This window comes from Curtobacterium sp. NPDC092190 (genome assembly GCF_044755625.1).
Classification (GTDB): Bacteria; Actinomycetota; Actinomycetes; order Actinomycetales; family Microbacteriaceae; genus Curtobacterium.
Map to the genome: position 1 here is coordinate 1 of NZ_JBIVRJ010000006.1, position 113,664 is coordinate 113,664.

The 113,664-nt window shown below is 71.9% G+C and carries 107 protein-coding genes, 1 tRNA gene and 1 riboswitch (1 of these 109 only partly in view); of the genes, 61 read left to right on the top strand and 47 right to left on the bottom strand.

Annotated features, from left to right (window positions below; genetic code table 11):
* Nucleotides 1-337: 337 nt before the first annotated feature.
* Both coaA and ACIQFY_RS14090 read right to left on the bottom strand, forming a co-directional pair.
* On the bottom strand, nt 338-1,282 hold the full coding sequence (coaA, locus tag ACIQFY_RS14085) for a type I pantothenate kinase (RefSeq protein ID WP_066656980.1): 945 nt from the start codon (nt 1,280-1,282) through the stop codon (nt 338-340).
* Between the two features lie 123 nt (nt 1,283-1,405).
* Nucleotides 1,406-1,891, bottom strand: a complete 486-nt coding sequence (locus tag ACIQFY_RS14090; protein ID WP_209685286.1) for a glutathione peroxidase — start codon at nt 1,889-1,891, stop codon at nt 1,406-1,408.
* A gap of 70 nt (nt 1,892-1,961) precedes the next feature.
* Between ACIQFY_RS14090 and glmS the strand changes: the two genes are divergently transcribed.
* From glmS to tsaE, 5 genes are read left to right on the top strand one after another with little or no spacing between them, the layout of a single operon-like run.
* Nucleotides 1,962-3,809 (top strand): glutamine--fructose-6-phosphate transaminase (isomerizing), encoded by a 1,848-nt coding sequence (gene glmS / locus ACIQFY_RS14095; RefSeq protein WP_209685288.1) that lies wholly within the window; start codon nt 1,962-1,964, stop codon nt 3,807-3,809.
* Between the two features lie 9 nt (nt 3,810-3,818).
* Nucleotides 3,819-4,193 carry a holo-ACP synthase gene (locus ACIQFY_RS14100; protein ID WP_209685290.1) on the top strand — a complete coding sequence of 125 codons (375 nt, stop codon included), beginning with the start codon at nt 3,819-3,821 and terminating at the stop codon, nt 4,191-4,193.
* Nucleotides 4,190-5,293: an alanine racemase gene (alr, locus tag ACIQFY_RS14105; RefSeq protein ID WP_066656970.1), complete on the top strand. Its 1,104-nt coding sequence runs from the start codon at nt 4,190-4,192 to the stop codon at nt 5,291-5,293. Before ACIQFY_RS14100 ends, alr (ACIQFY_RS14105) begins: the two co-directional genes overlap by 4 nt.
* Nucleotides 5,290-6,450, top strand: a complete 1,161-nt coding sequence (alr, locus tag ACIQFY_RS14110) for an alanine racemase (RefSeq protein WP_400340626.1) — start codon at nt 5,290-5,292, stop codon at nt 6,448-6,450. The genes alr (ACIQFY_RS14105) and alr (ACIQFY_RS14110) overlap by 4 nt, the downstream gene beginning before the upstream one ends.
* On the top strand, nt 6,447-6,959 hold the full coding sequence (gene tsaE / locus ACIQFY_RS14115; protein ID WP_251160912.1) for a tRNA (adenosine(37)-N6)-threonylcarbamoyltransferase complex ATPase subunit type 1 TsaE: 513 nt from the start codon (nt 6,447-6,449) through the stop codon (nt 6,957-6,959). The genes alr (ACIQFY_RS14110) and tsaE overlap by 4 nt, the downstream gene beginning before the upstream one ends.
* Nucleotides 6,960-6,971: 12 nt before the next feature.
* Here tsaE and ACIQFY_RS14120 read toward each other — a convergent pair whose 3' ends face one another.
* Nucleotides 6,972-7,151, bottom strand: coding sequence for a hypothetical protein (locus ACIQFY_RS14120; RefSeq protein ID WP_400340628.1), 180 nt, complete (start codon nt 7,149-7,151; stop codon nt 6,972-6,974).
* A gap of 81 nt (nt 7,152-7,232) precedes the next feature.
* Here ACIQFY_RS14120 and tsaB point away from each other — a divergent pair, with 81 nt between their 5' ends.
* The 4 genes from tsaB (at nt 7,233) to ACIQFY_RS14140 (ending at nt 10,318) form a co-directional block, all read left to right on the top strand.
* Nucleotides 7,233-7,856: a tRNA (adenosine(37)-N6)-threonylcarbamoyltransferase complex dimerization subunit type 1 TsaB gene (tsaB, locus tag ACIQFY_RS14125; protein WP_251160913.1), complete on the top strand. Its 624-nt coding sequence runs from the start codon at nt 7,233-7,235 to the stop codon at nt 7,854-7,856.
* Nucleotides 7,853-8,395 carry a ribosomal protein S18-alanine N-acetyltransferase gene (gene rimI, locus ACIQFY_RS14130; protein WP_235426394.1) on the top strand — a complete coding sequence of 181 codons (543 nt, stop codon included), beginning with the start codon at nt 7,853-7,855 and terminating at the stop codon, nt 8,393-8,395. Before tsaB ends, rimI begins: the two co-directional genes overlap by 4 nt.
* Nucleotides 8,382-9,437, top strand: a complete 1,056-nt coding sequence (tsaD, locus tag ACIQFY_RS14135) for a tRNA (adenosine(37)-N6)-threonylcarbamoyltransferase complex transferase subunit TsaD (protein ID WP_200884118.1) — start codon at nt 8,382-8,384, stop codon at nt 9,435-9,437. Before rimI ends, tsaD begins: the two co-directional genes overlap by 14 nt.
* A gap of 104 nt (nt 9,438-9,541) precedes the next feature.
* Nucleotides 9,542-10,318, top strand: a complete 777-nt coding sequence (locus ACIQFY_RS14140; RefSeq protein ID WP_400340630.1) for a DUF4190 domain-containing protein — start codon at nt 9,542-9,544, stop codon at nt 10,316-10,318.
* A 169-nt stretch (nt 10,319-10,487) separates the two neighbouring features.
* On the opposite strand, the gene ACIQFY_RS14145 is transcribed toward ACIQFY_RS14140, so the two are convergent.
* Nucleotides 10,488-11,705, bottom strand: coding sequence for a THUMP-like domain-containing protein (locus ACIQFY_RS14145; RefSeq protein WP_326496980.1), 1,218 nt, complete (start codon nt 11,703-11,705; stop codon nt 10,488-10,490).
* Nucleotides 11,706-11,865: 160 nt separating this feature from the next.
* Between ACIQFY_RS14145 and groES the strand changes: the two genes are divergently transcribed.
* Nucleotides 11,866-12,162 (top strand): co-chaperone GroES, encoded by a 297-nt coding sequence (groES, locus tag ACIQFY_RS14150; protein ID WP_056121496.1) that lies wholly within the window; start codon nt 11,866-11,868, stop codon nt 12,160-12,162.
* 161 nt (nt 12,163-12,323) lie between these two features.
* Nucleotides 12,324-13,286 (top strand): EamA family transporter RarD, encoded by a 963-nt coding sequence (gene rarD / locus ACIQFY_RS14155; protein WP_066656944.1) that lies wholly within the window; start codon nt 12,324-12,326, stop codon nt 13,284-13,286.
* A gap of 190 nt (nt 13,287-13,476) precedes the next feature.
* Here rarD and ACIQFY_RS14160 read toward each other — a convergent pair whose 3' ends face one another.
* Nucleotides 13,477-14,811, bottom strand: coding sequence for an ABC transporter substrate-binding protein (locus ACIQFY_RS14160; RefSeq protein WP_066656937.1), 1,335 nt, complete (start codon nt 14,809-14,811; stop codon nt 13,477-13,479).
* 334 nt (nt 14,812-15,145) lie between these two features.
* On the opposite strand from ACIQFY_RS14160, the gene ACIQFY_RS14165 reads away from it, so the two are divergent.
* On the top strand, nt 15,146-15,964 hold the full coding sequence (locus ACIQFY_RS14165; protein WP_400340633.1) for an SDR family oxidoreductase: 819 nt from the start codon (nt 15,146-15,148) through the stop codon (nt 15,962-15,964).
* On the opposite strand, the gene ACIQFY_RS14170 is transcribed toward ACIQFY_RS14165, so the two are convergent.
* A complete protein-coding gene (locus ACIQFY_RS14170) occupies nt 15,936-16,940 on the bottom strand; it encodes a hypothetical protein (RefSeq protein ID WP_400340634.1) in 1,005 nt (334 codons plus the stop codon). The genes ACIQFY_RS14165 and ACIQFY_RS14170 overlap by 29 nt on opposite strands.
* A 156-nt stretch (nt 16,941-17,096) precedes the next feature.
* Nucleotides 17,097-18,599: an IMP dehydrogenase gene (gene guaB, locus ACIQFY_RS14175; protein WP_066656935.1), complete on the bottom strand. Its 1,503-nt coding sequence runs from the start codon at nt 18,597-18,599 to the stop codon at nt 17,097-17,099.
* A gap of 318 nt (nt 18,600-18,917) precedes the next feature.
* Between guaB and ACIQFY_RS14180 the strand changes: the two genes are divergently transcribed.
* The 7 genes from ACIQFY_RS14180 (at nt 18,918) to ACIQFY_RS14210 (ending at nt 26,993) form a co-directional block, all read left to right on the top strand.
* Nucleotides 18,918-20,357, top strand: coding sequence for a branched-chain amino acid ABC transporter permease (locus tag ACIQFY_RS14180; RefSeq protein WP_400340636.1), 1,440 nt, complete (start codon nt 18,918-18,920; stop codon nt 20,355-20,357).
* 12 nt (nt 20,358-20,369) lie between these two features.
* Nucleotides 20,370-21,356, top strand: a complete 987-nt coding sequence (locus ACIQFY_RS14185) for a branched-chain amino acid ABC transporter permease (RefSeq protein ID WP_066656933.1) — start codon at nt 20,370-20,372, stop codon at nt 21,354-21,356.
* A complete protein-coding gene (locus ACIQFY_RS14190; RefSeq protein WP_066656931.1) occupies nt 21,349-22,278 on the top strand; it encodes an ABC transporter ATP-binding protein in 930 nt (309 codons plus the stop codon). The genes ACIQFY_RS14185 and ACIQFY_RS14190 overlap by 8 nt, the downstream gene beginning before the upstream one ends.
* Nucleotides 22,275-23,117: an ABC transporter ATP-binding protein gene (locus tag ACIQFY_RS14195; RefSeq protein ID WP_066656928.1), complete on the top strand. Its 843-nt coding sequence runs from the start codon at nt 22,275-22,277 to the stop codon at nt 23,115-23,117. The genes ACIQFY_RS14190 and ACIQFY_RS14195 overlap by 4 nt, the downstream gene beginning before the upstream one ends.
* Before the next feature lie 399 nt (nt 23,118-23,516).
* The gene (locus tag ACIQFY_RS14200) at nt 23,517-23,702 is read left to right on the top strand and encodes a hypothetical protein (protein ID WP_144411388.1); all 186 of its coding nucleotides are present in this window, start codon (nt 23,517-23,519) and stop codon (nt 23,700-23,702) included.
* Nucleotides 23,703-23,852: 150 nt separating this feature from the next.
* Entirely contained in the window at nt 23,853-24,974 is a 1,122-nt protein-coding gene (locus ACIQFY_RS14205; protein WP_066656924.1) for a GuaB3 family IMP dehydrogenase-related protein, read from the top strand.
* Nucleotides 24,975-25,232: 258 nt separating this feature from the next.
* Entirely contained in the window at nt 25,233-26,993 is a 1,761-nt protein-coding gene (locus tag ACIQFY_RS14210) for a glycerol-3-phosphate dehydrogenase/oxidase (RefSeq protein ID WP_245172357.1), read from the top strand.
* Between the two features lie 102 nt (nt 26,994-27,095).
* Here the strand turns inward: ACIQFY_RS14210 and ACIQFY_RS14215 are convergent, their stop codons facing one another.
* On the bottom strand, nt 27,096-27,617 hold the full coding sequence (locus ACIQFY_RS14215) for a hypothetical protein (protein WP_209685309.1): 522 nt from the start codon (nt 27,615-27,617) through the stop codon (nt 27,096-27,098).
* 112 nt (nt 27,618-27,729) lie between these two features.
* On the opposite strand from ACIQFY_RS14215, the gene ACIQFY_RS14220 reads away from it, so the two are divergent.
* From ACIQFY_RS14220 to guaA, 5 genes are read left to right on the top strand one after another with little or no spacing between them, the layout of a single operon-like run.
* Nucleotides 27,730-28,260 (top strand): cation:proton antiporter regulatory subunit, encoded by a 531-nt coding sequence (locus ACIQFY_RS14220; RefSeq protein ID WP_058728934.1) that lies wholly within the window; start codon nt 27,730-27,732, stop codon nt 28,258-28,260.
* Nucleotides 28,261-28,263: 3 nt separating this feature from the next.
* The gene (locus ACIQFY_RS14225) at nt 28,264-29,787 is read left to right on the top strand and encodes a cation:proton antiporter (protein WP_400340639.1); all 1,524 of its coding nucleotides are present in this window, start codon (nt 28,264-28,266) and stop codon (nt 29,785-29,787) included.
* Between the two features lie 5 nt (nt 29,788-29,792).
* Nucleotides 29,793-30,602, top strand: coding sequence for an SURF1 family cytochrome oxidase biogenesis protein (locus tag ACIQFY_RS14230; protein WP_066656915.1), 810 nt, complete (start codon nt 29,793-29,795; stop codon nt 30,600-30,602).
* Between the two features lie 9 nt (nt 30,603-30,611).
* Complete coding sequence (locus ACIQFY_RS14235; RefSeq protein WP_066656914.1) at nt 30,612-31,058, top strand: DUF3817 domain-containing protein; 447 nt, start codon at nt 30,612-30,614, stop codon at nt 31,056-31,058.
* On the top strand, nt 31,055-32,635 hold the full coding sequence (gene guaA, locus ACIQFY_RS14240) for a glutamine-hydrolyzing GMP synthase (protein ID WP_251155216.1): 1,581 nt from the start codon (nt 31,055-31,057) through the stop codon (nt 32,633-32,635). Before ACIQFY_RS14235 ends, guaA begins: the two co-directional genes overlap by 4 nt.
* Nucleotides 32,636-32,908: 273 nt before the next feature.
* On the opposite strand, the gene ACIQFY_RS14245 is transcribed toward guaA, so the two are convergent.
* Entirely contained in the window at nt 32,909-33,784 is an 876-nt protein-coding gene (locus ACIQFY_RS14245; RefSeq protein ID WP_400340642.1) for a Bax inhibitor-1/YccA family protein, read from the bottom strand.
* A 113-nt stretch (nt 33,785-33,897) separates the two neighbouring features.
* Nucleotides 33,898-34,884, bottom strand: a complete 987-nt coding sequence (locus tag ACIQFY_RS14250; RefSeq protein ID WP_400340643.1) for a DUF817 domain-containing protein — start codon at nt 34,882-34,884, stop codon at nt 33,898-33,900.
* 113 nt (nt 34,885-34,997) lie between these two features.
* On the opposite strand from ACIQFY_RS14250, the gene ACIQFY_RS14255 reads away from it, so the two are divergent.
* Nucleotides 34,998-36,011: a glycerophosphodiester phosphodiesterase family protein gene (locus tag ACIQFY_RS14255; RefSeq protein WP_400340645.1), complete on the top strand. Its 1,014-nt coding sequence runs from the start codon at nt 34,998-35,000 to the stop codon at nt 36,009-36,011.
* On the opposite strand, the gene ACIQFY_RS14260 is transcribed toward ACIQFY_RS14255, so the two are convergent.
* Nucleotides 35,985-36,518 (bottom strand): hypothetical protein, encoded by a 534-nt coding sequence (locus ACIQFY_RS14260; RefSeq protein ID WP_400340646.1) that lies wholly within the window; start codon nt 36,516-36,518, stop codon nt 35,985-35,987. The two genes, ACIQFY_RS14255 and ACIQFY_RS14260, sit on opposite strands and share 27 nt — an antisense overlap.
* 119 nt (nt 36,519-36,637) lie before the next feature.
* Here ACIQFY_RS14260 and ACIQFY_RS14265 point away from each other — a divergent pair, with 119 nt between their 5' ends.
* Nucleotides 36,638-39,103, top strand: a complete 2,466-nt coding sequence (locus ACIQFY_RS14265) for an ATP-dependent helicase (RefSeq protein ID WP_400340648.1) — start codon at nt 36,638-36,640, stop codon at nt 39,101-39,103.
* 21 nt (nt 39,104-39,124) lie between these two features.
* Here the strand turns inward: ACIQFY_RS14265 and ACIQFY_RS14270 are convergent, their stop codons facing one another.
* The 9 genes from ACIQFY_RS14270 to ACIQFY_RS14310 form a co-directional block, all read right to left on the bottom strand.
* Entirely contained in the window at nt 39,125-39,616 is a 492-nt protein-coding gene (locus ACIQFY_RS14270; protein WP_400340649.1) for a GNAT family N-acetyltransferase, read from the bottom strand.
* Nucleotides 39,617-39,874: 258 nt separating this feature from the next.
* Nucleotides 39,875-40,510 (bottom strand): pyridoxal 5'-phosphate synthase, encoded by a 636-nt coding sequence (locus ACIQFY_RS14275; protein ID WP_400340651.1) that lies wholly within the window; start codon nt 40,508-40,510, stop codon nt 39,875-39,877.
* An 18-nt stretch (nt 40,511-40,528) separates the two neighbouring features.
* On the bottom strand, nt 40,529-41,182 hold the full coding sequence (locus ACIQFY_RS14280) for a hypothetical protein (RefSeq protein WP_400340653.1): 654 nt from the start codon (nt 41,180-41,182) through the stop codon (nt 40,529-40,531).
* Nucleotides 41,179-42,732 (bottom strand): nicotinate phosphoribosyltransferase, encoded by a 1,554-nt coding sequence (locus tag ACIQFY_RS14285; protein WP_400340655.1) that lies wholly within the window; start codon nt 42,730-42,732, stop codon nt 41,179-41,181. The genes ACIQFY_RS14280 and ACIQFY_RS14285 overlap by 4 nt, the downstream gene beginning before the upstream one ends.
* A complete protein-coding gene (locus ACIQFY_RS14290; protein ID WP_400340657.1) occupies nt 42,729-43,559 on the bottom strand; it encodes a ribose-phosphate pyrophosphokinase in 831 nt (276 codons plus the stop codon). Before ACIQFY_RS14290 ends, ACIQFY_RS14285 begins: the two co-directional genes overlap by 4 nt.
* 49 nt (nt 43,560-43,608) lie before the next feature.
* The gene (locus tag ACIQFY_RS14295; protein ID WP_400340659.1) at nt 43,609-44,490 is read right to left on the bottom strand and encodes an oxygenase MpaB family protein; all 882 of its coding nucleotides are present in this window, start codon (nt 44,488-44,490) and stop codon (nt 43,609-43,611) included.
* Entirely contained in the window at nt 44,487-44,849 is a 363-nt protein-coding gene (locus ACIQFY_RS14300) for a hypothetical protein (protein WP_400340660.1), read from the bottom strand. The genes ACIQFY_RS14295 and ACIQFY_RS14300 overlap by 4 nt, the downstream gene beginning before the upstream one ends.
* A 50-nt stretch (nt 44,850-44,899) precedes the next feature.
* Nucleotides 44,900-45,193, bottom strand: coding sequence for a hypothetical protein (locus ACIQFY_RS14305; RefSeq protein ID WP_400340662.1), 294 nt, complete (start codon nt 45,191-45,193; stop codon nt 44,900-44,902).
* A gap of 270 nt (nt 45,194-45,463) precedes the next feature.
* Nucleotides 45,464-47,095: a RecQ family ATP-dependent DNA helicase gene (locus tag ACIQFY_RS14310; RefSeq protein ID WP_400340663.1), complete on the bottom strand. Its 1,632-nt coding sequence runs from the start codon at nt 47,093-47,095 to the stop codon at nt 45,464-45,466.
* Nucleotides 47,096-47,389: 294 nt separating this feature from the next.
* On the opposite strand from ACIQFY_RS14310, the gene sucC reads away from it, so the two are divergent.
* The 3 genes from sucC to ACIQFY_RS14325 all read left to right on the top strand — a co-directional run bounded on the left by sucC (nt 47,390) and on the right by ACIQFY_RS14325 (nt 51,662).
* On the top strand, nt 47,390-48,559 hold the full coding sequence (sucC, locus tag ACIQFY_RS14315; RefSeq protein WP_311206401.1) for an ADP-forming succinate--CoA ligase subunit beta: 1,170 nt from the start codon (nt 47,390-47,392) through the stop codon (nt 48,557-48,559).
* Nucleotides 48,560-48,573: 14 nt separating this feature from the next.
* Nucleotides 48,574-49,467, top strand: coding sequence for a succinate--CoA ligase subunit alpha (gene sucD / locus ACIQFY_RS14320; RefSeq protein ID WP_271826383.1), 894 nt, complete (start codon nt 48,574-48,576; stop codon nt 49,465-49,467).
* Nucleotides 49,468-49,607: 140 nt separating this feature from the next.
* The gene (locus ACIQFY_RS14325; protein WP_400340665.1) at nt 49,608-51,662 is read left to right on the top strand and encodes a DUF6350 family protein; all 2,055 of its coding nucleotides are present in this window, start codon (nt 49,608-49,610) and stop codon (nt 51,660-51,662) included.
* A gap of 30 nt (nt 51,663-51,692) precedes the next feature.
* On the opposite strand, the gene ACIQFY_RS14330 is transcribed toward ACIQFY_RS14325, so the two are convergent.
* Nucleotides 51,693-52,661, bottom strand: coding sequence for an SDR family NAD(P)-dependent oxidoreductase (locus ACIQFY_RS14330; protein ID WP_400340667.1), 969 nt, complete (start codon nt 52,659-52,661; stop codon nt 51,693-51,695).
* A gap of 100 nt (nt 52,662-52,761) precedes the next feature.
* Between ACIQFY_RS14330 and ACIQFY_RS14335 the strand changes: the two genes are divergently transcribed.
* The 6 genes from ACIQFY_RS14335 to ACIQFY_RS14360 all read left to right on the top strand — a co-directional run bounded on the left by ACIQFY_RS14335 (nt 52,762) and on the right by ACIQFY_RS14360 (nt 60,632).
* The gene (locus ACIQFY_RS14335; protein WP_066656850.1) at nt 52,762-53,598 is read left to right on the top strand and encodes a helix-turn-helix transcriptional regulator; all 837 of its coding nucleotides are present in this window, start codon (nt 52,762-52,764) and stop codon (nt 53,596-53,598) included.
* Between the two features lie 10 nt (nt 53,599-53,608).
* Nucleotides 53,609-54,202, top strand: coding sequence for a phosphoribosylglycinamide formyltransferase (gene purN / locus ACIQFY_RS14340; protein ID WP_251155224.1), 594 nt, complete (start codon nt 53,609-53,611; stop codon nt 54,200-54,202).
* A complete protein-coding gene (gene purH / locus ACIQFY_RS14345; protein ID WP_400340669.1) occupies nt 54,199-55,857 on the top strand; it encodes a bifunctional phosphoribosylaminoimidazolecarboxamide formyltransferase/IMP cyclohydrolase in 1,659 nt (552 codons plus the stop codon). Before purN ends, purH begins: the two co-directional genes overlap by 4 nt.
* A gap of 578 nt (nt 55,858-56,435) precedes the next feature.
* Nucleotides 56,436-58,259, top strand: a complete 1,824-nt coding sequence (locus ACIQFY_RS14350) for an ABC transporter ATP-binding protein (protein ID WP_066656843.1) — start codon at nt 56,436-56,438, stop codon at nt 58,257-58,259.
* On the top strand, nt 58,256-60,178 hold the full coding sequence (locus tag ACIQFY_RS14355) for an ABC transporter ATP-binding protein (protein ID WP_245172345.1): 1,923 nt from the start codon (nt 58,256-58,258) through the stop codon (nt 60,176-60,178). The genes ACIQFY_RS14350 and ACIQFY_RS14355 overlap by 4 nt, the downstream gene beginning before the upstream one ends.
* A 31-nt stretch (nt 60,179-60,209) precedes the next feature.
* Nucleotides 60,210-60,632 (top strand): DUF805 domain-containing protein, encoded by a 423-nt coding sequence (locus tag ACIQFY_RS14360; protein WP_209685342.1) that lies wholly within the window; start codon nt 60,210-60,212, stop codon nt 60,630-60,632.
* 4 nt (nt 60,633-60,636) lie between these two features.
* Here ACIQFY_RS14360 and ACIQFY_RS14365 read toward each other — a convergent pair whose 3' ends face one another.
* On the bottom strand, nt 60,637-61,017 hold the full coding sequence (locus ACIQFY_RS14365; protein WP_066656839.1) for an MGMT family protein: 381 nt from the start codon (nt 61,015-61,017) through the stop codon (nt 60,637-60,639).
* A 6-nt stretch (nt 61,018-61,023) separates the two neighbouring features.
* Nucleotides 61,024-61,479, bottom strand: a complete 456-nt coding sequence (locus tag ACIQFY_RS14370; protein WP_066656837.1) for a GNAT family N-acetyltransferase — start codon at nt 61,477-61,479, stop codon at nt 61,024-61,026.
* 98 nt (nt 61,480-61,577) lie between these two features.
* On the opposite strand from ACIQFY_RS14370, the gene ACIQFY_RS14375 reads away from it, so the two are divergent.
* Nucleotides 61,578-62,828 (top strand): ROK family protein, encoded by a 1,251-nt coding sequence (locus tag ACIQFY_RS14375; protein ID WP_400340673.1) that lies wholly within the window; start codon nt 61,578-61,580, stop codon nt 62,826-62,828.
* Nucleotides 62,829-62,993: 165 nt separating this feature from the next.
* Here ACIQFY_RS14375 and ACIQFY_RS14380 read toward each other — a convergent pair whose 3' ends face one another.
* Nucleotides 62,994-63,422 (bottom strand): hypothetical protein, encoded by a 429-nt coding sequence (locus ACIQFY_RS14380; RefSeq protein WP_209685343.1) that lies wholly within the window; start codon nt 63,420-63,422, stop codon nt 62,994-62,996.
* 160 nt (nt 63,423-63,582) lie between these two features.
* Here ACIQFY_RS14380 and ACIQFY_RS14385 point away from each other — a divergent pair, with 160 nt between their 5' ends.
* From ACIQFY_RS14385 to ACIQFY_RS14425, 9 genes are all read left to right on the top strand, one after another.
* On the top strand, nt 63,583-66,126 hold the full coding sequence (locus ACIQFY_RS14385) for a lamin tail domain-containing protein (RefSeq protein WP_400340675.1): 2,544 nt from the start codon (nt 63,583-63,585) through the stop codon (nt 66,124-66,126).
* A 117-nt stretch (nt 66,127-66,243) separates the two neighbouring features.
* Nucleotides 66,244-67,086 (top strand): PhzF family phenazine biosynthesis protein, encoded by an 843-nt coding sequence (locus ACIQFY_RS14390; RefSeq protein WP_066656827.1) that lies wholly within the window; start codon nt 66,244-66,246, stop codon nt 67,084-67,086.
* Between the two features lie 360 nt (nt 67,087-67,446).
* Nucleotides 67,447-68,811 carry an extracellular solute-binding protein gene (locus ACIQFY_RS14395; protein WP_066656825.1) on the top strand — a complete coding sequence of 455 codons (1,365 nt, stop codon included), beginning with the start codon at nt 67,447-67,449 and terminating at the stop codon, nt 68,809-68,811.
* A gap of 103 nt (nt 68,812-68,914) precedes the next feature.
* Complete coding sequence (locus tag ACIQFY_RS14400; RefSeq protein WP_374109582.1) at nt 68,915-69,865, top strand: carbohydrate ABC transporter permease; 951 nt, start codon at nt 68,915-68,917, stop codon at nt 69,863-69,865.
* A gap of 2 nt (nt 69,866-69,867) precedes the next feature.
* Nucleotides 69,868-70,767, top strand: a complete 900-nt coding sequence (locus ACIQFY_RS14405; RefSeq protein ID WP_400340678.1) for a carbohydrate ABC transporter permease — start codon at nt 69,868-69,870, stop codon at nt 70,765-70,767.
* Nucleotides 70,768-70,828: 61 nt separating this feature from the next.
* Nucleotides 70,829-73,957, top strand: coding sequence for an alpha-mannosidase (locus ACIQFY_RS14410; RefSeq protein ID WP_400340679.1), 3,129 nt, complete (start codon nt 70,829-70,831; stop codon nt 73,955-73,957).
* Between the two features lie 390 nt (nt 73,958-74,347).
* Nucleotides 74,348-75,313, top strand: a complete 966-nt coding sequence (locus ACIQFY_RS14415; protein WP_400340681.1) for a hypothetical protein — start codon at nt 74,348-74,350, stop codon at nt 75,311-75,313.
* A gap of 70 nt (nt 75,314-75,383) precedes the next feature.
* Nucleotides 75,384-76,124, top strand: a complete 741-nt coding sequence (locus ACIQFY_RS14420) for a histidine phosphatase family protein (protein WP_400340682.1) — start codon at nt 75,384-75,386, stop codon at nt 76,122-76,124.
* Nucleotides 76,105-76,998, top strand: coding sequence for an NAD(P)H-hydrate dehydratase (locus tag ACIQFY_RS14425; RefSeq protein WP_400340684.1), 894 nt, complete (start codon nt 76,105-76,107; stop codon nt 76,996-76,998). The genes ACIQFY_RS14420 and ACIQFY_RS14425 overlap by 20 nt, the downstream gene beginning before the upstream one ends.
* A 141-nt stretch (nt 76,999-77,139) precedes the next feature.
* Here ACIQFY_RS14425 and ACIQFY_RS14430 read toward each other — a convergent pair whose 3' ends face one another.
* Nucleotides 77,140-77,577 (bottom strand): YdeI/OmpD-associated family protein, encoded by a 438-nt coding sequence (locus ACIQFY_RS14430; protein ID WP_400340685.1) that lies wholly within the window; start codon nt 77,575-77,577, stop codon nt 77,140-77,142.
* A 304-nt stretch (nt 77,578-77,881) separates the two neighbouring features.
* On the opposite strand from ACIQFY_RS14430, the gene ACIQFY_RS14435 reads away from it, so the two are divergent.
* Genes ACIQFY_RS14435 through ACIQFY_RS14450 form a run of 4 tightly spaced genes read left to right on the top strand, consistent with a single transcriptional unit; the run spans nt 77,882 to nt 82,045 of the window.
* Nucleotides 77,882-79,021 carry an extracellular solute-binding protein gene (locus tag ACIQFY_RS14435; RefSeq protein WP_326496951.1) on the top strand — a complete coding sequence of 380 codons (1,140 nt, stop codon included), beginning with the start codon at nt 77,882-77,884 and terminating at the stop codon, nt 79,019-79,021.
* 5 nt (nt 79,022-79,026) lie between these two features.
* Nucleotides 79,027-80,106 (top strand): ABC transporter permease subunit, encoded by a 1,080-nt coding sequence (locus tag ACIQFY_RS14440; RefSeq protein WP_326496950.1) that lies wholly within the window; start codon nt 79,027-79,029, stop codon nt 80,104-80,106.
* Between the two features lie 23 nt (nt 80,107-80,129).
* Entirely contained in the window at nt 80,130-80,978 is an 849-nt protein-coding gene (locus ACIQFY_RS14445; RefSeq protein ID WP_307810447.1) for an ABC transporter permease subunit, read from the top strand.
* The gene (locus tag ACIQFY_RS14450) at nt 80,975-82,045 is read left to right on the top strand and encodes an ABC transporter ATP-binding protein (RefSeq protein WP_251155236.1); all 1,071 of its coding nucleotides are present in this window, start codon (nt 80,975-80,977) and stop codon (nt 82,043-82,045) included. Before ACIQFY_RS14445 ends, ACIQFY_RS14450 begins: the two co-directional genes overlap by 4 nt.
* Before the next feature lie 169 nt (nt 82,046-82,214).
* Here the strand turns inward: ACIQFY_RS14450 and ACIQFY_RS14455 are convergent, their stop codons facing one another.
* Nucleotides 82,215-82,694 (bottom strand): NUDIX domain-containing protein, encoded by a 480-nt coding sequence (locus ACIQFY_RS14455; RefSeq protein ID WP_066656787.1) that lies wholly within the window; start codon nt 82,692-82,694, stop codon nt 82,215-82,217.
* Nucleotides 82,695-82,752: 58 nt separating this feature from the next.
* Here ACIQFY_RS14455 and nagB point away from each other — a divergent pair, with 58 nt between their 5' ends.
* Complete coding sequence (gene nagB / locus ACIQFY_RS14460) at nt 82,753-83,538, top strand: glucosamine-6-phosphate deaminase (protein WP_326496949.1); 786 nt, start codon at nt 82,753-82,755, stop codon at nt 83,536-83,538.
* 16 nt (nt 83,539-83,554) lie between these two features.
* On the opposite strand, the gene ACIQFY_RS14465 is transcribed toward nagB, so the two are convergent.
* Nucleotides 83,555-84,724 carry a MalY/PatB family protein gene (locus tag ACIQFY_RS14465; RefSeq protein WP_400340688.1) on the bottom strand — a complete coding sequence of 390 codons (1,170 nt, stop codon included), beginning with the start codon at nt 84,722-84,724 and terminating at the stop codon, nt 83,555-83,557.
* Nucleotides 84,725-84,755: 31 nt separating this feature from the next.
* Nucleotides 84,756-85,694 carry an SDR family oxidoreductase gene (locus ACIQFY_RS14470; protein ID WP_066656779.1) on the bottom strand — a complete coding sequence of 313 codons (939 nt, stop codon included), beginning with the start codon at nt 85,692-85,694 and terminating at the stop codon, nt 84,756-84,758.
* A gap of 122 nt (nt 85,695-85,816) precedes the next feature.
* On the opposite strand from ACIQFY_RS14470, the gene ACIQFY_RS14475 reads away from it, so the two are divergent.
* From ACIQFY_RS14475 to ACIQFY_RS14485, 3 genes are all read left to right on the top strand, one after another.
* The gene (locus ACIQFY_RS14475; RefSeq protein ID WP_209685366.1) at nt 85,817-86,644 is read left to right on the top strand and encodes a helix-turn-helix transcriptional regulator; all 828 of its coding nucleotides are present in this window, start codon (nt 85,817-85,819) and stop codon (nt 86,642-86,644) included.
* A gap of 54 nt (nt 86,645-86,698) precedes the next feature.
* On the top strand, nt 86,699-87,199 hold the full coding sequence (locus tag ACIQFY_RS14480; protein ID WP_326496946.1) for a hypothetical protein: 501 nt from the start codon (nt 86,699-86,701) through the stop codon (nt 87,197-87,199).
* A gap of 84 nt (nt 87,200-87,283) precedes the next feature.
* Nucleotides 87,284-88,828 carry an alpha-L-fucosidase gene (locus ACIQFY_RS14485; protein WP_326496945.1) on the top strand — a complete coding sequence of 515 codons (1,545 nt, stop codon included), beginning with the start codon at nt 87,284-87,286 and terminating at the stop codon, nt 88,826-88,828.
* Between the two features lie 27 nt (nt 88,829-88,855).
* Here the strand turns inward: ACIQFY_RS14485 and ACIQFY_RS14490 are convergent, their stop codons facing one another.
* From ACIQFY_RS14490 to clpS, 8 genes are all read right to left on the bottom strand, one after another.
* A complete protein-coding gene (locus ACIQFY_RS14490) occupies nt 88,856-89,257 on the bottom strand; it encodes a VOC family protein (protein ID WP_326496944.1) in 402 nt (133 codons plus the stop codon).
* A 31-nt stretch (nt 89,258-89,288) separates the two neighbouring features.
* Complete coding sequence (nagA, locus tag ACIQFY_RS14495; protein ID WP_400340775.1) at nt 89,289-90,440, bottom strand: N-acetylglucosamine-6-phosphate deacetylase; 1,152 nt, start codon at nt 90,438-90,440, stop codon at nt 89,289-89,291.
* Between the two features lie 62 nt (nt 90,441-90,502).
* On the bottom strand, nt 90,503-90,916 hold the full coding sequence (locus ACIQFY_RS14500) for a YrdB family protein (protein WP_066656768.1): 414 nt from the start codon (nt 90,914-90,916) through the stop codon (nt 90,503-90,505).
* Nucleotides 90,917-90,923: 7 nt separating this feature from the next.
* Nucleotides 90,924-91,784, bottom strand: a complete 861-nt coding sequence (purU, locus tag ACIQFY_RS14505; RefSeq protein WP_400340691.1) for a formyltetrahydrofolate deformylase — start codon at nt 91,782-91,784, stop codon at nt 90,924-90,926.
* Nucleotides 91,785-92,115: 331 nt separating this feature from the next.
* Nucleotides 92,116-93,441, bottom strand: a complete 1,326-nt coding sequence (locus tag ACIQFY_RS14510; protein WP_400340777.1) for an MFS transporter — start codon at nt 93,439-93,441, stop codon at nt 92,116-92,118.
* 109 nt (nt 93,442-93,550) lie between these two features.
* Nucleotides 93,551-93,970, bottom strand: coding sequence for a MarR family winged helix-turn-helix transcriptional regulator (locus ACIQFY_RS14515; RefSeq protein ID WP_251155247.1), 420 nt, complete (start codon nt 93,968-93,970; stop codon nt 93,551-93,553).
* A gap of 193 nt (nt 93,971-94,163) precedes the next feature.
* Nucleotides 94,164-94,637, bottom strand: a complete 474-nt coding sequence (locus ACIQFY_RS14520) for a DUF2017 family protein (RefSeq protein WP_400340692.1) — start codon at nt 94,635-94,637, stop codon at nt 94,164-94,166.
* The gene (clpS, locus tag ACIQFY_RS14525; protein WP_400340693.1) at nt 94,634-94,933 is read right to left on the bottom strand and encodes an ATP-dependent Clp protease adapter ClpS; all 300 of its coding nucleotides are present in this window, start codon (nt 94,931-94,933) and stop codon (nt 94,634-94,636) included. The genes ACIQFY_RS14520 and clpS overlap by 4 nt, the downstream gene beginning before the upstream one ends.
* Before the next feature lie 64 nt (nt 94,934-94,997).
* A riboswitch (ZMP/ZTP riboswitch) is annotated at nt 94,998-95,083 on the top strand.
* Between the two features lie 51 nt (nt 95,084-95,134).
* Here clpS and glyA point away from each other — a divergent pair.
* From glyA to ACIQFY_RS14540, 3 genes are all read left to right on the top strand, one after another.
* Nucleotides 95,135-96,424, top strand: coding sequence for a serine hydroxymethyltransferase (gene glyA, locus ACIQFY_RS14530; RefSeq protein WP_400340695.1), 1,290 nt, complete (start codon nt 95,135-95,137; stop codon nt 96,422-96,424).
* Nucleotides 96,421-97,344, top strand: coding sequence for a tetrahydrofolate dehydrogenase/cyclohydrolase catalytic domain-containing protein (locus ACIQFY_RS14535; protein WP_400340697.1), 924 nt, complete (start codon nt 96,421-96,423; stop codon nt 97,342-97,344). Before glyA ends, ACIQFY_RS14535 begins: the two co-directional genes overlap by 4 nt.
* Before the next feature lie 152 nt (nt 97,345-97,496).
* Nucleotides 97,497-97,946, top strand: a complete 450-nt coding sequence (locus ACIQFY_RS14540; protein WP_400340699.1) for a hypothetical protein — start codon at nt 97,497-97,499, stop codon at nt 97,944-97,946.
* Between the two features lie 283 nt (nt 97,947-98,229).
* Here ACIQFY_RS14540 and galK read toward each other — a convergent pair whose 3' ends face one another.
* Entirely contained in the window at nt 98,230-99,366 is a 1,137-nt protein-coding gene (gene galK / locus ACIQFY_RS14545) for a galactokinase (RefSeq protein ID WP_400340700.1), read from the bottom strand.
* Nucleotides 99,363-100,460 carry a galactose-1-phosphate uridylyltransferase gene (galT, locus tag ACIQFY_RS14550; protein ID WP_251155251.1) on the bottom strand — a complete coding sequence of 366 codons (1,098 nt, stop codon included), beginning with the start codon at nt 100,458-100,460 and terminating at the stop codon, nt 99,363-99,365. Before galT ends, galK begins: the two co-directional genes overlap by 4 nt.
* Nucleotides 100,461-100,524: 64 nt before the next feature.
* Between galT and ACIQFY_RS14555 the strand changes: the two genes are divergently transcribed.
* Both ACIQFY_RS14555 and ACIQFY_RS14560 read left to right on the top strand, forming a co-directional pair.
* Nucleotides 100,525-101,376 carry a DeoR/GlpR family DNA-binding transcription regulator gene (locus tag ACIQFY_RS14555; protein ID WP_066656748.1) on the top strand — a complete coding sequence of 284 codons (852 nt, stop codon included), beginning with the start codon at nt 100,525-100,527 and terminating at the stop codon, nt 101,374-101,376.
* Nucleotides 101,373-102,308 carry an aldose 1-epimerase family protein gene (locus ACIQFY_RS14560; RefSeq protein WP_326497027.1) on the top strand — a complete coding sequence of 312 codons (936 nt, stop codon included), beginning with the start codon at nt 101,373-101,375 and terminating at the stop codon, nt 102,306-102,308. The genes ACIQFY_RS14555 and ACIQFY_RS14560 overlap by 4 nt, the downstream gene beginning before the upstream one ends.
* 172 nt (nt 102,309-102,480) lie before the next feature.
* Here the strand turns inward: ACIQFY_RS14560 and ACIQFY_RS14565 are convergent, their stop codons facing one another.
* The 3 genes from ACIQFY_RS14565 to ACIQFY_RS14575 form a co-directional block, all read right to left on the bottom strand.
* Nucleotides 102,481-102,801, bottom strand: coding sequence for a hypothetical protein (locus tag ACIQFY_RS14565; protein ID WP_066656746.1), 321 nt, complete (start codon nt 102,799-102,801; stop codon nt 102,481-102,483).
* A 180-nt stretch (nt 102,802-102,981) separates the two neighbouring features.
* A tRNA-Lys gene (locus ACIQFY_RS14570) sits at nt 102,982-103,054 on the bottom strand.
* Nucleotides 103,055-103,107: 53 nt separating this feature from the next.
* Nucleotides 103,108-103,269, bottom strand: a complete 162-nt coding sequence (locus ACIQFY_RS14575) for a DUF2207 domain-containing protein (RefSeq protein ID WP_139197360.1) — start codon at nt 103,267-103,269, stop codon at nt 103,108-103,110.
* 126 nt (nt 103,270-103,395) lie between these two features.
* On the opposite strand from ACIQFY_RS14575, the gene ACIQFY_RS14580 reads away from it, so the two are divergent.
* The 3 genes from ACIQFY_RS14580 (at nt 103,396) to ACIQFY_RS14590 (ending at nt 106,339) form a co-directional block, all read left to right on the top strand.
* Nucleotides 103,396-104,025, top strand: coding sequence for a DNA-directed RNA polymerase subunit beta (locus ACIQFY_RS14580; RefSeq protein ID WP_066658739.1), 630 nt, complete (start codon nt 103,396-103,398; stop codon nt 104,023-104,025).
* Nucleotides 104,026-104,825: 800 nt separating this feature from the next.
* The gene (locus tag ACIQFY_RS14585) at nt 104,826-105,425 is read left to right on the top strand and encodes a sigma-70 family RNA polymerase sigma factor (protein WP_066656745.1); all 600 of its coding nucleotides are present in this window, start codon (nt 104,826-104,828) and stop codon (nt 105,423-105,425) included.
* The gene (locus ACIQFY_RS14590) at nt 105,422-106,339 is read left to right on the top strand and encodes an anti-sigma factor domain-containing protein (protein ID WP_400340703.1); all 918 of its coding nucleotides are present in this window, start codon (nt 105,422-105,424) and stop codon (nt 106,337-106,339) included. Before ACIQFY_RS14585 ends, ACIQFY_RS14590 begins: the two co-directional genes overlap by 4 nt.
* Before the next feature lie 153 nt (nt 106,340-106,492).
* On the opposite strand, the gene pstB is transcribed toward ACIQFY_RS14590, so the two are convergent.
* The 6 genes from pstB to ACIQFY_RS14620 all read right to left on the bottom strand — a co-directional run.
* Nucleotides 106,493-107,272, bottom strand: a complete 780-nt coding sequence (gene pstB, locus ACIQFY_RS14595) for a phosphate ABC transporter ATP-binding protein PstB (protein WP_066656740.1) — start codon at nt 107,270-107,272, stop codon at nt 106,493-106,495.
* A 101-nt stretch (nt 107,273-107,373) separates the two neighbouring features.
* Entirely contained in the window at nt 107,374-108,459 is a 1,086-nt protein-coding gene (gene pstA / locus ACIQFY_RS14600) for a phosphate ABC transporter permease PstA (protein WP_251155254.1), read from the bottom strand.
* A 13-nt stretch (nt 108,460-108,472) separates the two neighbouring features.
* A complete protein-coding gene (gene pstC, locus ACIQFY_RS14605; protein WP_066656736.1) occupies nt 108,473-109,423 on the bottom strand; it encodes a phosphate ABC transporter permease subunit PstC in 951 nt (316 codons plus the stop codon).
* A gap of 177 nt (nt 109,424-109,600) precedes the next feature.
* Complete coding sequence (locus tag ACIQFY_RS14610) at nt 109,601-110,707, bottom strand: phosphate ABC transporter substrate-binding protein PstS (protein WP_066656735.1); 1,107 nt, start codon at nt 110,705-110,707, stop codon at nt 109,601-109,603.
* A gap of 498 nt (nt 110,708-111,205) precedes the next feature.
* Entirely contained in the window at nt 111,206-112,153 is a 948-nt protein-coding gene (locus ACIQFY_RS14615) for an NUDIX domain-containing protein (RefSeq protein WP_400340706.1), read from the bottom strand.
* Nucleotides 112,150-113,664 carry the 3' portion of an RNA degradosome polyphosphate kinase gene (locus ACIQFY_RS14620; protein WP_066656733.1) on the bottom strand. Its footprint extends 651 nt past the window's final position, so 1,515 of the gene's 2,166 nt are visible here — the last part of the coding sequence; the start codon falls outside the window, past its right edge; it ends in the stop codon at nt 112,150-112,152. Before ACIQFY_RS14620 ends, ACIQFY_RS14615 begins: the two co-directional genes overlap by 4 nt.

Genomic DNA, 113,664 nt, shown 5'->3' on the forward strand with positions numbered 1-113,664 from the left:
TTCTTTTCCTCCGTGCCCGGGTGTGTGTTCTCCGTTGTTGGGGGGGTCTGTGGTTGGGGTTTTTTTTTTTTTGGGGGGGGGGGGGGGGGGGGGGGGGGGGTTGGGGGGGTGGGGGGGGGGGGGGGGGGGGTGGGGGGGGGGGGGGGGGGGGGGGGGGGGGGGGGCGCCCCCCGGCCCCCCCCCCCCCCCCCCGGGGCGGGCCCCCCCCCCCCCCGGCCCGCCCCCCCCCCCCCCCCCCGCGCCCCCCCCCCCCGCTTCCGGTTGTTCGCGAGCAGGTCGCGCCGCGGGACGACCGAGGCGGCACGGCGGCCTCGCCCACCGCCCCCACCCACTCGGTCTAGATCTTGCGGAGCAGCACCGAGTTGACCTTGTGGTTCGCGCCCTTCTTGAGCACGAGCGTCGCCCGGGAGCGCGTGGGCAGCACGTTCTCGAGCAGGTTCGGCTCGTTGATCGCCCGCCAGACCTCGGTCGCGGTCCGGACCGCGTCCTCGCGCGACAGCGAGGCGAAGCGGTGGAAGAACGAGTCCGGGCTCGAGAACGCCTCCTCCTGCAGGGCGAGGAACCGGTCGACGTACCAGGACTCGATGTCCTTGGTCTTCGCGTCGACGTAGATCGTGAAGTCGAACAGGTCGGACAGCGCGAGCCGCCCGTGCACCGGCGGCGCGAGCACGTTGAGGCCCTCGACGATGAGGACGTCCGGCTGCCGCACGACGATCTCGGCGTCGGGGACGATGTCGTAGACGAGGTGCGAGTAGAACGGCGCACGCACCTCGGCCGCCCCGCTCTTCACCTGGCTGACGAACCGCAGCAGCGCGCGACGGTCGTACGACTCCGGGAAGCCCTTGCGGTCCATGATCCCGCGACGTTCGAGCTCGGCGTTCGGGTACAGGAAGCCGTCCGTCGTCACGAGTTCGACCCGCGGGGTGTCCGGCCAGCGCTTCGTCAGCTCGCGGAGCAGGCGCGCGACGGTCGACTTGCCGACCGCCACCGACCCGGCGACACCGATCACGAAGGGCGTCCGGCCGGCCCGCTCACCGAGGAAGCGGCTCGTCTCGGCGTGCAGGTCCCTGGCGCCGGCCGCGTACAGCGTCAGCAGGCGGGAGAGCGGCAGGTAGACCTCCTGGACCTCCTGCATGTCGAGCCGGTCGCCGAGGCCGCGCAGCTGCACGATCTCGGTCTCGGTGAGCGACAGGTGCTCCTTCGGTGCGAGCTGGGACCACTCGTCGCGCGGGATCTCCACGAACGGGGTCGGGTGCGCGACGGTGGCTTCCGTGATCGGCATGGGCACGAGCGTACAGACGGGAGGCGCGGCGGACGTGCGTGGACCGGCTGCGGTGATCCGCGCCTCCCGTCCGGTGCCCGGTGCGTGTCCGCAGGACGCGACCCGTCGTGCGGACGGTGACCGTCAGGCCGGCAGGGCCGCCTCGATGGCGGCGACGACCTCGGGGGCGTCCGGCTTCGTGGTCGGACGGAAGCGTGTGACGGAGCCGTCGGGGGCGACGAGGAACTTCTCGAAGTTCCAGCTCACCCGGCCGGCCTTGCCGGAGGCGTCGGGCGTCTCCTTGAGCGCCTGGTAGAGCGGGTGGGCGCCCCTGCCGTTCACCTTCACCTTCTCGGACATCGGGAAGGTCACACCCCAGGTGGTGGAGCAGTACTCGTCGATCGCCTCCGACGAGCCGAGTTCCTGCAGGAACTGGTTGCTCGGGAAGCCGAGGACCGTGAAGCCGCGGTCGCCGTAGGTCTTCTGCAGGGCCTCGAGCTGCTCGTACTGCGGCGCGAGTCCGCAGCGCGAGGCGACGTTCACGACGAGGACGGCCCGGTCCGAGAACTGCGCGAAGGTGGTGTGCTCCCCGTGCAGCGTGGTGATCTCGATGTCGTCGAAGCGTCCCATGTCCCGAACGGTATCCCCACTCCTGCGGACTTGCAGGGTTGATCTCCAGCCAGACCGTAGGATCGTGCGCATGTGTGGAATCGTGGGCTACGTCGGCAGCAAGAGCAGCCAGGAGGTCCTCCTCGGTGGTCTCCGTCGTCTCGAGTACCGCGGCTACGACTCGGCGGGCATCGCCGTCGTCGACCGGCCGGGTGACCTCGTCTCGGCGAAGAAGGCCGGCAAGCTGCAGGCCCTGGTCGAGGAGCTCGAGTCGCACCCGATCGCCGACGGTGCCACCGGCATCGGACACACCCGCTGGGCGACCCACGGCGGCCCGACCGACGGCAACGCCCACCCGCACCTGGCGGACGGCGGCAAGCTCGCGCTCATCCACAACGGCATCATCGAGAACTTCTCCGAGCTGAAGCAGGAGCTCGTCGCCGAGGGCGTCGAGTTCACCAGCGAGACCGACTCCGAGGTCGCCGCGCACCTCGTCGGTCGTGCGTTCCGCGAGACCGGGGACCTGACCGCTGCCATGCAGCAGGTCGTGCAGCGGCTCGAGGGTGCCTTCACGCTCCTCGTCGTGCACGCCGACCAGCCGGGCGTCGTCGTCGGTGCGCGCCGCAACTCGCCGCTCGTCGTGGGCCTCGGTGACGGCGAGAACTTCATGGGCTCCGACGTCGCGGCCTTCGTCGCCTACACGCAGCGTGCCCTCGCGATCGGCCAGGACGAGATCGCGACGATCCGTCCCGACGGCGTCGAGGTCGTGCACTTCGACGGCTCGCCGGCGACCCCAGAGGAGTTCGAGGTCAGCTGGGACGCCTCCGCCGCGGACAAGGGCGGCTGGAGCTCCTTCATGGCCAAGGAGATCAGCGAGGAGCCCGAGGCCGTCGCCAAGACGATCCTCGGTCGCGTGCACGACGGTGCCGTGACGCTGACCGACCTCGACCCGATCGCCGACCGGCTGCAGCAGGTCGACCGTGTCATCGTGATCGCGTGCGGCACGGCGGCGTACGCCGGCATCCTCGGCAAGTACGCCATCGAGCAGTGGGCACGCGTCCCCGTCGAGGTCGAGCTCGCCCACGAGTTCCGCTACCGCGACCCGGTGCTGAGCGACCGCACCCTCGTCGTCTCGATCAGCCAGTCGGGCGAGACCATGGACACGCTCATGGCCGTCAAGTACGCCCGCGAGCAGGGTGCGCAGGTGCTCTCGATCTGCAACACGCAGGGCGCCACCATCCCGCGCGAGTCCGACGCGGTGATCTACACGCACGCCGGCCCCGAGGTCGCCGTTGCGTCGACCAAGGCCTTCATCGCCCAGGGCGTCGCGCTGTACCTGCTCGGGCTGCACCTCGCCACGCTCAAGGGCACGCTGACGGCCGAGCAGATCGCCGAGCAGGTCAGCGAGCTCGAGGGCCTCGCACCGAAGCTCCAGCAGACCATCGACGACGCGTCCGGTGTCGCCGAGCTGGCGAAGTGGATGGCGGACACCCGGAGCGTGCTGTTCCTCGGCCGCCACGTCGGGTACCCGATCGCGCTCGAGGGGGCCCTCAAGCTCAAGGAGCTCGCGTACATCCACGCCGAGGGCTTCGCCGCCGGTGAGCTCAAGCACGGCCCGATCGCGCTCATCGAGCCGGGGCAGATCGTCTTCGTGATCGTGCCGTCGCCGCGCGACCCGCGTTCGCTGCACCCGAAGGTGGTCTCGAACATCCAGGAGATCCGCGCCCGCGGTGCCCGGGTGATCGCGATCGCCGAGGAGGGCGACGCCGCCGTGCTGCCCTTCGCGGACGAGGTCCTGCGGATCCCGCTCGCCACGCCGCTGTTCGAGCCGCTGCTGGCCGTCGCGCCGCTGCACATGTTCGGCATGGAGCTCGCCGCCGCCAAGGGGCTCGACGTCGACCAGCCGCGCAACCTGGCGAAGTCGGTCACCGTCGAGTAGGCCCGCGTCGTGATCATCGGCATCGGGGTCGACGTCGTCGACACGGAGCGGTTCCGGGGTGTGCTCGAACGCACCCCGGCGCTCCGGACGCGGCTGTTCACCCCGGCCGAGCAGCTGCGCGACGGGGAGCCCCGACCGGTGTCGTCGCTCGCGGCCCGGTTCGCGGCGAAGGAAGCCCTCATCAAGGCGTTCGGGTCCAGTGCCGGGCTCAGCTGGCAGGACCTCGAGGTCGTGTCGGACGACCAGCGGAACCCGTCGCTCACGCTGCACGAGGGCGCTCGTCGGGTGGCAGCGGACCGGGGTGTGACGGACGTCCACCTGTCGCTGTCGCACGACGGCGGGATCGCGACGGCGTTCGTCGTCATCGAAGGAGGGGGCGCATGAGCGCGTTCACGGGGATCACGGTCGACCGCGAGGCCCTCATCGCGAACTACGCCACGGTGTCCGAGCAGGTGGCGCCGGCGGGTGTCATCGCGGTCGTCAAGGCGAACGCGTACGGGCACGGTGCGGTCGACGCCGCACGGGCGTTCGTCGACGCAGGTGCCGAGTGGCTCGGGGTCGCCGACGTCGAGGAGGGCATCGCGCTCCGCCGCGCCGGCATCGACGAGGGCGTCCGGATCCTGGCGTGGCTGCACGCCCCGGACGAGGACTTCCGCCGCGCCGCGCAGTACGACGTCACCCCGGCGGTGTCGAGCGTGTCCCAGCTCGCGGCCGCGGCCGACTCCGAGGTGCCCGCGGTGCACGTCTGCGTCGACACCGGGCTGAGCCGGAACGGCGCGGTCGAGTCCGAGTGGGCCGAGCTCTTCGACACCGCCGGGCGGATCGCCCGGTCCGGCGGGCGCACCCGCGTCGAGGGCCTCATGTCCCACCTGTCGAACGCGTCGCGTGCCGACGACCTCGACCAGGACGCCGCGCTCCAGCGGGCGCTCGACGGCCTGGCGGCGAACGGCATCGTGCCGGAGATCGTGCACCTCGCCGCGAGCGCCGCGGGCATCGCGGTGCCGGAGACGCGCCACGACGCCGCACGCGTCGGGCTCGCGCTCTACGGGCTCAGCCCCTTCGCCGACCGCACCTCGGCCGACCTCGGGCTCCGGCCGGCGATGCGCGTGACCGCCGCGGTGCTGCGGACCGTCCCGGTGGCCGCGGGCGACGGCGTCAGCTACGGCTACACCTGGCGTGCAGCGACGGACACCCGGCTCGCGGTGATCGGCCTCGGGTACGCCGACGGCTTCGACCGCGACCTCGGCAACCGGGTGTCGGTGCGCATCGGCGACCGGGAGTTCCCCGTCGTCGGCCGCGTCGCGATGAACGCCATGCACATCGACATCGGCGACGCCGACGTCCGGGTGGGCGACGAGGTCGTGCTCTGGGGCGACCCGGCGGACGGCGACCCCGCGGTCGAGGACTGGGCGGCGGCGATCGACACCATCAACTACGAGGTGGTCGCCAGGGTCGGCCGCAGCGTGGAACGGAGGACGACGTGAACGCCCCCCTTCGTCGGGCCCGGATCGACCTCGACGCCTACCGGTCGAACCTCGACCTCGTGCGCGAGTGGATGCACCCGGTCGAGGTCATGGCGATCATGAAGGCCGACGCCTACGGGCACGGTCTCGAGCCGATCGCGCTCGCGGCCGTCGACGCCGGCATCCACTGGATCGGCGTGCTGACCGTGCCGGCCGCGCTGCGCCTCCGGGCGATCGGCGTCGGCGAGGACGTGCACCTGTTCACCTGGCAGCACGACCCGGCGCTCGACTTCCGCGACGCCGTGGACTCGGCGATCGACCTCGGCGTCTCGAACGTCGCCGAGCTGCAGCGGGTCGTCGATGCCGTCGACCAGCGTCCGGCACGGGTCCACCTCGGCGTCGACTCCGGCCTGCACCGCGACGGCGCGACCGCGGACGCCTGGCCGGAGCTGGTGGCACTCGCGGTCGACGCGCAGCGCGCCGGCCGGATCGAGGTCGTCGCGGCGTACACGCACCTCGCGGAGTCGTCGGACGACGACGACAGCGCCGCGGTCGCCGTGTTCGACCGGGCCGTCGAGACCGCGGAGGACCTCGGGCTCGACCTGCCGATGGAGCACGTCGCGGCCTCGCTCGCCGGGCTCGAGCGGAAGGAGTTCCGCAAGGACATGGTGCGGATGGGCGCGAACCTGCTCGGCATCCCGGGTGCCGAGGGCGTGTCCGCCGCCGACCTCGGGCTCGAGCCGGTGATGACGCTCACGGCCTCGGTCGCGAAGACGAAACGGGTCCCGGTCGACACCGGTGTCTCCTACGACTACACGTACCGCACCACGTCGGAGACCACCCTGGCGCTCGTGCCCGTGGGCTACGCGGACGGGGTGCCGCGTCGCGCGCAGGGCCGCGTCGAGGTGACGATCGGCGGGAAGCGGTACCCGGTCGCCGGTCGCGTCGCGATGGACCAGTTCCTGGTCGACGTCGGCGACGACGAGGTCCGCGTCGGCGACGAGGTCGTGCTGTTCGGCACGGGGGAGCACGGCGAGATGACCGTCCTCGAGTGGGGCGAGGCGCTCGGCACCATCGGGGAAGAGGTGACCTGCCGGATCGGGGCCCGTGTCCCGCGCGAGGTCGTCGGGCACCAGGTCGAGGGCCGGGTCGGCGACTACCTCCGGGAGCAGCCGTGACGGACGCCCGGGTGCTGCTCGACACGACGGTGTCGACGACCGACGAGATGGGTGTGCTCGGTGCGCGGCTCGCACGTGTCCTGCGTGCCGGCGACCTCGTCGTGCTGACCGGGCCGCTCGGTGCGGGCAAGACGACGCTCACGCGTGGCCTCGGGGCCGCGCTCGGCGCGCGGGGGCAGGTGTCGAGCCCCACCTTCGTCCTCGCCCGGACCCACCCGACGACGACCGGCCCGGACCTGGTCCACGTCGACGCCTACCGGTTGAGCGACCCCGTGGAGCTCGACGACCTCGACCTCGACTGGGACGCCTCGATCGTGGTGGTCGAGTGGGGCCGGGGCTTCGTCGACGGCATCGCGGACAGCATCCTCGACGTGGAGATCGTCCGAGCGACGGGAGCGGACGCGCCCGACGGCGACGCCGACGACCTCGACCCCGACGACGTTCCCGACGAGCCCCGACGGGTGATCGTCACCGCGACCGGGCCGCGCTGGGCGGACGTCACGCTCTGACGGATCGCCGGTTCAGCCCGACCGCACCGAGGTGGTCGGGTCGATGAAGAAGTCGGCGTAGGCCGGGTCGTCGACCGGCAACCACCCGAGTCGGGCGTGCACGAGCGCGTCGACGTCCGCGGGCGGCAGAAGGCCCCGACGGCGCCACTGCTCGGAATCGCGGTGCGCTGCCGTGCGCGGTGTCCAGGGCATCGGTGACCTCCCTCGTGCTGGTGGAACATCACCGGACACTACGCCACCGTCCGCCGTCCCGATCGCGCCTACGATGGACGCGTGCTCCTCGCCATCGACACGTCCGCCGGCACCTCGGTCGCCGTCGTCGACCCGGCCAGCGGTCGTGTGCTCGCCGAGCGCAGCACCGACGACTCCCGCCGGCACGCCGAGGTGATCGGCCCGTTCCTCGCCGAGGTGCTCGCCGAGGCCGGCGTCACCGGTGCCGACGTCACCGGGGTGGTCGCCGGCACGGGCCCCGGCCCCTTCACCGGCCTGCGCGTCGGGATCGCCGCCGCGCGCACCTTCGCCGCCGCCCGCGGCGTCCCCCTCCTCCCGCTCGTCAGCCACGACGCGATCGCGGCCGACCTGCAGCGGCACCCCGTCGTCGTCCTGACGGACGCGCGCCGCCGCGAGGTCTACTGGAGCGCCCACGACGAGACCGGCACGCGGGTCGCCGGTCCCGGACTCGCGAAGCCGGCGGACCTGGACGAGGCGATCCGCGCCTCCCGTCCGGAGGCCGTCGACTGGCCCCGCGAGACCGTCACGACCGTCCCGGCCGGGAGGCTCGGGTCGCTGGCAGCAGACCGGCTCGCCTCCGGCGCGCCCTTCGCCGACGACACCCCCCTCTACCTGCGTGACCCCGACGTCACCGTGCCGGGGGCCCCGAAGCGGGTCGTCCGGTGACCGGACTGCCCGCCGGCCTGCGGCTGCGCCGCGCGGTCCCGCAGGACCTCGACGACGTCATGTTCCTCGAGCACACGTCGTTCCCGACGGACGCCTGGACCTCGTCGCAGATGGCGGGGGAGCTGTGGTCCCCGCACGGGTACTACGTCGTGGTCGAGACGACCGAGGACGGCGCCCCGACGGTCGTCGGCTACGCCGGGCTGTCCTCGCTCGCGGGCAACCCCGTCGCTGACGTGCAGACCATCGCGGTCGCTGCCGAGCAGCGGGGCCGGGGCATCGGGAAGGTGCTCTTCACGGAGCTCCTCGACGAGGCCCGACGGCGTGAGGTGCACGAGGTGTTCCTCGAGGTGCGCGCCGACAACCCCGTGGCGCAGGCGATGTACACCGCTGCCGGGTTCGAGCGCATCGCCGTGCGGCCCCGCTACTACCAGCCCGACGGTGTCGACGCGTGGGTGATGCGGGCGGAGCTCCCCGTCACCCCCGGTGCGTCCACCGGTGTCGGACCGATCGGACAGGAGACCCTCGGTGAGCGCGACTGAACCCCTGGTGCTCGGCATCGAGACGAGCTGTGACGAGACCGGCGTGGGCATCGTCCGCGGGACCACCCTGCTCGCCAACGTCATCGCGTCGAGCATGGACGAGCACGCCCGCTACGGCGGCGTCGTGCCCGAGGTGGCCGCACGGGCGCACCTCGAGGCCATGACCCCGACCCTGCACGAGGCCCTCGACCGCGCGGGTGTCACGCTCGACGAGCTCGACGCCGTCGCCGTGACCGCCGGCCCGGGGCTCGCCGGTGCCCTGATGGTCGGGGTGGGCGCAGCCAAGGCACTGGCGGTCGCGACGGGCAAGCCGCTGTACGGCGTGAACCACCTGGTCGGGCACGTCGGTGCGGACGTCCTGCGTGCGGACGGCAGCGCGATCGAGCTGCCGACCGTGGCGCTGCTCGTGTCCGGCGGCCACACGTCGCTGCTGCTCGTGCGGGACCTGGTCGGCGACGTCGAACTGCTCGGCGAGACGATCGACGACGCGGCCGGCGAGGCGTTCGACAAGGTCGCACGCCTGCTCGGACTGCCCTACCCGGGCGGGCCGCAGATCGACCGGGCGGCAGCGGAGGGCGACCCGACCGCGATCCGGTTCCCGCGCGGCCTGACGCTGCCGAAGGACATGGCGCAGCACCGGTACGACTTCTCGTTCTCCGGGCTGAAGACCGCCGTCGCGCGGTGGGTCGAGAAGTGCCGGGACGAGGGCCGCGAGGTCCCCGTCGCCGACGTCGCGGCGTCGTTCCGCGAGGCCGTCGTCGACGTGCTCCTCACGAAGGCGCTCGCCGCGTGCCGGGACACCGGTGTCGACCGCCTGCTGCTCGGGGGTGGGGTGGTCGCGAACGCACGGTTGCGCGCCGTCGCCGAGGAACGCTGCGCTGCCGCCGGGGTCGCGCTGCGGATCCCACCGTTCGACCTCTGCACCGACAACGGGGCCATGATCGCCGCGGTCGGTGCGCGCCTGGTGGCAGAGGGGCACGCGCCGAGCGACCTCGGCATCGCGGCGGACTCCACGCTGCCGGTGACGACCGTCCAGGTCTGAGTCGCGCGGCCGGGTGGCGCATGCCGACGCCTGAACCGGCTCCCGGCCCGTGTGGGAGGATGCTCAGCAGGCACCGACCGACCGGGTGCCGGGAGGGGTGGACGGTGTCCGATCAGAACCAGTGGCCGAAGCCGGGCGAGTCGAGCGGGGGAGACGACGGCCGGCAGCAGCAGGACGGGCAGTCGGGCAGCCAGCAGCCCGCGAACCCCTCCGCGCAGCCGTCGCAGGGCACCCCGTACGGCCAGGGCCAGCAGGCGTCGGGCGCCCCGTACGGTCAGGGCCAGCAGCCGTCGGGCAACCCGTACGCGCAGCAGTCCCAGCAGGGCAACCCGCACGCGGCCTCGGGGCCCCAGCACAACCCGTACGCACCGCAGTCGCAGCAGGGCAACCCCTACGCGCAGCAGTCGCAGCAGGGCAACCCGTACGCGCAGCAGTCGCACCAGGGCAACCCGTACGCGCAGCAGTCGCACCAGGGCAACCCGTACGCGGCCTCGAGCCCCCAGCAGAACCTCTACGCGCCGCAGCAGGGCGGGAACCCCTACGCGTCGCCGTACGCCACGAGCGGGTACCAGCCGTACGCCCAGCGCCCGAAGACGAACACCCTGGCGATCCTGTCGATCGTGTTCGCGTTCGCCGGGGTCGTCATCTGGCCGATCGTGATCCTCACGAGCCCCGCCGGCGCGATCATGGGGCACATCGCCCTCGGGAAGATCAAGCAGACGGGTGAGGGTGGCCGTGGACTGGCCCTCGCCGGGGTCATCGGCGGGTGGGTGCTGACCGGGCTCTACGTGCTCTTCGCGGTGATCTTCATCATCGCGATCGCGTCGAGCCACTCGTCCTCCGACCCGTACGGCTACGACTCGGGCGCCTTCATCCGCTGACCCGCGCCGCGCTGCACGGCTCCGTTCCGCGAGATCGACAGACCCCCGCCGATGTTCGGCGGGGGTCTGTCGCTGCCGCGGACGTGAACACGACAGCGACAGCGACAGCGACAGCGAGAGCGACAGCGAGAGCGCCTCGCGCCGACCGCCCGCGCAGCCTCGCGCCCCGCTACCGCCCCGCGGCCGAGCCGGCCACGTCGGTGAGGCGCTCGCACAGGAGCGCGGTGTGCCGTCCCTCCAGACGGGTGAGCACGAGCGTCACCGACCGCCGCCCCCGCAGCCGCAACCGCTTCCGGAACTGCGCCGGGTCGACGTCGACGCCGCGCTTCTTGATCTCGACGGTGCCGACGTCCTCCGCCGCCAGGCGTGCCGACAGCTGCTTCACGTCGAGGGGCATCGTGTCGAGCACCCGGAACCCCTGCGCGAACGGCGTCGTCACGGCACGGTCCGACGTGACGTACGCGATGCCCTCGGAGAGCATCCGCCCGTCGATCGACCGCGCCAGGTCACCGATCAACCGCGCACGGATGACGGCGCCGTCCGGCTCGTACAGGTAGGCGCCGACGGGACCGACCTCGACGTCCTCGGCGTCCGCCGGGCCGGTGAGCTCGGCGATGCCGTGACCGCCGATGACGGTGGCCGCGCGCCGGACGCCGTCACGGGCGAGGGGCCCGGACCACAGGACGAGCTCGACGACCTCGCGGTCGACGGACACCCACTGCGCCTCGAGCGTGTCCGGGATCAGGTCGCGGTCGATGCCCGGGCCGAGCTTCACGCCCGTCGGGGTCGTCGTCGCGGCGGCGAACACGGTGTCGAGCGACGGCGACCAGTCGTCCGGGTCGGCCAGGCGCCTCGTGTTCGCGTGCCCGGCCGTGCGTCGCGCGGGGTCCATCCAGACGCCGTCGACCCGGGACAGGTCGAAGGCGGCCGCGTCGCCGAGCTCGACCCGGGCGTTCGGCCAGAGCGCGAGGTTGTGCGTCGCGACCGCCGCGGTCACCTCGTCGCGGTCGACGGCGGTGACGTCGAGGTCGAGCGCGGCCATCGCCATGGCGTCGCCACCGATCCCGCAGCCGAGGTCCGCGACCCGGGTCAGTCCGGCGGCGGCGAAGCGACCGGCGTGCTGCGCGGCGACCTGCAGTCGGGTGGCCTGTTCGAGGCCGGCCTCGGTGAAGAGCATCCGCGCGGCGAAGTCCCCGAACTTCGCGCGGGCCTTCTGGCGGAGCTTCGCCTGGGTCAGCACGGCTGCCACGAGCCCCGGGTCGTGTCCCTCGCCACGGAGCCGGGAGACCACCCGGACGATCTCGCCCCCGTCCGAGACGCCGGGGGTACGGTCGAGCAGGGCCATCCCCTCGGGGGTCAGCAGCTGGGCGAGGTCGGCGGCTTCCACCCGTCGATCCTCCCAGGTCGCCGGGGAGGCCCGACACGTGCTGGCACTCGGATTGACCGAGTGCCAGACTGTCCCTAGAGTTGTGGTTGGCACTCTCCTGTGCGTAGTGCCAACCGGTTCCCATCTGTACCGAGTCAGTACCGAGAAAGAAGAGGTCACCGTGGCCGTCACCATCAAGCCGCTCGAGGATCGCATCGTCATCCGCCAGGTCGAGGCGGAGCAGACCACCGCTTCCGGTCTCGTCATCCCGGACACCGCGAAGGAGAAGCCCCAGGAGGGCGAGGTCGTCGCCGTGGGTCCGGGTCGCATCGACGACAACGGCAACCGCGTGCCGCTCGACGTCGCCGTCGGCGACAAGGTCATCTACTCGAAGTACGGCGGCACCGAGGTCAAGTACTCCGGCGAGGACCTGCTCGTCCTCTCGGCGCGCGACGTCCTCGCGGTCATCGAGCACTGAGACCAGCAGCTCTCGTCACGAACGCCCCGTCCGGCTCGCAGCCGGCGGGGCGTTCGTGCGTCCGGGCGCGTGTCGCTGCGGCGCTCCCGGCCCGTCCCGGTGGTCGGCCTGGAGGCGCGCTGTCCGCCCGCAGCGTCCGCGCCCCTTCCTAGGATGGTTCCGTGAGTGAAGCGACCCCGGCGCGTCCGGCACGCAGCGAGGCATCCGTCGGCGTCGTGCAGGCGATCGTCGCGTACGGACTCTGGGGCCTGATGCCCCTGCTCTTCGCCGCGATGGCCCCCGCCGGCGCGTTCGAGATCGTCGCCTGGCGGATCGTCTTCGGCCTGGTCTTCTGCGCGGTGGCGATCGCCGTCACCCGGTCGTGGCTGCGCACCCGCTCCCTGCTCGCCCAGCGCCGGGTGATGCTCGTGATGGGACTCGCGGCCGTGCTCATCCTGGTGAACTGGACCGTGTACGTCGCCGCGACGACGACGGGCCACACGGTCGAGGCGGCGCTCGGGTACTTCATCAACCCGCTCGTCACGATCGCCCTCGGCGTGGTCGTCCTCCGCGAGCGCCTGCGTGCGGCGCAGTGGGCGGCCGTCGGCATCAGCGTCGTCGCGGTCGTCGTCATCGCGGTCGGCTACGGGCAGGTGCCGTGGATCTCGCTCGCGCTGGCGTTCTCGTTCGGGTGCTACGGCCTGGTGAAGAAGCGGGTCGGGGGCACCGTCGACGCGCTGAGCGGCCTGACGATCGAGACCGTCTGGCTGGTCCCGATCGCCGTGGGGGCGCTCGTCGTGCTCGGCGTCACGGGTCTCGGCGGCGGGGTGACGTTCACGAGCGAGGGGTGGCCGCACGTCCTCGTCACGGTGCTCACCGGGCCCGCGACCGCGGTGCCGCTGCTGCTCTTCGCGTCGTCCGCCCGGCGGGTGTCCCTGTCGACGCTCGGCCTGACGCAGTACCTCGCGCCGGTGATGCAGCTCCTGGTCGGGGTGGTCGTGCAGCACGAGGCGATGCCGCCCGCGCGGTGGATCGGCTTCGGGATCGTCTGGGTCGCGCTCGTGGTCCTGACGGTCGACAGCTTCGTGGCGGCCCGGGCCGCGCGGCGGCGGACGCTCGCCCCTGCGGCGGCCGAGCCGGCCTGACGGGCGCGAGCCGCGCCTCCCGTCCGCCCCCCGGTGCCCGCGCGCGGTTCGGAGCGCTGTGCCGAGGCTCGGCCATGCGGACAGTTCCGCAGCCCCGCGCCCGCGGAACTGTCCGCGGACGCGAGTCTCGCGGGGACGACGTCGGCCCCGGACCTGCATGAGGTCCGGGGCCGACGTCGCGTGCTGCGTGTTACTTCGAGACCGAGCCCTGGATGGCGGTCTGGTACACGGGCTTGTTGTCGCCGTCGAACTTGTAGATGCCGATGTAGGCGCTCGACGGGTCGTTCTTGCTGTCGAACGGACCGATGCCGGACGGGCCGGTGTACTGGATGTCCTCACCCTTGTCGAGCAGGTCCTTGCACGCCTTGAACGTCTCGCACTTCGTGCCGCCGTCCGCACCGGACACCGCGGCCATGTTGGCCTGGATGGTGCCCGAGTCGGTGCCCTTGCCCTTCACCGCGGCCAGCGCAGCGAGGGTCGTGGCGTCGTAGGACTCGGCAGCGTACGAGTAGTCAGCCAGCTCCTTGCCCGAGGACTGCTTGTAGAAGTCCGACAGGCGCTGCTTCAGCTCGTCCTTCGGGCTGGCGCCGGGGATGGTGCCCTGCGCGCCCTCGAGGGTGCCCGGGTCGAAGTCCTTCGAGTAGTCCGCGGTGTTGCCGTCGGACATGTAGATCTTCGACATGTCGGCGTTCTGCGACTTGAGCTCCGGGATGATCGACTTCGTCTCGTCGAAGGCGAGCACCACGATGGCGTCCGGCTTCGCGGCGAGCGCAGCGGTGACCTCGGACGAGAACGTCGTCTGTCCGGGCGGGAACTCCTGACCCTTGCCCTTGCCGCCGTAGACGACCTGGCCGCCCGAGTCCTCGATCGCCTGCTGCACGGTGTCGCGGAGACCCGTGCCGTAGGTGTCGTTGAAGACCAGGAACGCGACCTTGGCGTTGCCGTCACCCGTGACGAGCTGGCCGAGGGCCGAGCCCTGCACCGAGTCCGGCGGCGCGGTCCGGTAGTAGTGCGACGAGTACCCGGACAGGTCGGTCGCGGTGTTCGCCGGCGAGATCTGCACGATGCAGTTGCTCGTCAGCTGGTCGATGACGTTGAGCGTGACGCTCGACGACTCGGCGCCGATGACGACCGGCACCTTGGCGTTGACGAGCTTCGTCGCGGCCGAGCTCGACACGGTCATGTCGTTGCTGTCGCCCGAATCGGTCGCGGGGTCGATGCTGACGTCCTTGTCGAGCACGCCACCGGCCGAGTTGATGTCCTCGACCGCGAGGCCGACGCCGGACTCGGCGGGCGGGTTGAGGTACGACAGGGTGCCCGTCAGCGGGAGGATCGTGCCGATCTTCAGCGCGTCGGTACCGGGGGTGTCGGGGGCCTTGCAGCTCGCCGCCGGGTCCTTCTTCGCACCGCCGGCGGAGGCGGAGGAAGTGGTCTCGGCGCTGCCGCTGGTGGAACACGCGGCGAGGAGGAGCGCTGCCGCTCCCGCCACTGCCAGTGCCGTGGTGGCACGGGTGGTTCTGGTCATCCGTGGAGCCCTTTCTCTGCGCGGAGGCCCAACCGCATCGGGTCGAGCGCGGTCTCCTCCACGTGGGTTGCCGAGAAAACTAGGGCCGAAGTGTTTCGCGTGTGTGTCCGAGATCATCACCTGGACGTTTCGTTACACACCCGTGACGAAACTGAGGAGGCGCACGGGAACCCCTGATGAGGAGTCCGTCCGGACGGTCTTCGCGCTCGCCGAGGCCCGTGCGGACCGTTCGGGATCGGCTGGAGCGCTCCCGCGCGGGGCTCGTCGGCGGCGTTCTGTGCAGGGGGCGCGGACCCGGGGGAGCACTGCGGCGGTCGCGCGTACGGTCCGGCCCATGAGCGACGCAGCTTCCACCACCACCTTCCGTCCCACGCGCGCGATCGTCACCGGCGCCGAGTCCGGCATCGGCAAGGCCACCGCGGTGGCGCTCGCTGCCGCCGGCATGGACGTCGGCATCACCTACCTGTCCGAGCCCGAGCGCGCCGAGGAGACCGCCGCCGAGGTCCGACAGGCGGGACGGCAGGCCTTCGCCGAGCAGATCGACGTGACGCAGCTCGACCAGGCGGGCGCCGTGATCGAACGCCTCGTGGCGCAGCTCGGCGGTGTGGACGTGATCGTCGCCGATGCGGGCACGGGCGACAACGCGCCGTTCCTGGACATCACGCTCGAGCAGTGGCGGCACACCGTCGCCACCGACCTCGACGGGGCGTTCGTCACGATCCAGGCAGCAGCGCGGCACATGGTCGGACAGGGCACCGGCGGGCGGATCATCGGCATCACGAGCGTCCACGAGCACCAGCCCCGGTACGGGTCGAGCGCGTACGACGCAGCGAAGCACGGGCTCGGTGGGCTCCTGAAGACGATCGCGATCGAGCTCGCTCCGTCCGGGATCACGGCCAACGCCGTCGCGCCGGGCGAGATCGCGACCCGGATGACCGGTGCCGAGGACGAGGACCCGCACACGATCTCCCGGCCGGGGGTCCCGCTCGGCCGGCCGGGCAACGCGTGGGAGATCGCAGCCGCGGTGGCGTTCCTGGCCAGCCCCGCGTCGTCGTACATCACGGGGGTGTCCCTGCCCGTCGACGGCGGCATGCTCCAGATGGGCCCCCACGGCGGCAGCCACATCACCTCCGACGACTGGCGGAGCGCGTAGGGCGGCGGGGGCGGCGGCTCTCCGCGAAACGCAACCTCGGCGTCTGCTCGCAGCGCTGTGCCGCTGCGAGCAGCCGTCGAGGTTGCGTCTTGCGGGGACTGCCGTCATGCGCCGGTCGGGAGGCCCGCGGTGCGCAACACGATCTGCAGGCGTCCCGGGGTGCGCACCTCCGACCACCCCCCCACCGCACGACGCGACGGACCTCCGGTCGGAGCAGGAGTACCTGCTCGCGGGCCTTCTCACGGCGGACGGCGTCCGGGCCGTCGTACTTCTCGAGACCGTCGAACTCGCCGACGATCCCGGCGCGCGGCCACCAGAAGTCGACCCGGAACCGGCCGAACGCCTGCTGCAGGACGGGCGGTGGGAAGCCGTCCTCGTCCAGCCGGACCCGGTTGACCGATTCGCCCGGCGACTCGGCACGGGGATCGGCGAACCGCAGCGCTCGCCGCGCCTTGGTCATGCCCCGCGGCGTCGGCCACGCGGCGAACGCCCGGCGGATCTCGTCGGCCTCGAGCAGGTGTTCACGCAGCACGTGGTCGAGCACCGCGACCCCGTGCTCGTAGGAGGTGCTCCGCACGACGTCGACGACCGTCCGCAGCGGAGTGGTCACGCGGCGCCCGTCCACGTCCGTCACCTCGTCGTCCTCGAGCGCGGCTGCGTGCCGGACGACCCGACGCCCCGAGTGCGTCGTCCCGAGCAGGGGATCGGTGGCGTGGACCCGCCGGTCCGGACGGTCGACGTCGGGGAGCCCCCAGAGCAGCGCTGCCGAGCGGTGCGAGAGCACGCGCCACTCGCCCACCGTCGTGATGACGGCCTCGAGTTCGACCCGCTGCCGTTCGGGCACGGTGGCTGCTCGCCAGCCCCGGGCGTCGACCGCGACGCCGTGGGTGACCCGGACGAGTTCACCGTGCCGGACGGCCTGCTGTGCGGCACGGTCGTCGGACGTCAGGAGGACGAGGGGCAGTGGCTCGTGCATGCGCCCGAGCCTCGACGAGCACAGGCGCAATCGAGCGCCGTCGTCCGGATCTGTGGACAACCCCTCCGCGAAACGCAACGTCGGCGGCCCCTCGCAGCGGTGTAGCGCTGCGACGAACCGCCGACGTTGCGTCTTGCGGAAGGGAGGAGACCGGGGTCAGCCGCGGTAGTTCGGGGCCTCGACGACCATCTTGATGTCGTGCGGGTGGGACTCCTTGAGCCCGGCCGCGGTGATGCGGACGAACTTGCCGCGGGCCTTGAGCTCCGGCACCGTGCGGCCACCGACGTAGAACATCGACTGCCGCAGTCCGCCGACGAGCTGGTAGACGGCGTTCGCCACCGAGCCGCGGTAGGGGACCTGGCCCTCGATGCCCTCGGGGATGAGCTTCTCGTCCGAGGGGACGTCGGCCTGGAAGTAGCGGTCCTTCGAGTACGAGGTCTTCTCGCCGCGGGTCTGCAGTGCGCCGAGGGAGCCCATCCCGCGGTACGCCTTGTACTGCTTGCCGCCGACGAAGACGAGCTCGCCCGGGCTCTCGTCGGTGCCCGCGAGGAGCGACCCGAGCATGACGGTGTCAGCGCCTGCGACCAGGGCCTTCGCGATGTCGCCCGAGTACTGCAGACCGCCGTCGGCGATGACCGGCACGCCGGCCTCACGCGCGGCGAGCGACGCCTCGTACACGGCGGTGACCTGCGGGACGCCGACGCCGGCGACCACGCGGGTGGTGCAGATCGAGCCCGGCCCGACGCCGACCTTGACGGCGTCGACGCCGGCGTCGATGAGCGCCTGCGCGCCCTGTCGGGTCGCCACGTTGCCGCCGATGACGTCGATGCCGGCGAACGACGGGTCGGCCTTCAGGCGGCGGACCATGTCGAGCACGCCCTCGCTCTCGCCGTTGGCGGTGTCGACGACGAGCACGTCCACGCCCGCGTCGCGCAGGGCCTCGGCGCGCTGCCAGGCGTCGCCGAAGAAGCCGATCGCGGCGCCGACGCGCAGGCGGCCCTCGTCGTCCTTCGTGGCGTCCGGGTACTTCTCGCTCTTGTCGAAGTCCTTGACGGTGATGAGGCCGCGGAGCTTGCCGTCGGCGTCGACGAGCGGGAGCTTCTCGATCTTGTGCTGCGCGAAGATCGCGACGGCGTCCTCGGGGTCGATGCCCTCGGGCGCGGTGATGAGGGGCGCCTTGGTCATGACGTCGCGGACGAGGGTGGTCGCCGTCTCGAACGGTGCGACGAAGCGCATGTCACGGTTCGTGATGATGCCGACGAGGGTGCCGTCCGACTCGACGACCGGCAGCCCGGAGACGCGGAACTGCCCGCAGACGGCGTCGACCTCGGCCACGGTCGCGTCCGGGGTCGTCGTCACGGGGTTGGTGATCATGCCGGACTCGGACCGCTTGACCTTGTCGACGTACGCCGCCTGGTCCGCGATGGACATGTTGCGGTGGAGGATGCCGATGCCGCCCTGACGGGCCATCGCGATCGCCATGCGCGCCTCGGTCACGGTGTCCATCGCCGCCGACAGCAGCGGGACGTGCACGTCGATGCGCTTCGTGAGCCGGGACGTCGTGGACGCCTCGCTCGGGATGACGTCGGTGTGCCCGGGCAGGAGCATGACGTCGTCGTACGTGAGTCCGATGAATCCGAACGGATCCGGCTGGTCCATGGTTCCCCTTCGTGGGCGAGGTGAAGTGGTGGCACCGGGGCGCGTCGTCGGGTTCCCGATGGGCCATGGTAACGCGCGCGACACTCCCGCCATTCCGTCGTCCCCCGACCGTCCGGGCTCGGCGGGCGCCGCGCGCGGACCGACAGCGGTCCACCGACCCGTTCCTGAGAGTCCTGTACCGGCTGGACGGGCGGATTTCCGCGGATCGAGGGGGTCTCGGTCACGAATGCAGCACGATTTGTGCAGGAGACGTGCTGGAAACACGGGGGACACAAAAAATCCCTATGGTCCTCGACTATCCGAACGAGAGGCTCATCCGTGGGTTCCATCACTCCGCCGGGGTCAGCGCTCATGCGCCGATTCCGCCGTGGGGCACCAGGTCGCAACCGCCTGGTCCTCGCCGCAGTACTCTTCCTCGCTTTCCTCGCCACCTTCGCGGTCGACTGGGCAGTGTCGCCCGCAGCCGACGCGGCGACGAGCAGTCCCTCCGCCAGCAGCAGCCCGAGCACCGGCGCACCGGGCGCACCGGCGAGCTCCGGCCCCTGCACGGTCAGCCCCACGAACGGCTGCATCCGGGGCACCATCCTCGACTCCGAGCGGAAGCCCGCGACCGGGGTCGACGTCGACGTCGCCGGGGCCGGCGGGTTCGCGCAGACGGCGACCACCGACGACACCGGTCGCTGGTCGGTGTCCGTCACGACGGCGGGGCAGTACACCGTCAGCGTCGACCAGGACTCGCTGCCGAAGGGGCAGTACCTGACGAACGCCGCCGACGCCGAGCGCAAGGTGAACGCCACGCTCAACGCCAACGTCGGTCAGATCTTCCAGCTGTCCGACCAGCAGGGCGCCACGACCAGCGACGACACGAGCAGCGTCAGCGCCGCACGCGCCTGGCAGCAGCTCGCGTCGGGCATCCGCCTCGGGCTCCTCATCGCCCTCGCGTCGGTCGGCCTGTCGCTCATCTACGGCACCACCGGCCTGTCGAGCTTCTCGCACGGTGAGCAGGTGACCCTCGGCGGTCTCCTCGCCTACGTCTTCGCGAACCAGCTCGGCTGGAACATCTGGGTGACCGGCATCGTCGTCACGCTGCTCTGTGCGGCGACCGGGTACCTGCAGGACGCCGCGATCTGGCGGCCACTGCGCCGCCGACGGATCAGCCTCACCCAGCTCATGATCGTCACGATCGGTCTGTCGATCGCCGCGCAGTACGCCTTCCAGTACTTCTTCGGCGCCTCGACCGTCCGCATCCAGCAGGGCAACCCGGAGACGGTGACCTTCGCCGGCCTCACGCTGACCGTGCAGTCCTACGTCGCGATGGGCATCGCGCTCGTCGTGCTCGTCGGCACGGGCCTGTTCCTGGCCAAGACCCGCTTCGGCCGTGCCACCCGCGCCGTGTCGGACAACCCGGCGCTCGCCGCGGCGTCCGGCATCGACGTCGACCGCGTCATCCGCTTCGTGTGGACGCTCGCCGCCGGCCTCGCGGGCCTGTCCGGCGTGATGCTCGGCCTGGTGCTCAACGGCGTGAACTGGCAGACCGGCCTCCAGCTGCTGCTGCTCATGTTCGCGTCCGTCACGCTCGGTGGTCTCGGCACCGCGTACGGCGCCCTCGTCGGCTCGATGATCATCGGCATCGTCGTCGAGCTCACGAACCTCGTGCTGCCGGGTGACTTCAAGTACGCCACGGCCCTCGTGATCCTCATCCTCATCCTGCTGTTCCGGCCGCAGGGCATCTTCGGTCGCGCCGAGCGCATCGGCTAAGGGAGCACCGACATGGACTACATCCTGAACCTGCTGTCCTCGCTGACGCAGGAGGCCCTCGCCCCCACCACGGCGGCGTTCGCCCTGGCCGCGATCGGCCTCAACGTGCACTTCGGTCTGACCGGACTGATCAACATGGGCCAGGCGGCGTTCCTGCTGCTCGGCGCCTACGGCTTCGCGATCTCGATCACGAACGGCCTGCCCTTCGTCATGGCGGTGCTCGTCGCCCTGGCGGTCGCGATCGTGTTCGCCGTCATCCTCGGCATCCCGACCCTGCGGTTGCGCGGCGACTACCTGGCGATCGTGACGATCTCCGGCGCCGAGATCATCCGCATGGTCGGACGCTCCAGCCTGCTGACGAACACCACCGGCGGCTCGAACGGCATCGCCGGGTCGAGCTACCGCGACCCGTTCAACGCCCTCAGCCCGCTGCCCGACGGCACCACGAGCATCCTGTGGTTCACGTACTCGAACAACGGCGTCAACGGCTGGTGGATCCGCATCGCGGCCTGGGGCCTCGTGGCGCTCTTCACCCTCGTGCTCTTCCTGCTCATGCGCAGCCCGTGGGGTCGCGTCGTGAAGGCCATCCGCGAGGACGAGGACGCCGTGCGGTCCCTCGGGAAGAACGTCTACTCGTACAAGATGCAGGCGCTCGTGTTCGGCGGTGCGCTCGGTGCGCTCGCCGGGGTGATCTACGTGCTGCCGAGTTCCGTGCAGCCGGACGCGATGGGCCGTTCCATGACGTTCTTCATCTGGACCGCGCTGATCCTCGGCGGTGCCGCGACCGTGTTCGGTCCGGTGCTCGGAGCGATCCTGTTCTTCGTCGTGCGGCTCTTCGTCCGCACCCTCGCCGGGGACTTCATCCCCGACTCGATCATGAACGCGCAGCAGGCGGAGCAGTTCTCCTACGTGCTCGTCGGCGTCGCGCTCATGCTCCTCATCGTGTTCCGGCCACAGGGACTCCTGGGCAACAAGAAGGAGCTGTCGTTCAGTGTCTGAGACCTACACCCACACGAAGTCCGACCCGATCCTGACGGTCGACGGCGTCACCCGGCACTTCGGCGGCATGACCGCGGTCGACGTCGACCACCTCGAGGTGCAGCGCGGCACCATCACCGCCCTGATCGGCCCGAACGGTGCCGGCAAGACGACGTTCTTCAACCTGCTGACCGGCTTCGACAAGCCGAGCCCCGGCGCGACGACCCGCTTCAACGGCGACACGCTGCAGAAGACGAGCGCGACGCACATCGCCAACAAGGGCATGGTCCGCACGTTCCAGCTCACGAAGGCGCTGAGCCGCCTCACCGTGATGCAGAACATGCTGCTCGGCGCTCGCGACCAGCCGGGCGAGAACTTCTTCGTCGGCCTCGTCCCGGCGCTGTGGCGGAAGCGCGAGCGCGAGATCACCGCCAAGGCCGAGGACCTGCTCGCCCGCTTCAAGCTCCTCGAGAAGCAGGACGACTACGCCGGTTCCCTGTCGGGCGGGCAGCGGAAGCTCCTCGAGATGGCCCGCGCGCTGATGTCCGACCCGACGATGATCATGCTCGACGAGCCGATGGCGGGCGTGAACCCCGCGCTCACCCAGTCGCTGCTCGGACACATCCAGTCGCTGCGCGACGACGGCATGACCGTGCTCTTCGTGGAGCACGACATGCACATGGTCCGGCACATCTCCGACTGGGTGGTCGTGATGGCCGAGGGCAAGGTCGTCGCCGAGGGCCCGGCCGACACGGTGATGGACGACCGCGCCGTCATCGACGCGTACCTCGGTGCGCACCACGACACCGACCTGGGCGACGACTCGCTCCTCACCGAGGAGACCTACGAGGAGCTGGCCGACGAGGTGGCCGAAGAGGAAGCAGCGGACGACCACCCGAAGGCGGACGACCGCAAGCAGGACGAGCAGGAGGCGACCCGATGACCGACGCAACGAACGCAGCTGACGCGGGCCGCGCCTCCAGTCCGACGACGGGTGCGACGAGCGCGACGAGCGCGACGAGCGCAACCGCGACGATCGACCGCGGCGAGCCCGTCCTGACCGCGAAGAACCTCGTCGCGGGGTACCTGCCGGGCGTGAACATCCTCAACGGCTGCGACCTCGACTGCTACCCGGGCGAGCTCATCGGCATCATCGGTCCGAACGGTGCCGGCAAGTCGACGCTCCTCAAGGCGCTGTTCGGCCTGGTGTCGATCCGCGAGGGCTCGGTCTCCCTGCAGGGCGAGGACATCACGAACCTCAAGGCGAACAAGCTCGTCCAGGCCGGCGTCGGCTTCGTCCCGCAGACGAACAACGTGTTCCCCTCGCTCTCGATCGAGGAGAACCTGCAGATGGGCCTGTACCTGCGCCCGAAGAAGTTCGCCGAGCGGCTCGAGGTCATCTACGACCTGTTCCCGGTCCTCGGACAGCGGCGGACGCAGCGGGCGGGCTCGCTGTCGGGAGGTGAGCGGCAGTCGGTCGCGATGGCCCGCGCGCTGATGATGGACCCGAAGGTGCTGCTGCTCGACGAGCCCTCCGCGGGCCTGTCGCCGGTGCGCCAGGACGAGACGTTCATCCGCACGCGCCGGATCAACAAGGCCGGGGTGTCGATCATCATGGTCGAGCAGAACGCGCGACGCTGTCTGCAGATCTGCGATCGTGGGTACGTGCTCGACCAGGGGAGGAACGCGTACTCGGGCACCGGGCGTGAGCTCGCCGACGACCCGAAGGTCATCGAGCTCTACCTGGGGACGCTCGCCAAGGACGTCGACTCCGCTCGCTGAGCGGGGTCGACCCGCGGGTACTGCTGTGGGGGTGGTACCCGCACCCCGACGGGGCCGCGCAGGCTGCTGATGCGCCGCGCGGCCCCGTCCTCACGCCCGGGCGTCGTCAGGCCTGGGGCGGCGCCGTGGTCGTCGCGGACGTGGCGGTCGTGGTGGTCGTCGCGGTCGTCGTGCCGGGACGCCGGCGTGTCAGCGAGACGCCGCGGACCCACCGAGACGCCGCCGGATCCGGGTGCGTCTCGCGTCGACCGGGGCGTCTCGCGTCTCGCGTCGGCGCCGGCGTCCGGCGTCCCGCCGCCGCCACCTGCGTCCGGCCCGGCCGGGAGGCGCGACCCACCCCCGCCCCGCCGGCTCGGCCCGCGCACGCCGGCTCCCCGTCCGTCGGCTAGCGTGACGCACGTGCGGACCCCCGGCCCCCTCGTGCTAGACGCCCTCGTCTGGGTCGTCTTCGCCGTGCTCTTCGTGGGCGCCGCACTGCTGGTGAAGGTCGCCGCCGCCCTGCTCGCGGTGCTCGTCGTGCTCGCGCTCCTGCTCGGCCTGGTCCTCCGGGCCCTGCGGAAGCGACGGACACGACCGCGACGCTGAGCAGCACCAGCACCAGCACCAGCACCCGCACCAGCACCCGCACCAGCACCAGCACCCGCACCAGCCCCAGCACCGTGCCCCCACCGGTACGGCGTCGCCCTGCACCGTCCACCCGTCCCACTCCGGGACCCCGCCCGCTAGGCTTGCCCGGTGACTGAAGTCGAGATCGGTGCAGGCAAGCGCGGCCGTCGGGCGTACGCGTTCGACGACATCGCGGTGGTCCCCTCGCGGCGCACCCGCGACCCGCACGACGTGAGCGTGCAGTGGTCGATCGACGCGTTCACCTTCGCGTCGCCGATCCTCTCGGCGCCGATGGACTCGGTGTCCTCGCCGGCGACGGTCATCCAGATGGGCGAGCTCGGCATCCTCGGCGTGCTCGACCTCGAGGGCCTGTGGACCCGGTACGAGGACCCGACGCCGTACTACGAGGAGATCAAGACCCTCACGGACGGCAACGTCACGAAGCGCATGCAGGAGATCTACTCCGAGCCGGTCAAGGCCGAGCTGATCACCGCGCGCCTGGCCGAGATCCGTGCCGCCGGGGTGCCGGTCGCCGGTTCGCTCAGCCCGCAGCGCACGCAGGAGTTCTCGCAGACCGTCGTCGACGCCGGTGTCGACCTGTTCGTCATCCGCGGCACGACGGTCTCGGCGGAGCACGTCTCCCAGAACCAGGAGCCGCTCAACCTCAAGAAGTTCATCTACGAGCTCGACGTGCCGGTCATCGTGGGCGGTGCCTCGACGTACACGTCGGCGCTGCACCTCATGCGCACCGGTGCCGCGGGCGTGCTCGTCGGCTTCGGCGGCGGAGCGGCCTCGACGACCCGCGCCGCCCTCGGCATCCACGCGCCGATGGCGACCGCGGTGGCCGACGTCGCCGGTGCCCGACGCGACTACATGGACGAGTCCGGCGGCCGCTACGTGCACGTCATCGCGGACGGCGGGCTCGACACCGCCGGCGACATCGTCAAGGCGATCGCGGTCGGCGCGGACGCCGTCATGCTCGGCACCGCACTGGCCCGCGCGACCGAGGCCCCTGGTGGTGGCTTCCACTGGGGTGCCGAGGCACACCACGCCGAGCTGCCCCGCGGTCGTCGGGTCGAGGTCGGGCAGATCGCCCCGCTCGAGAACGTGCTGAACGGGCCGACGCCGTCGTGGGACGGCCGCGCGAACCTGGTCGGTGCGCTGCGTCGGTCGATGGCCACCACCGGATACTCCGACGTCAAGGAGTTCCAGCGAGTAGAAGTGGTCGTGGCGCCGTACCACCAGCAGTGACGGTGGCACCCGTGCTCCCGCACGGGTGACGCCTCGGCGCTCCCGTGCGCGGAGGCCGGCTCCGTGCGCGCAACCCGCACGGAGGCGACGATGGCCAAGCCAGCCAGCAGCACCACGCAGACCAGCACGGACGCGACGAGCGCAGGTGCCGAGAGCACCGTCGAGGACGCCCGGCATGCCACGGCACCGAGCGCGAGCGTCGGCTTCGACCCGGCGGCCAAGCTCGGTCCGGAGGAGCGCGCCGCCGCGATCGAGGCGATGAAGACCCGGGAGCTCGACGTCCTGGTGGTCGGCGGCGGCATCGTCGGCGGTGGCAGCGCGCTCGACGCCGTCACCCGCGGCCTGAGCGTCGGCATCGTCGAGGCCCGCGACTGGGGCTCGGGGACGTCGAGCCGCTCGTCGAAGCTCGTGCACGGCGGCATCCGCTACCTCGAGCAGCTGAACTTCGCGCTCGTGCGCGAGGCCCTGATCGAACGCGGCCTGCTGCTGCAGCGCATCGCTCCGCACCTGGTGAAGCCCGTTCGCTTCCTCTACCCGCTCAACCACCGCGTGTGGGAGCGCTTCTACATCGGCATCGGCATGGCGATGTACGACGTGTTCAGCTGGTCCGGCGGTCGTCCGCCCGGGGTCCCGCACCACCGGCACCTCAGCCGCAAGCAGGTCCTCAAGAACATGCCCGGCCTGAAGAAGGACGCCTTCGTCGGCGGCATGACCTACTACGACGCCCAGGTCGACGACGCCCGCTACGTCGCGTCGCTCGTGCGCACCGCAGCGTCGTACGGCGCGCACGCTGCGAGCCGGGTCCGCATCGAGGGGTTCATCAAGGTCGGGGAGCGGGTGGTCGGGGCGCACGCGCACGACATCCAGACCGGCGAGAAGTTCGACATCCGGGCGAAGCAGGTCGTGAACGCGACGGGCGTCTGGACCGACGACACCCAGGCGATGGTCGGCACCCGCGGGCAGTTCAAGGTGCGGGCGTCGAAGGGCGTGCACCTCGTGATCCCGCGCGACCGCTTCCAGTCGAACACCGGCATGATCCTCCGCACCGAGAAGAGCGTGCTCTTCGTCATCCCGTGGGGCCGGCACTGGCTCGTCGGCACGACGGACACCGACTGGAACCTCGACAAGGCGCACCCGGCGGCGACCGCGGCGGACATCGACTACATCCTCGAGCACGTGAACAAGGTCCTCGCGGTGCCGCTCACCCGCGAGGACGTCGAGGGCGTCTACGCCGGCCTCCGACCGCTGCTGGCGGGGGAGTCGGACCAGACGTCGCAGCTCAGCCGTGAGCACGTCGTCGCGCACACCGCTCCGGGCCTGGTCGTGGTCGCGGGCGGCAAGTGGACGACCTACCGCGTGATGGGCAAGGACGCCATCGACGAGGCGGTCGCGGCGATGGACGGCAAGATCCCGGCGTCGACGACCGAGGACATCCCGCTGGTCGGTGCCGAGGGCTACCCGGCGGCCTGGAACCGTCGCGGGCGCACCGCTCGGCAGTTCGGCGTGCACAAGGTCCGGATCGAGCACCTGCTCAACCGGTACGGAACCCAGGCCACCGAGGTGCTGCAGCTCGTCGAGCAGGACCCGTCGCTCGCCGAGCCGCTGCCGCAGGCGGACGACTACATCGGTGCCGAGGTCGTCTACGCGGCCTCGCACGAGGGCGCCCTGCACCTGGAGGACGTCCTCGCTCGCCGCACCCGCATCTCGATCGAGGCGTGGGACCGCGGAGAAGAGGCGGCCCCGGTCGCCGCGAAGCTCATGGCCGGCGTGCTCGGGTGGGACCAGGAGACGACCGAGCACGAGGTGTCGAACTACCTGAAGCGCGTCGCCGCCGAGCGCGAGTCGCAGCTGCAGCCCGACGACGAGTCGGCCGACCGGGTGCGCCTCGAGGCGCCGGACATCGCGTTCGGCTTCGACGAGGACGACGTGGTGGTCGGCGGTGGCCGGTCGAGCGGTGCCGACGGCGCGAAGGCGACGGACGAGCAGGTCGAGGGCGAGAAGACGAGCGAACCGCGGTAGGTCACCGGACGGGAGGCGCGTGGCGGCCCCGCCATGCGCCTCCCGTCCGTCGCCTCGCCGCGTCCCTCCCGCGAAACGCAACCTCGGCGGTTCCGCGCAGCGCTACTCCGCTGCGAGCTGTCGCCGACGTTGCGTGTTGCGGGTGCGGGTCCGGACGGCGGTGCCGACGAGCACGGCCGGGATCGCGATGACCGCCGCCGTGCTCGTCAGGTACAGCACGCCGGACCAGATCGTGTGCGCGGCGCCGTCGGTCGGCCACGAGTCAGCGACGTCCATGCCGAGCCAGAAGCCCGACTGGAACGTCGCGAGGGCGCCCGCAGCGAGGACGCCGAGGTGCAGCACCGCGATCGTCGTCGCCGGCAGCCGCGACGCGAGTCCGACGACCGCGGCGGTGAGCGCCAGCCCCACACCGATCCCTGCGACCACGAGCACGCCGACGACGTCCTGCGCCACGTCGTTGCCCACGTCCACCCGCGCGTAGATCTGCGCGAGCGAGCGCCCCGGCACCGCGCCGAGCGGATCCAGCACGAGTGCGTTCACGGCCAGCAGCGCCGCGTAGGCCGCGACGACCACCACCCCGACGACGGCGACGACGATGCGGGCACGGCCCCCGGTGTTCCCCATGCGGCGAGGCTAGCGACGGGCCGGACCGGCACGCGTCCACCGACCGGATGACCCGTGGAATGGGCCGCCGCACCCGGTGGTTATCATCGGGGTACTCACCAAGGGAGCCATCATGGTCGACGTCCATCGCGTCAAACTCCCCGGAGTCGGCGTGCTGCACAGCTTCTACACCGACGACGGTGGCAAGTGCGGTGTCATCACGCACCGGTCGGGGCACTCCGACCTCATCTCGTTCGCCGACGTCTCCGACGGCGCGGACAAGTCGGAGAAGGTCTCGCTCCGCCTGAGCGAGGACGAGGCGCACACCCTCGCCGAACTGCTCGGCGGTACCCGGATCACCGAGGGCCTCGACAAGCTCGACGAGATCCCCGGCCTGTCGATCGACTGGTTCAGCGTCGACTACGAGGACGCCATCGCCGGCAAGCCCCTCGGCGACCTGCACGACTCGGGCTTCATCGGCCTGACCGTCGTCGCCGTGGTCCGCGGCGACAGTGCCAACCCCGCGCCCTCGCCGGACTTCGTCGTGTTCCCCGGTGACACCATCGTCGTCGCCGGCGCTCCCGAGAAGGTCGCCAAGGCGTTCTCCTTCTACCGCAGCGGACAGCTGGCGGCGGCTGCCGCCGAGGCGCCGCCCGGGAGCTGACCCGTGCACCTCGGCGGCGAACTGCTCACCATCGGTGTGCTCTTCGTCATCGCCTACGTGCTCGGGCGCCTGGGCAAGACGATCGGTCTGCCCGCCATCCCGATCTACATGGTGGTCGGGCTCATCGCGAGCCCGCACACCCCGTGGATCGGCCTCAACGTCGAGTCGCACACGATCGAGCTCATCGCGACCTTCGGGCTCATCCTCCTGCTCTTCAACCTCGGGCTGGAGTTCGACCAGGAGGAGTTCTACGGCAACGCCGGGAAGCTCCTGGTCTCCGGCGGCACGTACGTCGCCATCAACATGGGCGTCGGGTTCGCCTTCGGGTTCTCGCTCGGCTGGGGCACGCGAGAGGCCCTGATCATCGCGGGCATGACGGCCACGTCGTCGAGTGCGATCGTCACGAAGCTGCTCATCGAGCTGCGGCGCCTGGCGAACGACGAGACCCCGATGATCCTGGGCGTCACCGTCATCGAGGACGTCTTCATCGCCATCTACCTGGCGATCGTCTCCGTGGTGCTCTCCGGCGATACGAACCTCTGGGCCGTGGTCGGCAAGCTCGCGCTCGCGTTCGGCTTCCTCATCGTCATGTTCACGCTCGCCCGGTTCGCCGGCAAGTGGGTGTCGAAGATCTTCGCCACCCGCGACGACGAGCTGTTCACGGTGCTGTTCTTCGGGCTGGCGGTGATGTTCGGCGGCATCGGTGACCTGCTCGGCGTGACCGACGCCATCGGTGCGTTCGTGATCGGCCTGCTCTGCGGTGCGACCCGGTACCGGGACCGTATCGAGCAGCTGGCGCTCCCGATGCGCGACGTGTTCGCGGCGTTCTTCTTCGTGAACTTCGGCCTCGGACTCGACCTGTCGACCTTCGGCGAGGTGCTCTGGCCCGTCCTCGGCGCGATCGGCATGACCATCGTGCTGAACGCCGTCGCCGGGCAGCTCGTCGCCCGCATGAACGGCTTCAACGTCCAGCAGGGGATCAACACCGCGGTGATCCTGGTCAACCGCGGCGAGTTCGCGCTGATCCTCGCGACGCTCTCGGCTGCCGCCGGCCTGGAGGCGCGGATCTCCGCCTTCGCGGGCCTCTACGTCCTCGTGATGGCCGTCCTGGGTCCGCTGCTCGCCGTCAACTCGGACCGGATCGGCCGCCTCGTGGTGCGTCCCGCCCGGGTGGCGCGGCTGCGCCAGCGCCTGCGCGACCGGCTCGGCCGCGGCGTGGGCCGATCGGGAACGGACGGCGCTGCCGGCGCTGCCGGTGTCGGGATCCCGGCCGGACCGGCCCTCGACGAGGCGATCGACACCGCCGCCGAGGCCGGCGTCGCCGACCAGGACGCGGCGGCCGCCGCGCGTCGTGCCGAGCGGGACCGCCAGTTCGCCGAGGAGTTCGCCCTCGTGGAGGCTGCGGGCAGGGAAGAGCGCGAGAATGGGTCACCGGAGCCGACGACGAGCGAACCCGTGACGTCGCCGGTGGACATCCCTGCCGAGCGCCCGAAGCGCCCGGTCCGCCAGCGCGATCCGGAGTACTGATACAGATGTGGGCCGTAGCCCGACGACCGAGGTGGATCGCACTGCTCCTGCTGGCGCTCGTGCTCGCCGGGACCTTCGCGGGCCTCGGCAAGTGGCAGCTCGAGCGGAGCATCGCGAACGGCAAGCCCCTGCCGGCGACGACCGAGACCCGCAAGGCCCTCGAGGACGTCACCGAGCCCGGCCGTGCGGCGTCGGAGTCCATCGCCGGGCAGCGCATCTCCGTCACGGGCACGTTCGTCGCGGGTGACACGACGATCCTGACCGGGCGGTCCGGCGGCGGCACCTACCAGGCGATCGGACACCTCGTCGACACGGAGACCGGTGCGAGCCTGCCGGTCGTCATCGGCTGGTCCGACCAGCGGCGACAGGCCGAGGCGGGGGGCGAGCGCCTCACCGACGGCCAGGAGCTCACGGTGCAGGGGCGCTACTACCCGGCAGAGTCCCCGGACCAGGACGCCTACAGCAAGGGTGAGTACTCGGCCGTGGCCCCGGCCCGGTTCGTGAACACCTGGAAGGCCTTCGACGACCGGATGTACATCGGGTACGTCGTCGCCGACGGCACCACCGCGAAGGCCGCCGACCTCGGCACCATCGCCGACCGTGCTCCGACGCGCGAGGTCCGCTTCGACTGGCTCAACCTCTTCTACGCGATCGAGTGGGTCGTGTTCGCCGGGTTCGCCGTGTTCCTCTGGTACCGGTTCGTGAAGGACGCCTGGGAGCGCGAGCAGGAGGACGCCCGCGAGGCCGCGGCCGCGGACACCGACGCCGCCGGGAGCCCGGGGGAGCCCGCCGAGCCCGCCCGGTCGCACCGGTAGGATCGACCCATGGCCCTGACCGTCCGCACGCGTGACATCCCGAAGATCCCGGGCGCGGTGAAGTGGTACCGCGTCTCCGCGTACATCACCGGCGTGCTGCTGCTCGCGCTCGTGATCGAGGTCGTCATCAAGTACACGCCGCTGCAGCTCGAGATGCAGCTCGGCAACGGCCCGTTCTTCGTGCCGAACGGCACCGCGGGCGAAGCACCCGGCACGTTCAACCTGTCGATCGCGATCCTCATCGCGCACGGCTGGCTCTACGTGCTGTACCTGTTCACGGACTTCCGCCTGTGGAGCATCATGCGCTGGAGGCCGTCGCGCTTCCTGCTCATCGCCCTCGGCGGCATCATCCCGTTCATGTCCTTCGTGGTGGAGCACCGCATGCAGCAGAAGGCCATGGACACCTACCACGAGCTGACCGCTGCCCAGCAGCGTGAGAAGGAGGCCGCTCGGTGAGCGAGACCGAACAGCGCCCCGTCCTGGTCGTCGACTTCGGCGCGCAGTACGCCCAGCTGATCGCACGGCGCGTGCGTGAGGCGAACGTCTACAGCGAGATCGTCCCGCACTCGATCACGGCGGACGAGGTCCGCGAGAAGGACCCGGCGGCCATCGTGCTCTCCGGTGGTCCGTCGTCCGTGTACGAGGACGGTGCGCCGTCCCTCGACGGCGAGATCCTCGACCTCGGCGTCCCCGTGCTCGGCATCTGCTACGGCTTCCAGGCCATGGCGAAGTCGCTCGGCGGCGAGGTCGCGCACACCGGCCTCCGCGAGTACGGCGCCACCGACGTGACCGTGTCGGGCACCGACAGCGTGCTGCTCGGTGACCAGCCCGAGTCCCAGGTCACGTGGATGTCGCACGGCGACTCCGTGGCGAAGGCCCCGGAGGGCTTCGCGGTCCTCGCGTCGAGCGCCTCGACCCCGGTCGCCGCGTTCGCCTCCGACGAGCGCAAGCTCTACGGCGTGCAGTGGCACCCCGAGGTGAAGCACTCCGCGTACGGCCAGGCCGTGCTCGAGAACTTCCTGCACCGCGCCGCGGGGCTGCCGGGTGACTGGAACTCGGCGAACGTCATCGAGGAGCAGGTCGAGCGGATCCGCTCGCAGGTGGGCTCGGCACGCGTCATCGCCGGGCTCTCGGGCGGTGTCGACTCCGCCGTCGCCGCAGCCCTGGTGCACAGGGCCGTCGGCGACCAGCTCACCTGCGTCTTCGTGGACCACGGGCTCCTGCGCGCCGACGAGCGCAAGCAGGTGGAGGAGGACTACGTCGCCTCGACCGGTGTCCGCCTGGTCACGGTCGACGCGGAGCAGCAGTTCCTCGACGCCCTCGCCGGCGTCAGCGACCCCGAGCAGAAGCGCAAGATCATCGGGCGCGAGTTCATCCGCACGTTCGAGGCGGCGGCCGAGGCCCTCGTGCTCGAGGCGCGCGGCGACGACGATGCCGGAGAGGTCAAGTTCCTCGTCCAGGGCACGCTCTACCCCGACGTGGTCGAGTCCGGCGGCGGATCCGGCACCGCGAACATCAAGTCGCACCACAACGTCGGGGGCCTGCCCGAGGACATGACGTTCGAGCTCGTCGAGCCGCTGCGCACCCTGTTCAAGGACGAGGTGCGGGCCGTCGGCCGCGAGCTCGGGCTGCCCGAGGTCATCGTCGGCCGCCAGCCGTTCCCCGGCCCCGGGCTCGGCATCCGCATCGTCGGCGAGGTCACGAAGGACCGCCTCGAGCTGCTCCGGGCCGCGGACAAGATCGCGCGCGAGGAGCTCACCGCGGCCGGCCTCGACGAGGAGATCTGGCAGTGCCCGGTCGTCCTGCTCGCCGACGTCCGTTCCGTGGGCGTCCAGGGTGACGGTCGTACCTACGGCCACCCGATCGTGCTCCGTCCGGTCTCGTCGGAGGACGCCATGACCGCCGACTGGACGCGCCTGCCGTACGACACCCTGGCGAAGATCTCGAACCGCATCACGAACGAGGTCCCCGACGTGAACCGCGTCGTGCTCGACGTCACGTCGAAGCCGCCGGGGACGATCGAGTGGGAGTGACCACTCCCTGACGCCCCGAGGGCCCGGTACGCACTGCGTGCCGGGCCCTCGCCGCGTGTCCGTGCCGCTTTCAGCCCGTCCGGGTCGCCCCGGTTGGTCCGCACCGGTCGCACGACGTGCCGCCAGCGGACGTTCCGGTCGCACGACATGCCGCTCGTGCGAGAGGTGAGCGGCAGGTCATGCGACGAGAACATGTCGGGGCGGTGCCCGCCGCCCGGGAACGACGAGGGGCCCCGGCGTGTGCCGGGGCCCTTCGTGTCGATCAGGTGCGAGCTACTCGCGGTTGCTCGCCAGGATCGCCAGGATGCGCAGGATCTCGATGTACAGCCACACCAGGGTGACGATGAGGCCGAACGCCGCGGTCCAGGCGTAGATCCGGGGAGCGCCGCGCTGGACGCCGGTCTTGATCTGGTCGAAGTCGAGGACCAGCGAGTACGCCGCCATGATCACGACGAAGATGCCGATCAGGACACCCCACGGGATGCCGAACAGGAAGCTCGGCTCACTGCGGAGACCGAACGAGCCCGAGGTCACGCCGGTGAACTGCAGGACGATGTTCACGAGCGAGAAGACCAGGTACCCGACCATCGCGATGAGGAAGAACCGGGTCGCCTTCGGCGTCGCGCGTACCTTGCCGGACGTGAAGAGCAGCAGCGTGACCGCGAAGACGCCGAGGGTGCCGAACACCGCCTGCGCGACGATGCCGTCCGACATCGTGTTGAACGCCGCCGAGATGCCGCCGACGAACAGGCCCTCGAAGAACGCGTACGCCAGGACGAGCCCCGGCGACGGCTTCTTCTTGAACGTGTTGACGAGCGCGAGCACGAACCCGACGATCGCGCCGACGATCCAGACGATCGGCGGCAGGTTCCAGCCGGCGACGGCACCGACGAGGAGCACGCCGAACGCGAGCAGCGTCTTGACGATGGTGTCTTCGTACGACATGCGGTCGGTGTCGACCGGGCTCGCCGTCGGGCGGTCGTACATGTACTGCAGCTGCTCGGGCGTCATGCCGCCCTGCTGCGGGTACTGTCCCTGCTGTGGGGTGCGTCCCCAGCCCGCCTGCTGCTGACCAGCGCCGGCGCCCCAGGCGCCACGGCCCTGGTCGTTGAAGGCGGGGGACTGGTCGAAACCGGGCTTGAAGGCCATGGTGTCCTCTTCCTCGGAGATTTACGTCCTCTCAGCCTAGGGGCGCCCCGTCGCGGAAGGCTGAGGATTCGCGGCGAGCGGAAGCGGGACCCGGTGGTCCCGACACCGGGAGCCTACGGTCGCGGTCTGCGTGGCTGCCCCGAGCTCGTCGTGAGCTGGCCGACCCCCGGACGGGCGCCTGCGGGGCGGCGTCGGGCCGCGCCTCCCGGCCGGTCGGTGCCCGCACGCCGTCGGTCGGCGACCGCCGGAGCCGACCGGACCTGCGGGTACAGCCACGAGACCAGCGCGACCGAGACGACCATGAGCAGCAGCCAGGCGACGACCTTCGTCGGCGCGACCGGCTGCCACGCTCCCGCCTGCGCCGGGTAGGACCAGGCGCCGGCCCAGGTCGCGACGTTCTCGGCCAGCCAGATGAACAGCGCGACGAGGGCCATCGCGAGCAGGACCGGCATCCGCAGCGTCGCGCGGTGCACGCGGACGTGCATCGTGGTGCGTGCGAACAGGGCCACGACCAGGGCGAGCAGCACGTACCGCGCGTCCCACACGAAGTGGTGCCCGAAGAAGTTTGCGTAGATGCCCGCCGCGACGAGCACGAGCGACCACTGCCGCGGGTACCGGTCGAAGCGCAGGTCGAACAGCCGCACGACCCGGACCATGTACGACCCGACCGCGCCGTACATGAACCCGGAGAAGAGCGGCACGCCCGCCACCACGAGCCAGCCGTCGCCCGCGTACCCCCACGACCCGACGTGGGTCTTGAAGACCTCCATCACCGTGCCGACCACGTGGAAGACCAGCACCACCCGGAGCTCCCGGAGCGTCTCCAGGCCGAACACGAGCATCGCGACCTGGATCGCCGCCGCGGACATCGTGAGGACGTCGTTCCGGGCCCCGGGAGGCACGGTCAGGTGCACGACGACCATCGTCGCGAGGAGCAGCGCCCCGAACGTGCAGGCCCACGCCTGCTTCGCGCCGAACACCAGGAACTCAGTGAGGGCGAGACGGCCCGGGCGGTGCGGCTGGTGCCCGGCGTCGAGCAGGCGGCGGGCCGCGCGGTCGATGCGGGCCTCGACGGCGGTGGAGAGGTGTCGGACGGTCACGGAGCGACCCTCCGCGGGCGGCCTGGGAACGAGGGCCGACGGCTGAACGGATGTGTCCACAGGCACACCGTGAGGACACCTGCGGGCAGGGTCGAGCGGCTACGGTTCGGCGCATGACCCGTGTGATCGCCCACCGTGGCGCTTCCGGCCACCGACCGGAGCACTCCCGGAGTGCCTACGAACTGGCCGTCGAGCTCGGTGCCGACGCGATCGAGCCGGACCTCGTGCCGACGAAGGACGGCGTGCTCGTGCTGCGGCACGAGAACGAGGTGTCCGGCACGACGGACGTCGCCGACCACCCCGGGTTCGCACACTTGCGGACGACGAAGACCGTCGACGGCCAGAGCGTGACGGGCTGGTTCACCGAGGACTTCACGTGGGACGAGCTGCGGACGCTCCGGGTCAGGGAGCGCCTTCCCCAGCTGCGTCCGGCGTCGGCGGCGCACGACGGCGAGGACGGCGTCCTGCGACTCGAGGACCTGCTCGGCATCCTCGACGCGGCTCCACGCCCGGTCGGGCTCGTCGCCGAGGTCAAGCACGCGCACTTCTTCGAACAGGCCGGCTTCCCGATGGCGCAGCTGCTCGACGACACGCTCGGGGACGCCGGGTGGCGTGACGACGACCGGCTGACGATCGAGTCGTTCGAGAAGACGGTGCTCCGTCAGCTCGGCGCACGGGGGACGGGTGGTCGGCTCGTGTACCTCCAGGAGGCCCGTGGCAGCGCAGCGGACGAGGTCGCCGCCCACGGATCGGCGGCTCCCTCGTGGGCGTCGGAGCGCACGGACGCCGCGCTGGCCGGGTTCGCCGGGGAGTTCCACGGCATCAGCGTCGACCTGAAGACCCTGATGGCGGGGGTCGACAGCGTCGCCCTCGACGACCCGCGCCCGGTCCGGAGCGTCATCGTCGAGCGTGCGCACGCTGCGGGGCTCGCCGTCTACACGTGGACGCTCCGGCCGGAGAACCGGTTCCTGCCGGCGCCACTGCGGCGCGGGGGCGACGTGGCAGCGCACGGCGACTGGGAGCGGTGGTTCACCTCGGTCGTGCGGACCGGGGTGGACGGGGTGTTCGCGGACCACCCGGACCTGGCGGTGCGGGCGCGGTCACTCGTCGAGAGCGCCACCGACTGATCCGTCAGCTCCGCACGTCCGCACGCCGCGGAGTCGACGTCGCTGCACCGCCGCGGTCGCGCGGACGGTCCGCCAGGTGGCGATCGCAGCAGCGGCCGCAGCCGAGACCGAGATGAGCAGGCGGACGGCCGGGAAGGGTGCCCACGCGTGGGACCAGTACGTCTCGAGCACCCAGACACAGAGCGCCGCCAGGCCGCCGGCGAGCAGTGCGTGCGCGACGACGTGCACGCCGCGGCGGGCGCAGATCCGGGCGAGCGCCCACCCGAGTGCGTACGTGCAGGGGAGCGCCACGATCCCGCCCCCGACGGTCACGAGCCCCGCGACGACGGCGAGGAGGACGATCGTGAGGGCGAGAGCGGGCGGGCCCTCGGGTCTCCCGATGCCGCCGTCGGCGAGGAAGGACCAGCCGGCCCCGAGCGTGATCGTCACGGGCGTCGTGACGAACGACATCCAGACCCAGCTCCGCTCGACGAGCTCGACGGCGTCACCTGCGGTCCACGTCTCCATGCCCGACAGCCTGTCCGCCGTCGGATCCGATCCCGGTCCTGGTGCGTCGCAGTGTGTCCCGCGGCCCACGGACCGCAGCCGCTGCGCCTGTCGGAGGGCGCGCCTAGACTGACCCGGTCATGACGATCGTGCTCGACCCCTTCGACCAGTCCCCCGAGCCGGGCGCGGGCAACCGCCCCGGCGGGTACGACGACCCCTTCACCGCGGGTCTCAACCCCCAGCAGAAGGAAGCCGTCGAGTACCGCGGCGAGTCCCTGCTCATCGTGGCCGGTGCCGGATCGGGCAAGACGAGCGTGCTCACCCGCCGCATCGCCCTGCTGCTGGCGAACCGCGAGGCCTGGCCGTCGCAGATCCTCGCCATCACGTTCACGAACAAGGCCGCCGCAGAGATGCGCGAGCGCGTGCAGGCCCTGGTCGGGCAGGCCGCCGAGGGCATGTGGATCTCGACGTTCCACTCGGCGTGCGTGCGGATCCTCCGGCGCGAGGCCGAGCGCTTCGGGTTCCCGCAGTCGTTCACGATCTACGACTCCGCGGACTCCCGCGCGCTCCTCAAGCGGATCATCAAGGAGCTCGAGGCGGACTCCCTCGGGCTGACCGTCGGCGCCGCGTCGTCGAAGATCTCGAAGCTCAAGAACGAGCTGCAGGACGTCGACACCTACGCCCGGAACATCAACGTGAACGACCCGCAGGAGGTCATGTTCACGGAGGTGTTCCGGCGCTACACGAACGAGCTCCGTCGGGCGAACGCCTTCGACTTCGACGACCTGATCGGGCAGACCGTCTTCCTGTTCCGCGCGTTCCCCGAGGTCGCCGCGCTCTACCAGCGCCGCTTCCGGTTCGTCCTGGTCGACGAGTACCAGGACACCAACCACGCGCAGTACGCCCTGATCCGCGAGCTCACCCGCCCGGTGCCCGTCGAGCAGGTCGACAAGCTCGAGGACACCGGACAGCACGTCGCCCGGATGCGCGAGGCCGACGGGTCGATCGCCCCGGCATCGCTCACCGTCGTCGGTGACTCGGACCAGTCGATCTACGCCTTCCGCGGCGCGGACATCCGGAACATCGTCGAGTTCGAGCGGGACTTCCCGAACTCGAAGGTGATCCTGCTCGAGCAGAACTACCGGTCGACGCAGACGATCCTCGACGCTGCGAACGCCGTCATCGCGAACAACTTCGACCGTCAGGCGAAGAACCTGTTCACCGACGTCGGGGCCGGCGACAAGATCGTCGGCTTCACCGGGTACACCGGCCACGACGAGGCGCAGTTCGTCGCCGACGAGATCCAGCGCCTGCACGACGAGGGCACGTCGTACCGGGACATGGCCGTGTTCTACCGGACCAACTCGCAGACGCGTGCGCTCGAGGAGATCTTCATCCGCTCGGCGATCCCCTACCGGGTGCTCGGCGGCACGAAGTTCTACGAGCGTGCCGAGATCAAGGACGCCATGGCGTACCTGATCACCGTCGCCAACCCGGCTGATCCGCTGTCGCTCCGGCGCATCCTCAACGTGCCCAAGCGCGGCATCGGTGCCGTGACGGAGACGGCACTGCAGCGCTACGCCGACGAGCACGAGACCTCGATGCGTGACGCCCTGCGGCACGCCGACGAGCTCGGGTTCGGTCCGAAGGTGCGGACCGCGATCACGTCGTTCGCAGCGCTGCTCGACGACGTCGCTTCGCGCGCCGCCACCCAGCCGGTGGTCGACACGCTCACGCAGCTGCTCGACGGCTCCGGGCTGCTCGAGAACCTGCGGAAGTCGCCCGACGCGCAGGACGCGGCGCGTGCGGACAACATCGACGAGCTCGTGGCGGTGACGCGGGAGTTCCAGAAGAACAACCCCGAGGGCACCCTGTCCGACTTCCTGACCGAGGTCTCCCTGGTCGCAGCGGCCGACGAGCTCGACGACTCGTCCGGCACCGTGTCGCTCATGACGCTGCACACGGCGAAGGGCCTGGAGTACGACGCGGTGTTCCTCACCGGTGTCGAGGAAGACCTGCTGCCGCACCGGATGTCCGCGAACGAGCCGGGCGGCCCCGCCGAGGAACGCCGGCTCTTCTACGTCGGCATCACCCGAGCGAAGAAGTCGCTCTTCCTGTCGCTGGCGATGACCCGCGCGCAGTTCGGCGACGTCAACGTGGCGATGCCGTCCCGCTTCCTGCAGGAGATCCCCGAGGGACTGATCGAGTGGAAGCAGTCGCCCGGCATGGCGAACAGCCGTGGGGGGACCGAACCGCGCGCGCTGAACGCCCGTCGCGGTGGCGGTCCGGGTGGCTTCGGCGGTGCCGGCGGGGGCGGCGGTGGCTACCGCGGCGGTGGCGGCTTCGGCGGGGGTTCCTACGACCGTGCGGCCGCGGCGGCGAAGACCCGTCCGAAGACCGAGTGGGCGAACCGGGTGTCCGGGCAGGTCCGGGACAACGGTGACATGGAACTCGTCGCCGGAAACCGCATCAAGCACGTCGACTTCGGCGAGGGCACGGTGTCCGCGGTGACCGGGCAGGGCGCGAAGCGCATCGCCGAGATCGCCTTCGACGACGCGGGTCGCAAGAAGTTGCTCATCAAGATCGCGCCGATCGAGAAGCTCTGACGGCAGCGGGCGCGGCGGTGCTCAGCGCACCATCCGGACCGCATCGAGCCCGTGCAGGCCGATCGGTTCGTGCTTGACGGTGCCGTCCCGCTCGAAGCCGTTCCGCCGGTAGAAGGCTTCGGCACGCGGGTTGCCGTCGGCGACCCAGAGGAATGCGGGCACCGTGCCGATCACAGCGTCGAGCAACGCCTGTCCGACGCCCGCTCCGTGCTGCGCAGCGAGGACGTAGATGCCCTCGAGCTCGCGGTCCCGTGGGGCCTCGCCGCGACCGGGCCCCGCGGACGCCCAGCCGACGATCGCGTCGCCGACGGTGGCGACGAGCACGTCGACACCGGGCTCGGCGATGATCCCGCGCCATCGTGCCGCGCGGGCATCGACGTCGAGGGCCGCGAGGAACTCCGCCGGCAGGAGGTGGGCGTAGGCCTCGCGCCACGCCTGCACGTGCACGGCGGCGATCGCGTCGGCGTCTCGCACGTCGGCCGGTCGGACGGTGAGCGCGTGCGTGGTCCCCATCCGACGACGGTACCGCTGGCCCTGCCGTCGGCGTCGAACCACGTTCCCGACGTCGAACCAGCACCGGCGGCTGGTTCGATGTCGGAGTCCTGGTTCGACGTGCCGCTGCACAACGCGGAGCACGTCGCGCCGTGGGGTTCCGTGGCGCGAGGTGCTCACGGTTGTGCGGAACGCAGCGCCGCCCCGCGGCACAGCAACCCCGCGGCACCGCGACCCCGCGGCACCGCGACCCCGCGGCACCGCGCCGACCGCGCAGCGCTACGGCTGCAGCCGCGCCACGTCCCAGCCGTCGCCGGCGCGGACGTACTGCAGCCGCCGGTGCATCCGGTCGCGGCTGCCCTGCCAGAACTCCACCACGTCGGGCTCGAGCCGCCACGCCACCCAGCCCTCGGGGCGCGGCACGTCGTCGTCGCTCTCGTCGAGCAGCGCGTTCGCGTCGTCGATCAGGTCCTGCAGCGTGCGCGGTTCGAGCACGTCCGACTGGTCGGCGATCGCGGTGGCGGCGCGTGACTTCGGCGAGCGGTCGGCGAACAGCGCGTCGGACTCCTCGTCGGACAGCTGCACGGCCCGGCCCTCGAAGCGCAGCTGCTGCATGCTCTCGCGCCAGTACACCTGCAGCGCCGCGTGCGGGTTGTCCGCGAGCTGCCGTCCCTTCGGGCTCAGGGTCGAGGTGCCGAACACCAGCCCGCGGTCGTCGAGCCGCTTCACGTCGACGGTGCGGGCGGACACCCGCCCGTCGGTGCCGGCGGTCGCGAGGGTCATCGACATCGGCTCGGACACCTCGCGCTCCGCGGCGCCGTCGAGCCAGGCTCGGGCGACGTCGAACGGGGACGCGGGAGGCGCGTCGAACTCGGGCAGGTGCAGGGAGTCGTCACCGGAGAGCGAACTGGACATGCCCCCACCCAACCGTGCTCAGTCGGTCCACGTCCAGGTCGCCGGGGGACGACCGCCCCGGCCGGTGGACGTCGGGGAGGCATCGGCTCGGACGAGCGCGGGGTTCGTCCGGAGTGCACGGTTGAGGTTGCCGGCATCCGGGGCGGTCCCGTGGAGCGCCGCGTGGAGTACTGCCGCCGCACTCGTCGGGAAGACGTCACCGAGCAGGGCGCGTGTCATCGGGACGTCCCGCCAGAGCCGGGTGCGCACCTGGTCGAGGGCGGCCCGCACGATCGTGTCGTGGTCGAACGGGAGGCCCGGATCGCCCCCGTCGGTCGACCTCCACACCACGGGCCCGCCGTCCACCGCCGGTGCCACGACCGCCGCGAACGCGATGCTGATCGCGGTCTCCCGCGGGTCGCGGGACGGGCCGTCGAACGCACCGACCTGTGCGAGGTGCCGCACCGCCCCGGTGCCGATGGCGGCCTTGGTGCGCAGGGCGCGCCGTGCACCGTCGGCGAGGCGTTCCGCAGCGTCCAGGAGCACGCCGGGCAGCGCCTCCCGGCCGGCGTACGGGTCGTACGCCCGGCGCGCGGTGGCGACCCGCAGACCCTCCGTCACCGTGAACGACACCGGGACGACGTCGATCGCGATGAGCGGCTGGTCGCGGGTCGCCGTGTGGGCGTCGGTCACACCGACGCCCGGCGGGCCGCGCGGGCGGCGCGTTCGGTGCGGAGCGTCTCGCGCACGTCGGCGAACGACTGGTGCACCCGGAAGCGGCCGTCGACCCAGACGGGCTGGAGCAGGCTGGTCGCCTCGTCCTCGGCGGTGGCCTCGTCGGTCTGGCGGATCTCGCCGGTGTCGTCGCGGTGCAGGGCGATTCGGCCCTTCGCGCTCTTCTTGCCGCTGCCGGTCTTCGGGTCCTTCTGGATGTCGACCGGCTGCCCGTCGACGAGGGCCCACGTGGCCTTCACGGCGCTGCCGAGGTTGTCGCGCGTCATGTACTGGTACGTGTACGACCCGATGCCGAGCACGACGTTGTCGCTCGCGTAGCCCTTCGCGGCGAGGCGCTCGTAGATGCGACGGGCACGGTCGAGCGTGATGCTGTCGCCGTAGATGACGCCGATGTGCTGGTCGAGCACCTTGAAGCCCCGCTCGTTGACGGTGTGCCCGAACAGCTCGTCGAGGAGCTCGACGACGCCCTTCTCCTCGTGGCTGCGCGACGGGTCGGTCAGCGCTGCCTGGTCGACGCCGTGCACGGTGCCGGTGACGATGTCGACCGGGTCGCCGGAGTCCGGGCGGATGACGAGCTTGCCGTCGCGGGCCGTGATGCGGTCCTCGAGCTGCGGGAGCGTCTCGGTGATCACCTTGAACAGGTCGAAGCCGTCGCTCACCGCCGAGACGATGCCGGTCGGGTAGACGTCGAGGATCTGCGCGAACGTCTCGAGCTCGCCGTCGGCGCCGCGGACGCACATCACGCTGTGCTCGGTGGCGGGGACGCTGGCCGCCACCCAGCCGTTGTCGCCCGGGTAGTAGCGGTCGATGAAGTCGAGCGACGGCATCGAGTCGGTGCCGAGGAACGACAGCAGGTGTCCGGCACCGCCCGCGGCGGCGGACTCGATGCTCGTCTGCCCGCGGAACGAGAAGTCGTGGGCGGCGAAGTCGATGCTCGCCGGGTCGGCGCCGGTGCGCTCGGCCCACTCCTCCATGAGGTCGCGGTACTCGAGCGCCTTCGTCGCGACGGTCGAGGGGTGCCAGATCGACGCCGACAGGGCGGTCTCGATGTAGTTCGGCAGCCAGAAGAAGTCGTCGAGGGTGTTCTCGACCGTCAGCGTCGCGACGCCGATCGGGGCGAGGGTGCCCTCGGGGAGCGCCCGGATGTCGAGCGGGAGGTACCCGAGGCGGTGCAGGGCGCGGACGTGGTCGACACCGATGTGGTTCGGGCCGAAGTAGCCCTGCAGTGCCTGCTCGAACAACCGCGCGACCTCGTCCTCGTCGGCGGCGAAGAACGGCGCCCACGCCTCGACCAGGTACCGCTGCACGAACGCCTGCAGCCCGAAGACCACCGCGTGGGTCGACTCGGGCATGTGCGCGTTCGAGCGGTTCGTCCAGTTGATCAGGATCCGGGTCGTGCCCTCGGGGTAGACCTGCCGGTGCGAGTGCTTGTACCCGTCGACCGCCAGCAGCGGGGCGATCGGACTCGGGGTGGTGGTGCGGGGCTCGAGGCCCGTCGTGGTCGTCATCGGATCTCCTTCGTGAGGTACGGGCTGAGCGGGACGGTGCGGAGGCCCGGGACGTCCTGCTGTGCGGGGTAGCTGTCGGTGGTGACGATCTCGCCGAAGTGCTCGGCGAGCTGCGGGGCCCGTCCGGAGAAGACGCCGTGCGAGACCCAGAGGCCCAGGCGCTCCGCCGGCAGGCCGGTCGAGCCGGCGAGGCCCGCGAAGGTGCCGCCGCCGTCGCAGATGTCGTCGACGACGAGCAGCCGACCGGTCTCGGGGAGCGGCTCGCACGAGAACCCGTCGAGCTTGCCGGTGTCCGGGTTGCGGTGCTTCTCGGCGCGGAACAGGGGGAGTCCGGCTGCCTGGGCGACGAGCGCCGCCCGGGCGACCGCGCCCTTGTCCGGGGCGATGATGCCGCTGTAGTCGGACCCGGCGAGGACGGCGTCGTGCACGACCCGCTCGCTCGGCACCACGGTGAGGCGCTCGACCAGCCCGACGATCACGGGCGAGTGGGGGTCGAAGGCGATCACCTGGTCGATGGCGAAGCCGTTCAGGATGTCCGCGTAGACCTTCGCGCCGAAGGGGAGTCCGCGGTCCTGCCGCGCTCCGGGCAGGTACGGGACGAGCGCCACCGAGCGTGCCCCGCGCTGTCGGACCGCGTCGGCCCACATGCCGAGCATGACCAGGTCGTCGCCGCCGGTGCCGCGCAGGGTCGCGATCTCGGTGGTCGCCCCCGCGTCGGCGTCGTCCCGGACCTTGACGTGTGCCTCGCCCGCGGGGAACCGCATCGTGGAGAACGTCGGTGTCGTCGGTGTGCCCTGGGCGTCCCAGGTGCTGAGTTCGACTGCCATGGTCCGACCGTACCACTGTTCTTGTCGTTGTGACAAGAACTTGTCGGGATCAGTGGGCGTACCGCGCGGCGATCCGGTGCATGGCCCGCAGCAGCAGCGGCCCCGGGAGTCGGAGCGCCCACCCCGGCACGAGGCTCCGCACGCGCCGGACGAGCGCGACGGTCCGCCGGAAGCGCCGCTGCTCACGCGGCCCCCACGCGAAGCCGTACGCGGTCCGCAGGGCGTCCGGCAGCATGCCGACGGTGACGATGCGGACGAGCGGCATCGCGGTGCGGACCCACAGCGGTGCGAAGCGGGGGTGCAGGAGGTCGCGCACGATCCCGCGCGCGTCGTCGGTGACGTGCAGGGAGGGCAGGGTCGCACCCCAGTACACGTCGAAGGAGGCCACCGAGGCGAACCAACCGTCGGCGGGCACGCGCAGGGACGTCGCGATCGGGGCGTAGGCCGCCAGGACACGCTCGGCGTCGTCGGGCGACAGGGGGTCGCCGAACAGCTCGTGTGCCCGTCGTGCGGAGTCGAACAGGGTCGCCGCCACCCACCGCTGCCGGTCGACGTCGTCGGCGCCCTCGACCGGTCGGTGCGCCCGGTCGACGAACGCGGTCGCCACGGCAGCGTCGGTCTCGGTCCCGATCACGACGGCGTAGACGAACATCAGGGTGTGGGCCAGCCGCTGCTGCGGTCGGCGGGCGAAGTCGGAGTGCCGTCGGACCCCGGCTGCGACGACCGGGTCCGCGATCTGCAGCAGGATCGCGCGGCCACCGGCCGCGACGGGTGTGCTGTCCGCCAGCCACCGACGCAGGTCGCGGTCGGCGACGTGACCGTGTGCCGGACGGGAGGCCCGTGGTCCGCCCGTCGCACCGCGCCCGTCCGCCGTCCGGTCGCCGTGGCCGGCGGGGCGGGGATGGGACGAGCCTCCCGACCGTCGCGTCACGGACGTGACCCGGATCGCCGTGCCCGCCGCAGCGGCGCGGTGTCGAGGAACAGGGCTGCGGCCAGGGCCACCGCGCCGCCGATCAGCGCACCGACGAGCCACCCGACGCTCACGAGCGAGCCGCCCGCGGCCGCCAGCAGTGTCGCGACCAGCCAGATGGCCGGCAGGGGCCACCGGTGCGCCGTCGCGCCGGTGACCAGGGCGAGCACGACACCCGCGACGAGCAGCGGGAGCCAGGCGATCCCGCCGGCGCGGGCGCCCGAGTGCGCCGCCGCGGCGACGAGCAGCAGGGACGCCAGCGAGAGGAGCCGGGCCAGCGCGGGCGTCGCACGGACACGGTCGCGGACGCCACGGAGCACGGCCCGATCGTACTGGGCCGTGCTCCGTGGGGGTCGTGCGGGTGTGGTGCTCAGAGCGGCTTCGTGCCGAGGTCGCCGCCGAGGTCCGGACGCTCGGTGTCGTCGTCGTGCTCCCACAGGTCGGGCGAGCCCTCGCGCGGGGCGCCACCGGTGGGGCCGTCGTCGGTTCCGTCGCCCGGCTGGGGCTCGACGGTCTCGCCGGCGACGGCGTCGTTCGTGACGGTCTCGAGGGACTCCTCGGACTCGTCGACCTCGTACGGGCCCACGTGCTCGCGGTCCACGTCGTCGGTGCGGCGCTCCTGGGCGTCGAAGTCGTCGACGGGGCTGATGCCGGGGTCGCTCATGGTGCAGTCCTTCCGTGGGAGGGTCGGGCTCCGGAGCGGGTCACCGGGGCCGTCGGGCCTTCCTGTGTACGCCGTCCGCCTGACCGGTCGTCCGGTCTGCGGTCGTCCGGTCTGCGCACCCCTCGTCCGGTTTCGCGTCCCGTTCACCTCGGCGTCACCTGCGGTCCACGATCGCGGGTCACACTCGCCGTGCTCGGGGGAGTGGAGCGCGGTCGCCGACGGGTGGTCGAGCGACCGCGCCTTCCCCACCCCGGGTCCGACGCCGGCGCGTCAGACGCGCTCGAGCAGGTGCCGTTCCTCGACGTCGGCCAGCCCGAGGGTCTTGTAGCCGGCGGCCTCGAAGAACACCGTCAACCGGTCGTCCTCCGTGCTCATCACCGTCCCTCGACCCCACTGCGCGTGCTCGACGGGCGACTCCGGGGGCCAGGCGTCGTCGTTCGCACCGTCGGCACCGTGGGCGTCCGCGTCCTGGGCGGTCCCGGCCGTGCAGGTGTCGCAGTTGCCGCACGGCTCGGCGAGCTCGTCACCGAAGTACCCGAGCAGGAACTGCCGGCGGCAGCCCGAGGTCTCGGCGAACCGGCGCATCATCGCGATGCGCGACTCCTCGATCTCCTCGCGCTCCTTCGCCTGCGCCTTCGCGAGCCCCGCCGCCGCCTCGGCGTCGCGGGGGCCGTCCGGTCGACGGGTGAGGCCGTCCTCACCGTCGTCGAGCGCGCCCGCGTCGACGAGGGCGTTGGCGGCGCGGCCCGCGGTGCGAGCGGCGAGCCCGGAGCGTTCGGCGAGCTCGGACCGGGCCACCGACCCGTCGGCGGGGACGGCGTCGAACACGGCACGGAGGGTGGCCGGGCGCGGCGAGCCGGACGCGAAGAAGCGTCGGAGGCCGAGGTCCTCGGCGCGGTAGTGCATCGTGGCGAGGCCGACGTCGCCGTCGCGGCCGGCACGGCCCACCTCCTGGTAGTAGGCGTCGACCGACTCGGGGACGTCGGCGTGCACGACGAAGCGCACGTCCGGCTTGTCGATCCCCATGCCGAACGCGCTGGTGGCGACGACGACGTCGAGCTCGCCGTCGAGGAACTCGTGGTGGACCCGCTCGCGGTCCCGCACGCGGAGGCCCGCGTGGTACGCCTTCGCCCGGCGACCACTCTCCACGAGTTCGTCCGCGTACACCAGGGTCTCGGCGCGGGTGGCGACGTAGACGATGCCGACCCCCTCGAGTCCGACGACCTGCTCCACGACGGCCTCGCGCTTCGACTCGTCGTCGGCGTGCCGGGCGACCTCGAAGCGCAGGTTCGGCCGGTCGAAGCCGGTGGCGACGACCAGCGGGTCCCGCATGCCGAGCCGCTCGACGATCTCGGCGCGGACGGGCGTCGACCCGGTCGCGGTCATCGCGAGCACCGGCGGGCGCCCGAGGCGCTCGACGACCTCGCCGAGCACCAGGTAGTCCGGGCGGAAGTCGTGCCCCCAGCTCGACACGCAGTGCGCCTCGTCGACGGTGACGAGCGCGACGCCGGCGTCCCGCAGCCGCTCGACGACCTCGTCCTTCGCCAGTTGCTCGGGGGCCAGGAACACGTACCGGGCCTCGCCGGACGCCACGGCGTCCCACGCGTCCTCGAGCTGCCGGCTGCCCCTGGTGGCGTTGATCGTGACGGCTCGGGGCGCGTCCGGGTGGTCCTCGATGCCGACGACCTGGTCCTCCTGCAGGGCCACGAGGGGCGAGACGACGACGACCGGGCCGTCCAGGGCGAGCGCGGCGACCTGGTAGATCGCGGACTTCCCCGAGCCGGTGGGCATGAGCGCCAGGGCGTCGCGACCGTCGAGGACGGCGTCGACGACCTGTTCCTGCTCGGGGTGGAGGTCCCAGCCGAAGACGTCGGCGGCGCGGGTACGGAGTTCCTTCTGCACCCGTCGACCGTGCCCCGTACCGCCTGGCCGACCATCCGGCGACTGCGTCCCCCGGCCACCGGGGGGCGCGAGGGAGGTGACGGGGGTGGGGCGTGCCTCCCGGCCGGCGTTCCGCGGTGCCGACGCATCCTGCGGCCGAGCGGGCGCGACCGGTGTCCGGACGGACGTGCTCTCCGTCCATGTGGCGGCGCTAGGGTGGTCGCGGCCGTTGTCTCGACATCGAGCGACCCTCGACGTTGAGTGCGACCCGATGACCGATGCCGATCGCACGAACCGTGCGGGAAGAAGAACAGCGTGGATCTTTTCGAGTACCAGGCCAGGGACCTCTTCGAGTCCTACGGCGTCCCTGTGCTGCAGGGCATCACCGCCGACACCCCGGAAGAGGCGAGGGCGGCCGCCGAGCGGATCGGCGGCGTGGTCGTCGTCAAGGCGCAGGTGAAGGTCGGCGGTCGCGGCAAGGCCGGCGGCGTCAAGGTCGCGAAGACCCCGGACGAGGCGTACGAGCACGCGAAGGCGATCCTCGGCCTCGACATCAAGGGCCACACCGTGCAGCGCGTGATGGTCGCCCAGGGCGCCGACATCGCCGAGGAGTTCTACTTCTCGGTGCTGCTCGACCGGGCGAACCGCTCGTACCTGTCGCTCGTGAGCGTCGAGGGCGGCATGGAGATCGAGCAGCTCGCGGTCGAGAAGCCCGAGGCGCTCGCGCGCGTCGAGGTGAACCCGCTGACGGGCATCAACAAGGAGGCCGCGCTCGACATCGCGCGCCAGGCGAACTTCCCGTCCGAGCTCCAGGACCAGGTCGCGGACGTCTTCGTGAAGCTCTACGACGTGTTCGCCGGCGAGGACGCCACCCTCGTCGAGGTGAACCCGCTGGTCCGCACCGGCGACGGGCAGATCCTCGCCCTCGACGGCAAGGTGTCGCTCGACGACAACGCCGACTTCCGCCACGAGGGTCACGCGCAGCTCGAGGACACCGCGAGCGAGGACCCGCTCGAGGCCAAGGCGAAGCAGCACGGCCTGAACTACGTGAAGCTCGACGGCGAGGTCGGCGTCATCGGCAACGGCGCAGGGCTCGTCATGTCGACGCTCGACGTCGTCGCGTACGCCGGTGAGCGCCACGGCGGCGTGAAGCCCGCGAACTTCCTCGACATCGGCGGTGGCGCCTCGGCCGAGGTCATGGCGAACGGCCTCGACGTCATCCTCGGCGACCCGCAGGTGAAGAGCGTGTTCGTGAACGTCTTCGGTGGCATCACCGCCTGCGACGCCGTCGCGAACGGCATCGTCGCCGCACTCGGCATCCTCGGCGACTCGGCGACCAAGCCGCTCGTCGTGCGCCTGGACGGCAACAACGTGGACGAGGGTCGCCGGATCCTGGCGGAGGCGGCGCACCCGCTCGTCACCGTCGCCGAGACCATGGACGATGCGGCCGAGCAGGCCGCCGAGCTCGCCGCGGCCGCGGCGTAAGGAGCACCAGAGCAATGTCGATCTTCCTCAACAAGGACTCGAAGGTCATCGTCCAGGGCATCACCGGCGGCGAGGGCACGAAGCACACCGCGCTCATGCTCAAGGCCGGCACGCAGGTCGTCGGCGGCGTGAACGCCCGCAAGGCCGGCACCACCGTCTCGCACGGCGACGTCGAGCTCCCCGTGTTCGGCTCGGTGCGTGAAGCCGTCGACACCACCGGTGCCGACGTCTCGATCGTCTTCGTCCCGCCGGCGTTCGCGAAGGACGCGGTCATGGAGGCCATCGACGCCGAGGTCCCGCTCGTCGTCGTCATCACCGAGGGCATCCCCGTGCAGGACTCCGCGGAGTTCTGGGCGCACGCGAAGGCGCTGGGCGGGAAGACCCGGATCATCGGCCCGAACTGCCCCGGCATCATCACCCCGGGGGAGTCGCTCGTCGGCATCACCCCGGCGACGATCACCGGCAAGGGCCCGATCGGTCTCGTGTCGAAGTCCGGCACCCTGACCTACCAGATGATGTACGAGCTGCGTGACCTGGGCTTCTCGACCGCCATCGGCATCGGCGGCGACCCGGTCATCGGCACGACGCACATCGACGCGCTCGCCGCGTTCGAGGCCGACCCGGAGACGACGGCGATCGTCATGATCGGCGAGATCGGCGGCGACGCCGAGGAGCGCGCGGCCGACTACATCAAGGCGCACGTCACGAAGCCGGTCGTCGGCTACGTCGCGGGCTTCACCGCGCCCGAGGGCAAGACCATGGGCCACGCCGGCGCGATCGTCTCCGGATCGGCCGGCACCGCTGAGGCGAAGAAGCAGGCGCTCGAGGCCGCCGGCGTCAAGGTCGGCAAGACGCCGTCCGAGACGGCCGCGCTGCTGCGCGAGGTGGTCGCCGCCGCGACGGCGTAGCGGTCCGCACGACCCGACGGACGGGAGGCACGGTGCCGGTGGGCACCGTGCCTCCCGTCCTGCTGTGGACGGTCGGCCAGTCTCCACAGGTGCCGCGCGGCTCGCTCGGTGACCGCGGGACGGCACGTACCCTGACCACGATGAACCGCCTGGGAACCGCACTGCTGGCCGCCGTCGAGGCGATCGTGACGGTCGGCGTCGGCGTCGGGATCGCCCTCGTGCCGCTGACGCTGCTCTGGGGCTTCGAGTACGGGCTGCAGATCGACTGGGACGTCTTCTGGAAGGCCGCGGGCAGCGTCTGGCTCGTCGGACACGGCGTGGACGTCACGTTCCACCTCGGGACGGCCACGGCCGGCGCGTCCGGCATCGTGGGTGCGGGCGACCCCATCCACGTCACGCTCGCGGCCCTCGGCTTCGCGGTCGTCACGGCCTGGCTCGGAGGTCGGGCCGGTCGGCGGTTCGCCGAGACGGAGCACCGCACGACGGGTCTGCTCGTCGGGACCGCGGGCGTGGCCCTGCTCGGACTCGCCATCGCGTTCTCGTCCACCTCCGCCGCGACCGACCCGGTCGTCTGGCAGGCGATCGTGTTCCCGGCGCTCTGGTTCGCCGTCCCCGCACTCGTGACCGCCGAGGTCTGCCGCATCCGCCGCGGGCTGCCGGCGGACCCGCTGACCGCCCGGTTGCTCGACCAGGTCGGCCGGGTGCCCGTGCTGTGGCGCACCACCGCCGGCTTCGCCCTCCGAGCTGGCACCGCGGTGACCGCCGTCGTGGTCGCGGCCGCCGGGGTGGTCGTCGCCCTCCTGCTCGTCACCTCGTTCGCCGAGGTCATCGCCCTGTACGAGCGTTCGCATGCCGGGGTCGTCGGCGGCATCGCGCTCACCGTCGGCCAGCTCGCGTTCCTGCCCGACCTGGTCGGGTGGGCCGTCGCGTGGCTCGTCGGTCCCGGGTTCGCCATCGGCACCGGGTCGAACGTCTCGCCGATCGGCACGGTCCTCGGCCCCATCCCCGGGATCCCGGTCTTCGGCGCCCTGCCCGCCTCCGGCCACACCTTCGGCCTGCTCGGGGTGCTCGTGCCCGTCGTCGCCGGGTTCGTCGTGGCCGGACTGATGCGGCCCGGGCTCGTGCGCGCGCTCGGCTCGTCGGACAGCCCGCTTCGCCGAGCGCTCGCCGGAGCGGCCACCGGTGTCGTGGCGGGCGTGCTGACCGGGGTGGCCACGGCGCTCACGTCGGGGTCCCTCGGCCCGGGCCGACTCACCCAGGCCGGGCCGGACGGCCTGCTCGTCGGCGTGTTCGCGGCCCTCGAGGTCGGCGTGCCGGCGGCGGTGGCGCTCGCCGTGGGGAGCGACCTCGTGCGGCTGCCCGAGCGCTCCCGAGGCCGCGAGCGCTGGATCGAGGCCGACGAGGACGCTGCCGACGACGCCCGCGCCGGCTCGCTCGTCGCCGCACTCGACGAGGCCGGTGCCGGGCGCGCCTCCGCGTCCCACCGGTTCACCGTCGAGGAGGCCCACGACTCGTCGACCCGTGCTGCCGTGCCGTCGTCGGGTGCTGCCGCGGCCGCATCGGACGACCACCCGACGGAGCCGATCACCGACACCGACACCGACACCGACGCAGCGCACGACGGCGGGCGCGAGCCCGTCGCGTCGCAGAAGCCCGAGCCCGAGCCCGAGCCCGAGCTCGAGCTCGAGCTCGAGCTCGAGCACGAGCCCGTCGTCGCCCGTCGCACACCCGTCGCGGAACCGGACGACGTGCCGCTGCCGGACTGGGCGCGGACCGACGCGGTCGCCGCCGAGCGGGTCGCTCCCGCGCCGGCCGCCCCCGCCCGCAGCGGCATCAGCGGACTGCGGGACCGGCTCCGTGGCGCCGCCGACGACGTCCGCGCGCGTGCCGGCGACCTGCGCGACCGTGCCGGCGTCCTCCGCGGCCGCGTGGGCGGGACCGGCGCGGGCGGCACGAGGGACGACGGACCGCGACCGGCTGACGAGACGCTCCCGCACGCGCCCGGCACCGAGCAGCAGCCCGCCTTCCCGTGGAGCACCGAGGAGTTCGTCGCCGGCCGTGACGACGCCGACGAGCCCACCCCGGCGACGAGCGCACCGGCAGCGCCCGCGTCCGGTGGCACCCGCTGGGACCAGACCGACCAGATCGCCGACGACGAGCTGCCCTGGTGGCGCCGTCCGAAGCACGACGCCTAGCGCTCCTCGGGCCGCGCGCCGTCGGACCGGTCAGCGCTGAGCCGCGGGCCGCACGACGATCTCGTTGACGTCCACGTCGGGGCGCTCGGCCACGGCGTACTCCACGGCGCGGGCGATGGCGTCGGCGGAGACGGAGTCGGCGCGGTAGGCCTCCATCGCGGCGGCGGCCGTCGCGTCGGTGATCGTAGAGGCCAGCTCCGACTCGGTCACGCCCGGTGAGATCGTCGTCACCCGGATTCCTCGGGGCGACTCCAGGCGGAGGCCCTCGGTGATCGCCCGTGCCGCGTACTTCGTGCCGCAGTAGACGGCCGCCGTCGGCGTGACGCTGTGGGCACCGATCGACGCCATCGTCACGAAGTGGCCGGCGCCCTGCGCGAGCATCGTCGGGAGGGTCGCCGCGATGCTGTGCAGGAGCCCGCGCACGTTGACGTCGATCATCTGGTCCCACTGCTCGACCAGCCCGGAGGACAGGGGCGAGAGCGGCATCACGCCGGCGTTCGCGACCACCACGTCGATGCGCCCGAACCGTGCGGTGGCCGCGTCGGCGAACGCTTGTGTGGAGGCGAGGTCGGTGACGTCCGTCGGTACCGCCAGGGCCTGGCCGCCCGCGCCCTCGATCTCCGTCACGAGGGATTCGAGACGGTCGACCCGGCGAGCCCCCAGGACGACGGGGTGACCGGCCGAGGCGAGCCGGAGCGCGGTCGCCCTGCCGATACCGCTGGAGGCACCTGTGACGAGCACGATCTTCCGGCGTCGCAGCACCACGCCGCCGTGGTGCAGGACGTCGTCGCGGAAGTCGCCGTCCGCGGTGAAGCCGGTGTCGTCCCGGTACTCGACGTGGGCTCCGGCGACCTCGTAGCCGCCGGTGTACGCGGCCTCGCGGTCACCGCGGGCCTCGACGTACCGGCCTCCGGTGCGGAGCTCGTGACGGACGCGGCCGTCTTCCGTGACCCAGAGGCCGAGGTAGGGGTGGGGGGTGGTGGGAGTGTCGTCGTTCACGGAGCCAGCGTCCGTCTCGTGTGCAGGGCTTCCCGTGCCGGGTCGTTCCGGGGTGTGCCACGACCAGGGAGGCGGTCGCCGTCGGAACTACCCTGTCAGCGTGCCGTCGTCCTCTGCCGACCTTGCCCTGGGAGCGTACCTGCGGGCGATCCGCGGTCGTCTCTCCCCGGAGGCGCTCGGCCTGCCCTCCGGCGGGCTCCGCCGCGTGGCCGGCCTCCGGCGAGAGGAGGTGGCGGTGCTGGGTGGCCTCAGCGTCGACTACTACACGCGCCTCGAACAGGGACGCGAGATCAGCCCCGGGTCGGCGGTGCTCGACGGCATCGCCGACGGGCTCGAGCTGGAGGGCGACGAGCGCGACCACCTCTTCACCCTCGCCGGGCTCGTCCCGCCGCCGCGGCGGTCCCGCGCACCCGGCTCGGTCTCACCGGCTCTCGGTCAGCTCCTCGACTCGTGGTCCGCGCACCCGGCGTTCGTGATCGACCCGGCCCACGACGTCCTCGCAGCGAATGCCCTCGCCCGCGGCGTCCACGCACCGTTCGCCCGGTTCGACAACCTCGTCCGGATGACCTTCACCGATCCGGTTGCTCGCGACTTCCACGTGGACTGGTCGAGGACCGCGGACTCGACCGTCGCCAGTCTGCGCGCCGCGACCGCCGAGCACGGAGCCGACCCCGGCCTCCTGGCGGTCGTGGCGGAGGTGCGCGGACGCAGCGACGAGTTCGAGGAACGCTGGAGTGCGCAGCGGGTGCAGCGGAAGGCCGTGACGACCAAGCGGTTCGTGCACGGGGAGGTCGGTGGGCTGGAGTTCGACGCGCACACCTTCGCCGTGCAGGGGTCGCCGGGGCTGCAGCTGGTCGTCTACGGCTGCGCCCCGGGGTCCGCGACAGCGCAGGCGCTCCCGCTGCTGGCGATCGGCGGGGCGGTCGTCCGCCGCTAGGCTGGTCACCGTGCTCGAACTGGTCGTCCTGATCTCCGGTACCGGCTCGAACCTCCGAGCCCTGCTCGAGGCGACGACCGACGCCGAGTACCCCGCCCGCGTGGTCGCGATCGGGGCGGACCGCGATGCCGAGGGCTTGGCGCTGGGCGAGGAGTTCGGGGTCCCGACCTTCTCGGTGCCGTTCTCCCGCTTCGCCTCGCGCGACGAGTGGGGCGCCGAGCTCGCCGCCCAGATCCGGCCGTGGTCGCCGGACCTCCTCGTGCTCTCCGGCCTGATGCGCCTGCTCCCGCACGCCGTCGTGTCCGAGTTCGCCCCCGCGATCATCAACACCCACCCCGCGTACCTGCCCGAGTTCCCCGGCGCACACGGGGTCCGTGACGCCCTGGCCGCCGGCGTCGAGCAGACCGGCGCCAGCGTGATCCAGGTCGACGACGGCGTGGACACCGGCCCGATCCTGGCGCAGGAGCGGATCCCGGTGCTGCCGGACGACTCCGAGTCGACGCTGCACGACCGCATCAAGCCGGTCGAGCGCCGCCTGCTCATCCAGACCATCCTCGACATCGCCAACGGCACCACCGACCTGAAGGGCACCCCGAGCGCATGAGCGTGCACGCCGCCGACCCCAGCCTCTACCGCCACCGCGACGTCGTCCCCGTGCGGCGCGCGCTCATCTCGGTGAGCGACAAGTCCGGCCTGCTCGAGCTCGCCGGCGCCCTGGCCGACGCGGGTGTGGAGCTCGTCTCGACGGGCAGCACGGCGCAGACGATCCGCGACGCCGGGTACGCCGTCACCGACGTGTCGAGCGTGACCGGGTTCCCGGAGTCGCTGGACGGCCGCGTCAAGACCCTGCACCCTGCCGTGCACGCGGGGCTCCTCGCCGACCTGCGCCTCGAGTCGCACGAGCAGCAGCTCGCCGAGCTCGGCATCGCGGCGTTCGAGCTCGTCGTGGTGAACCTGTACCCGTTCGTCGAGACCGTCGCCTCGGGTGCCGAGGCCGCGACCGTGGTGGAGAACGTCGACATCGGCGGACCGGCGATGGTCCGCGCCTCGGCGAAGAACCACCCGAACGTCGCGATCGTCGTGTCGCCGTCGTCCTACGCCGAGGTCGTCGAGGCCGTCCGGGCCGGCGGCACCACGCTCGAACTCCGGAAGCGCCTCGCCGCCCAGGCCTTCGCCCACACGGCCTCCTACGACGCCGCCGTCGCCTCGTACTTCGCGACCGACGTCGTCGGGCAGGACGCGGCACACGTCGCCGCCCAGGCCGCCGCGCCCACGGTGACGGGCGACCTCGAGACGCCGGGCTCGTTCGACGAGACGCTCCGGCTCGAGGCCGGACTGACCGCGACGCTCCGCTACGGCGAGAACGCGCACCAGGCCGCCGCGCTCTACACGACCTCCGGCGGAGCGGGCATCGCCCAGGCGACGCAGCTGCACGGCAAGGAGATGTCGTACAACAACTACGTCGACGCCGACGCCGCCGTCCGGGCCGCGTACGACTTCGACACCCCCGCCGTCGCGATCATCAAGCACGCCAACCCGTGCGGCATCGCGACCGCCCCGGCGGACGCCGTCGACCCGATCGCGTCGGCACACGCCGCCGCCCACGCCTGCGACCCGCTGTCGGCCTTCGGCGGGGTCATCGCCGCCAACCGCCCGGTCACGAAGCAGATGGCCGAGACGGTCCGCGACATCTTCACCGAGGTGGTCGTGGCACCGGCGTTCGACCCCGAGGCGCTCGAGATCCTGTCGCAGAAGAAGAACATCCGCCTGCTCACGCTGCCGTCGGACTTCGCGCTCGCGACCCGTGAGGTCAAGCAGGTCTCCGGCGGCTTCCTCGTGCAGGACGCCGACCGCTTCACCGCGTTCGACCAGTCCACCTGGACGCTGGTGTCCGGCGAGCCCGCCGACGCCGCGACCCTGGCCGACCTGGCGTTCGCGTGGAAGGCCAGCCGCGCCGTGAAGTCGAACGCCATCCTGCTCGCCGACCAGGGCGCGAGCGTCGGCGTCGGCATGGGTCAGGTCAACCGGGTGGACTCCTGCCACCTCGCGGTGGACCGCGCCGGGGAGCGTGCCCGTGGCAGCGTCGCGGCGTCGGACGCGTTCTTCCCGTTCGCCGACGGCCTGCAGGTCCTGCTCGACGCCGGTGTCCGTGCCGTCGCGCAGCCGGGCGGCAGCGTCCGTGACGACGAGGTCATCGCGGCGGCGCATGCGGCCGGCGTGACCATGTACTTCACCGGCGAGCGTCACTTCTTCCACTGAGTCACCGGACACCGTCACGCGCTCGGATCGACGGCGTCCAACAACGCCGAGACCATTGCGCAACACGTGCGACTGTGAATAGTCTGTAAGGCTCCGCACCGCACCGGACGATCGCAACCGGATCGGCCGTGCCCGCGGACACAACGGTGACGAAGACGACGACTGGAGTGACGATGGACGCGACGACCGGAACAGTGGCGACGGCTGCCCGGACGGGTCTCGTGTCCCTCGTGGGGACCACTCCCGCCCCGCGACCCCGGACCCGGACGGCACCGCCGCTCCGGTACCCGGGCGCGGCCGCCGTCTAGCCAGGCCCCTCCCACGGCCTCGCGCCCGACGACACCGTCGGCGAGCGCGGACCACCTGCTGAGAACCCGGGGACCCGTGTCCCCGGTGCCCTCCGGCCCGGTCGACGTCACGCGAGTGGCGGCGACGGCGCGCGACCACGCGCCCGGCCGACGACCACCGCACTGCCACGCCGCGCCTCCCGGCCGGACCGCCACCCACCGACGCGACCCGTCGGCGGGCCGGACGACCCGACCGAGCGGACGCCGCACGACGCACGAGGACGCAACCGCATGTCCACAACGCCCGACCAGGCGACCCCCTCCACCGACCGCCCCTCGACCCTGCGCGCCATCGGGCGCATCTGGCCCTACGTCAGGCCGTACCGCTGGCGACTGTTCGGCGGCATGGCCGCGGCGATGGGCGCCTCGCTCGTCGCCCTGGTGATCCCGTACGTGCTCCAGTGGCTCGTCGACGGACCGCTGTCCTCGCGCGACGCCGCGCTCATCTGGCCCGCCGGACTCGGCGTGCTCGCACTCGGCGCCCTCGAGGCCTTCTTCATCGCATCCCGCCGACGGCTCGTGATGCGCCCGTCGACGCGCATCGAGACGAGCATGCGCAACGCGCTCTACGCCAAGCTCCAGGACCTGCCGGTGGCCTTCCACGACCGCTGGGAGTCCGGTCAGCTGCTGTCCCGTTCGGTGTCCGACCTGTCGCTCATCCGCCGATGGCTGGCGTTCGGTGTCGTGCTGCTCGTGGTGAACATCGTCACGATCGCGGTCGGCTTCGTCGTGCTGTTCACCTTCGGGTGGCTGCTCGGACTGATCTTCCTCGTGGCGTCGATCCCGCTGTGGATCAACGGCCTGCTGTTCGAGCGGAAGTACTCCGTCGTCGCGCGGCGCAGCCAGGATCAGGTCGGCGACCTCGCCACGAGCGTCGAGCAGTCGGTGCACGGCATCCGCGTGCTCAAGGCGTTCGGCCGCGGTCGCTTCAAGCTCGACGAGTTCAGCGAGCAGGCCGAGGCGCTCCGCGGCACCGAGATCGAGAAGGCGAAGGCCATCGCGAGCATCTGGCTGTGGCTGCTGCTCGTGCCGGACGTCGCGTTCGCGCTGTGCCTGCTCGCCGGCATCTGGCTGGCGTCGCAGGGCGAGCTGACGGTCGGACAGCTGTTCGCGTTCTTCGCGACGGCGACCGTGCTGCGGTTCCCGATCGAGTCGATCGGGTTCTTCCTGTCGATGACGTTCGACACCCGGACCGCGGTCGACCGGTTCTTCGAGGTCATGGACTCCGAGAACACGATCCAGGACCCGGCGTCACCGAGGACCATCGACGAGCCGCACGGTGCACTGTCGTTCAACGCCGTGCACTTCCGGTACCAGGACGCGACGGACGAGTACCCGGACCTGGTGGACGGCGTCGAGCTGCAGCTGCACCCGGGCGAGACCATGGCGCTCGTCGGCCTGACCGGCAGCGGCAAGACGACGCTGCTGTCCCTGGTGCCGCGGCTGTACGACGTGACCGGCGGCTCGATCACGATCGACGGCGTCGACGTCCGCGACCTCACCCGCGCGGACCTCCGTCGGCACGTCGGTGTCGCCTTCGAGGACGCCACGCTGTTCTCGACGAGCGTCCGCGACAACGTGCTGCTCGGCCGGCCCGACCTCGAGGGCGCCGAGGCCGAGCGCATCATGCGCGAGGCGCTCGACATCGCGCAGGCGTCCTTCGTCGACGACCTGCCCGAGGGCGTCGACACCCGCGTCGGCGAGGAGGGGCTGTCGCTCTCCGGCGGCCAGCGGCAGCGTCTGGCGCTCGCCCGCGCGATCGCCGCGCGGCCGTCGGTCCTGGTGCTCGACGACCCGCTGTCGGCGCTCGACGTCGACACCGAGGCGCGGGTCGAGGCCGGGCTCCGCCGCGTGCTGGCCGACACCACGTCGCTCATCGTCGCCCACCGTCCCTCGACCGTGACGCTCGCCGACCGGGTGGCGCTCATGGAGGGCGGACGCATCACCGCCGTCGGCACCCACTCGGAGCTGATGGCCACCAACGAGCACTACCGCTACGTCATCTCCTCGCTCGACGAGGACGACGCACCCGCCCGAGAGGAGGCGATGGCATGAGCCAGCAGGACCAGGTACCGCCCGTGGACACGGCAGCCGGGCCGGGAGGCCCCGATCCCGTCCTCGACGACGTCGCGGACACGAAGGCGGCCGGCCCCGTGACCGCCGCGGTCACCACGCTCGGCGTGCGCGGCGAGGAGCGCGAGGACTTCAGCAAGGCGGAGAGCAAGCGCCTGCGGCGTCGCTCCCTCGCCCTGCTCGGGTCGCTCGCGGCTCCGCTGAAGGCACGCCTCGTGCTGCTCGGCGTCGTCGTGGTGGTCTCCACCGCGGGCACCGTCGCGGGTCCCGCGCTCATCGCGTGGGGCATCGACAACGCCCTGCCCCGGGTGATGGACGAGAACGACTGGGTGCCGGCGTTCGGCGTCGTGGCGACGTACATCGTCGTCGCGGTGCTCGGCGCGGTCCTCACCGCCTGGTACACCGTGCTCGCGGCGCGGATCAGCCAGGCGATCCTGTTCGACCTGCGGAAGCGCGTGTTCCTGCACACCCAGCGGCTGTCGCTCGAGTTCCACGAGACGTACACGTCCGGCCGGATCATCTCCCGCCAGACGAGCGACCTGGACTCGATCCGCGAGCTGCTCGACTCCGGCCTGAACCAGCTCATCCAGGGCGTGCTCTACATGGTGTTCACGGGCATCGCGCTCGTGCTGCTCGACCCGACCTCCGGGCTCGTGCTCGCGGTGTCGCTCGTGCCGCTGTGGTTCCTGATCCGCTGGTTCCAGACGAACTCGCAGACCCTGTTCCGGGCCACCCGTGTGACCTCGGCGCGCGTCATCGTGCACTTCGTCGAGACCATGACCGGCATCCGGGCGGTGCAGGCGTTCCGGAAGGAGTCCCGCAACCGCGACGAGTACGGCGGCTACGTCGAGGACTACCGGGTGGCGAACACGAAGGTCTTCAACCTGTTCGGCACGTTCGACCCGGTGCTCGTCCTCATCGGCAACGCCACGCTCGCGGCCGTCGTCATCGTCGGCGGCTTCCGGATCGTGGGGGGCTCGCTCGAGGTCGGCGCGCTGCTCGCGGTCGCGCTGTACGCCAAGCGGTTCTTCGACCCGGCCCAGGAACTCGCGATGTTCTACAACGGGTACCAGTCGGCCTCGGCGGCGATGGAGAAGATCTCCGGCGTCCTCGAGGAACGCCCGTCGGTGCCCGACCCCGCGAAGCCCGTGCGGCTGCCGGACGCCACCGGCGCGATGGACTTCGACGACGTCGAGTTCGCGTACAACGCGGAGAAGGTCGTGCTCCCCGAGTTCGACCTGCACATCCCGGCGGGGCAGACCATCGCGCTCGTCGGGTCGACCGGTGCCGGGAAGTCGACGCTCGCGAAGCTCATGGCGCGGTTCTACGACCCGTCGAAGGGTTCCGTGCGGCTCGACGGCGTGGACCTGCGGGACATCGACCCGAAGGACATGCGCCGCGCGATCGTCATGGTCACGCAGGAGGCGTACCTGTTCTCCGGCTCCGTCGCGGACAACATCGCGCTCGGCAAGCCCGGGGCGACGCGGGACGAGATCGTGCGCGCGGCGAAGGCGGTCGGGGCGGACGCGTTCATCGAGGCCCTGCCCGACGGGTACGACACCGACGTGAACAAGCGCGGTGGCCGGGTGTCGGCCGGGCAGCGGCAGCTCCTGTCGTTCGCCCGGGCGTTCATCGCCGACCCGAAGGTGCTCATCCTCGACGAGGCCACGGCGTCGCTGGACATCCCGTCCGAGCGGCTCGTGCAGGAGGGCCTCGAGACCCTGCTCGCGGACCGCACCGCCGTGATCATCGCGCACCGCCTGTCGACCGTCGCGATCGCCCACCGGGTGCTCGTGATGGAGTACGGGCGGATCGTCGAGGACGGCACGCCGGACGACCTGATCGCGGGGACCGGGCGGTTCGCCCAGCTGCACGCCGCCTGGCGGGACTCGCTCGTCTGACGGACCGGGCTGCACGTGGTTTGCTGACTCCATGAGCAACGACAGCGTGCAGCCCGGCGGCGTCGCCCTGCGCGACCCCTTCTACGGGGCACCCTTCGCCGAGGCGGTCCGACGGTTCTGGCGGAAGTACACCGTGTTCACCGGACGGGCCTCCCGCTCCGAGGCCTGGTGGTGGTGGCTGACGTCGTCCGTGATCGGGCTCGTGCTCCAGCTCGTCCCGCAGGTGTTCACGCCCGGGACCCCGGTGCTCGAGAACCCGGTCGGCTCGTACCTGTTCGTGCTCTGGGGCCTGGCCACACTGATCGGGTCGCTCGCCCTCGGTGCCCGTCGGCTGCACGACGCGAACCTGTCCGGCTTCTGGCAGTTCCTGCACGTGGTCGTCGGCATCGGCTCGCTCGTGCTGCTGGTGATGTTCCTGCTGCCGCCGAACCCGAAGGGCTCGCGCTTCGACTGAGCGCTCAGAACGGGTCGTCGGCGTCTGTGGCGGGTGACCAGCGCGCCCGACGCACGTCGATCCTCCAGGCCGACGAGCCCGACGCAGCCGACGACCGTTCCACGAGCGGCGTGCCCTCGGCACGGTAGTGCTCGAGGGCCCGCGCCTCGTGCCGGACGGGCGGCAGTCCGCCGGCGCGCACCACGCGCCACCACGGCAGGTCGGCGCCCTCGCGGGCCATCACCGTGCCGACGGCGCGAGCGGCCCGCGACCCGAGGACGGCGGCGACGTCGCCGTACGTCATGACGTGTCCCGCCGGGATCAGCCGGACCACCTCGGCGACGGCGGCCCCGAAGTCCGGCTCGGCCCCGGAGTCCGGCTCGGGTCCGGACTCGGCTCCGTCCACGCCCGGTTAGAGCGCGAGGACGGCGTAGTGGTCGCCGTACTGCGTCTCACGCACGACCTCGAACCCGAGGGCGCGGAAGAACGCCTCGGGGCCGCCGTGGCCGCCCGGCTCATACACGACCGTGAGCCGCTCGAACCCGCGGCTCCGGGCCTCGTCCGCGAGACCGTGCACCGCGAAGCGGCCGACACCGCGGCCCTGCGCGTCGGCGGCGACGTTGACGCGCCAGATCGCGCTGCGGAGCTCTTCCTCGTTGTTGTCCTCGTCGAAGGTGCCGATGATCATCCCGACCACGCGGTCCCCGTCGAGCACCACGCGGGTCCACGCCGAGCTCGGCTTCACGTCGGACTCGGCGACGCCGTACGTCGTCGGCTGGACGAACTGCTCCTGCCCGGGCTTGAGCGTCAGCGAGTTGGCCGCGGCGGCGGTCGACGCGGAGAGGGCTTCGAGGCGGAGGTCCGTCATGCCGCTCAGGGTAGCGGTGCACCCCGTCCGGGTGCCAGGACGACGTGCGAAGCGTTGCAGCACCGTTGCGTGCGCACGGGCGGCGGTAGGGTCGCGGCATGGCGGAGCATCGGCGCGGGGCGAACCTGCCGTCGATCGGCGGCTTCAACCGCACCGTCGTGCTCGATGCCGTCCGCCGCTCGCCCGACGGGCTGAGCCGTGTGGAGCTCGCCGCGAGCACGGGCCTGAGCGCCCAGACGGTGTCGAACGTCACGCGCTTCCTGATCGAGGCCGGCATGATCGTCGAGTCCGGCACCGTGGTCGCCGGCCGTGGGAAGCCCCGGACGATCCTGCGGCTCGAGGCGACGAGCCGGTACGCGGTCGGTGTGCACGTCGACCCCGCGGTCGTGACGTACGTGCTCCTCGACCTCGCCGGCAGCGTGGTCGCCGAGACCACCACGTCGACGCCCTCCGCGGACGACCCCGCCGAGGTCGTCCGGACCATCGCGACCGCCGTCGACGGCCTCGTCGCGGACGCCGGTGTCGCGGCGGAGAGCGTGCTCGGCGTCGGCATCGCGAGCCCCGGGCCGATCGACGTCGACGCCGGCGTCGTGCTCGACCCGCCGTTCCTGCCCCGCTGGCGGGACGTGCCGCTGCGCGACGCGCTCGCCGAGGCGACCGGCTTCCCGGTGCTGCTCGAGAAGGACGTCACCGCGGCGGTCGTCGGCGAGATGTTCCTGGCGGGGGAGTCCTCGGCGCGGAACTTCGCCTTCGTCTACTTCGGGACGGGCTTCGGCGTCGGGCTCGTCGTCGACCACGAACCCGTCCGCGGTACCGGCTCGAACGCGGGCGACGCCGGGCACATCATGGTCGACCAGGGGGCGCTCGCGGGGACCCCCGACGGCTCCGGTCCGCGGGGTGAGGTCGGGGCCGCGGTCGCCCCGGCACGGCTGGTCGAGGTCGCGCGCGGACGCGGGCTCCGGCTGCCCGGCGCTGCTCCGGCGGGCGACGTCACCGCCGTGCAGCGGGCCTGGGACTCCCTCGGCGAGGCGATCGCGTCCGGCGACGAGGTCGCCTCGGGACTCGCGGCGGACGCCGGGACCGTCATGGGCCGGGCCGTCGTGGTCATCGTCAACCTGCTCGACGTCGACCGCGTGGTCTTCGGTGGACCGTTCTGGTCGCGCATCGCCCCGGTCGCCCTGCCGGCGGCGCGGGCCGCGATCACGGGGTCGCCGCTGCTCGTCCCGAAGCACCCGATCGCGGTCGTGGACAGCGGGCGGGGTGCGGACGTGGCGGCCGTCGGCGCCGCGTGCCTCGTGCTCGACGCGGCGCTGTCACCGCGCGCGAGCGCGCTGCTCATCCGCCGCTGACCCGTCGACGCGGGTCGACAGGAGCGGCTGGCCGACGACCCGCCGGTGACCGCGTGCCGGACGGGAGGCCCTGGGCGTGCCCGCCCCGCGCCTCCCGTCCGGTCGTCCGTCGACCGGGAGGCACGGTGACGGTCCGCCCCGCGCCTCCCGTCCGACGACGTCCCGTCAGGCCGCGCCGAGCACCCTCCGCCACGCCGCCGTCAGCGTGTCGTACTCCTCGTCCGTCAGGAGGTCGCGGACGCCGGTGGCGAGGACCGCCGAGCGGACCGCTTCCTCGGCCCCGGCGCGGTCGCGGAGGTGTGCACCGCCGTGCTTGACGGCCTTGCCGGCTTCCTGCGCCGCCTCGATCTCGTCGACGCGACCGGCCTCGCCGGCGGCGTCGAGTGCGTGCTTCCACGCGGCCAGCAGGTCGGCGTTCGTCACCATCCGGCCGTCGGCGCCGCCCTGGATCGCGAGCGAGGCGCTCGCCTCCGGCACCACGATCTGCTCGTCGGCCTTCCAGACGACGTCGAGCGCCTCGGCCTCCTCGGCGGTGATCTGCCCGGCACGCTCGATCATCGACTGCAGTGCGGTGTTGCTGGTGTCGTCCGTCACGGTTCCCTCTCCGACCGAACGCGCTCGCGTGGTCGCTCCCATCCTCCTGACGCCTGCTGGGAGGACGCGGCACCGGTCGTTCACCCGGCAGCCACCGGCCGGACGCCGGGATGCTGAACAGTCGTGCAGGTCCCCCTGACCTCCCCGAGAAGGACCCTGCATGCACACCCCCGCCCTGCGGCTCGGTGCCGGCCTCGCGACGGGCATCGCCCTCGCCGCCGGCGTGCTGACCGCGACCCCCGCCGTCGCCGCGGTCGGTGACGACGACCCGACCGTCGGCGCCCGCGTCACCACCGGCCCCGCCACCGGGCTCGCGATCAACGAGGTGGAGTCGAACGCCGACGACACCGACTGGGTCGAGCTGGTGAACACCTCGTCCGCCGCGATCGACCTGAGCGGCTGGCGCTTCCTCGACTCCGACTCGTCGCACACGGCGTACACGCTGCCGCAGGGCTCGACGATCGCCGCCGGCGGGTACCTCGTCGTCGACCAGGAGACCACCACCCGGTCGGGCTTCGACTTCGGGCTCGGCGGTGCCGACTCGGTGCGGCTGTACGACGCCTCCGGCACGCTGACGCTGCGGTACGCGTGGACGACGCACGCCGCCGTGACGTACGGCAGCTGCCCGGACGGCTCCGGCACGCTCGTGGACACGACCGCGTCGACGAAGGGCGGACCGAACGACTGCTCGTCGCCCGTCCGCATCAACGAGGTCGAGTCGCAGGGTGGCACCCCGGGTGACTGGGTGGAGCTGACGAACGTCGGGACGACCACGGTCGACCTCGGCGGGTACGTGCTGCGGGACGGCGAGGACGACCACGCCTGGACGGTCCCCGCCGGCACCACCGTCCCGCCGGGCGGGTTCACCGTGCTCGACGAGGCGCAGGCCGGTGCGGACTCCGGTACCGCTCCGGGGGCCGGGGCCGGGGCCGGGACCGGGGCCGGGTTCGGCTTCGGGCTCGGGAAGGCCGACGGTGTGCGGCTCTCGGATGCCCGCGGCGTCCTGGTCGACGGGTACTCGTGGACCGCGCACGCCGCGACCACGTACGGCCGGAACCCCGACGGCACCGGCGTGTTCGCCGAGACGGCCGAGCCGACGAAGGGCTCGACGAACCGCTTCGCCGGCGTCGTCACCGCCGAGGCGTGGCCCGGCGGCCCGGACGAGACCGTCCTGGACGCCGAGGACACCTTCGCCGGTGACCTGAGCGGCCTCGACTGGACGTCCTCCGCCTCCTCGCAGGACGGGCAGCTCTGGGCCGTGCAGAACGGGGACGGGCTGCTGTACCACCTCGTCCCGGACGGCCGGGACGGCCGGGGCGGCTGGGCTCCGACGAACACCGCGGGCGTCGACCTGCGGTACGCCGACGGCACCGGGACGCCCGACGCCGAGGGCGTCACCGTCACGGCCGACGACCCCGGCGCGGTGTACGTGTCGACCGAGCGCGACAACGACGTGTCGAAGGTGAGCCGCCCCGCCGTGCTGCGCTTCGCGACCACGGACGGCTCCGAGTCGGTCCTGCGCGCCACGGACGAGTGGGACCTCGCCGCGGACTTCCCGGGCCTGGGCGCGAACGCCGGGCTCGAGGGCGTGACCTGGGTGCCCGACGCGTGGCTGACGTCCCGCGGGTTCGTCGACCAGCACACCGGTGCGACCTACGCGCCCGCCGCGTACCCGGGGCACGGCGAGGGGCTCTTCCTCGTCGGCGTCGAGGGCACGGCGAGCGTGTACGCCTACGCGCTGATGGACGACGGCTCGTCCCAGCGCGTGGCCACGATCGCGACGCCGTTCTCACTCGTCGCCGAGGTGCAGTTCGACCCGACGCTCGACGCGCTCTGGGTCGTGTGCGACGAGGCGTGCTCCGGCCGCACCGCGCTGTTCGACGTGCAGGACGGGGCGTTCACGCTCGCGACGCTGTACGAGGCCCCGGCGAACGCCGACCGGACGCTCGCCAACGAGGGCTTCGCGATCTCGGGGCGCTGCGTGGACGGTGCTCGGGCGACCTTCTACGCCGACGACAACGACACGAACGGCGCTTCGCTGCGCGCCGGGACGTACCCGTGCGACGCGGTGGAGGAGCCGGGCGACGGCGACGGCGGGGTTCCTGCTCCGGGTGACGGGGAGACGCCTGCGCCCGGTGGCGGGGAGACGCCCCCGCCGGGTGACGGCGGCGGCAGCACCCCGGCTCCGGGCACGGGTGGCAGCAGCCCGGCCCCGGTCCCGACGACTCCTGGCCCGACGACTCCTGGCCCGACGGCTCCGGGTCCGGCGGCGCCCGCGGCTCCGGTCGCGCCGGACGTCTCGGCGCTCGTCGACGGGAACCGCGGTTCGGTCTCCGCGCCGTCGAACGTCCGTGCGGGCAGCTCGCTGACGATCGACGTCGGAACGCGGTACGCCGGGGAGCGCGTCGCGGTCTGGCTGTTCTCCGAGCCACGACTCCTCGGGACGCCGGTCGTCGCCGCGGACGGCACGGTGACGGTGGCCGTCCCCGCCGACGTCCCGGCAGGGAAGCACCGCATCGCGGTGGTCGCGTCTGACGGCACGGTGCTCGGGTGGACCGGGATCACGATCGAACCCGCGACGGGGTCGCTCGCGTTCACCGGTGCCGAGCTGGGCGGTGGGATCGCCGCGGCGCTCCTGCTCCTGGCAGCCGGTGCGGGTGTCCTCGTGGCACGCCGTCGTCGGACGGTCGGCTCGCCGGCCTGACGCTGCACGACCCGACCGACGCCCCCGTCGTCCCACCGGACGGCGGGGGCGTCGGTGCCTCCGCGATGGCGTCCCAGCGCCGCGATGGCGTCGGTGGCTCCGCGGTAGCGTCGGGGGATGCGCTCCGAGGTCCTCCGCTACACCGCCTTCGCCGCCGAGCCCGGGGGCGGCAACCCCGCGGGGATCGTGCTCGACGCCGAGGGGATGACCGACGACGAGATGCTCGCGGTCGCGCAGGAGGTGGCGTACCCGGAGACCGCCTTCGTGGTCGCGCGGACGCCGGACGGCGCCCGGGTGCGCTACTTCTCGCCGGCCGCCGAGGTCCCCTTCTGCGGACACGCCACCGTCGCCACCGCCGTCGTGCTCGCCGAGCGCGAGGGGACCGGGGCCCGGGTGTTCTCGACGGCCGCGGGGGACATCGCGGTCGACGCCACGACCGCACCCGACGGCAGTGTCCAGGTCGCGATGACGAGCGTCGAGCCGTCGACCCGTCCGATCGATCCCGTCCGGTGGGAGCGGCTCGCCGCCGTGCTCGGGCTCGTCGACGGTGACGTCGCCGAGGGGTTCCCCGTGCTCGAGTCCTCCGCCGGCAACCGGCACCCCGTGGTCGTGCTCGCCGACGTGGAGCTCTTCCACCAGTTCCGCTTCGACCCCGCCGCGCTCGCCGCACTCAAGCGGGAGTACGGGTGGGAGGGCACCGTCACCGTCCTGCACCGGACGGGTCCGCTCGAGTTCGAGGCGCGCAACCTCTTCCCCGCCGGCCGGATCACCGAGGACCCGGCGACGGGCTCGGCGGCGGCCTCGACCGGTGCGTACCTGCGCGCGGTCGGCGCGGTGTCGCCCGGGGCACGCGTGGTGATCCGGCAGGGTCGACACGTCGGGCGTCCGAGCGTGCTGCTCGTCGACGTGCCCGAGTCCGGCGGCATCACGGTGACCGGCGGCGCCACCCCCATCGCCTGACCCGGCGGCACCGCCTGCGCGCGACGCCGGGCGCCCGTTCCTCCCCCTGACGCCCGCGATGCTCGGGCGCCCGTTCCTTCCCCTGACGCCCGCGATGCCTGACGCTTCCGGGCGTACCTGGTCGTTCCGGCAGACCAGGTACGCCCGTTCCGACCAGGTACGCCCGCTCCGACCGGGCACGCGCGACAGCTTCGAGCCCGCGCGGACGCCGCGGGCCCCGGCGCGCACGGGACCACCCCGCGCCCGCGGGGCCGTTGCCGACCCGTGACGGAAAGTGCTTGACACGAATAAGTCCATCCGTTGTACTAATCCTGCGCGCGGGTGACGGAGCCCGCGGACATCCCGTGCAAAGGAGCACCGATGAAACGCCGCACCCGAATCATCGCCGGACTCGCAGCCGTGGCAGCCGCCGCGGTCGGGCTGGCGGGTTGTTCCAGCTCGGGCTCTGCCTCGAGCGACACGATCAAGATCGCCTACCAGAAGTTCGGTGCCTTCCAGCAGCTCGACGCCCAGATGAAGGTCGTCAAGCAGGAGTACGAGAAGGCCAACCCCGGCAAGAAGGTCGAGCTCGTCCCGATCCAGGCGCAGGAGGACGACTACGCCACGAAGCTCGCCCTCATGAACCGCGCCCCCGCGACCGCTCCCGACGTCATCTACGAGGACACCTTCCGCATCAAGGCGGACGCCGACGCCGGGTACCTGCTGCCGATCGACCAGTACACGGAGAAGTGGGACGAGTGGGACCAGTTCTACGACAACGCCAAGCAGGCCGGCGAGGGCGAGGACGGCAAGATCTACGGCGTCCCGATGGGCACCGACACCCGCGCGCTCTGGTACAACAAGGACATCTTCGAGAAGGTCGGCCTGCCGGTCCCGTGGGAGCCGAAGACCTGGGACGACGTGCTCGCCGCGGCGAAGACCATCAAGGAGCAGGACCCGGACGTCATCCCGTTCAACATCTACTCCGGCAAGGCACAGGGCGAGGCCTCGACCATGCAGGGCTTCGAGATGCTGCTCTACGGCGCGGACGGTGACGGCAACACGCTCTACCAGGACGGCAAGTGGGTCGTCGGGTCGAAGCAGTTCGAGGACTCGCTGCAGTTCATCGAGGACGTCTACCAGGGCGACCTCGGCCCCACCCCGCAGCAGGCGCTCGACACGAACATCGGCACCACGATCACGCAGACGTGGCTGCCCGAGGGCAAGCTCGCCATCGACCTCGACGGTTCGTGGCAGTCGGGCACGTGGCTCGAGACGGGCACCGCTCCGTGGAAGGAGTGGAACGACGTGATGGGGCAGGCGCCCTTCCCGACCCAGAACGGCCAGGAGCCCGGGTACAACTCGATGTCCGGCGGGTGGACGCTCTCGGTCGGTGCGAAGTCGAAGGACCCGCAGGCCGCGTTCGACTTCATCACGATGTTCCTCGACAAGGACGGCTCCATCAAGTACGACGCCGAGAACAGCCAGATCGCCGTCCGCAAGGACGTCGCCGAGGACCCCGAGTACACCGGCGCCAACCCCACGTTCGAGTTCTTCTCCGGCTTGGTGGAGCACACCAACTTCCGCCCGGCGACGAGCGAGTACGCGCAGGTGTCGAACGCCATCCAGGTCGCGATGGAGTCCGTCATGACCGGCCAGCAGTCGCCGTCCGAGGCCGCAGCCGTCTACGACAAGGCCGTCGAGGGCGTCGTCGGCAAGGACGGCACCGTCGCTGCCGGTCAGTGACGTGACCGTCTGATGGACGGGAGGCGCGGATCACCCCGTGCACCGCGCCTCCCGTCCGACCCACCCCACCTTCGGAACCCCTCCGCACCCGGAAGGCATCCACGTGTCCAGCACCCCTCTCGCGCCGACGCTGTCGGCGCCCGGCGCGCCGAAGCGCACCGAACCACCCGTGCCGCGCAAGCGGCGGCCCCTCCGGAACGCGACGCGGGTCGTCCCGCTCCTGCCCGCCGTGGTCCTCCTCGTCATCTTCCTGCTCGGGCCGGTCATCTCGTCGTTCTACGGATCGTTCACCAACGCGGCCCTGACCGGCGTCGATGCCGCGAACCAGCAGTTCGTCGGGTTCCAGAACTACGTCGAGCTGTTCCAGGACCCGGACTTCCCGAAGTCCGTCGTCCTGACGATCGTGTTCCTGCTCGCGTCCGCCGTCGTCGGGCAGAACGTGCTCGGTCTCGGTCTCGCGCTCCTCATGCGCAGCGCGAACAAGCTCGTCCGCGCGGTCGTCGGAACCTTCGTCGTCGCCGCGTGGGTCCTGCCGGAGATCGTCGCCTCGTTCGCCGCGTACGCCTTCTTCCACGACGAGGGCACGCTCAACTCGTTCCTCGCCTCCATCGGGATCAGCGGGCCGAACTGGCTCTACACGTACCCGATGATCGCGGTCATCCTGGCGAACGTCTGGCGCGGTACCGCGTTCTCGATGCTCGTCTACTCCGCGGCCGTGCAGGAGGTCCCCGAGGAGATCACCGAGTCCGCCGAGGTCGACGGCGCCACCGGCTGGCAGCGCCTCGTCTACATCACGCTGCCGGTGATCCGTCGGTCCATCTCGACGAACCTCATGCTCACGACACTGCAGACGCTGTCGGTCTTCACCCTCATCTTCGTGATGACGGGCGGCGGACCCGGCACCAACTCGTCGACCCTGCCGATCCTGGCGTACCAGGAGGCGTTCCAGTTCTCGCAGCTCGGCTTCGGGACCGCGATCGCGACCATCCTGCTCGTGGTGGGGGCGGTCTTCTCGATCATCTACATCAAGGCACTGAAGCCGGAGGTGGACTGACCATGGCCCTCACCGCTGACCGTCCCGTGTCCGACGTCACCCGGTCCGTCACCGCGCCGGGCGCCCTGCACATGACCTCTCCGCGGGGGCGCACCCTCCGCTGGGTGTCGAACATCGTCCTGCTCGTCATCGCCGTGTGCTTCGCGGTGCCGCTGCTCTGGCTCGTGCTCGCCTCCGTCGACGCCCAGGCCTCGCTGTCCGTGAAGATCCCGTCGCAGTTCACGCTCGACAACTTCACCCAGGTGCTCACCCCGGAGCTGTCGTTCATCCCGCTCGCGAACAGCCTGCTGCTCTCCGGCGGCACCGCGGTCGTGACGGTCGTCGCGGCGCTCCTCGCCGCGTACCCGCTGTCCCGGTACAAGATGCGGGTGAACAAGCCGTTCCTGTACAGCATCCTGTTCGGCACCGGCCTGCCCATCACCGCGATGATGGTGCCCGTCTACGCGCTGTTCGTGTCGCTCAACCTCATCGACAACATCTACGGCTGCATCTTCTTCCTCGCCGCCACGAGCCTGCCGATGGCGATCTGGATGGCGAAGAACTTCATGGACTCGGTGCCGATCTCGCTGGAGGAAGCGGCGTGGACGGACGGCGCCTCGATGTTCACCACGCTGACGCGCATCGTCGTGCCGCTCATGCGTCCGGGGATCGCCGTCGTGTTCATCTTCGTGTTCATCCAGGCGTGGGGGAACTTCTTCGTCCCCTTCGTCCTGCTGCTCTCGCCCGACAAGGTGCCCGCCGCGGTGAGCATCTTCAACTTCTTCGGGCAGAACGGGGCCGTCGCCTACGGGCAGCTCGCCGCGTTCTCGATCGTGTACTCCGTGCCGGTCATCGCCCTCTACGTGCTCGTGTCCCGCGGCCTCGGTGGGGGCAACGCCCTCGCCGGCGGCATCAAGGGCTGACCGCGCCCCACGCTCGCCGGGCACCACGCCCGACCGTCCCTGCTGGAAAGGAACCACCTCCATGCACCACGACGAACCCCTCGTCGAAGCTCGGATCGCCCGTCTCGTCCGGGACCGCATCGACCCCGCCGTGCACCGTCGCTCGGCGCCGGTCACCGTCGACGCCTGGCAGGTGCCGGACGAACCGGTGCCGTTCGCCGAGGCCGTCGCAGCCGAGTACACGCCGTTCCGCGTCGGTGACGCCTGGGGAGCGCGGCCGTGGGGGACCACCTGGTTCCGCGTCCGCGGCACCGTGCCGGAGGACTTCGGCGTCGACCCCGGCACCACCGTCGAGCTCCGGGTGGACCTCGGCTTCTCGAAGCGGCAGCCCGGGTTCCAGGCCGAGGGGCTCGCCTGGCGCACCGACGGCTCCACGATCAAGGGCATCGAACCGCGGAACGACACCGTGCCCGTCGAGGTCGGCCCCGGCGGCACGTTCGAGGTCTACGTCGAGGCCGCCGCGAACCCGGACATCGGCGGCGACGACTTCCAGGGGGCGACCCCGCTCGGCTCGAAGACCACCGCCGGCACCGAGCCGATCTACCGCCTGCGCGCGCTGGAGCTCGTCGAGCGGGACGACACCGTGTGGGAGCTGCAGCAGGACGTCTGGGTGCTCCGCGGACTCATGGCCGAGCTGCCGACCGACGGCACCCGGGGCGCAGACATCCTGCGCGGGCTCGAACGTGCGGCGGACGCCCTCGACCCCGACGACGTCGCCGGCAGCGCTGCCGCGACCCGCGAGGTGCTCGCGCCGCTGCTCGCCGTGGGGGCGGCCGGGTCCGCCGGGCGCGCCGTCGCCGTCGGGCACGCCCACATCGACTCCGCCTGGCTCTGGCCCGTCCGCGAGACGATCCGCAAGTGCGCGCGCACGTTCTCGAACGTGCTCGACCTGATGGACCAGGACCCCGACTTCACCTTCGCCTGCTCGTCGGCGCAGCAGTACGCCTGGATCCGTGACGGCTACCCGTCGATCTGGGCGCGCATCAAGCAGCGCGTCGCCGAGGGGCGGTGGATCCCGGTCGGGGGCATGTGGGTCGAGTCGGACACGAACCTGCCCGGCGGTGAGGCCCTGGCCCGCCAGTTCGTCGCGGGCAAGCGGCTCTTCCTCGAGGAGTTCGGCATCGACACCCCCGAGGCCTGGCTGCCCGACTCGTTCGGCTACACCGGAGCCCTGCCGCAGATCGTCCGCGCCGCCGGGTCGAAGTGGTTCGTCACGCAGAAGCCCTCGTGGAACGAGACGAACGTCATCCCGCACACGTCCTTCCACTGGGAAGGCATCGACGGCTCGCGCGTCCTGACGCACCTGCCCCCGGCGGACACCTACAACTCGGACGTCTCGGCGGCCGACCTGCACCGCGGCGAGCGCGGGAACAAGGAGCGCGGCGTCGCGAACACGTCGATGCTGCTCTACGGGTTCGGCGACGGCGGTGGCGGACCCACCCGCGAGATGGTCGCGGCAGCACGGCGCCAGCACGACCTCGACGGCTCGCCGCGGGTCGACCTCGGCACCCCCGCCCAGGTCTTCGAGGAGCTCGAGCGCGTCCTGCCGGAGCCCGCCGTGTGGTCGGGGGAGATGTACCTCGAGTTCCACCGCGGCACCTACACGTCGCAGATCCGCACGAAGCAGGGCAACCGGCGCTCCGAGCACCTGCTCCGCGAGGCCGAGCTCTGGGCGGCCACCGCGGCCGTGCGACTCGGCGCCGAGTACCCGTACGACGAGCTCGAGTCCGTCTGGCACACCGTGCTCCTGCAGCAGTTCCACGACATCCTGCCGGGGTCGTCGATCGCCTGGGTGTACGAGAACGCCGAGGCCGAGTACGCGCGGGTGGCGGAGGTGCTCGAGGACCTCATCGGTGCCTCGACGACCGCGCTCGCGAGCGGTGGTGCGCCGGCGCTCGCCGGGGTCGGGGCGTCGGCGACCGCCTTCGCCGGGGACGGTGGGGCGCCGCTCGACGTTCCGCGTGGTCCGGGTGCCGCCGGGACCGGGGGCAGCGCCGAGGGCGGGACGGTCGTGCGCTTCAACGCCTCGCCGGTCGCAGCGGGCGGGGTGACCGCCCTGGGGGGTTCCGCCGTGTCGGCGACGGAGGCCGTGCCTCCCGTCCGGAGCGGTGACCGCTTCGTCCTCGGCACCGGTGTCGTCACCGCGACCGTCGACGCGGAGGGCCACGTCGTGTCGTTCGTCGACCACGCGACCGGACGCGACGCGATCGCGCCCGGCGCTGCCGCCGCGCAGTACACGGTGTTCCGCGACACCCCGAACCAGTGGGAGGCGTGGGACATCGACCGCGCCTACCAGCGCAGCGGGACCGTGCTGGCGGCGGCCTCCGTCGAGGTGGTCGGCGATGCGCTCGTCGTGACGCGTCCCTTCGGCTCGTCGTCGGTGACCACCCGGTACTCGGCCGTCGCCGGGCAGCCGGAGCTGCACGTCGAGACCGAGGTCGAGTGGCACGAGCAGCAGAAGCTCCTCAAGCTCGCGTTCCCGCTCGACGTCCGGGCGTCCGTCGCGTCGAGCGAGATCCAGTTCGGGCACATCGACCGGCCGACGCACCAGAACACCTCGTGGGACATGGCGCGCTTCGAGACCGCCGCGCACCGGTGGGTGCACGTCGCCGAGCCCGGCTTCGGGGTCGCGGTGGCGAACGACTCCACGTACGGCCACGACATCACCCGCTCGACCCGGGCCGACGGCGGGACGACGACGCTGGTGCGGGAGTCCCTGCTGCGCGCGCCGACGTTCCCGGACCCGCACGCCGACCAGGGGCACCACCTCTTCCGGACGGTGCTGCGCGTCGGGGAGTCCGTGCTCGACGCGGCGGACTCCGGGTACCGGCTCAACCTGCCGGTGCGGTCCGTGCCGGGGTCGGGGTCGGCCGACGTGTCGCCGCTGGTCGTCGTGTCCTCGCCGCAGGTGCTCGTCGAGGCCGTGAAGCTCGCCGAGGACCGCTCCGGCGACGTCGTCGTGCGGCTCTACGAGGCCTCGGGCGGTCGGGCGTCGGACGTCGGGGTGTCGTTCGGGTTCGACGTCGCTTCGGTGGAGGCCGTGGACCTGCTCGAGCGGCCGCTCGGCTCGGGGACGTGGGCGGCCGGGGAACCCGTCGTGCTCACCCTGCGCCCGTTCGAGATCGTCACGCTGCGGGTGCGGCGGGCCTGAGGCCACGCCGACCCCGTGGCAGCGGGGCGGCGGCGCTGGGCCCGAGGCAGCGGGGCGGCGGCGCTGGGCCCGAGGCAGCGGGGCCGGCAGAGAGACAGCGGCGCCGGGGGAGCACGGGTGCGTTCCCCCGGCGCCGCGTCGCGCTTGGGCCAGGCTGCGCCGCGCTGGATTGTGCTGGCCTCCCGCTCGTAGAAGGCCGATCCGCGTGTAGGAGACCGAATCGCGCAAAGGGGACCGTTCCTTCCCGCTCCCCATGCGCGATCCTGCCTCGTACTGCGCGTGTGATGGGCTCGAAGGAACGTCCTGCACAGACGCAGCGGTCGGGAGGCTCGTCCACATCGTGCGGGCATGCTGGCCTGTGCAGTCCCGCCCTTTGCCACGGTGGGAGACATGGAAGTGCCCCTCGCCATCTACCGAGCCACCTGCACGAACGACGCCGGACGTTCCGGAGCGACGCTCCGCCGCCGGGCAGCCGACGACGGTCCCGACCGACTCGTGCGCGTCGGACCGAACGCGTTCGTGCGGGGTACGGAGTGGGACGCTGCAGGGCCTCGACGCCGCTACGTGACCCGGGTCTTCGCGAGGCTCGGTCGTCGGAGCGTGGCAGCAGTGGGCTCGCACGTGTCCGCTGCTGCGGTGCACGGGCTGCCGTGGCTCCACGGCTGGCCGGACGACGTGCACCTGACCGTTCCCAAGACCCAGTACCGCAGCGGGACGAAGGGTCTCGTCCTCCACTCCAGACCCGTGCAACCAGGTGACGTGATCGGCCACGCGGGCTTGCGGTTCACGTCCGTCGCGAGGACCGTCGCCGACGTCGCACTGCAGGGAGATGTGCGAACCGTGGTCGTGCTCGCCGACGCGGCACTGCGGCAGGGGCTGCGGAAGGGCGACGTCCACCGCGCTCTGGGCGGGCTCCCCCACCACCGAGGGCGAGCTCTCGCCGCTCGCTCGATCGAGTTCGCCGATCCTCGGTCAGGGTCACCGGCGGAGTCGCTTGCTCGTGTGGTGTTCTGGGAACTCGGGTTGCCGGCCCCGGTCCTGCAGCAACGGTTCGACGTGGACGGGCATCGTCACGAAGTCGACTTCTGGTTCCCGGAGCAAGGGGTGATCGTCGAGGTCGACGGACGGGTGAAGTACTCGCAGGAGCGGTACCGGAACGGAAGGACCGCAGCTCAGGTCATCGTCGACGAGAAACGCCGACACGAGCGGTTGAGTGCCGTGCCGGCCGTCCGCGCGATCGTCCGTCTCGAGTGGCGAGACCTGTGGGACCTCGACGCACTCTCGTTCCGGTTGCGGGCTGCGGGGCTGCCCTGCCGAGCGCGACCGGTCCGCAGCGCGCGCGGTCTGACGATGTGACCAGGACATCCTTCGGCGGGGAGGTCGGGACCGGGAGGCGGTCCAGGGGCCCGCGGTTAGCGTCGCGTCCATGGCTGTCACCGAGATCTGGCTCGTCCGGCACGGCGAGTCGACCGCGAACGTCGCCGCCGCCAGAGCCGAAGCCGAGGGCGCGGACGTCATCGAGGTCGACCACCGCGACGCCGACGTCCCGCTCAGTCCGTTGGGGGAGGAACAGTCCCGAGCGCTCGGGCAGGAGCTCGCCGACCGAGGCGTCGACGACGTCCCGGTCGCCCTCTGGGTCTCGCCGTACCGCCGGGCGCAGCAGACGATCGGCATCGCTCTCGAGGCCGGCGGGCTGACCGAGCCGCCGAAGCGCGTCGACGAGCGGCTGCGCGACCGGGAGCTCGGCGTCCTCGACCTGCTCACCCGTGACGGCGTGCGGAACCGGTACCCGGACGAGGAACGCCGACGACAGTGGCTCGGCAAGTACTACCACCGTCCCGCCGGCGGGGAGTCCTGGGCGGACGTGATGCTCCGCCTCCGCACCGTGCTGATGGACGTCGACCGGCTCGAGGGCACCGAACGACTGCTCGTCGCCGCGCACGACGCCGTGGTGATGCTCGCCGTCGCCGTCTGCCTCGACCTCGACGAACACGCCCTCATGGCGTTCGCCGAGGACCACACGGTCGCGAACGCCTCCCTGACACGACTGCACCGCGACGGGCCCGGTGCCCCCTGGACGCTCGAGGAGTTCTCCGCCGTCGGGCACCTCGACGACGACGAGGTCACCGAGCACAGTGGCCGGAAGGATGACGCCCGTGTCGACTGACCAGGAGCCTGCAGCACCGCAGCACATCACACCGAACGTCCTCCGCGAGTGGGCGCTGCCCGACCCCGGCGCCGGCAAGTACGGCCGGGGACAGGTCCTCGTCATCGGCGGCGCTGCCCACACCCCAGGTGCCGCCATGCTGTCGGCGCTCGCCGCACTGCGGGTCGGAGCAGGCCGACTGTCCCTGGCGGTCGGGTCGAGCGTGGCGAACCAGGTCGCGGTCGCGGTGCCCGAGTCGGGTGTGGTCCCGCTCGCCGAGGACGACGGCGGACACATCGCCGTCGGCGCGATCGACGCCGTGCTCGACACGGCCGGTGCTGCCGACGCAGTGCTGGTCGGTCCCGGGCTGGACGAACCGGACGGTGCTCGGGACCTCGTCGCGGGCATCGCGGACGCGGTCGGTCCGGACACCTTCGTCGTGCTGGACGCCTTCGCGCTCGGTGTCGCGGCGGACGTCGAGGACCGGCTCAGGCCGTTGCACGGTCGTCTCGTCCTCACGCCGAACAGCGGCGAGGCCGAGCGGCTGCTCGGTCGGGACTGCGGGGACGACGACGTCACCGACGCCCGGGAGATCGCCGAGCGGTACGGCGCCGTGGTCGCACTGTCCGACGTCATCGCGGCGCCGGACGGCCGTGCCTGGGTGAAGGGCACCGGCTCGGGAGGGCTCGGGACGAGCGGCAGCGGCGACGTGTTGTCGGGTGTGGTGGTCGGATTGCTCGCCCGCGGTGCCGAGCCGGCACAGGCCGTCGCCTGGGCGTCGTACGTGCACGCCGCCGCGGGTGACCGCCTCGCCGTGCAGGTCGGGCCACTGGGCTACCTCGCCAGCGAACTGTTGACCGAGATCCCGCGGGTCCTGGTCGAGCTCGGCGGCTGATCCGTAGCTCGTTCGAGCCCATCGCATCCGACCTGGAAGGCGCAATCGCGCATGGGCAGCGGGAAGTTCCTGCTCCCTACGCGCGGAGCGACCTCCTACGCGCGGAACGACCTCCTACGCGCGGAACGGCCGCTCACCCGCCTACCCGCGCAACGCCTCCACGGCCTTGTCGATCCGGCGCTGCCGCGTCTCCGGGGCCTTCGCCGCGAGCACCGGGTCCACGAGTGCCCGCTGCCGTGACGCCGACAGGGTGTCGTACGCCGCACGGACCCCGGCCGCGTCGAACGCCGCCGCCAGGTCGGAGGGCAACTCGACGGTGCGCGGCAGGGTGTCGAGCTCGAGTGTGACCTCGACGGTGTCCCCGGCGCCGATCCCCGCTGCGGTGCGGTGCGCCTCCGACAGCGGCACGAGGAACTGCCCGCCCATCACCCCGACCGTGGACCGGTAGGTGTAGCCGCCGTCGATCGTGACCACCACGGCAGGGCGCTTCCCGGAGCCGAGGGCGTCGATGACCTCCTCGGGGACGGGCAGGCCGGTGGCCGTCTTCCTCGCCTGCAGGACCGTCGTCGTGAACTGCACCCGTGCCTCCCGGCTGTCCGCGGTCGTGACCGCACCCGCGCGGCCGACGCGGCCGACGCGACCGACGCGACCGACGCGACCGTGCGTCGTACCGGTCGAGCGCAGGACGCGCGACCGGACGTCGAGCCCGCCGCGATCGACCCTCGCCGGGGACCGTCCCCGGCAGCGAAACCGTACAGCCGTACCCGCTGTTCCGCCACCGTTCACCGCCGCAGCACGACCCCGAAACCGGGCGCGTCCACGATCGTGCCGAAGCCGGACCCCCGGACACCCGAATCCCCACAGCACCCGGAAGGCACACCCCGTGCAGCACACCCGCACCCTGGCCGGCATCGCCCTGGCCGCAGCAGCAGTCGTCACCCTGGCCGGTTGCTCGGCGACGAGCAGCGCGTCGACGTCGAGCGACACCGACTGGAAGACCGCCACGAGCGCCGAGTCGGCCGGCGGAATGGACGCCCTCATCAAGGCCGCGAAGGCCGAGGGGCAGCTCAACGTCATCGCCCTCCCGCCGACCTGGGCGAACTACGGCAAGATCATCGACGGCTTCGAGCAGAAGTACGACATCAAGATCAACTCGGCCAACCCGAACGGCTCCAGCGCCGACGAGGTCGCCGCCGTCAAGTCGCAGCAGGGCCAGTCGACGGCCCCCGACGTGCTCGACCTCGGCAACGCCGTGATGCAGCAGAACCTCGACCTGCTCACCGACTACAAGGTGGCGAACTGGTCGGACATCCCGGACACGCTCAAGGACGCGGACGGCAAGTGGACCCGCGACTACACGGGCCTCATGTCGATCGGGTACGACTCGTCGAAGATCACGGAGGCCCCGAAGGACCTGGACGACCTGCTCGGCAGCGAGTACAAGGGCAAGGTCTCGATCGCGGGCGACCCGACGCAGGCGAACCAGGCGGCGTCCGCGGTGTACCTCGCCGCGCTCGAGAACGGCGGGTCGGCGGACGACATCACGAAGGGCGTCGACTACTTCGGCAAGCTGCAGCAGGCCGGCAACTTCCAGAACGTGCTGCCCACGCAGGCGACGGTCGCCTCGGGGGAGACGCCCGTCGTGATCCAGTGGTCGTACAACAACCTCGCCTGGGGCCCGGCGGCCGGGTCGAGCGGCAACCAGGACTGGAAGACGGTCGTCCCCGAGGGGCAGGCGCTCGGCTCGTACTACTCGCAGGCGATCAACAAGGACGCACCGCACCCCGCGGCGGCACGCCTGTGGCAGGAGTACATCGCGAGCCCCGACGCCCAGAACCTGTACCTGCAGGCCGGCGCCTTCCCGTCGACCCTCGCGGCGATGGAGCAGTCGGGCAAGGTCGACGAGGACGCCCTGCAGGCCGCAGGCGGGATGCCGAAGGACTACGTCGAGCTGACCGACGCGCAGGTCACCGACGCGGCGAAGGTCCTCGCCGCGAAGTGGTCCGCCACGATGGGGTCCTGAGCAGCATGACGACCGCATCGGCGCCGGGCGGCAGCGCGTTCATCCCGGGCGCGAGCACGGGCGTGAGCACGGGCACGGGCGTGGGCGTGGGCGTGGGCGCTGGCGCGGGCACGGGTACGGGTACGGGCGCGGGCACGGCAGTCCCGGTCCCCGCCGCCACCAGCGCGGCAGCGGCCCCCGTCGCGTCGTCCGGCGCCGATGCGGCCACCGCCGCCCGTCGCACCGGGACCCGGGCCCGCCGCCGCCCCGGCCTCGCCTGGCTCGGCCTCACCCCGTTCGCCGCGTACGTCCTGCTCTTCCTGGCCGTCCCCGCCGTGATCGCGGTCGGCAGCGGGTTCTCCACCGGCGACGGGCGGTTCACGCTCGCGAACCTCGCAGCGCTCCGTGACCCGTCCGTCCTCCGCGCGTTCGCCGGTTCGTTCGGCCTGTCCGCGGTCTCGGCCGTGATCGGCGCCGTCGTCGGTGCCCTGGTCTGCTGGGCGCTCGCCGCGCTCCGGCCCGACGGGCTCGTCCGCTCGATGATCGACTCCGCCGCCAGCGTCCTCGCACAGTTCGGCGGCGTGATGCTCGCGTTCGCGTTCATCGCCACGATCGGCGCGCAGGGACTGGTCACCACCTGGCTGGTGTCGGCCTTCGGTCTCGACCTCAACGCGAACGGGACCCTCCTGTACACCGTCCCCGGTCTCGTGATCCCGTACGTCTACTTCCAGGTGCCGCTCATGGTCCTCACGTTCATGCCCGCCCTCGAGGGCGTCAAGCCCCAGTGGGGCGAGGCCGCCGCCACCCTCGGCGCCTCGCGCGCGACCTCATGGCGGCGCATCGCCCTGCCCGTGCTCGCGCCGGCGTTCTGGGGGTCGCTGCTCCTGCTCTTCGCGAACGCGTTCTCGTCGTTCGCCACCGCGGCGGCACTCATCTCGCAGGGCGGCATCGTGCCGCTGACGATCCGCGCGCAGCTCACCAGCGAGACGATCATCGGTCTGCAGAACGTCGCGGGTGTGCTCGCCCTCGGCATGGTCGTGGTCATGGCGGTCGTGATGGGCGCCTACTCGCTGCTCCAGCGTCGCGCTGCGCGGTGGCAGCGGTGACCGCCATCCCCTCGGTCCGCCCCGTGGCCGCCGCATCCCGGCCTGGAGGCCCCACCCGCATCGGCCGCTTCGGCGTCGCTCCGTCCCGGGGCACCGCCGTCGCCGTGCTCGCCCTGGTCGGACTCGTCGTCGCCGTGCCGTTGGTCGCCCTGGCACAGTTCACGTTCCGCCAGGGCACCGACGGGGCGCTCACGCTCGACCACTACGCCGCGATCGTCGACCCCGCGAACGCGTCCACCTACCAGCCGGTGTTCGACGGCCTCGCGTCGTCCCTGCTCATCGCGGTGATCACCGTCGCGATCGTGCTGCTCGTGCTCCTGCCCGCCCAGATCGTCACCGCGCTCCGCTACCCCCGCCTGCGCCGCGTGCTCGAGTTCGTCTGCCTGGTGCCGATCACGGTGCCCGTCGTCGTGCTCGTCGTCGGCTTCATCCCCGTGTACCAGGTCGTCGCGCAGGTGTTCGGCTCCGGCGCGTGGACCCTGGCCTTCGCGATCGGCATCGTGTCGCTGCCGTTCGCGTTCCGCCCGATCGCCGCGGCGCTGACCTCGGTCGACGTCACGGTGCTGTCCGAGGCCGCGCGCTCGCTCGGCGCCTCGTGGTGGACCGTGACGTGGCGGATCCTGCTGCCGAACCTCCGCCGCGGCATCACCGCCGCGTGCTTCCTGACCGTCACGGTCGTCCTCGGCGAGTACACCCTCGCTTCGTTCCTGTCCCGCACCACGTTCCAGACCGCGCTCGTGCTCGTGCAGCAGACCGACCCGTACGTGGCCGCGATCTTCTCGCTCGCCGCACTGCTGTTCGGCTTCGTGCTGCTCGTCGTCATCGGCCGGGTCGGCGCGGGCCGCCGGCGCACCCCGAAGGAGTCCACATGACCGTCACCGCTCCCGCCGCCCCGGCGTCGCTGTCCACCGAGGGGGCGACCGTCGAGCTCGAGGCGGTCGAGAAGCACTACGGCTCCCACCGTGCGCTCGCCGGCCTGTCGCTCCGCATCGAGCCCGGCGAGTTCGTCTCGCTGCTCGGACCGTCCGGCTGTGGCAAGACCACCGCGCTGCGTGCGCTCGCCGGTCTCGAGGCGATCGACGCCGGCGCGATCCGCATCGACGGGGTGGACGTCGCCGCGGTGCCGGTCGAGCGGCGCGACATCGGCATGGTGTTCCAGCAGTACTCGCTCTTCCCGCACATGACGGTGCGGCAGAACGTGTCGTTCGGCCTCGAGATGCGGAAGGTCGCCGCCCCAGCACGTCGCGAGCGCGTCATCGAGGCGCTCGACATGGTGCACCTCGCCGGCCTCGCCGACCGGTTCCCGCACCAGCTCTCCGGCGGGCAGCAGCAGCGGGTCGCCCTCGCCCGTGCCCTCGTCACCCGCCCGCGCGTGCTCCTGCTCGACGAGCCGCTGTCCGCGCTCGACGCGAAGGTGCGGGTGTCCCTGCGTGACGAGATCCGCCGCATCCAGAGCGACCTCGGCATCACGACCGTCTTCGTCACCCACGACCAGGAGGAGGCACTCGCCGTCTCCGACCGCATCGCGGTGATGAACGCCGGCGGCATCGAGCAGGTCGGGACGCCCGAGGAGCTCTACCGACACCCCGTCTCGGCGTTCACCGCGGACTTCGTCGGGCAGTCGAACCGCCTGCGTGGCGACCTGCGCAGCGGCGACGTGTTCGTCTACGGCTTCCGCGTCCCGGCGCTCGCAGCGGACACCGCGGACGGTCCGGTGCTCGCCTACGTCCGCCCCGAGGACGTCGCCTTCGCCGCCGAGGGCGTCACCGGCACCGTCGTCACGTCGAGCTTCCTCGGGTCGATCCGGCGCACGACGGTCCGGCTCGATGACGACACGGTCGTGACGGTGCAGCACGAGGTCGGCGACCGCCGCGTGGCCGGTGACGCCGTGGCCCTGCGGCTGCTCGGCGCCCCGGCCGCGGTCGCCCCGCTCGCGTAGCGACCCCGTGCTCGGACCGTCCCGCCGAGACCCGGGCTGAGCGACGGATCGCGGGCCGCGCCGCCCGAGATCCGTCGCTGGACGCGAGACCCGGCCCCGGCCGGGGCGACCAGGTGCCGGTCTGGAGGCGCGGGGCGGGCCCGCACCGTGCCTCCAGACCGGCGGCGGGTCAGCGCTCGAAGCGCGCGGCCGGCTCGTCGGACAGGCCCGCCCGGACCCGCTCCAGCATGTCCGCAGACATCTCCGGCAGTGCGTCGAGCCGCGCCCAGAACGCCTCGGTGTTCTCGCCGTCCGCGGGGGCGGGCGTGCCGGACACGTACCGGCACGCGAAGACCAGGTCGAGGTACTGCGCCCGGTCACCGTTCGGGTAGGTCATCTCGGGCAGGACGTGCACCCAGGTCAGGCGCTCGGCGACCGCGACGACGTCGGCCTCCTCGAGGACCTCGCGCTCTGCGGCGACCGCGGGTTCCTCACCCGGGTCGACGATCCCCGTCACCGGCGTCAGCGCGCCGTTGTCCGCGCGCCGGACGACGAGCAGTTCGCGGTCGGGGCCCTCGCCGCGCGTGACGACGGCGGTGATGCCCGTCATCCACAGCGGATCGTTGCCGACCTTCTCGCGCAGGGACAGGACGAAGTCAGGGGTGGGCATGCCCCCACGCTACCGACCACCCCTGTCGGCGACTGGTCATGACCAGTAGGGTGAGGGCGTGGAGATCATCATCCTGCCGACGCCGGCCGAGGTCGGTCGTGTCGCTGCCGCCAAGATCGCCTCGGTCGTCGCCGAGAAGCCGTCCGCCGTCGTGGGTCTCGCCACCGGGTCGAGCCCGCAGGGCATCTACGCCGACCTGCGTCGTCGGGTCGAGGCGGGCGAGGTGTCCTTCGCCGCGGCCCGCGGGTTCGCCCTCGACGAGTACGTCGGGATCCCGCTCGAGCACCCGGAGTCGTACGCATCGGTCATCGCCCGCGACGTCGTGGAGCCGCTCGGGTTCGACCCCTCGCGGGTGCGGGTTCCGGACGGCCGCGCCGGGGACCTGGCGTTCGCGGCGAAGGAGTACGACGCTGCGATCCGCGCCGCCGGCGGGGTCGACGTGCAGATCCTCGGGATCGGCGCGAACGGGCACATCGGGTTCAACGAGCCGACGTCGTCGTTCGCGTCCCGCACCCGCATCAAGACCCTCGCACCGTCCACGCGCGAGGCCAACGCCCGCTTCTTCGACTCGCTCGATCAGGTGCCGACGCACTGCATGACGCAGGGGCTCGGCACGATCCTCGAGGCGCGTGAGCTCGTCCTCGTCGCGCAGGGCTCGGCGAAGGCCGACGCCGTGGCCGCCGCGGTCGAGGGGCCGCTGTCGTCGTTCGTGCCCGGGTCGGCGTTGCAGCTGCACGAGCACGCGACCGTCGTGGTGGACGAGGAGGCCGCAGCCGGGCTCCGTCTGGCGGACTACTACCGGTACACGTACGCCAACAAGCCGGAGTGGCAACGCTTCGAGTGACGCCTGCCGAGCGGGATCAGCAGGCGGACGCCAGGCGCGCCAGCCCCTCGCGCAGGGTCTCCTCGGAGCAGCCGAAGTTGAGCCGGGCGTGGCCGATGCCCGGCTGCCCGAAGTCGCGACCGTTCGTCAGCGCGACCTTTGCCCGGTCGACCAGTTGCAGGGCGGGATCGTCGCCCCACGGCAGGGCCCGCAGGTCGAGCCAGGCCAGGTAGGACGCCTGCGGCTGCCGGTACCCAGCACCGGGCAGGGCCGAGCCGAGCTCCTCGGCGAGCACACGGCGGTTGCCGGCCAGCTCGGCGAGCAGCGACGCGAGCCACGGCTCCCCGTCACGGAAGGCGGCGACGCTCGCCGTGTACCCGAGGATCCCGGTGCGCTCGACGACCTCGACGGGCAGCCCGTCGAACCAGCCGCGCGCCCGCTCGGACGCCCCGACCATCAGCGCACACTTCGTCCCGGCCAGGTTCCACGCCTTGCTCGCGCTCGTCAGGGCGACGCCGTGCTCGATCGCCTCGGGTCCGCAGGTGAGGAACGGGGTGAACACCGCGTCCGCGTGCACGAGCGGGGCGTGGATCTCGTCGGAGACGACGACGGCGTCCCACTCCGCGGCGAGCTGGGCGAGTGCCACCAGGTCGTCGCGGGCGTGCACGAGCCCGAGGGGGTTGTGCGGGTTGCAGAGCAGGACCGTCCGGGCGCCGCCGGCGAAGGCGCGCTCGACCCCGGCGAGGTCCATCCGCCACCCGGCCGTGGTGTCGAACTGGTCGGGTTCGCCGTCCGGGGCGAGCAGCGGCACCTCGGTCACGGTGCCGCCGGCCTCGCGGACGTACTCCCAGAACGGCGGGTAGACGGGCGGCATGACGACGACCTGGTCGCCGGGGTCGATGACCCGTCGGAGCACCTCGACCGCCGCCACCGACACGTCGGTGGTGGTCCGGACGAGGTCGGGGTCGACGTCCCATCCCCACCGGCGGTCGGCGAAGTCGGCGAACACCTCGGGCAGCACTCGGGTGTGCCCGACGTACCCGGTGTCCCCGGTGCGGACGGCGCGCTCGAGGGCCTCGCGCACCGGCTCGGCGGGGACCGAGTCCATCTCGGCGACGAACATCGGCAGGACCTCGGGCGGGTACGCGGTGTACTTCTCGCTCGTGCGGGTGCGCTGCGCATCGAACACCGAGATCATGACGCTCATGCGGCCATCCTGACAGCGCCGGTCGCGGACGTCACGCGACCGACGTGCCGAGCAGCTCCTCGGACAGCTCCCACACGCGTCGGGCGTCCTCGGCACTGCGGAGCGGCTTCCACAGCGGCGTCCGTCCGGGCGCTCCGCCGACACCGCCGGCACCCGTCGGACCCACGAACCCGCCGTCCCGCACGGCCGGGTCGGTGGCTGCGACGAGCGCCGGTAACCCGGCGGTCCTCGGGGTCCCGACGAGCAGGCCCCGAGCGGACAACCAGCGGATCACCCGGACCTGCGGGGTGTCCCCGCTCCGGCCGAGCTCCGGGCGCGCGGCGAGCAGGCTCGTCGGCGCGACGCCCGGGTGCGCGAGGTTGCTCGTGATGCCCCATCCGCGGTCGGCGCTCCGTCGGGCGAGCTCGAGCCCGAACAGGCCGAACGCGATCTTCGACTGCCGGTACGCGCGCATCCCGTCGTAGCTCCGCTCCCAGTTCGGGTCCTCCCAGTGCACGGCGCCGCTGCGCGCGACGATGCTGATCTGCGACGTGACGTGGCCGCGCGCCGAACGGAGCAGCGGCAGGAGTCCGCGGACGAGTGCGACGTGTCCGAGGTGGTTCGTGCCGAGCTGCAGCTCGAAGCCGTCGGCCGTGGTCTGCCGCTCGGGTGGGGTCATGACCCCGGCGTTGCCCACGAGCAGGCCGACCGGCTGACCGGCAGACCGCATCGACTCCGCGAACGCGTCCACCGAGGCGAGGGACGACAGGTCCATCGCGCCGAGCTGCACGTCGGCGTCCGGGTGCTCGCGGAGCACCCGGATGCGTGCGGCCTCGCCCTTGCTCGGGTTGCGCACGGGGAGCACGACCGTGGCGCCGGCGCCCGCGAGTGCCGTCGCGATGCCCAGGCCGATGCCGTCGCTCGCACCGGTGACGACGGCGCGGGTGCCGTCCAGTCGCGGCAGGGTGATGTCGATGGGTCGTGTCGGCACGGTGGTCTCCTCGGGATCGTCGCCCGTCGTCGGGCTGGTGCCAGCCTGCGTCGGCGGCGGGACCGCAGCCAGGACCTGACGGACCGTGGCTGCGGAGGACGCGGACCGGCGAGGATGGGCCCGTGATCGATCGACCGGCGCTCGGCGCCTTCCTCCGCGGACGCCGGGAGGCCCTGCAACCGTCCGACGTCGGCCTCCCGCCGGGACAGCGGCGCCGGACCTCCGGGCTGCGCCGCGAGGAGGTCGCGGCGGTCTGCCACATGTCCCCGGACTACTACGCCCGGCTCGAACGGGGCACCGGTCCGCAGCCCTCCGAGCAGATGGTCGCCGCGATCGCGCAGGGGCTCCACCTGAGCCGGGCGGAACGCGACCACGTCTTCCGCCTCGCCGGGCACCGACCGCCGGAGTCCGGCGCGGGCTCGGACCACGTGGGCCCGGGCATGATGCGCATCTTCGACCGCCTGGTGGACACCCCGGCCGAGGTCGTCACGGAACTCGGCGAGACGCTCCTGCAGACGCCGCTCGCCGCCGCACTGTTCGGGGACGCGAGCCAGCGGCAGGGGCCGTCGCGCTCGATCGGCTGGCGCTGGTTCACCGAACCGGGTGCGCGGGACCTCTTCCCGCCGGAGGACCGCGACACCACCGCGCGGCTGTACGTGTCGTCACTGCGTGAGGTCGCGACCCGGCGCGGTCCCGGGTCCCGGGCAGCGCGGCTCGCGGACGAGCTCCTGCAACGCTCCGACGAGTTCCGGACGCTGTGGGACCGGCAGGAGGTCGGCCTCGTCCCGGGGACCGTCAAGCGCTACGACCACCCGGAGGTCGGCCGACTCGAGCTGCACTGCCAGGTGCTCCTCGACCCGGAGCAGGCGCACGTGCTGCTCGTCTACACCGCCGTCCCCGGGACCGAGAGCCACGACCGACTCCGGCTGCTGTCCGTCGTCGCGGCCTGAAACCGTCGCCGGATCATGACCTCCCGTCCGCGATCGATCGGTGACGATGGACGCATGCGTCGGGGGACGAGGGAACTCGCCACAGCATCGGCCGTGCTGGTGCTCGTGACGACCGGGTGCGCCGTCATCGGGCCGACGGCGTGCACGGCGATCGGCTGGACCGACACCGTCGCCGTCGAGGTCCTGGGTTCGGCGGACCCGGCGTCCGGCGTCGCGGGCGTCGTCGTCTGCCAGGGCCCGGACTGCACGCCCGGTGTGCCGCCCGAACCAGCCATGCCGACCGCCTCTGGGGAAGCCACACCGGGCGCGCCAGCGGTCGGGACACTGCCGGACGGCACGGCGCCGACGGCAGTGCTCCCCATGGTCGAACGCGACGGCGACGTGTGGTCCGTGCCGACCTCGTCGGACACCGCGGGACGCGGGCGCGTGGCGGTCCTCGGCGCGGACGGCCGGGTGCTCGTCGAGCGCGAGGTCCGCTTCACGTGGGTGCGGCACGGCGGGTCCGAGCAGTGCGGTGGGCCCTCGACCGCCGAGGTCGTCGTCCGGCTGCCCTGACCGTCGGGTATCCGTGACCCACCCGACTCCCGAACTCGACCGGTAGAAGTGGGGGACCGCATCCGACGCACGAAGGAGTGCCCCATGCCGGACCGCCACGGACCGCTCGACCCGGAGTCGCTCCCGGAGCCGGTCGACGTCAGCGACAACACCGAGGCGCTGCGTGCAGTGCACGAGGTCGTCGCCGCCGGACCCTTCGACGCGACGTGGGAGTCCCTGGCGGCCTACGAGCCTCCACGCTGGTACGAGGACGCGAAGTTCGGGGTCTTCCTGCACTGGGGCGTGTACTCCGTCCCGGCGTTCGGCAACGAGTGGTACTCCCGCGAGATGTACCGGCAGGGCACCGAGGCCTTCGACCACCACGTCGCGACCCACGGCGAGCACCGCGACTTCGGGTACAAGGACTTCATCCCGTCGTTCACGATGGAGCACTTCGATCCGGCCGCGTGGGCAGCGCTGTTCCGTCGTGCGGGTGCGCAGTTCGTCGTGCCCGTCGCTGAGCACCACGACGGGTTCGCGATGTACGACACGGACCGGTCCCGCTGGAGTGCCGCACGGATGGGGCCACGGCGCGACGTCTTCGGCGACCTCTCCCGAGCGGTCGACGAGGCCTGGATGGTCCGCGGTGCCTCGTCGCACCGTGCCGAGCACTGGTTCTTCATGAACGGCGGTGCCCGGTTCGACTCCGACGTGCTCGACCCGCGGTGGTCGGACTTCTACGGTCCCGCGCAGCGCGAGGAGACGGCTCCGAACGAGCGGTTCCTCGAGGACTGGCTCCTGCGCACCGTCGAGGTCATCGAGAAGTACCGACCGCAGGTGCTCTGGTTCGACTGGTGGATCGAGCAACCGGCGTTCGCCCCGGTGCTGCAGACCCTCGCCGCGTACTACTACAACCGGGCGGCCGAGTGGGGACGCGAGGTCGTCATCAACTACAAGTGGGGAGCCTTCGCGCCCGGCACCGCGGTGTACGACATCGAGCGCGGAGCCGTGGCGGGCACCGAGTCGACCGTGTGGCAGAACGACACGTCGGTGTCACGGACCTCCTGGTGCTGGGTCGAGGGGCACGAGTACAAGAGCGTGCGCGAACTCGTCGCCGAGCTCGTCGACGTCGTCGCGAAGCGCGGGGTCCTGCTGCTCAACGTCGGCCCGAAGCCGGACGGCACGATCCCGGTCGAGGAGCAGCGCCTGCTCGAGGGCATCGGGCACTGGCTCGGCCTGCACGGCGAGGCGATCTACGGCACCCGGCCCTGGACCGTACCGTCCGAGGGACCGACCGCGGTGACCGCCGGGTCGTTCGTCGACGCTGCCGCTCCGGCGTACACGGCGGAGGACGTCCGGTACACCGTGCGGCACGACGTCACGGGCGACTCCCTCTACGCGGTCCTGCTCGCCCAGCCCGACGACGGCGTCGTACGACTGCGGTCGCTCGGGTCGGCGTCGGCGCTGCTCACCCGCACGATCAGCGACGTCGCGGTGCTCGGCTCCGGGACCGTCACGCGGTGGGACCGGACCCCGGACGCCCTCGAGGTGGAGGTCAGCGGCTCCACGACCGAGGACAGCGGACCCGTGCTGCGGATCCGCTTCGCGCCGGAGACGGAGCAGCCCCGCCAGGACTACCTGCACCAGTGACCGTCCGGCGGGAGCGCGTGGACGAGGTCATGCGCCGGCGGTGTCGGGGTGCATCCAGAACGGCGACCAGTGGTACCCGTCCGGGTCGTCGAACTGCCGCTGGTACATGAACGGGTACTCGTCCGTGTCCCCGATCCGCCCGCCGGCAGCGCGGGCACGCTCGACCAGCTCGTCGACGGCCTGTCGGCTGTCGAGGTCGAACGAGAGCGCGACCTTCGACGGGGTGCCCGGTCCACCCACCAGGTCCTCCGTGCCGCCGACGCTCGCGTAGGCCTCGCGGCTGCTGAGCATCAGGTACTGGTCGGTCCCGAACACGACGCACGCGACGTCGTCCCGCGACATCCGCGGGTCGATGGTCCACCCGAGGGCCCTGTAGAACGCGGTGGCGCGCTCGACGCTCTCGACCGGGCAGGAGACGTAGAGAGCCATGCGGAGATGGTCCCGCCGCGCGCCGCCCGGGTCAAGACCTGGGGGACACCAGCTCCCGACCGGCGCCCCACACCCGCTGCACCTCGAGCGCGGGGGAGAACGCCACGAGGTCCGCGGCGTACCCGGGCGCGACCCGGCCCAGCCGGTCCCCGAGCCCGAGCGCCGCTGCCGGCACGCTCGTCAGCGCCGCGACCGCCTCGGGCAGCGACGCTCCGGCGGCCGACACGGCGAGCCGCAGCGCCGCGTCCTGCGTCAGCGTCGAGCCCGCGATCGTGTCCGTCCCGGCGACGCGCGCGACGCCGTCCACCACGTCCACCGTCAGCGACCCGAGCGCGTAGGAGCCGTCGGGCGACCCGGCCGCGGCCATCGCGTCGGTGATCAGTGCGACGCGCCCCGGCGCCGCACGGAGCAGCACGCGGGCGACGGCGGGGTGCACGTGCACACCGTCGAGGATGAGTTCGAGCGTCACGCGGTCGTCCTCGGTCGCCGCGGCGATCGGACCCGGCGCCCGGTGGTGCAACCCCGGCATGGCGTTGCACGCGTGGGTGAGCACGGTGGCACCGGCGTCGAAGGCCGCCCGGGCCTGGTCGTACGAGCAGACGGTGTGTCCGACGGCGACGGTGACCCCGGCGTCGACGAAGCGGCGGACGGCGTCCAGCGCTCCCGGCAGCTCGGGTGCGATCGTGACCTGCCGCAGGACCCCGGCACCCGCGTCGAGCAGGGCGTCCACGGCCGCCGGCGACGGATCGACCAGGTGGGCGGCGTTGTGGGCGCCCTTGTTGTCGGGGGAGAGGAACGGCCCCTCCAGGTGCGCGCCGAGCACGAGCGGGTCCGTCGCGGCGACGGTGCGGATGCGCTCGAGCGACGTCGCGAGCGCTGCCGAGGGGTTCGCGACGAGGGACAGGACCGAACGGGTCGTCCCGTGCGCCCGGTGCACGGCGAGCGCCGCGTCGAAGGTGTCGTCCTCGTAGGCCGCGCCGCCACCACCGTGCCCGTGCAGGTCGATGAACCCGGGCGTCAGGACGGCGTCGCCGAGGTCGACCACGTCCGGGGCGCTGGGCGCGTCGGCGCCGGACCCCACCGCTTCGATCACGTCGCCGGCGAGCAGGACCCACCCGTCGGCCGTGGAACCGGCCTCGTCGACCAGGCGACCGGCTCGGACCAGCGTGCGCCGCGCCTCCAGACCGGAGCCGGAGCCGGAGCCGGACCCGGAGTCGAGGCTGGACACCGACGCAGACCCGGAGCTCACGCCGTCTCCCGCCGGAACGCGACCACGCCGGAGAGCGCCGCGACCAGCACGAAGACCAACCCGACCACCGGGTGCCCGAGCGACACCCAGGCGCCGCCGGCCGCGATGACCAGCGCGGTCTCGACGACCACCTTGCCCACCACGTCGGTGTCGATCGGCGAGCGCGGCGAGCGGAAGAGGAACCAGACGACCGCGGCGAACAGCGGTGCCCCGACCATGAACAGCACCCCCGGGAACGGGAACGGCCACGCGAGGTAGCCCCAGTACGCCAGTGACAGCAGCCCGAACGCGCACACCAGCACGCGCAGCACCGTCCAGCCGGAGACGGAGGCCCGGCGGCGTGCGGGTGCCGGATCGGTGGGCGGCGGGACGTCGCCCCAGTCGACGGGACTCTGCGGTGCGTTCGTCATGCGGTGCCTACCTGAAGATGATCGTGCGGGCGCCGTCGAGGAGGACGCGGTCCTCCGCGATCCAGCGCACCGCCTGCGTCAGCGTCCGGGACTCCTCGTCCTGGCCGATCGAGACCAGCTCGGCGGGCTCCTTCGTGTGGTCGACCCGGACGACGTTCTGCTCGATGATCGGGCCCTCGTCGAGGTCGCTCGTCACGAAGTGCGCCGTCGCACCGATGAGCTTGACGCCGCGCGCGTGCGCCTGCCGGTACGGGTTGGCGCCCTTGAAGCCGGGCAGGAACGAGTGGTGGATGTTGACGGCGCGGCCCTCGAGCGCGGCGCAGAGCTCCGGCGACAGGATCTGCATGTAGCGGGCGAGGACGACGAGTTCGATGTCGTGCTCCTCGACGGCCTCGAGGATCCGCTGCTCCATCGCCCGCTTCGCGTCCGCGTCGGTGACCGGTCGGTGCTCGAACGGCACGGAGTAGAACGCCGCCAGCCCGGACAGGTCGGCGTGGTTCGACAGCACGAGGGGGACCTCGATCGGCAGCTGTCCACCGCGCTGCCGGTAGAGCAGGTCGTTCAGGCAGTGCCCGGCCTTCGACACGAGCACCAGGGTCCGCATCGGACGCCCGACCACGTCGAGCTGGACCCGCATGCCGTAGCGCTCGACGACGGGGGCGAGGGCCTGCTCGAACGTCCCGCGGTCGACCGGCGCCATGACCTGCAGGCGCATGAAGAACGAGTTCGTGTCGGCGCTCGAGAACTGCTGCGACTCGGTGATGTTGCCGTTGGCCGCGACCACGGCTCCGGAGACGGCGTGCACGATCCCGGGCTGGTCGTCGCAGACGAGCGTGAGGGTCCAGTGCGTGGGGTTCGGGGCGGTCACGGAGATCAGGGTACCGGGGCGCTCCGGCGTTCCTGCGGTTCGGTGCTCCAGCCGGTCCCGCGTTCCGGTGCTGCGGCCTGGAGGCCCGTGGTGCGTCCGGCGCGGGACCGCCTGGAGACTCGGCGCGGCTCCCGGCGGGGCAGCGCGGGTCGGTCTGGAGGCCCGGTTCGGCTCCGGCGCCGTCGGCACGCGGCCCGGCAGGTCGTGTGGTTCAGGTCCGCCCAACGGGGAGCACGTCGCGCCACGCGATCACGTGGCGCGACGTGCTCCCGGTTGTGCGGACGCACGCCGTGCCGCGACCCGCGACCCGCGGCCCCCGGCCGCCGCCGCGTCAGCGCCGGTCCGCCCGCGCCAGCGCCCGGTCCGCGAGCGTCAGCACGCTGAGCAGCACGCCGACGCCGAGCATCACCCACGCGAGCACGTGCAGGTCCGGGGTGGTCGGGGCCTGCCCGAACACCCCGCCGATCAACGAGGACGCCGCGATCGCGCCGATGTAGATGCTCGTGCGCGAGAGCCCGGCCGCCGTGCCGATGTACTCCGAGGGCACCACCCTGTACAGCGCCGCCTGGTTCGACACCGATGCCAGCGCCTGCGGCACCCCGAACAGCGCCGGTACGACGAGCAGGAGCACGAGCGGCGACCCGGCGTGCAGCAGGAGCAGGAGCCCGGCGCCCACCAGGGGGACGAGCGCCGCGACGACGAGCGGCCGGCGGACGGCGGTGCGTCGGGCGACCATGAACGACACCACCCCGGCGACGACGGCTGCCGGGAGCTGCAGGTACCCGGCGACGTCGCTCGGGTAGCCCGCGACGTCCTGCACCCACTGCGAGAACCCGTACGTCATCGTGTAGGCGAGCAGGTAGGTCAGGAACAGCCGCGCGTAGGTGCGGGACAGCGCGCCGTTCCGGACGAGCAGGCGGACGTCGACGAAGGGCTTCGTTGCGCGCAGCTCCCAGAGCACGAGCGCCACGAGCAGCACGACGGCGACCGCGAGCAGCCACCAGAGTCCGGCGCCGAGGTCGAGCAGGAACACCAGGAGCGCCGACACCGTGCCGGTCATGAGCACCATGCCGAGCGGGTCGAGCGCGGTCCGGACCGGCAGCTGCTCGGCGTCACGGGGTCGGAGCCGGTCGGACGGCAGCCACATCGCGGCGACGACGAGGCCGAACACGGCGAGCGGGACGTTCACCAGGAAGATCGCGTGCCAGCCGAACGCCGCGATCAGTGCGCCGCCGAGGGGCGGTCCGGCCGCAGCGGAGACCAGCGAGGTGATCGAGAGCGCCCCGAGCACGAGCGGCGGTGTCGGCTTCCCGATCCTGGCGGAGTGCTGCCGCAGGGTGGTGAGGGCGGCCGGGTACGCCGACGACGTCCCGATCCCGATCAGCACCCGTGCGGCGACCGCCCCGCCGAACCCGGTCAGCACCTCGGGCACGACGCCGGCGACGCCGACGATCACGAGTCCGGTGAGGAAGACCTTCTTCGGGCCGAACCGGTCGGCGAGCTTACCCATCGTCGGCTGCGCGACCGCGCTCGCCAGGTAGAGCGCGGCGACGAGCCAGATCGCCTGCGAGGCACCGATGCCGAGGTCGCGGGAGATCGGCGCGAGGGCGACGGACACCATCGTCGTGTTGATCGGGTTGAGCAGCGGACCGACCAGGACGGGGACGAGGAGCTTCGGGCCGAAGCCGCTGCCGCCGGTGGTGCCGGCGTCGGGGACGGTCGGGACGGGGGAGGTCGACGTGGACGTGGTGGGCTTCTTCCTGGGGTCAGTCGTCGGTGAGCGGCGTGAGGATCACGAGGGCGCGCGCGACCGTCACCCGGTCCTCGTCGGGCAGCGCGGCGAGACGGTCCGCGAGCACCCGGGTCCGGGTGGTCCACGCGTCGGCGCGGGCTCGGGAGCCCGTCTCCGTGGCCCGGACGAGCGTGCGGCGGCCGTCCGTCGGGTCGGGGCGACGCTCGGCGAGCCCGAGGTCGACGAGGGCCTGCACGGTCGCGCCCATCGACTGCGGGCGGACCCCCTCGGCGCGCGCGAGGTCGGCGACGGTGCTCTCGCCGTGGCGCAGGAGCCGACCGAGCGCGGCGGTCTGGGACGCGGTGACCTCGTCGGCCTTCCCGGCGAGCAGCGTGCGGCGGATGCGACCGTGCAGGGTCAGCAGGTCGTCCGCGAGCGTGTCGATCGGTTCCATGGTGGAACAGTACGACTGAACAGGGCACCTTGCAAGGTTGCCTTCTGATCAGATGGCGCCGACCCCTCGTTGCTCGCCCGGATGCGCGACCACCGCGACCACCGCGGCCACCGCGACCACCGCGACCACCGCGACCAGCTGACGGGCCGGGGCGGACGAGGCGGAACGTGCGCCGCGCCTCCCGGCCGTCCCGTCAGCGGGTGGTGAGGGTCGTGACGAGGTGTTCCTGCACGTACCCGATCCAGTCGTAGACGTCGCGCAGGCCGAGGCCGGCGTCCCCGGAGGACGGGGCCTCCTCCGACGCGGCGTCGGTGATGCCGAGCCGCTCCGCGATCGTCAGCCGCAGGTCGGTGAGGCACCGGAGCCAGGCCTGCTCGTCCGGCGGGGTCATCGCACCGTCCCGCGCACCGGTCAGCCAGTCGTGCACGACGTCGGCGTTCGCGGTCTTCTGGGTGAGCAGGTCCGCCTGCGTCCAGCGGCGGAACTCGTCGCTCGCCTCGGTGTCCGACGGGTAGGCGTCCGGGAACATCCGCGCGGCGACGGGGTCGGACGCGAGGTCGCCGGCGAGCACCTGCTGCAGCTGTTCGGTGAGCGACGTGAGGACGGCGCGCTCGCCCTCGGACATCGCGAGGTGCACGCCGTCCTGGCGCCGGTTGAAGGGGATCACGCGTGCGGTCCCGCCGCGCGGTCGACGGTGGCCTGCAGGCCGTAGCCGTGCATGGCCTCGACGTGGCGCTCCATGGCCTCGCGGGCGCCGGTCGCGACGATCGCCCGGCCGTCGTCGTGCACCTGGCGCATGAGTCGCTCGGCCCGGGCGTGCGAGAAGCCGAAGTAGCTCTGGAAGACGTAGGTGACGTAGGACATCAGGTTCACCGGGTCGTCCCAGACCACGGTGACCCACGGCACGTCGAGGCGCGCGGCGAGGTCGGTGCGCTCCTCGACGTCGGGGCTGATCAGCGTCATGCGTCGACGGGGATGCTCGGGTGCATGTCCCCAAGGGTGACACGAACGTGCGCGCTCGGTACGATCGACGGGTCGCGACTGGCGTTGGATGGGTCACCATCGGGGAGCGGCACCTGACACGGAGCGCGGCCGTACGCCTGGGCCGCGCCCACCCGTCCACCTCGTCGCGTCCGCGCGGCGACTCAGACAACGAGGAGTCCCGTGTCCATCACCGATCTGACGCCTGCCACCGCGCAGTCCACGTTCAACGCCCCGCTCGCCGAGGTCGACCCCGAGATCGCCGCCGTGCTGCAGAACGAGCTCGGCCGCCAGCGCGACACCCTCGAGATGATCGCGTCCGAGAACTTCGTCCCGCGCGCCGTCCTCGAGTCGCAGGGCTCCGTCCTGACGAACAAGTACGCCGAGGGCTACCCGGGCAAGCGCTACTACGGCGGCTGCGAGTTCGTCGACGTCGCCGAGCAGCTCGCCATCGACCGCGCGAAGGCCCTGTTCGGTGCCGCCTACGCGAACGTGCAGCCGCACTCCGGCGCGAGCGCGAACGCCGCGGTGCTGCACGCCATCGCCTCCGCCGGGGACACGATCCTCGGCCTCGAGCTCGCCCACGGCGGTCACCTGACGCACGGCATGAAGCTCAACTTCTCCGGCCGCATCTACAACGCGGTGTCCTACGGCGTCGACCCGGAGACGTTCGAGGTCGACTACGACGACATCCGTGCGAAGGCCATCGAGCACCAGCCGAAGGTCCTCATCGCCGGCTGGTCGGCGTACCCCCGCCAGCTCGACTTCGCGAAGTTCCGCGAGATCGCGGACGAGGTCGGCGCGACGCTCTGGGTGGACATGGCGCACTTCGCCGGGCTCGTCGCCGCGGGCCTGCACCCGTCGCCCCTGCCGCATGCCCACGTCGTGTCGTCGACGGTGCACAAGACGCTCGCCGGTCCCCGCTCGGGCATCATCCTGTCCAACGAGGAGTCGCTCTTCAAGAAGCTGAACTCCGCGGTGTTCCCGGGCCAGCAGGGCGGTCCGCTCATGCACGTGATCGCCGCGAAGGCCACCGCGTTCCTGCTCGCCGGCCAGCCGGAGTTCAAGGACCGCCAGGAGCGCACGCTGCGCGGTGCTCGTCTGCTGGCGGACCGGCTCACGCAGCCCGACGCGAAGGCCGCCGGCATCGACGTCCTCACCGGTGGCACCGACGTGCACCTGGTGCTCGTCGACCTCCGTGCGTCCGAGGTCGACGGCAAGCAGGCCGAGGACCTGCTGCACGAGGTCGGCATCACCGTGAACCGCAACTCCGTCCCCTTCGACCCGCGCCCGCCGATGGTCACCTCCGGTGTCCGCATCGGCACCCCGGCGCTGGCGACCCGCGGCTTCGGCGACGCCGAGTTCACCGAGGTGGCCGACATCATCGCGCTGACGCTCATGCCGAACCCGGACATCGAAGCGCTCTCGGCGCGGGTGAAGGCCCTGACCGACGCGTTCCCCCTCTACGCGTGAGCGCCGCGCTCCCACGTGAGCGCTGGGCGGGGGAGGGCAGTGCCGTCCGCATCGACGGCACCGCCCTCGCCGCGCGCACGCTCGACGACCTGAAGGTCCGCATCGACCGCCTGCACGACCACGGGTTCCGGCCCGGGCTCGGCACGATCATGGTCGGCGCGAACCCGGGGTCGGTGTCGTACGTCGCCGGCAAGCACAAGGACTCGGCACAGATCGGGCTCGACTCGGTCCGCATCGACCTCCCGGAGACCGCTTCGGCTGCCGACATCCGTGCCGCGATCCTGCAGATGAACGACGACCCCCGGGTCACCGCGTTCATCGTGCAGCTCCCGCTGCCGCAGGGCATCGACCCGATCCCGATGCTCGAGCTGATGAACCCGGCGAAGGACGCCGACGGCCTGCACCCGACGAACCTCGGTGAGCTCGTGCTCGCCGTGCCCGGTGGCGCCGGCACGATCGACGCCCCGCTGCCGTGCACCCCGCGGGGCATCGTCGCGATGCTCGAGGCCTACGACGTCCCGATCCGCGGGCAGCACGTGACGATCATCGGCCAGGGCCTGACGGTCGGTCGTCCGCTCGGCCTGCTGCTCACCCGGCTCGAGGCGACCGCCACCCTCACGCACTCGCTGACCGAGGACGTCGCCGCCGAGTGCCGTCGCGCCGACATCATCGTCGCCGCGGCCGGGGTCGCCGGGCTCGTGCAGCCGGACTGGGTCAAGCCGGGTGCCGCGGTCATCGACGTGGGCATCAGCCGCATCGTCTCCCCGGAGACGGGCAAGGCGAAGCTGCGCGGCGACGTCGACCCCGCCGTGGCGTCGGTCGCCGGGTTCCTGTCGCCCACGCCGGGCGGGGTCGGGCCGATGACCCGCGCGATGCTCATGAAGAACGTCGTCGAGGCCGCCGAGCGCCACCTGCGGTAGCGCGACCCCGGTCGACCGAGACTCGGCCAGGCGGACACTGCGTCCCCTGTGCAGGACGAAACTGTCCGCTCGGCCGAGTCTCGGTGTGCGGCTTCGGACGGGAGGCGCGGATCACCCCCGCCACGCGCCTCCAGCGGTGCTACGGTCACGCCATGGGGGACGAACGACAGCTGACCGAACCGGTGCTGCGCCCGCGGCCCGAGCCGTCGCAGCTCACGAAGGACGCCCGCTGGCTGGTCCTCATCGTGGTGCTCTGCGTCCTGTTCCAGCAGCCCGGGTCGAGCTGGAGCACGACCTTCGTCCACGCCGGGCAGGAGTTCGACTTCCGGTCGTCGCCGGCCCTCGGGACGACGCTCCTGACCGTCGGCATCGCCCTCGTCGGGTTCGCCGTCGCGGTCGCCCGCCGAGGCGCGAGCCGGTTCGACGAGCACACCGTGATGGGACTCACCCTCGCCGGCGTGCTCGGTGTCACCGTGGCGGTGTGGCTGCTCATGCCCGTGCAGACGGCGTGGGTGCAGTGGGCCGTCGAGCACGGTCGGACGCACCCGTTCGTGCTCGGGAACGTCGTCGAGACGACGCGGTACGCCGACTACGGAGGCTGACCGGCGGGCCGCTGACCGCTGACCGCTGACCGGCGGGCCGGTCGCTCGTGGCCGTGCAGCGCTCGCTGCAGACCGTCCTGCTCCCGCACAACGAGAAGCGGGGGGGGGGGCGCCCGGGGGGGGGGGGGGGGGGGGGGGGGTTGGGGGGGGGGGGGGGGGGGGGCGCCCCGCCCCCCCCCCCCCCCCCGCGGGGCGCCCCCCCCCCGCGCCCCCCCCCCCCCCCCCCGCTTCCGGTTGTGCGGAAGCGCGAGGCGCCGCGCGCGGCGCCTCGCGCTGCCGCGCGTCAGTCGCGCCGGGCGCCCTGCGCGGCGTGCACCGTGAACACGGTGGGCTCGCGGTACCCGGCCGAGGCGAAGGCGGACGTGACGGCGTCCGTGATCGCGCCACGGGCCTCCCGGTCGACCAGTGCGATCGCCGCACCGCCGAAGCCGCCACCGGTCATGCGCGCGCCGACAGCGCCGTGCGTCATCGCCGTCTCGACCGCCAGGTCGAGCTCCGGCACCGAGATCTCGAAGTCGTCGCGCATCGACGCGTGCGAGGCGACGAGCAGTTCGCCGATCGCGCGCGGACCCTGCTCGCGGAGTGTGCGCACCGTGTCGAGGACGCGCTGGTCCTCGGTCACGATGTGCCGGACCCGTCGGAAGGTCTCGTCGTCGAGGAGTTCCTGTGCGCGGGGCAGATCCTCGACGGCGACGTCGCGGAGTGCTTCGACGCCCATGGCCGCCGCGCCGCGCTCGCACGAGTCGCGCCGGGCCTTGTAGCCGCCCGTCGCGTGCGCGTGCTCCACGCGGGTGTCGATGACCAGGACCTCGAGCCCGTTGGCCTCGAGCGCGAGGTCGACCACGGCGGTGTCGAGTGTGCGGCAGTCGAGGAAGACGACCGCGTCCTGCTCACCGAGCAACGAGGCGGACTGGTCCATGATGCCGGTCGGGGCGCCGACGGCGTGGTTCTCGGAGTACTGCCCGACGCGGGCGAGTGCCTTGCGGTCGAGGCCGAGCTCCCACAGGTCGGTGAAGGCGAGCGCGACGCCGCACTCGATCGCGGCGCTCGACGACAGGCCGGCGCCGACCGGGACGTCCGACTCGATGAAGACGTCGAAGCCGGTCTTGTCGGACAGGTCGGCTCCGGCCTGCTCGCGGAGCGCCCAGGCGATGCCGAACACGTAGGCAGACCAGCCCTCCATGTTCTCCGGTGACAGCGCGTCGAGCGAGAGCTCGTGCACCGTGTCGGGCTCGAAGGCCGACGCGACCCGGATCAGTCGGTCGTCGCGCTGCGCGATCGACGCCACCGTCCGGCGGTCGATCGCGAACGGCAGCACGTAGCCGTCGTTGTAGTCGGTGTGCTCACCGATCAGGTTGACGCGGCCGGGAGCGGAGTACCGCACCGCCGGCTCGTACCCGTAGACCTGCTGGAACGTCATGCGCGTTCGATCCCTCCTCGGATGAACTCGGCCGCCTTCTCGGGCACGAGGTCCCCGATCCAGGCGCCCATGGCGGCCTCGCTGCCGGCCAGGAACTTGAGCTTGTCCGCCGCGCGACGCGGGGACGTGATCTGCAGCATGAGCCGCACGGTGTCGCGCGCGGTGTGCACCGGCGCCTGGTGCCACGCGGCGATGTACGGCGTCGGGGTGTCGTAGAGCGCGTCGAGCCCGCGGGTGAGCCGCAGGTGCATGTGCGCCAGCTCGTCCTTCTCGGCGTCGGTCAGGCCGGCGAAGTCGGGGACGTGCCGGTGCGGCAGCATGTGGATCTCGATCGGCCAGCGTGCTGCGAACGGCACGAAGGCGGTGAAGTGCTCGCCCTGCAGCACCACGCGCTCGGAGGCGCGCTCATTCGCGAGGTGCTGCTCGAACAGGTCGGGACCGAAGCGCTCGATCGACGCGAGGAGCCGCTGCGTGCGGGGCGTGACGTACGGGTACGAGTAGATCTGCCCGTGCGGGTGGTGCAGCGTGACGCCGATCGCCTCGCCCCGGTTCTCGAACGGGAACACCTGCTGGATGCCGGGCATCGCCGACAGCGCCGCGGTGCGGTCCGCCCAGGCCTCGACCACGGTGCGGGCGCGTGACTCGCTGATGGAGGCGAACGAGCCGCTCGTCTCGGGGGAGAAGCACACGACCTCGCAACGACCGACGCTCCGGAGCTGGCGGTTGAGCCCGACGTCGGACAGCGATTCGAGCGACTCCGGGCCGTCCTCGGCCTCGAGCAGGGGTCCGAACGAGGGCGAGCGGTTCTCGAACACCGCGACGTCGTAGCGGCTCGGGATCTCCGACGGGTTCGCGGCGGTCTGCGGCGCGAGCGGGTCCTGGTCGGCCGGCGGCAGGAACACGCGGTTCTGCCGGCTCGCCGCGATGGACACCCACTCGCCGGTCAGGACGTCCTGCCGCATCCGAGCCGTCTCCGGTCGGGGGTCGAGGACACGCTGGTCGATGCTGCGCTCGGCGGGCAGCTGCGTGTCGGCGTCGTCGAAGTAGATGAGCTCGCGGCCGTCGGCGAGCGTCGTCACGCGCTTGGTGATCACCGACCCACCCTACCGCGCTCGTGAAGCGTTGCGAAAGGTTCCGTAAGTGCGCGAAACTCGTGCCGTGGACGACGACCTCTCCTTCCTCGCCGGGTCGCTGCCCGCGCCGCTGCGGCAGGACCGCATCGTCTCCATCGTCGAGGGCGCGCCCGGGCTGGTCCGGACCGCCGCCCTCGCGGCGGCGCTGGGCACGAGCGAGGTGACCGTCCGCCAGGACCTCGCCCTGCTCGACCAGGAGGCCCGCATCCGGCGGGTGCGCGGCGGTGCGGTCCGCCTCGGGGTCGGTTCCACCGAGCGCCCCTTCGAGGAGACCGCCGTCGAGCACCAGGTGGCGAAGGCCGCGATCGGCCGCGCTGCGGCCGACCTGGTCCGGTCGGGGCAGTGCGTCGTGCTCGACGTCGGCACCACGCCCGCGGCGGTCGCGGAGGCCCTGGTGGCGCGGTCCGACCTGGTCGACGTCACCGTCGTCACCAACTCGCTCACCACCGCACTCGCGCTCGAGCGGGCGGTCCCGCGCTTCACCGTCGTCGTCACCGGAGGCACCCTCCGGCCGCTGCAGCACTCCCTCGTCGCGCCGTTCATGGGCGCCGTGCTGCCGATGATCGCCGCCGACCTGGTGTTCCTCGGGGGGACGGGACTCGACGTCGGGCACGGCCTGACGAACGTGAACCTGCCCGAGACCGAGGCGAAGCGGATGCTCGCCGCCGCGGCCCGGCGTACCGTCGTGGTGGCGGACGGCTCGAAGTTCGGCCGGGCCCACCTCGGTGTCGTCCGTCCGCTCGAGGACATCGACGTCGTCGTCACCGCCGGGGTCACGGCGGACGCGGTCGCTCCGATCCGGGCGGCCGGCGTCGAGGTGGTCGTGGCGGACGAGGACGGCCGTGCAGCACCAGACGGAAGGAAGTCGCAGCCATGACAGCAGCAGCACCCACCGGAGCGCAGTACCACCTCCGGCACGCAGGACCGGACGGGGTCGTCGAGGCCGTCGTCACCGAGGTCGCCGCGGGGATCCGGGAGCTCCGGGTCGCCGGGTTCGACCTGACCGAGCCGTTCCCGGTGACGTCGCTGCCGCCGGGCGCCGACGGCATCGTGCTCGTGCCGTGGCCGAACCGCGTCGCCGGTGCCGTCTGGGAGCTCGACGGGAAGCGGCAGCAGCTGGACGTCTCCGAGCCCAAGTACGGCAACGCCTCGCACGGGCTGCTGCGGTTCTCGCCGTACCGCGTGGTGTCGCAGACCGAGTCGTCGATCGAACAGCAGGCGACGATCCACCCGCAGCACGGCTGGCCCTTCACGCTCGAGACCCGCGTGCACCACGAGCTCGTCGACGACGGGGTCCGAGTGACCCACACCATCGTCAACCGCTCCGGCGTCCGCGCTCCGTTCGCGGTCGGCGCCCACCCGTACCTGCGTGCGGGTGACACCCCCGCCGAGGACCTCGTCGTCACGCTCGACGCCGCCACGGCGTTCACGGTCGACGAGCACAAGATCCCGGACGGCACGGTGTCCGTCGAGGGCACGCCCTACGACCTGCGGTCGGGACGTCGCGCCGGGGACGCCGACCTCGACACCGCGTACCGGGACGTCGCCGCCGACGAGCACGGCGTCCGGCGCACGACGCTGCACGGTCCGGAGGGCGACGGCGTCGAGCTCTGGCAGGACGAGTCGTTCCCGTACGTGCAGGTCTTCACGTCCCGCGAGTTCCCCCGCGGCGACGGCACCGGGCTCGCCGTGGCGGTGGAACCGATGACCGCGCCCGCGAACGCCCTGAACTCCGGCGAGGGCCTGCGCTGGCTCGAGCCCGACGAGTCGTGGACCGGCACCTGGGGAATCCGCCGCGTCTGGTCCTGACCGAGTCGGGCGGGTGTTCGGGCCCGAGTCTCGTGTTCACCGACGCTTCGCGCGCTCCGGGGCCCGCGATCCGTCGCCCAGCGCGAGACTCGGCCATGCGCGGGCCGGCCACCGGGACACGACGAAGGCCGCCCCGTCCGGGGCGGCCTTCGTCGCTCGTGCTTCCGGTGCGTCAGGCGCGGCGCATGCGCAGCGCCTCGACCGCGAGGGACTCGGTGCCGTAGCGCCCGATCTCCTGCGCCCAGGCCGGGTCGTCGCCGCGCAGGGCCGTGTACTCCTTGCCCTGCCGGCACACGTAGCCGAGGACGGCGGTGGCGGTGGCGACCTCGACGAAGTCGGTGCGGATGTGCCGCGTGGTGACGCGGGCGTTCCGACGGAGGGTGTCGAGGAGGAGCTGGTTGCTCATCGTGGTGTTCGTCGCTGCGGCGAGCTCGACGATGCGGCGCGCGTCACCGGTGGTGCTGGCCTGCGTGGCGTCGATGGGCTCGGTCACGGTGTACCCCGTTCGTTCTCTGGTGCTGCGGTGCTGTTCGGTCCGTGGATCAGGACCGGGAACGACACTATCGGCGCTGTGCAGGCAAACCGCTGAACAGGGTCTGGACTGTGCACAAGACGCACCATGAACATCCTGTGACGGAGTTGTACCCCGGTAGGCGTCTCACGAAGGAGGAGGTGGGCCCCGTGGGGCTCGAACCCACGACCCTCGGATTAAAAGTCCGGTGCTCTACCAACTGAGCTAGAGGCCCTCACCCGCAAGGCTAGCGGGTGAGGGCCTCCAGACGAGAACCAGTGCTGTCGGTCAGCTGCGGCGCCCGGTGAGCGTCCGCAGGAGCCACATGACCACCGCGATGACGAGCAGCACGATGCCGACCCACAGCAGGAACTTGAGGCTCGCGGTGAAGCCACCGACGAACAGCAGGACGACCGCGATCACGGCCAGGATGACGAGCAGGGCGTTCATGGAGTCTCCTCTTCTCAACGTCCGGGAGGAGTGCCTCCCTGCCGGAGCACGGTACCCGTGCGCGCCCCGTTGCGTTCGTGGCGAACGGGGGACGTGGGCGTCGGCGGCCGCGCCTACACTCGCCGGGTGCCTCGCGATCACCACCGTCCCGTCCACTTCACCGACCAGGAGTTCGCTGCGATCCAGGGCGGCGAGGACCCGGCACTGGTGAACCGTGTCGCGCACGAGACGGCGAACGCGCTGCTCCACCGCGTGCGGCAGGACCCGGACCCGGCGGTGGTCGAGCGTCTCGTGACGTACACGGACGTGCACGGCATCGATGCGATCGCCGAGCTGTGGGCCCGCGTGGGCGCGCACACGCTCCCGGGGGCACTGTGGCGCATCTACCTGGTGCGGGTCGTCATCCGGCAGAACCCGGAGGAGATCGCGTACTTCTTCGAGCGGGGCACGGAGCGGATCGGCACGATCGACGAGGCCGTCGCGGGTGCCGAGCAGCCGACGGGTCCTGCGGAGATCCTGACCCTGGCGGACCACATCCTGCACGGCCTCTACACGGGGGACCTCGCGGTGGCGCTCGACCGCGGCGCGGCGTTCTGCCGGCTGACCGCGGCGGGCGCGACCTCGGTGGCGGACGACGCCGACCTGACCGCGGGGGACCGCGCGAGCGAGCTGACGCGTCGGGCGCTGCGCTTGACGGAGCTCGCGGCCGACCTGACCGAGGCGGCAGCGCTCTGGCGTCGCGACAGCCTGGACTGAGCGAGGGGCGGGGCGGATCGACGCCGCGCCTCCAGACCGGCTACCGCCCACGCCGGATCGCGCCCCCGCTCGGACGTCACACGCCTGAGCACACGGGGCGACGTCCGGGCGAGGGCGGGGCGCAGCGACAGACCGCGACGGCGGACGGCGACGAGCAGGGCCTGCGACGGTGGACGGCCTGACCCGACCGCCCCCGGACATGCGAAGACCGGGCCGCAGAAGCGCCTCTCGGCGCGAGGCCGCTCGAAGCGGCGAATTTTGGAGCCCGGGGCTTGCTGCGGCCCGGCGAGATCGATCCTACGAGACACGTGCTGTGCACGTGGCCGTGTTCACTCTCGGTGGACACGTTGCGCGGTCGGGCGCGTCACGGACACACGCAGCCGCAGCGCACGCAGCCGCAGCACACGCAGCCGCAGCGCACGCAGCCGCAGTACGCGCAGCCGCAGTACGCACGGCCGCGCAGACGTCCCAAGCGCACAACCGCGCATCCGCACCCTGCACACCGGGCGGACGCGCAGCAGGCGACCAGCAGACACGAGCCGAACACAGTTCCTGCACCCGGGACGGGCACGTCGCCCAATCCGCTCGGGCGACGGTGCCGAACAGTTGGTGTGACGCTCCTCGCGGACGTCACAGCGAGGGCCCGCTCGACCCGGTCCGGTACCCGCCGGTCAATTCCCTGCGGGTCGTGCGGCCCTCGCCCAGACTCCACCGCCGCGAGGATCCGAACCACCCGAACCCGACCTGCGAAGTGATTGCACATGTCGGAACCGATGCCACCGAGAGGGGGGAAACCTGCAATGCTTGCGCTCGTGGAACACGACACCGAGGCCTGGAGCTCCACCGAGCCCACCCCCGTGTCGCCTGACGATCTGCTCGCCCGCGTCGCCTCCGGCGACCAGGCAGCCTTCTCCGACCTCTACGACGCCCTGTCGGGTCGTGTGCTCGGTCTGGTGACGCGACTCCTGAAGGACCGCGCCCAGTCCGAGGAGGTCACGCAGGAGGTCTTCCTCGAGGTGTGGCAGCAGGCCACCCGCTTCGACCGTTCGCGCGGCACCGCCGCCAGCTGGGTCCTCACCATGGCCCACCGACGAGCGGTCGACCGGGTCCGGGCATCGCAGGCGTCGCACGACCGGGACACCAAGATCGGCATCCGCGACCTGGAGTCCGGTTTCGACCAGGTCTCCGAGTCGGTCGAGATCCGGATCGAGCACGAACGCGTCAGCCGCGCGCTCGCCAAGCTCACCGAGTTCCAACGCCAGGCGGTGCAGCTCGCGTACTACGGCGGCTACTCGCACAGCGAGATGGCCGAACGGCTCGGTGTCCCGATCGGCACCGTCAAGACCCGTCTCCGTGACGGGATGATCCGACTCCGAGACGAGATGGGGGTGACGTCATGACCGAACGCCACGACGACCCTGCCCTGCTCACCGGGTCGCACGCCCTGGACGCCCTCTCGGACGACGAGCGCGCGCTCCTCGAGCACGCTCTGACGACGTCGCCGGAACTGCAGGCCGAGACGGACTCGCTCCGCGAGACCGCGCTGCAGCTCGCGTACGCCGTCGAACCGATCGACCCTCCGGCGTCGCTCAAGGCGTCGCTGATGGCACAGATCGCACGGACCCCGCAGGCCGCGCCGACGGACCGCACGGCGCCGGTCGCCGGCCTGGAGGCTCCGCTCGCCTCCGCCCCGTCGCCCGCGCCCGTCGTCGGAGCAGCTCCCGCCCCGGCGCCGGTCGCCGAGACCGGGAACGTCATCGGGCTCGGAGCGGCTGACGCCGCCGGGTACGCCGACGGTGCGGCATCCGCGAAGGCCCGCCGCCGCTGGTTCCAGCGTCCGGCAGCCGCGCTGTCCGCCGCAGCCGCCGTCGCCGTGGTGTTCCTCGGTGTCGGGCTCGGCGTCGGCACGAACTTCGGCCAGACCGAGGGGACCAGCCCCGGGACCACGCAGGCCTCCGGCACGCTCGACTCGATCTACGCCGCGTCCGACTTCCAGCGCACGACCGCGAAGGTCCCCGGTGGGGGCTCCGCGACCGTGGTCTGGTCGCACGACGTGGGCAAGTCCGCGGTGATCCTCGACGGCGTCGAGCAGGCGCCGCAGGGCAAGACGTACGAACTCTGGTACATCGGCTCCGAGGGTGGCGAGATCGTCCCCGCCGGTCTGGTCGACAGCGCCCGCAACGGCGTGCACACCGCGGTCCTCGACGGCAAGCTCACGCCGGGTGCGGCGATCGGCATGACGGTCGAGCCGGAGGGCGGTTCCGACCAGCCGACCTCGACGCCGCTCATGGCCGTCCCCACGACCCAGGCGTAGCACCGGCCCACCCGGACGGCGGGCAGCGGACCATCCGCTGTCCGCCGTTCGTCCGTGCGGGGCAGCGGAGTGCACGACGAAGGCCCGGTGCGGTCCATGGCGGACGTGCACCGGGCCTCCAGGCCGACCGTCAGGAGACGGACCGGGCGCCGATCACCCGAAGCGACCCGAGACGTAGTCCTCGGTCGCCTGCACCGACGGGTTCGAGAAGATCGTCGCGGTGTCGTCGAACTCGATGAGCTTGCCGGGCGCACCGGTCCCCGCGATGTTGAAGAACGCGGTCTTGTCGCTGACGCGCGACGCCTGCTGCATGTTGTGCGTGACGATCACGATCGTGAAGTCCTTCTTGAGCTCCTCGATCAGGTCCTCGATGGCGAGGGTCGAGATCGGGTCGAGCGCCGAGCAGGGCTCGTCCATGAGCAGGACGTCCGGCTGCACGGCGATCGCCCGGGCGATGCAGAGCCGCTGCTGCTGCCCACCGGACAGGCCCATGCCGGGCTTCTCGAGGCGGTCCTTGACCTCGTTCCACAGGTTCGCGCCCTGCAGCGAGCGCTCGACGACGTCGTCGGCCTCGGACTTCGAGACGCGCTTGTTGTTGAGCTTCACGCCGGCGAGCACGTTGTCGCGGATCGACATCGTGGGGAACGGGTTCGGACGCTGGAACACCATGCCGACCTGCCGGCGGACGAGCACGGGGTCGACGCCCTGGCCGTAGAGGTCGTCGCCGTCGATCTTGACGGAGCCCTCGACGTACGCGCCGGGGATGACCTCGTGCATGCGGTTCAGGGTGCGGAGGAAGGTGGACTTGCCGCAGCCCGACGGGCCGATGAAGGCGGTGACGGTGCGGGGCTCGATCGTCATGTCGACGCCCTCGACGGCCTTGAACTTCGAGTAGTAGACGTTGAGGCCGTCGACCTCGATGCGCTTGGACACGTGGTTTCCTCCGGGGTGGGTGGTCGTTGCCGCTCCGCTGACGCGGTGCGCGGGCGGGCCGTGCTGGCCGATGCTGTCGGCCGGAGCGCGGGCGCTCGGTGCTAGCGGGGGAGCTTGGGGGCGAAGAGTCGGGTGATGAACCGGGCGAGCAGGTTGAGCACCATGACGATGAGGATGAGCACGAGTGCCGCGGTCCAGGCCCGGTCGACGAACGGCACCGGGTTGGCGCCCTGCTGCGAGTACTGCGTGTAGGCGAACACCGGCAGCGTCATCATCGGGTCCTTGAACAGGTCGTAGTTCATGCTCGCGGTGAAGCCGGCCGTCACGAGCAGCGGCGCGGTCTCACCGATGACGCGCGCGATCGACAGCATGACGCCCGTGGTGATGCCGGCGAGGCTCGTCGGCAGCACCACCTTGAGGATCGTCAGGTACTTCGGCACGCCGAGTGCGTAGGACGCCTCGCGGAGCTCCATCGGGACGATCTTCAGGACCTCCTCGGTGGAGCGGACGACCACGGGGATCATCAGCACGCTCAGGGCGATCGAGCCGACGAGACCGAAGCGGGCACCGGGGCCGAGGAACAGCGCGAACAGCGAGTAGGCGAAGAGACCGGCGACGATGGACGGGATGCCCGTCATGACGTCGACGAAGAAGGTGATGCCCTTCGCCAGGGCGCCCTTGCCGTACTCGACCAGGTAGATCGAGGTGAGCAGGCCGATCGGCACGGAGATCAGCGCGGCGAACAGCGTGATCTCGAGCGTGCCGACGAGGGCGTGCAGTGCGCCGCCGCCCTCGGAGATGACGCCGCGCATCGACGAGTTGAAGTACTCGGCGTCGAAGCGGGCCAGGCCGTCGGCCAGGACCGTCCAGAGCAGCGACACCAGCGGCAGCACCGCGATGACGAAGGCCGTGACCACCAGCGAGGTGATCAGCCGGTCGACCGCCTTGCGTCCGCCCTCGACGATGCGCGAGACGACGACGATGAGCACGTCGAACAGGACGGTGCCGAGGAACAGGGCGGCGACGACGTTGAAGTCCTTCACCGCACCGCCCGCGTTCAGCAGGGCGAAGACCGCGACCAGGGCGACCCAGGAGCCGACGAGGAGGAGCCACGGCACGGACTTGTGCAGCTTGCCGTTGGCGTAGACGTTGCCGGCGGTGCCGGTCTGACGGAGGGCGAGGGACATCGGGCGTGACCTCTCAGGAGACCCGCTTGCGCACGATGTAGCGCGCCAGCATGTTGATGACCAGGGTGATGACGAAGAGGATCAGGCCCGACGCGACCAGTGCGTTCAGGGCCGTGCCCGACGCCTCGGCGAACTGCAGGGCGATGTTCGCCGCGATCGTCGAGGGGTTGAGCGACGTCAGCATCTGGAAGGTGACGTTCGTCGAGACCGACAGCACGAGGGCGATCGCCATCGTCTCGCCGAGCGCACGACCGAGGCCGAGCATGATCGCCGAGACGATGCCGGACTTCGCGAACGGCAGGACGGACAGGCGGATCATCTCCCAGCGCGTGGCGCCGAGGGCGAGCGCGGCCTCCTCGTTGAGGGTCGGCGCCTGCAGGAAGATCTCGCGCATGACCGCGGTCATGATCGGGATCGCCATCACCGCGAGGACGATCGACGCGGTCAGGATCGTGCGGCCGGTACCGGACACCTGGCCGGAGAACAGCGGGAACCAGCCGAGGTACTCGTTGAGGAAGCCGTAGAACGGCTTGAGGAGCGGCGCGAGGACCACGATGCCCCAGAGGCCGTAGACGACCGACGGCACCGCGGCCAGCAGGTCGATGACGTACCCGAGCACCGGCGCGATGCGGCGCGGTGCGTAGTGCGAGATGAAGAGCGCGATGCCGAGGGAGAGCGGGACGGCGATCACGAGCGCGATGAGTGCCGAGTAGACGGTGCCGAAGACGAGCGGACCGACGTAGACCCAGAAGTTCGAGGCGTTGTTCGGCAGCTCACCGACCTTCGCCGAGAAGGCCGGGAGGCTCTGCCACACCAGGAAGGCGGCGACGAGCACGAGCACGAAGAGGATCAGGCTGCCGGCGACCACCGAGGCGGTCGAGAACACCCGGTCGCCGACGCGGACGACGGCCTTCGGCTTGGCGGGGGAGACGGTGGCCCCTGGCTGGGCCGGTGCGGTCGTCATGGGACTCCTGTCGGAGGGGAGGCCGGGCTCGTGGAGGAGCGGCCGGGGGAGGCGACGGGGTGGTGCTGGTGAGGCCGGGCGCAGCCGGTGGTGCTGGTGCTGCGTCCGGGCCGGACGGGCGAGAACCCGGACGCCGGTCGAGGTGGGTGGGACCGGCGTCCGGGTGCTCAGCGGGCCTTACTTGATGGAGGCGACGGCCTTCGCGGCCTTCTCCGACAGGTCGGAGGAGAGGGCGGCCGACTTGGCCTCCTTCGCGGCGGCCTCCTGCGCGTCCTGCGTGACGACGTAGTCGAGGTAGCCCTTCACGAGCGCACCCTTGTCGGCGTCCTTGTACTCCTGGCAGGCGATCGCGTAGGAGACGAGGACCAGCGGCCACGCACCCTCGGCGGTGTCCTTGCGGTTGATGTCGATCGCGAGGTCGTTCTCCTCACGGCCCGAGACCGTCTCGGAGTCAGCGACGACCTTGGCAGCACCCTCGGCCGAGATCTCGGTGGCCTTGTCGCCGACCATGAGCTTCGCCTTGTCGAGGTCACCGGCGCCCGAGTCGTCGATGTAGGTGATGGCGTTCGAGGCGCTGGCCATCGCCGAGGCGACGCCCGAGGTGCCCTTGGCCGAGTCGCCGACCTGGTAGGGGAAGGTCTGGCTGGGCTCTTCGGTCCAGACGTCCGACGCGTTCGCCGAGACGTACTCGGAGAAGTTCTGCGTGGTGCCCGAGTCGTCCGAGCGGTGGATCACGGTGATGTTCGAGTCCGGCAGGTCGACGCCCTTGTTCAGGTCGGCGATCTCCGAGGCGTTCCACTTGGTGATCTTGCCCGAGAAGATGCCCGCGATGGTCTTCGCGTCGAGCGTCAGGTCGGAGACGCCGTCCACCTTGTAGGCGATGGCGATCGGGGAGATGTAGACCGGGATGTCGATGGCCTTGTCCGTGCACAGGTCGAACGAGCCCGAGAGCTCCTCGTCCTTCAGTGCAGCGTCGGAGCCGGCGAAGTCCGCGGCACCCGAGATGAAGTTCTTGCGACCTGCGCCGGAGCCGTCCGGCGAGTAGTTGACCGTCACGCCGGAGGCGACGTTCTGGAAGTTCGCAGCCCAGGTGGCCTCAGCGGTCTGCTGCGCCGACGAGCCGGAGCCGGTCAGCGTGCCCGAGAGCTTCGAGTAGTCGGTGCCCGAGCTCGAGGTCGGCGCTGCGGTGTCGCCGCTGCCGCTCTCGTTCGCCGCGCAGGAGGACAGCACGACGGCGCCGGCGATCGCGATCGCTGCGATCGAACCGATTCGCTTGATGTTCAACAGGGGTCCCTTCGGGAATGTCAGTGCAGGCGGGACCGCTGCTGGTCCCTCGGGCCGGTGCTGACCCGGGAGCGACTGTAGGGACGCGAGGTGACGGGGATGACGCTCCTCGGTGAACGGGAGGTGAACGAGGGGTTCTCCCGGCTCGGGGGCCGGACGACCGAGCCGTGGTGGGTGCAGGATCGGGTCACCGTGCGTGGGTGAGACCCATGCAGGTGCATCGGTTCGTGCGGCGGCGGCGCGGGTCGGATCGCCGCGCCGAGCGCCGGTCCGAAGGGTCTCCGTCGTGGCCTGTCCGGAGGCGTGACTCACCACCGTCGCGGAGCCCGGCCTGGAGGCGCGGCTCGCCGCCGCCACGGCGCTCACGGCCGGTGGCCGTGCTCCACTGGGCTGGACTGAGCTGGGCTGGACTGGGCTGCGCTGGACGGGCACGGCACTGCCGGACCGGTACGCGGAGCGCTGGTCACCGAGCAGGCGGTCGTCTACGCCCCGCGCGAATCAGGCCGGGACGGTGTTGCGGTGCGTCTCGACGGCGACGAGCTTCTCGCCCGCGATGTGGAGCACGGCGAAGTCCCCAACCGAGAGCATCGCGGCGCGGCGCAGGTCGAAGCGACGACGGTCGTCCGCGGTCGCGGAGGCGATGCGGGCGATGATGTCCGGCAGCACCGGACCGTGGGAGCAGAGCACCGCGGACTTGGCCTTCGCGATCCGCTTCTGCACGACGCCCTTGACGTCTGCGGCTCCGCGGTCGTGGGCGTCCTGGCTGATGTCCGTCGTGCTGGAGACACCGACCTTCGTGCGCGCGGAGAGCGGCTCGACGGTCGCGAGGCACCGCGCCGCCGTACTGCTGACGATCTTCTTCGGACCGAACGCCGCGACGGGTGCTGCGACGGCCTTGGCCTGGGACCGTCCGACCGGCAGCAGCGGGCGGGTGGCGTCGGGGCCGTCCCAGTCCGAACCGGGCACGGTCTTCGCGTGCCGGAGGGCGATCAGCGCGAAGGTCCGGTGCTCACCGGCGGCGACGCGGTCGGCGAACTGGTCGAGGATCGCAACGTCGCGCTCGTACGTGAGCCGTGCCCGTGCCTGGTCGACGGTCACCCACTCGATCGCGGCGACCTCGTCGTTCGGACGGAACTTGCCCGCGCGGTCGTACTCCTTCGAGCCGACGCGGGCGGCCCAGTAGTGCACGACCTTGTCGCGACCGCTCGGGAGCACGTACTCCGCCGTGCCGAGCGGCGCCCCGAGGTGCACGCGGTACCCGGTCTCCTCGTCGATCTCCCGGACGGCGGTCGTCGGGATGCTCTCGCCGGGGTCGACCTTGCCCTTCGGCAGGGAGACGTCCTGGTGGTGGTCCCGGTGGACGAGGAGCACCAGCGGTACTCCGTCCCGTTCACGCCAGACGACCGCGCCCGCCGCGACGACGGGCCCCGTGGGGCCGCCGCTCACCGAGCCGAACGCTTCCGGGCCGAGATCTTCCGCATGAGCACATTCTGCACGTCGTCGAGCGGGCGGCCGTCCGGGTCGGTGGAGCGGCGCGTCCACTCGCCGTCGGACTCGAGGTGCCACGAGCTCGTCGTCTCCGCCATCGCCAGGTCGAACATCTCCTCGACCTCGGCCACGTGTGCCGGGTCGGTGAGCCGGACCAGAGCCTCGACGCGACGGTCGAGGTTGCGGTGCATCATGTCCGCCGAGCCGATGAACACCAGCGGGTCGCCGTCGTTGTGGAACGTGAAGGCCCGCGAGTGCTCGAGGTACCGGCCGACGACGCTCCGGACGCGGATCGTCTCGCTGACGCCTTCGATGCCCGGCTTCAGCGAGCAGATGCCGCGCACCCACACGTCGACGGGCACACCGGCCTGGCTCGCCAGGTAGAGGGCGTCGATGATCTGCTCGTCGACCATCGAGTTGACCTTGATCCGGATGCCGGACGGCTTGCCGGCGCGGGCGTTCGCGGCTTCGGTCTGGATCCGCTTCACCAGACCCTTGCGCAGGTGCAGCGGTGCAACGAGCAGGCGCTTGAACTTCTTCTCGATCGCGTAGCCCGACAGCTCGTTGAACAGGCGGGTGAGGTCCTTGCCCACCGTGTCGTCCGCGGTGAACAGCCCCATGTCCTCGTAGATGCGGGACGTCTTCGGGTTGTAGTTGCCGGTACCGATGTGGCTGTAGTGCTTGAGCGTGCCACCCTCCTGCCGGATGACGAGCACGAGCTTCGAGTGCGTCTTCAGTCCGACCAGGCCGTACACGACGTGCACACCGGCCTTCTCGAGCTTGCGCGCCCAGGTGATGTTGTTCTGCTCGTCGAACCGCGCCTTGATCTCGACCAGGGCCAGGACCTGCTTGCCCGCGGCGGCGGCGTCGATCAGGGCCTCGACGATCGGGCTGTCGCCGGACGTGCGGTACAGCGTCTGCTTGATCGCCAGGACGTTCGGGTCGGCGGCCGCCTGCTCGAGGAACGCCTGCACGCTCGTCGCGAAGGACTCGTACGGGTGGTGCACGAGGACGTCGCGCGAGGCGATGGCGCGGAACAGGTCGGGCTTCGTGTTCGGCTCACCCGGCTGGAACTGGACCGGCGTCGTCGGGACGTGGCGCGGGTAGTGGAGGTCCGGGCGGGCGATCTTCGCGATCTCGAACAGCCCACCGAGGTCGAGCGGCGACGGCAGCCGGAAGACCTCCTGCTCGGTGATGTCGAGCTCGCGCACGAGCAGGTCGAGGGTCACCGGGTCCATGTCCTCGGTGATCTCGAGCCGGATCGGCGGGCCGAAGCGGCGACGGAGCAGCTCGCGCTCGAGCGCCTGGATGAGGTTCTCGGCCTCGTCCTCCTCGATCTCGACGTCCTCGTTGCGGGTGACGCGGAAGACGTGGTGCTCGAGGACCTCCATCCCCGGGAACAGGTCGTCGAGGTGGTTCGCGATGAGGTCCTCGAGCGGGATGAAGCGCATGCGCCCGGATCCGTCGTC

Bases quoted from the DNA above. Each gene is read 5' to 3' on its own strand.
- coaA (WP_066656980.1), bottom strand. From the start codon at position 1,282: ATGCCGATCACGGAAGCCACCGTCGCGCACCCGACCCCGTTCGTGGAG.
- ACIQFY_RS14090 (WP_209685286.1), bottom strand. From the start codon at position 1,891: ATGGGACGCTTCGACGACATCGAGATCACCACGCTGCACGGGGAGCAC.
- glmS (WP_209685288.1), top strand. From the start codon at position 1,962: ATGTGTGGAATCGTGGGCTACGTCGGCAGCAAGAGCAGCCAGGAGGTC.
- alr (WP_066656970.1), top strand. From the start codon at position 4,190: ATGAGCGCGTTCACGGGGATCACGGTCGACCGCGAGGCCCTCATCGCG.
- ACIQFY_RS14120 (WP_400340628.1), bottom strand. From the start codon at position 7,151: ATGCCCTGGACACCGCGCACGGCAGCGCACCGCGATTCCGAGCAGTGG.
- ACIQFY_RS14160 (WP_066656937.1), bottom strand. From the start codon at position 14,811: ATGACCAGAACCACCCGTGCCACCACGGCACTGGCAGTGGCGGGAGCG.
- ACIQFY_RS14165 (WP_400340633.1), top strand. From the start codon at position 15,146: ATGAGCGACGCAGCTTCCACCACCACCTTCCGTCCCACGCGCGCGATC.
- ACIQFY_RS14170 (WP_400340634.1), bottom strand. From the start codon at position 16,940: ATGCACGAGCCACTGCCCCTCGTCCTCCTGACGTCCGACGACCGTGCC.
- guaB (WP_066656935.1), bottom strand. From the start codon at position 18,599: ATGGACCAGCCGGATCCGTTCGGATTCATCGGACTCACGTACGACGAC.
- ACIQFY_RS14185 (WP_066656933.1), top strand. From the start codon at position 20,370: ATGGACTACATCCTGAACCTGCTGTCCTCGCTGACGCAGGAGGCCCTC.
- ACIQFY_RS14195 (WP_066656928.1), top strand. From the start codon at position 22,275: ATGACCGACGCAACGAACGCAGCTGACGCGGGCCGCGCCTCCAGTCCG.
- ACIQFY_RS14210 (WP_245172357.1), top strand. From the start codon at position 25,233: ATGAAGACCCGGGAGCTCGACGTCCTGGTGGTCGGCGGCGGCATCGTC.
- ACIQFY_RS14215 (WP_209685309.1), bottom strand. From the start codon at position 27,617: ATGGGGAACACCGGGGGCCGTGCCCGCATCGTCGTCGCCGTCGTCGGG.
- ACIQFY_RS14220 (WP_058728934.1), top strand. From the start codon at position 27,730: ATGGTCGACGTCCATCGCGTCAAACTCCCCGGAGTCGGCGTGCTGCAC.
- ACIQFY_RS14230 (WP_066656915.1), top strand. From the start codon at position 29,793: ATGTGGGCCGTAGCCCGACGACCGAGGTGGATCGCACTGCTCCTGCTG.
- ACIQFY_RS14235 (WP_066656914.1), top strand. From the start codon at position 30,612: ATGGCCCTGACCGTCCGCACGCGTGACATCCCGAAGATCCCGGGCGCG.
- ACIQFY_RS14245 (WP_400340642.1), bottom strand. From the start codon at position 33,784: ATGGCCTTCAAGCCCGGTTTCGACCAGTCCCCCGCCTTCAACGACCAG.
- ACIQFY_RS14255 (WP_400340645.1), top strand. From the start codon at position 34,998: ATGACCCGTGTGATCGCCCACCGTGGCGCTTCCGGCCACCGACCGGAG.
- ACIQFY_RS14260 (WP_400340646.1), bottom strand. From the start codon at position 36,518: ATGGAGACGTGGACCGCAGGTGACGCCGTCGAGCTCGTCGAGCGGAGC.
- ACIQFY_RS14265 (WP_400340648.1), top strand. From the start codon at position 36,638: ATGACGATCGTGCTCGACCCCTTCGACCAGTCCCCCGAGCCGGGCGCG.
- ACIQFY_RS14270 (WP_400340649.1), bottom strand. From the start codon at position 39,616: ATGGGGACCACGCACGCGCTCACCGTCCGACCGGCCGACGTGCGAGAC.
- ACIQFY_RS14275 (WP_400340651.1), bottom strand. From the start codon at position 40,510: ATGTCCAGTTCGCTCTCCGGTGACGACTCCCTGCACCTGCCCGAGTTC.
- ACIQFY_RS14285 (WP_400340655.1), bottom strand. From the start codon at position 42,732: ATGACGACCACGACGGGCCTCGAGCCCCGCACCACCACCCCGAGTCCG.
- ACIQFY_RS14290 (WP_400340657.1), bottom strand. From the start codon at position 43,559: ATGGCAGTCGAACTCAGCACCTGGGACGCCCAGGGCACACCGACGACA.
- ACIQFY_RS14305 (WP_400340662.1), bottom strand. From the start codon at position 45,193: ATGAGCGACCCCGGCATCAGCCCCGTCGACGACTTCGACGCCCAGGAG.
- sucD (WP_271826383.1), top strand. From the start codon at position 48,574: ATGTCGATCTTCCTCAACAAGGACTCGAAGGTCATCGTCCAGGGCATC.
- ACIQFY_RS14325 (WP_400340665.1), top strand. From the start codon at position 49,608: ATGAACCGCCTGGGAACCGCACTGCTGGCCGCCGTCGAGGCGATCGTG.
- purH (WP_400340669.1), top strand. From the start codon at position 54,199: ATGAGCGTGCACGCCGCCGACCCCAGCCTCTACCGCCACCGCGACGTC.
- ACIQFY_RS14350 (WP_066656843.1), top strand. From the start codon at position 56,436: ATGTCCACAACGCCCGACCAGGCGACCCCCTCCACCGACCGCCCCTCG.
- ACIQFY_RS14355 (WP_245172345.1), top strand. From the start codon at position 58,256: ATGAGCCAGCAGGACCAGGTACCGCCCGTGGACACGGCAGCCGGGCCG.
- ACIQFY_RS14360 (WP_209685342.1), top strand. From the start codon at position 60,210: ATGAGCAACGACAGCGTGCAGCCCGGCGGCGTCGCCCTGCGCGACCCC.
- ACIQFY_RS14370 (WP_066656837.1), bottom strand. From the start codon at position 61,479: ATGACGGACCTCCGCCTCGAAGCCCTCTCCGCGTCGACCGCCGCCGCG.
- ACIQFY_RS14375 (WP_400340673.1), top strand. From the start codon at position 61,578: ATGGCGGAGCATCGGCGCGGGGCGAACCTGCCGTCGATCGGCGGCTTC.
- ACIQFY_RS14385 (WP_400340675.1), top strand. From the start codon at position 63,583: ATGCACACCCCCGCCCTGCGGCTCGGTGCCGGCCTCGCGACGGGCATC.
- ACIQFY_RS14390 (WP_066656827.1), top strand. From the start codon at position 66,244: ATGCGCTCCGAGGTCCTCCGCTACACCGCCTTCGCCGCCGAGCCCGGG.
- ACIQFY_RS14395 (WP_066656825.1), top strand. From the start codon at position 67,447: ATGAAACGCCGCACCCGAATCATCGCCGGACTCGCAGCCGTGGCAGCC.
- ACIQFY_RS14405 (WP_400340678.1), top strand. From the start codon at position 69,868: ATGGCCCTCACCGCTGACCGTCCCGTGTCCGACGTCACCCGGTCCGTC.
- ACIQFY_RS14410 (WP_400340679.1), top strand. From the start codon at position 70,829: ATGCACCACGACGAACCCCTCGTCGAAGCTCGGATCGCCCGTCTCGTC.
- ACIQFY_RS14415 (WP_400340681.1), top strand. From the start codon at position 74,348: ATGGAAGTGCCCCTCGCCATCTACCGAGCCACCTGCACGAACGACGCC.
- ACIQFY_RS14420 (WP_400340682.1), top strand. From the start codon at position 75,384: ATGGCTGTCACCGAGATCTGGCTCGTCCGGCACGGCGAGTCGACCGCG.
- ACIQFY_RS14425 (WP_400340684.1), top strand. From the start codon at position 76,105: ATGACGCCCGTGTCGACTGACCAGGAGCCTGCAGCACCGCAGCACATC.
- ACIQFY_RS14440 (WP_326496950.1), top strand. From the start codon at position 79,027: ATGACGACCGCATCGGCGCCGGGCGGCAGCGCGTTCATCCCGGGCGCG.
- ACIQFY_RS14450 (WP_251155236.1), top strand. From the start codon at position 80,975: ATGACCGTCACCGCTCCCGCCGCCCCGGCGTCGCTGTCCACCGAGGGG.
- ACIQFY_RS14455 (WP_066656787.1), bottom strand. From the start codon at position 82,694: ATGCCCACCCCTGACTTCGTCCTGTCCCTGCGCGAGAAGGTCGGCAAC.
- ACIQFY_RS14465 (WP_400340688.1), bottom strand. From the start codon at position 84,724: ATGAGCGTCATGATCTCGGTGTTCGATGCGCAGCGCACCCGCACGAGC.
- ACIQFY_RS14480 (WP_326496946.1), top strand. From the start codon at position 86,699: ATGCGTCGGGGGACGAGGGAACTCGCCACAGCATCGGCCGTGCTGGTG.
- ACIQFY_RS14485 (WP_326496945.1), top strand. From the start codon at position 87,284: ATGCCGGACCGCCACGGACCGCTCGACCCGGAGTCGCTCCCGGAGCCG.
- ACIQFY_RS14490 (WP_326496944.1), bottom strand. From the start codon at position 89,257: ATGGCTCTCTACGTCTCCTGCCCGGTCGAGAGCGTCGAGCGCGCCACC.
- ACIQFY_RS14500 (WP_066656768.1), bottom strand. From the start codon at position 90,916: ATGACGAACGCACCGCAGAGTCCCGTCGACTGGGGCGACGTCCCGCCG.
- ACIQFY_RS14515 (WP_251155247.1), bottom strand. From the start codon at position 93,970: ATGGAACCGATCGACACGCTCGCGGACGACCTGCTGACCCTGCACGGT.
- clpS (WP_400340693.1), bottom strand. From the start codon at position 94,933: ATGACGCTGATCAGCCCCGACGTCGAGGAGCGCACCGACCTCGCCGCG.
- ACIQFY_RS14540 (WP_400340699.1), top strand. From the start codon at position 97,497: ATGGGGGACGAACGACAGCTGACCGAACCGGTGCTGCGCCCGCGGCCC.
- galK (WP_400340700.1), bottom strand. From the start codon at position 99,366: ATGACGTTCCAGCAGGTCTACGGGTACGAGCCGGCGGTGCGGTACTCC.
- ACIQFY_RS14560 (WP_326497027.1), top strand. From the start codon at position 101,373: ATGACAGCAGCAGCACCCACCGGAGCGCAGTACCACCTCCGGCACGCA.
- ACIQFY_RS14575 (WP_139197360.1), bottom strand. From the start codon at position 103,269: ATGAACGCCCTGCTCGTCATCCTGGCCGTGATCGCGGTCGTCCTGCTG.
- ACIQFY_RS14585 (WP_066656745.1), top strand. From the start codon at position 104,826: ATGCTTGCGCTCGTGGAACACGACACCGAGGCCTGGAGCTCCACCGAG.
- ACIQFY_RS14590 (WP_400340703.1), top strand. From the start codon at position 105,422: ATGACCGAACGCCACGACGACCCTGCCCTGCTCACCGGGTCGCACGCC.
- pstA (WP_251155254.1), bottom strand. From the start codon at position 108,459: ATGTCCCTCGCCCTCCGTCAGACCGGCACCGCCGGCAACGTCTACGCC.
- pstC (WP_066656736.1), bottom strand. From the start codon at position 109,423: ATGACGACCGCACCGGCCCAGCCAGGGGCCACCGTCTCCCCCGCCAAG.